Genomic DNA, 113,034 nt, shown 5'->3' on the forward strand with positions numbered 1-113,034 from the left:
CGCTGCCCACTGGCTTATGCCGAGCAGGTCGGCCAGGCGCGCCTGGCTGTGCACCCAGTCTTCCACGGTCAGCACCGGGAAGTCGGCGCCGAACGGCTTGCCGGTCTCCGGGTTGAGGCTGCTGGGGCCGGTGGAGCCGTTGCAGCCGCCGAGGTTGTTCAGGCTGACCACAAAGAACTTATTGGTGTCGATGGGCTTGCCGGGGCCGATGCAACTGTCCCACCAGCCGGGCTTGCGCTCGTCGGCGCTGTGGTAGCCGGCGGCGTGGTGATGGCCAGAAAGGGCGTGGCAGATCAGCACGGCATTGCTCGCCGTGGCGTTCAGCTGGCCGTAGGTTTCATAGATCAGGTCATAGGCCGGCAGCGATCGACCGCAGGCCAGGGCCAGGGGTTCGCTGAAGTGCGCCACTTGGGGCACGACCAGTCCAACAGAATCGGGGGGGAAGGCAGCTGGCATCGACCCTGCTCTCGTTTAAATGAGGCGTAAGTCTAAAGAGCGGGGGGGCTAGCGGCAAGCAAAGGTCTGCACCAGTGCACAGATACAAAATGTGGGAGGGAGCACGCCACCTCCCACATGAGTTGGCGCATTCAGATCAGCCCGAAGAGCTCCTTGGGCATGAACGCGTAAAACGCCAGGCGCGGAATCACCCAGCTTTGCAGTAATTGGATCGCGATAAACGCGAAGATCGGCGAGATATCCAGGCCGCCCAGGTTGGGGATCAGGCGACGGAACGGTGCCAACACCGGTTCGGTAATCTGGGCGACCAGTTCGGCGCCTGGGCTGCGGCTGCCTGGTGCGACCCACGACAGGATCACACTGATGATCATCGACCAGAAGATGATTTTCAAAAACAGCGAGAAAACACCAATCAGCGCCCAAGGCAGCAGCAGCACGGTGAAGGCCTGGTAGCCGTTGAGCATCAGGATCACCACAAACAGCAGGATCTGCAGCAGCAGCGCCAGCACCAGCGATGACATGTCCAGGCCGAACAGGCTCGGGATAACTCGACGCAGCGGCTTGAGCAACGGTTGTGTGGCTTTCACTACGAACTGGCACAGCGGGTTATAGAAGTTCGCCCGCACCAGTTGCAGGATAAAGCGCATCAGCACGATCAGCAGATACAGGCTGCCCAGGGTCTGGATGATGAAAATGGCAGCGTCATTGATTCCGAGCATGTTTAATTCCTATGTTGGGGACGATTATTTGCCCAGCTGTTCGGCCATTTCTGCCGAGCGATTCGCGGCGGCACCCAGTGCTTTTTCGACCAGGGCTTCAAAGCCCCCGGCCTGGAACGATTCGATGGCAGCCTGCGTGGTGCCATTGGGCGAGGTCACGCGACGACGCAACTCGGCCGCGTCCACATCGCTGGACACCACCATATGCGCGGCGCCGAGGGCGGTTTGCTGAGTCAGTTGCTCGGCGATTTCCCGTGGCAGGCCCAGCTTCACGCCAGCCGCGGTCATGGCTTCGACCAGCAGGAAGAAATACGCCGGGCCACTGCCGGACACAGCGGTGACGGCGTCCAGTTGCTGTTCCTCGTCCAGCCACAGGGCCACACCCACGGCCGACAACAGCTCCTGGGCCTGCTCACGTTGCTCGGCGCTCACTTGGGTGGTGGCGTACAGGCCGCTGACGCCTTGGCGCAGCAGTGATGGCGTGTTGGGCATGCAACGTACGATGGGCTGGGCGCCGAGCCAGTTGTTCATGCTGGCGCAATTGATGCCGGCGGCAATCGACACCACCAGTTGTTGCGGTGCCAGGCTTGGGCGCAACGCTTCGCACACGGCTTTCATGGCCTGTGGCTTGACCGCCAGCACAATCACGTCGACGCCCTGGATGGCTTCGGCGTTGTCGGCAAAGGTTTCGATACCGTGCTCGGCGCTCACCCGGGCGCGGGTCTCGGCGCCCGGATCGCTGGCGCGAATCTGCGAAGCGTCCAGGCCCTTGGCCCGCAGGCCGCCGATCAGGCTGGCCGCCATGTTACCGGCGCCGATAAAGGCTATACGCGTGCTGCTCATGACAGGTCCTTACTCAGATGGAAGTCAGCCATTTCATGGCTGGCCGTAGTCGCGGGCACCAAACAGGGCGGTACCGATCCGCACCCACGTGGCCCCTTGGGCAATGGCCGACTCAAGGTCATGGCTCATGCCCATGGAAAGTGTGTCGAGCCCCAGGTTCAGGCTCGCTTGCAAGTCACGCACCTTCGCAAACGCCGCATTTTGCTGCGCACGGTCGTCGGTGGGCTCGGGGATCGCCATCAGGCCACGCAGCTTCAAGCGCGGCAGGGCCTGGATCGCCTCGGCCAGCGCTGGCAAATCGGCGGGTGTACAGCCGGACTTGCTGGCTTCGCCACTGACATTGACCTGAACGCAGATATTGAGCGGCGGCAGGTCGGCCGGGCGTTGCTCCGACAGGCGTTGGGCGATTTTCAGGCGGTCCACGGAATGCACCCAAGCGAAGTTCTCGGCGATAGCGCGCGTCTTGTTCGATTGAATGGGGCCGATGAAGTGCCAACTCAAGGGCAGGTCGGTTAATTCGGCTTGTTTGCCGAGGGCTTCCTGCAAGTAGTTTTCACCGAAGTCATGCATCCCGGCGGCATAGGCTTCGCGCACGGCTTGCGCGGGCTTGGTCTTGCTGACCGCCAGCAAATGCACGCTGGATTCATCGCGCTGCACGGCCTGGGCCGCAGCACGGATCCGCTGACTAACCAGGCCAATATTGTCTGCTATGGTCGACATTCAAGTTGCGCCCGTGGATATGGAGTCCGCGGCATTCTACTGGAAATGGATAGCCCTATGGACATCACTGAACTGCTGACCGCCAGCGTCAGCCGGGGCGCCTCCGACCTGCATCTGTCGGCAGGGTTGGCGCCGAGGATGCGAGTCGATGGCGAGGTTGTGCCACTCGACTGGCCCCCATTGAGTGCTACGCAAGTAGCGGACTTACTCAGCCCGATCATGAATAAACACCAGCAAAAGGATTTCGAAACATCTCTTGAAACGGATTTTTCCTTCGAGTTGCCCGGTGTGGCGCGCTTTCGCGCCAATGTGTTCCAGCAGCACCGAGGGATGGGCGCGGTGTTTCGCGCGATTCCCTCCCGGGTACAGAGCCTGGAAAGCCTGGGGCTGGGCGACGTGTTCCGGCGCATCGCCGAACTGCCCAGGGGGCTGGTGCTGGTGACCGGGGCCACGGGCTCGGGCAAGTCCACCACCCTGGCGGCGATGATCGATTACCTCAACAACACCCGCCAGCAGCACATCCTGACCCTTGAAGACCCTATCGAATTTGTCCATGAACCGCGCACGGCGCTGATCAGCCAGCGCCAGGTGCATCGCGATACCCACAGTTTCTCCGCCGCCCTGCGTTCTGCGCTGCGCGAAGACCCGGATGTGATCCTGGTCGGCGAGTTGCGCGACCTGGAAACCATCCGCCTGGCCCTGACGGCGGCTGAAACCGGGCACCTGGTATTTGGCACCCTGCACACCAGTTCGGCGGCAAAGACCGTGGACCGGCTGGTGGATGTGTTCCCCGCGGGGGAAAAGGCCATGGTCCGCTCGATGCTCTCGGAGTCGCTGCAGGCGGTGGTTTCCCAGGTGCTGCTGAAAAAAGTCGGCGGCGGGCGCGTGGCGGCCCATGAAATCATGCTCGGTACACCGGCGATCCGTAACCTGATCCGCGAGGACAAGGTGGCGCAGTTGTATTCGGCGATCCAGACGGGTGGGGCGTTGGGGATGAAGACGTTGGATATGAGCTTGAAGGGGCTGGTGAGTCAGGGGCTGGTCAGCCGCGAAGAGGCGCAGCAGAAGGCGAGGGTGCCTACCGACATGTGAGGTCTTGCGGGCAATAAAAATCAAATGTGGGAGCGGGCTTGCTCGCGAATGCGGTGTGTCAGTCACCCTCTTTGGTGGCTGATCTATTGCATTCGCGAGCAAGCCCGCTCCCACATGTTTACCGCATTTCAGCCTTGAATCAGCGTTGCACAATGCGCAGGTTGTTCTGCTCTTTAGGCAGCACGCGCTTGGCAATCACGTAGTTCTTGTTCCAGAACGGCTTTTTCAGGGTGTCGATGCTGACCGACTTGCCACGGCGCGGCGCGTGGATAAAACGGTCGTTGCCCAGGTAGATGGCTACATGGTTGACCTGGCGGCTCTTGAGCTTGAAGAACAATAGGTCGCCGGGCTTCAAATCCTTGCGATCAACCTTCTGCCCGTGGCCACTGGCCATTGCATTGGAGGTGCGTGGCAAATCCACCGCAGCCACATCATTGAAGGCGTATTTCACCAGGCCGCTGCAATCAAAGCCTTTACTTGGGCTGCTGCCGCCCCAACGATAAGGAGTACCCAGCACGTTTACGGCACGGCTGAGGACTTTGCTGCTTTGCTGGTTATTGCTCGCTACCAGGCCGGAAACTGCTTTACCGTGGGCCTTGCTCACTTGAGTCGGGCGCTTGACGGTGAGTTTTACCGATTTGGCAGAGTTGGTAGTGGCGTGAACTTTAGGGGTGAAACCATTAACGTTCGGAAGTCGTTGCTCACGATTGGTGGCGTGGGCGGCCAGTGGCATCAATAGGCAAATGGTTAGCCATGTCTTTAAAAATGGTCGCATAAGGCAGGCTCTTGTTGGTTTGCGCGCAACTTTATAACAGCTTTTAGTGTCTTTCTCAGGCCGTTTGTCGACTGAACCTTGACGTCAAAATCAGGAAAACCGCGACGAACTGTCGCAATTGTCCTACACAAGTCAGGCGGCATAAGGCTTTGAGGGGAGCGACGATATCATTTGCCGTACGTCGGGTGCCTGTAAAAAAGTCACAAAGAAACCAGAAATATTTATCTATCGAGGCAAAAGAGGTCATTCATGAACACCTATCGACAGGGCGTTTCGCAACAGGACACCCACAGCAAGATGATCGGTTACCTGCTCTGGATCTTCGGATTCACTGGGGCGCACCGCTTCTATTACGGCAAGCCGGTGACCGGGACGATCTGGTTCTTCACCTTTGGTTTGCTGGGCATTGGCTGGTTGATCGACCTGTTTCTGATCCCGGCAATGGACCGCGAAGCCGACCTGCGTTTTACCGCCGGGCCCATTGAATACAACGTGGCCTGGATTCTGTTGGCGTTTCTTGGGGTGTTTGGCTTGCACCGCATGTATCAGGGCAAATGGCTCACCGGCCTGTTGTACCTGGTGACCGGAGGCTTGTTCCTGATTGGCGTGCTGTATGACTTCTGGACGCTGAACACGCAGATTTCGGTGCGCAATGCCGAGCGGCTGGGCGGTCGCTGATCATCTCCAGCCTTGTGAGGATCTAATTGTGGGAGCGGGCTTGCTCGCGAAAGCAGTGTATCAGTCGACCTATTTGTTAACTGATACACCGCTTTCGCGAGCAAGCCCGCTCCCACATTTGACTGTGCCCGCTTCAGTTCTGGATCAAGCCTGGTAGCTGATCCGCCCATCCACCAGGGTGTAACGCACATTCGCCGGCAAGCTATGCCCGATGAACGGGCAGTTTTCACCCCTGGACAACCAGTGCTCGCCGGCGACAGTGGAACTGGCCGGATCAAACAGCACCAGATCCGCCGCCGAACCCACCGCCAGCTTGCCCGCCGGCAGGCGCAGCGCTTGCGCCGGGCCTGAACTCAGGCGTGCGAGCAACGTTGGCAAGTCCAGCAAACCATCCTCCACCAGCGTCATCGCCAACGGCAGCAGCAGTTCGACGCTGCTGATCCCAGGCTCTGTGGCGCCAAACGGTGCCAGCTTGGCATCCCGTTCGTGGGGTTGGTGATGGCTGGAGATCGCCGAAACCACCCCCGACTTCACCGCCGCACGCAAACCATCACGGTCGGCGCGGGTGCGCAGTGGTGGTTGTACGTGGTACAGGCTGGAGAAGTCGATCAGCGCCTCATCCGTCAGGATCAGCTGGTACAACGCCACATCGGCGGTCACCGGCAAGCCACGGGCCTGGGCCTGGGCAATCAGGGCCACGCCACGGGCGCTGGTCAGTTGGCTGAAGTGCGCGCGTACGCCGCTTTGTTCCACCAACAGCAGGTCACGGGCCAGGGCCACGGTTTCTGCGGTTTCCGGGATGCCCGCAAGGCCGAGGAAGCTGGCGGTGGGGCCTTCGTGGGCCAGGCCGCCTTCGGCCAGGTCGTGGTCCTGGGAGTGGAAGATCACGGTCAGATCGAAGGTGGCGGCGTATTCCAGGGCCCGGCACAGGGTGCGGGTGCTGCGAAAACTCTCCAGGCCATTGCCGAAGGCTACGCAGCCGGCGTCACGCAGGGCAATCAGCTCGGCCAGTTGCTCGCCATCCAGGCCTTTGCTCAGGGCGCCGATGGGGAACACTTTGCAATTGCCGGCCTCGCGGGCGCGGTCGAGGATCAACTCGGCCACGGCCGAGGTGTCCAGCACCGGTTTGGTTTGCGGTGGGCAGCACAGGCTAGTGACACCGCCTGCAGCCGCGGCGCGGGTTTCGCTGGCGATGCTGCCTTTGCGGCTGTAGCCCGGCTCGCGCAGGGCGACGTTCAGGTCTACCAGGCCTGGCGCGGCCACCAGGCCTTTGGCGTCGATGCTCTCGACCGGGCTGAAACCACTGGGGGCGGCGCCGATGGCAATGATCTTGCCGGCTTCCAGGTGCAGATCCGTAACTTGATCCAGGCCGCTGGCCGGATCGATGACTCGGGCGCCGAGAATGCTGAGCTTCACTGGGCCTTCTCCTGCTCGAATTGACGTTGGGCGGTTTGCCCGCTCATGGCCATGGACAGTACGGCCATGCGTACCGCGATGCCGTAGGTGACCTGGTTGAGAATCACCGAGTGCGGGCCGTCGGCCACTGCCGACTCAATCTCCACCCCACGGTTGATCGGGCCAGGGTGCATGACAATCGCATCCGGCTTGGCGCCTGCCAGGCGCGCGGTGGTCAGGCCGAACAGGCGGTAGAACTCACCTTCGCTGGGCAGCAGGCCACCGGCCATGCGCTCGCGTTGCAGGCGCAGCATGATCACCACATCCACGTCCTTCAGGCCTTCGGTCATGTCGGTGTAGACCTTGACCCCGTATTGCTCGATGCCGATAGGCAGCAGGGTTTTCGGCGCGATCACGCGGATATCCGGGCAGCCGAGGGTTTTCAGGGCCAGCATGTTCGAGCGCGCCACCCGCGAGTGCAGGATGTCGCCAACGATGGCCACCGAGAGGTTTTCGAAGCCCCCCTTGTGCCGACGGATGGTGAGCATGTCGAGCATGCCCTGGGTCGGGTGGGCGTGACGGCCATCGCCGCCGTTGATGATCGCCACCTGTGGGCACACGTGCTCGGCGATAAAGTGCGCCGCGCCCGAGTCGCCATGGCGCACCACGAACATGTCGGCCGCCATGGCCTCCAGGTTGCGCAGGGTGTCGAGCAGGGTTTCGCCCTTGCTCGCCGACGAGGTGGAGACGTTCAGGGTGATCACGTCGGCTGACAGGCGTTGGGCCGCCAACTCGAAGGTGGTGCGGGTGCGTGTCGAGTTCTCGAAGAACACGTTGCAAATGGTTTTGCCGCGCAGCAGCGGGACTTTCTTCACCGCCCGGCCGCCGACTTCAAGGAAAGAGTCGGCAGTGTCGAGGATTTCGGTGAGCAATTCGCGGGGCAGGCCGTCGAGGGACAGGAAGTGTTGCAGCTGGCCCTGAGCGTTGAGCTGCAGCGGGCGCTTGGCATCTAGAGGCGTCATCGCGGGGACTCTTTACAAGGCGGTTTAAAGGGCGAGGTCTTGCAGTTCGAGTTCGAGCGGCGTGGGACCGGACAATTTTACCCGCTGTTGGGCTGAAAGCGACAGGGTGGCACCCACCACATCCGGGCTGATCGGCAGTTCGCCAGCCTCGAGGTCGAGCAGGCAGACCAGGGTGATGCTGGCCGGGCGGCCGTAGTCGAACAGCTCGTTCATGGCTGCACGGATGGTACGCCCGCTCATCAGCACGTCATCGATCAGTACCAGGTGCTGGCCTTCGATTTCAAAGGGCAGCGCAGACGGGCGCACTTGCGGGTGCAGGCCGTTCTGGCTGAAGTCATCGCGGTAGAAGGACACATCCAGGGTGCCCAGGGGCGAGTCACTGCCCAGCTCTTGCAGCAACGCCTGGGCGACCCACACGCCACCGGTACGGATACCGATGAAACGCGGCTCGCTGATGGCGCGGTGTTGCAGGTGGGTCGTGAGGCTCGTCGCCATCTGACGGATCAGTTCGGCGGGATTGGGCAGGCTCATGGTGGCTCCTTCAAGGGCTCGGGCAGCGTGACGCTGGCAAAGTCCGGGCTCAAACGTAAGAAGACGCGGCAAGCCGCGTCAGTCAGGATTCAAATAAAGCGGTGTTTTCATCCAGCCAGCCCTGCAGCAGCAAGGCGGCGGCAATGGCGTCGACCGGGTTGTCGCGGTAGCTGCCTTTCTGCCCGCCACGGTCGCGACGCTCACCCTTGGCCTCGAAGGTCGTCAGGCGCTCATCGTGGGTATAGAAGGGCAGGTTGTAGCGGCCGTTGAGGCGGCGGGCGAACTTTTCGGCGCGCAGGCACATGTCGCTGGGGGTGCCGTCCATGTTCAGCGGCAGGCCGACCACCACCGCGTCGGGCTTCCACTCCTTGATCAGGGCTTCGACCTGACTCCAGTCCGGGATGCCGTTTTGTGCCTTCAAGGTACACAGCTCGCGGGCCTGGCCGGTGATGACCTGGCCCACCGCAACGCCAATCTGCTTGGTGCCGTAGTCAAACCCGAGGATCAGTCGCAGGGCCATCAGGCGTGCCCCGCCTGGCTGGTCAGCAGGTTGAGGTTGATCCCCAGTTGCTTTGCAGCGGCATTGAGGCGCAGCTCGCTGGCAGTATTGAACAGAATGTCGGCATCGAAGGGGCACGTCAGCCAGGCATTGTTGGCCAACTCTTCTTCCAGTTGCCCGGCTTCCCACCCTGCGTAACCCAGGGTGATCAGGCTCTGCTGCGGGCCGGCGCCATCAGCGATGGCAAACAGCACGTCCTGGGAGGTGGACAAGGACACGCCATCGAGGTCGACGGTTGCCTGGAACGTCGGGCCGCTGGGGTGCAGGACAAAGCCCCGGTCAGTCTGCACCGGGCCACCGAAATAGATCGGCACCGCCTGGCAACTGGCGGGTGGGTCGATCTCCGGGCGCAGTTGCTCAAGGATATCGGCCAGGTTCAAGTCCTGCGGGCGGTTGACCACCAACCCCATGGCGCCATTGGCCGTGTGCTCGACGATATAGGTCAAGGTGTGCGCAAAGTTCGGGTCGGCCATATGGGGCATGGCGATCAGGAATTGGTGCTTGAGGTAAGTCGGGCTGACATTTTTCATGTCCGCTAGTGTGGCGTTGGAGGGGCGAACTGACAAGCTGGGGATGTGTAGGAAATCGGTTGGCGGGTTTGTTTGGGCTGTAGGAGCGAGCTTGCTCGCGAAGACCGTCAACGATAACGCGGGCAGTCAGAATGCACGCGGTGGCCTCAGGTTCTTCGCGAGCAAGCTCGCTCCTGCACCGCTGGGCTGATCAGTTGCTGGAAAGGCGGTCGCCCTTGGCAAAGCGCCAGGTGCGGATGATTTCCAGGCGGTCGATATCATTCAGGTCGCCGGTAAACGGGGCGAACGGTGCGGCCAGGCGCACGATGCGTTGCGCCGCCTGGTCCAGCAAGGGCTGGCCGGACGACTCCAGCACCAGCACTTCATATAAGGAGCCGTCGCGGTTGATCGACACCAGCAGGCGCAGGTTGCCGTAGATCTGCTGGCGCCGGGCCTCGTCCGGGTAGTTCAGGTTGCCGATGCGCTCGACCTTCTTGCGCCATTCGTCCTTATACCAGGCGCCTTTGTCGCGCATGGTGGAGGCGGCGTTGAGCCGGTAGATGCGCGGGCGTTTGGCATACAGCTGTTGCTCGTTGGCCAGTTCGGCCTCCAGGCTGGAGATTTCGCTGGAAAGTTGCGAGCTGTCGAAAGTCGGTGCGGGTTTGCTTGGCGCAGGCTCAGTCTTCACGGCTTCGCGCTGGGTCGCGGCCTTCTGGGGTTTTGGCGCAATGGTGGCGACGGCGGCCTTGGGCGCGGCCTGCTTGACCTCGGGCTTGGCTACCGGAGGCGGCGTGACCTTATTGATCTTGTTGTCCTGGAAGGGCGCCACTTCGGTGGTCTTGGGCACTGCCTTTTTGTCCAGGGTGCCGCTGCCCTGCTGATTGTCCTGGGCCAGGAAGTCAGCCTTTTCGGGCTTCTTCTCACTTTTGAAGGTGGCGAGGGTGATTTCCAGGGTCTTGCTGATTTGCTGGGGTTCGACGAACGTGAAGCCCAGGCCGAGGATCAACGCCAAATGAATCAGCGCTGCCAGAAATAGGGTAAATCCGAGCCGATCAGCCGGGCGTACGCCGCTGTGGCTGAATTCGGGGGGCAGGTCGGACGGAAGCGTCATAACAGGAAAACCAACATCGCGCGTTTCACAGGTGGGGCATGATAGCGCAATGTTGGCTGACCTCCGGCTGTTCTATGTCACTTGGCTTGTAGCTTGTCGGCAATCGCTGCCATGAGCATTTCGCCGATGTTGGTGCCGAACGCGTTGTCTATTTCACGGATACAGGTCGGGCTGGTGACGTTGATTTCCGTGAGGTGCTCACCAATTACGTCAAGTCCTACGAACAGCAGGCCTTTCTCCCGCAGGGTCGGGCCTACCTGGGCGGCGATCCAGCGGTCCTTGTCGCTCAGCGGACGGGCCTCGCCACGCCCACCCGCCGCGAGGTTGCCACGGGTCTCGCCGGCCGCGGGGATACGTGCCAGGCAGTAATCCACCGGCTCGCCGTCGATCATCAGGATGCGCTTGTCGCCATCCTTGATCGCCGGCAGGTAGGCCTGGCCCATGATCTGCTGGGTGCCCAGGGCCGTCAGGGTCTCAAGGATCACCGACAGATTGGGGTCGCCTGCGCGGTGACGGAAGATCGAGGTGCCACCCATGCCGTCCAGCGGCTTGAGGATCACATCGCCGTGCTTGGCGGCAAATTCACGCAGCACGTCGGCGCGGCGGCTGACCACGGTGGGCGGCGTGCACTGCGGGAACAGCGTGGCGAACAACTTCTCGTTGCAGTCGCGCAGGCTCTGGGGCTTGTTGACGATCAGCACACCGGCACGCTCGGCCTGCTCCAGCAGGTAGGTGGAGTAGACGAACTCCATGTCGAACGGCGGATCCTTGCGCATCAGGATCACGTCCAGGTCGCTCAGGGGGCTGTCGATCTCGTCTTGCAGTTCAAACCACTTTTCAGGGTTGGCGAACACCTGCAGGGGACGCATCCGCGCCCGCGCTTCGCCGTCGCCCTGGTAAAGGTCGCGCTGTTCCATATAGAACAGGGTCCAGCCGCGGGCCTGGGCGGCCAGCAGCATGGCCAGCGAGCTATCCTTTTTATAGGAAATGCTGGCGATAGGGTCCATGACAATGCCGACGCGAACGCTCATGGGGGATTTCCTCTAGCAAATAAGGGCGCATAAAAGTGGCGTCAGAGTGGCGCTGCGGCTGTTGTGGGTCAAGGAAAAACCACCTTGCCGGTCGGCCGATAGATTGCCTCCCCAGTCTGTGCTAAAAAGGCTGCCATGGCGTGTCGGCCCTTGCACGGCAAGGGTTTTGGCGCTCGTCCCAGGCAGCATCCGGCAGTACACACCGAAAACCGATTCGCTGTGGCGATGGTAGAGCAGATATGGAACAGCATTCCAACGCCTTGAAAGTGATGGTGATCGACGATTCGAAAACGATTCGCCGCACCGCTGAAACGCTGTTGAAGAACGTAGGGTGCGAAGTCATCACGGCCATCGACGGTTTTGATGCCCTGGCCAGGATCGTTGACCATCACCCGCACATCATCTTTGTCGACATCATGATGCCGCGCCTGGATGGCTATCAGACCTGCGCCCTGGTCAAGAACAACCCGGCGTTCAAGGACATCCCGGTGATCATGCTGTCGTCCAGGGATGGCCTGTTCGACAAGGCCAAGGGGCGCATCGTCGGCGTCGATCAATTTTTGACCAAGCCTTTCAGCAAGGAAGAACTGCTGAGTGCGATCAAGGCCTATGTGCCGGGTTTCGCCGCAGTAGAACAAGCACATTGACCCAGCCCCCAGGGCTTGCGTCAACCAATGTAGTGGGGAAAACCATGGCACGCGTTCTGATCGTCGACGATTCGCCGACTGAAATGTACAAACTGACCGGCATGCTGGAAAAGCACGGGCACCAGGTCCTCAAGGCCGAAAATGGTGCCGACGGCGTGGCCCTGGCCCGCCAGGAAAAACCCGATGCGGTGTTGATGGACATCGTCATGCCCGGCCTCAATGGCTTCCAGGCCACGCGCCAGTTGTCCAAGGAGCCGGAAACCAACGGTATCCCGATCATCATCGTCACCACCAAAGACCAGGAAACCGACAAGATCTGGGGCGCACGCCAGGGCGCCAAGGCGTACCTGACCAAGCCGGTGGAAGAAGACAAGCTGATCGAAGTCCTGAACTCGGTGCTCAAACCCTGACGGCACGCTCCCATGACCGAGTCGCAAACCGCCTTTGAGCTGCTGCTGGACATCGACCGCCGCTGCCGCCTGCTGGCCGCTGACCTGCCATCCCAGGAAACCCGCTCGCACAGCTGGAGCGGCATCGGCTTTCGCCTGGGCGGGCATTGGTATGTAGCGCCCATGGGCGAAGTTGCCGAAGTGCTGCATGAGCCGCGTTGCACCCTGATGCCCGGGGTCAAGCCTTGGGTCCGGGGCGTGGCCAACCTGCGCGGGCGCTTGCTGCCGGTGATCAACCTGTGCGGGTTTTTCGGCTATGAGCTGTCGACCGCACGCAAGCAGCGCCGGGTGCTGGTGATTGAACACGAAGACACCTTTGTCGGCCTGTTGGTGGATGAAGTGGTCGGCCTGCAGCATTTTGCCCAGGACCTATTGCGCCCGGTATCCGCCAGTGTGCCCGCCGCCAGCGCTGCATTTATCCAAGGCCAGTTCAGCGGCGAGCCGCTGTGGCAGGTCTTCAGCCCTTTCGCCCTGGCCCAGGCCCCGGGCTTTCTGGATGTTGCCGCATGAGCACCGCCACGCCCGTCAAACCGCTGGAAGCCTCTCGTAGCCGTTCGCAGATCATCGTGCTGTTTATTGCGCTGATCATCTTCATCATGCTGCTGTTCGCCAACTTCGCGTACCTCAACACCCAGTCCACCTATGACAAGCAGTACATCGGCCACGCCGGCGAGCTGCGGGTGCTGTCCCAGCGCATTGCCAAGAACGCCACCGAGGCGGCGGCCGGCAAGGCCGCCGCGTTCAGGCTATTGAGCGAGGCGCGCAATGATTTTGCCCAGCGCTGGGGCTACCTGAAAAAAGGCGACCCGGCCACCGGCCTGCCTGCCGCGCCCAGCGCCGTGCGCAGCGAAATGCGCGCCGTGCAGCATGATTGGGAAGCCTTGCTGAAGAACACCGATGTGATCCTGGCCAGTGAGCAGACGGTGCTGTCCCTGCATCAAGTGGCGGCGACCCTGGCCGAAACCGTGCCGCAATTGCAGCTCGAGTCGGAAAAGGTAGTCGAGATCCTGCTGCAGCGCGGTGCACCCGCCAGCCAGGTGGCCGTGGCCCAGCGCCAATCGTTGTTGGCCGAGCGCATTTTGGGAGCAGTCAACACGGTGCTGGCCGGGGATGACACGGCGGTCAAGGCCGCCGACGCCTTTGGCCGCGATGCCAACCGTTTTGGCCAGGTCCTGGCCGGTATGCTCCAGGGCAGCGCTGGCCTGAAGATCAGCGAGGTGCAAGACCCCGACGCCCGTGCGCGCCTGGCGGAGATTGCCGAGCTGTTCGAATTTGTCTCGGGCTCCGTGGATGAAATCCTCGAAACATCGCCGCAACTGTTCCAGGTGCGCGCCTCGGCGAGCAATATCTTCAGCCTCTCGCAAACCCTGCTCGATGAGGCTTCGCACCTGGCCACCGGTTTTGAAAACCTGGCGGGCGGGCGCACCCTCGACACTATCGGCGGCTATGTCCTGGGCTTGCTGGCGCTGGCGTCAATCATCCTGATCGGCCTGGTGATGGTGCGCGAAACCAATCGCCAACTGCGTGAAACTGCCGAGAAAAACGAACGCAACCAGAACGCGATCATGCGCCTGCTGGACGAAATCGAAGACCTGGCCGACGGCGACCTCACCGTGACCGCCTCGGTGACTGAAGACTTCACCGGCACCATCGCCGATTCCATCAACTATTCGGTGGACCAGTTGCGCGACCTGGTGGCGACCATCAACCTCACCGCCGGTGAAGTGGCTGGCGCCGTGCAGGAAACCCAGGCTACCGCCATGCACCTGGCCCAGGCCTCGGAACACCAGGCCCAGCAGATCGCCGAAGCCTCCACCGCGATCAATCAGATGGCCCAATCCATCGACCAGGTGTCGGCCAATGCCGCCGAGTCCTCGGCCGTGGCCGAACGGTCGGTGGAGATCGCCAACAAGGGCAACGAGGTGGTGCACAACACCATCCACGGCATGGACAACATTCGCGAACAGATCCAGGACACCGCCAAGCGCATCAAACGCCTGGGTGAGTCATCCCAGGAGATTGGCGATATCGTCAGCCTGATCGACGACATTGCCGAGCAGACCAACATTCTCGCCCTCAACGCGGCGATCCAGGCGAGCATGGCCGGCGATGCCGGGCGCGGCTTTGCAGTGGTGGCCGATGAAGTGCAACGCCTGGCCGAACGCTCGTCGGCGGCCACCCGGCAGATCGAGAACCTGGTGCGGGCGATCCAGACCGATACCAACGAAGCCGTGATCTCCATGGAGCAGACCACCACCGAAGTGGTGCGTGGCGCGCGGCTGGCCCAGGACGCCGGAGTGGCCCTGGAAGAAATCGAAGGGGTGTCCAAGACCCTGGCCGCGCTGATCCAGAGCATCTCCAACGCCGCGCAGCAGCAAACCTCGTCGGCGGGGCAGATCTCCTTGACCATGAACGTGATCCAGCAGATCACCAGCCAGACCTCATCGGGCTCCACGGCCACCGCCGAGAGCATCGGCAACCTGGCGAAAATGGCCAGCCAGTTGCGCCGTTCGGTATCGGGTTTCACCTTGCCGCCCGTGCGCAAGACCAATGAATGACATGCCCACCCAAAACCACCGCAATCTAAATGTGGGAGCGGGCTTGCTCGCGAAAGCGCTGGGTCAGTCACCTAATGTGCCGACTGACCCAGCGCTTTCGCGAGCAAGCCCGCTCCCACATGGATTCTCACTTTTCACCCATTCAGACGGGAGTCGTTATGGTTGACCGGCACGACTACGTCGCCCTCGAATGGGTCAAGGGCGAGATCGCCGACACCCTGAAACAGGCCCGTGCGGCGCTGGACACTTTTGCCGACGACGCCAGCGAGCAAGCCCTCGCGCAGTGCCTTGCGGGCATTCACCAGGTCCACGGCGCCCTGCAGATGGTCGAGTTCTACGGCGCGGCACTGCTCGCCGAAGAAATGGAACACCTGGCCCAGGCCCTGCAAGCGGGGCGGGTCAGCCAGCGCGAAGAGGGCATTCGTTTGCTGCAACAGGCCCTCGGGCAGTTGCCGCTGTACCTGGACCGTGTGCACAGTGCGCGGCGCGACCTGCCGCTGGTGGTGTTGCCGCTGCTCAATGACCTGCGCAGCGTGCACGGCAAAAGCCTGCTCTCGGAAACCAGCCTGTTCAGCCCGCAACTGCTGGTGATCGCGCCGTTGCCCGAGGATGCCTTGGCCCAGCGTGCGCCGGCCGATTTTGCCGAACAACTGCAGCAGTGGCGGCAAATGCTGCAACAAGGGTTGGCCGGGCTGCTGCGTGAGGACCATGGCCCCAGCAACCTGGAAGACATGGCGCGGGTCTTTGCCCAACTCGAAGCGCTGTGCCATGGCGCGCCGTTGCTGGCGTTGTGGCAAGTCACCTCGGCCTTGGCCGAAGGCATGCTCACCGGCGTTATCGCCAATAGCCCGGCGTTGCGCAGCCTGCTCAAGAGCTGCGACAAGGTACTCAAGCGCCTGCAGATCCAGGGCATCGAAGGGATCAACACCCCGGCGCCGGATCAACTGCTCAAGAGCCTGCTGTTTTACATCGCCAAAGTCACCCGGCCGACGCCGCGCATGCAAAGCCTCAAGGAACGCTACGGCCTGGATGAAGCCTTGCCCGACAGCACCGTGGTCGATGCCGAGCGCGCGCGCCTGGCCGGCCCGGACCGCAACGCCATGGGCTCGGTGCTCGGCGCGCTGTGTGAAGAGTTGGTGCGGGTCAAGGAACGCCTGGACCTGTTTGTGCGCAGCGACCGCCAGCACATCTCTGCCCTGGACAGCCTGCTGGCGCCGTTGCGCCAGATCGCCGATACCCTGGCGGTATTGGGGTTTGGCCAGCCGCGCAAGGTGATCATCGACCAGTTGGCGGTGGTCCAGGGCCTGGCCCAGGGGCAGCGCGAACCCAATGATGCGGTGCTGATGGATGTGGCCGGAGCGTTGCTCTATGTCGAAGCGACCCTGGCCGGGATGGTGGGCACCGTCGAACCGCAAAACCGTGAAGACAGCCGCCTGCCCACCACCGACCTGACCCAGATCCACCAGTTGGTGATCAAGGAGTCATGCCAGTGCCTCAAGCAGGCGCGGGAGTTGGTCATCGACTGCCTGGAGGCGCAGTGGGATACGCAGCGCCTGGAATCCCTGCCGCAACTGCTGACCCAGGTACGCGGTGCCCTGGCGATGATCCCGCTGCCGCGCGCGGCGGGCCTGGTGCGTGGCTTCAAGATTTACGTCGATGAACAGTGGATAGGCCATGACACGGCGCCGCCGGCGGCGCAGCTTGAACATTGCGCCGATGTGCTCACCAGCCTGGAACACTACCTGGAACGCATGCTGCAGGACCCGGACGCCCCGGGCGAGCGGGTGCTGGACATCGCCTTTGAAGGGCTCGCGGCCCTGGGTTACGCACCCGTGCCAGCGCAGCAAGCCTGGCGCCAGGAACGCTCGATACCACACGATGAGTTGCCGGCCGATTCCCAGACACTGGCGCAGGCCCTGGCCAGCCCGACCCCACGTCTCAACCCGCCGGCCCTGCAGCGCCCGGGCAGCCTGTTGCCGCCGCCGGCCGACGAAGAGTCGGTGGACGATGAACTGCGCGAAGTGTTCCTCGAAGAAACCGCCGAAGTGCTGGAAGTGCTGCAGCGCCTGGTACCCCAAGGCGCCGCCAGCCTCGAAGACAAGACCGCCCTGAGCGACATGCGCCGCGCCTTCCATACCCTCAAGGGCAGCGGGCGCATGGTGCGTGCCCTGGTGTTGGCGGAACTGGCGTGGGCCGTGGAAAACCTGCTTAACCGCGTGCTGGAGCGGGTGGTCGCGCCGGGCGCCGAAGTCCAGGCCGTACTGGATGATGTATTGCTGCTGCTGCCGGCATTGATTGCCGAGTTCGCCGCCGATGCCCAGCGCCAGCGTGATGATGTCGACCTGCTTGCCGCACGCGCCCATGCCCTGGCCAGTGGCGCGCCGTTACCGCCAGCCGTGGAACAGGATGACGGCGCGCTCGACCCGCTGCTGCTGGAGATCTTCCGCAACGAAGCGTTGAGCCACCTGGACAGCCTCAATCGGTTTTTGCACCAGGCCACCGAACAGATGCCGCTGCACGTCAGCGATGAACTGCAACGTGCGTTGCATACCCTCAAGGGCAGTGCCTACATGGCGGGCGTCCTGCCCATCGCCGAGCTGGCGCGGCCGTTGGACCACCTGACCCGTGAGTACAAGGTCCATCGCCTGGCGCTGGACCTGGATGAAATCGACCTGCTGCTGGAGGGTGAAGCCCTGTTCCAGCGCGGCTTGCGCCAGTTGGACAGTGATCCCTTGGCACCCATCGACGGCGCGCAGTCGTTGATCGAACGCACCCAGGCGCGTCTCGACAGCCAGCTTGAAGCCTTCCTCAACGCCCCGAGCGAGGGCCTGCGGGTCAAGCGCGACCCACAGTTGATCAGCAATTTCCTGGCCCAGGGCATGGACATCCTGCTGGACGCCGAAAGCCTGCTGCTGCGCTGGCAGCAACACCCCGGCGAGCGCCAGGAACTCAGCGCATTGCTGGACGAGTTGACCACCCTGGGCGAGGGCGCGCACCTGGCCGACCTGCACCCGATGGATGAGCTGTGCGAAGCGTTGCTCGACCTGTATGGCGCGGTGGAAGAGAGCAGCCTGGCAGTCAGCGAGCGGTTTTTCCATGAGGCCGAGCTGGCCCATGAAGCCCTGATCAACATGCTCGACCAACTGGCCGCCGGCCAGGAAGTCAGCCCGGCGCCGGCGCGTATGAAAGCCTTGCGCGAGCTGCTCGATGAAGGGCTCGACCCCAGCGCCACCGGCCTGATCAAAAGTGATGGCAGTCGCGCCCTGAGCATTGCCGAACTGGGCGCGGCCACCACACAGTTGCAACAGGACTGGGCGGTGGACGATGAGATCGTCGAGATCTTCCTTGAGGAAGCGGTCGATATCCTCGACAGCGCCGGGCAGTCCCTCAAGCGCTGGTTGCTGGACCCCGACGGCGTGGCACCGCTGTCCTCCCTGCAGCGTGACCTGCACACCCTGCGCGGCGGCGCGCGCATGGCCGAAATCGGCCCGGTGGGCGATCTGGCCCAGGAACTGGAAAGCCTTTACGAAGGCCTGGTGGACCGGCGCTACAGCTACTCCGCGGAAATGGCCCAAGTGTTGATGGACAGCCATGAACACCTGGCCTTGCAACTGGAGCAGTTGCAAGAGCAGCAACCGTTGAGTGACTCCAGCGCCTTGATCAACCGTTTGCGCGATGTGCGCCAGAATGCGGCGCCAGTAACTGTGCCCGTAGCGCCTGAGGCGCAGGGTGCAGGCAGCGATCCCGAACTGCTGGATATCTTCCTCGAAGAAGCGGCCGATATCCTCGACAGCTCCGGCGCGGCGCTGTTGCGTTGGCAGGCCGAGCCGCAGAACCGCCAGGAGGTCGAGACCTTGCTGCGCGACCTGCATACCCTCAAGGGCGGCGCGCGTATGGTCGAAATTGCGCCCATCGGCGACCTGGCCCACGAACTGGAGTTTCTCTACGAAGGCCTTTCGGCGGGGCTGCTGGCGCCCACGGCCGAGCTGTTTGCATTGTTGCAAGGCTGCCACGACCGCCTGGCACAGATGGTCGAGGCGGTGGCAGCGGGGTTGCCGGTCGGCTCCGTAGAGCGTCTGATCGAGCGCATCAAGAGCCTGGTCCAGCCCACCGAAACCCAGGCTGCCCCGGTCGCGATGCCCGCCGGCAAACCCGAAGCGCCAGCGGCCAGCGAGCCGGGCGCGGACATGGTGAAAATATCCGCTGAGTTGCTGGATGATCTGGTCAACCTCGCCGGTGAAACCTCGATTTTCCGTGGGCGTATCGAGCAGCAGGTCAACGACGCCCGCAGCGCCCTCACCGAGGTGCAAACCACCATCGAGCGCATGCGCGACCAACTGCGTCGCCTCGAAACCGAGACCCAGGGGCGGATCGTCAGCCGCCAGCACGCCGAAACCGAGCGCCTGGGCTACGAAGAATTCGACCCCCTGGAAATGGATCGCCATTCCCAGTTGCAACAGTTGTCCCGCGCGTTGTCCGAGTCGGCCTCGGACTTGCTGGACCTCAAGGAAACCCTCGACCAGCGTAACCAGGACGCGCAGAACCTGTTGCAGCAGCAGGCGCGCATCAACACCGAGTTGCAAGAAGGCCTGATGCGCACGCGCATGGTGCCGTTCGAACGCATGCTGCCGCGCCTCAAGCGCATCGTGCGGCAAGTGGCCGGTGAGCTGGGCAAGGATGTGGAATTCGTCGTCGGCAATGCCGAGGGCGAGATGGACCGCAACGTGCTGGAGCGCATGGCGGCGCCCCTGGAGCATATGCTGCGCAACGCCGTCGACCATGGCCTGGAGTCGCGGGATGCACGGCTGTTGGCGGGCAAGCCGGAGAAGGGCCGGATCACCCTGGACCTGAGCCACGAAGGCGGCGACATCATCTTCGATATGCGCGACGACGGCGCCGGCGTGCCACTGGATGCAGTGCGGCGCAAGGCGATCAAGCGCGGCCTGCTGGACCCGGAAATGGAGATCAGCGATCGCGACGTGTTGCAGTTCATCTTGCAGCCAGGGTTCTCCACCGCCGAAAAAATCACCCAGATTTCCGGGCGTGGCGTGGGCATGGACGTGGTGCACGAAGAAGTGCGCCAGCTGGGCGGCAGCATGTTCATTGACTCTACGCCGGGCGTGGGCGTGCATTTTCGTATTCGCCTGCCGTTTACCGTGTCGGTCAACCGGGCGTTGATGGTGCAGTGTGCGGAGGACCAGTACGCGATTCCGCTGAACACCATCCAGGGCCTGGTGCGCGTATTGCCCAATGAGCTGGAGGGGCACTACCAACTGGATCCGCCGGTGTATGAATACGCGGGCCAGCGCTACGAGCTGTATTACCTGGGCGAGTTGCTGCACACCGTGGCCCGGCCCAAGCTGCTGGGGCAAAACCAGCCGCTGCCGGTGCTGCTGATGCAATGCAACGAGCGGCACATTGCGGTGCAGGTGGACGACATGGCCGGCACCCGCGAAATTGTGGTCAAGGGCCTGGGCCCGCAGTTTGCGGCGGTGCAAGGGCTGTCCGGGGCGACCATTCTTGGCGATGGCCGGGTGGTGTTGATCATCGACCTGCTGGCGCATATCCGCGCCCTGGCCCCGGCCTTGCCGGCCCAGGCGGCGGACAGCGTGCTGGCCGTCAACGAGCCGCAGAAAAAGCAGCGCTTGCTGGTGCTGGTGGTGGACGACTCGGTGACCGTGCGCAAAGTCACCAGCCGCCTGCTGGAGCGCAATGGCATGAACGTGCTGACCGCCAAGGACGGCATCGACGCCATCGCCTTGCTCGAGGAACACACCCCGGACCTGATGTTGCTGGATATCGAAATGCCGCGCATGGATGGTTTTGAAGTGGCGATCCAGGTGCGCAACGACCCGCGGCTCAAGCGCCTGCCGATCATCATGATCACCTCCCGCACCGGCCAGAAACACCGCGACCGAGCCATGGCGATCGGCGTCAACGACTACCTCGGCAAGCCCTATCAAGAGTCGGTGTTGCTCGAGAGCATCGCCTACTGGAGCCCGAAACATGCTTGACCACCGCACCAGTCAACTCACCGGCTTGCTGCTGCCCCTGGCCGACCGCCACCTGTTGCTGCCCAACGTCGCGGTGGCCGAGCTGATCGACTTCCAGCGCGGCGAACCGGCCAGCGACGCACCACCGTGGTACCTGCGACAAGTGACCTGGCGCGACCAGCACCTGCCGCTGATCAGCTTTGAAGCGGCCTGCGGTGGCACCAGTATTGTCAGCGAGCGCGCGCGGATCGTCGTGCTCAACGCCCTGGGCGGGCGGCCCACATTGAAGTTCATTGCCCTGGTGATCCAGGGCATTCCCCGTTCCTACAAGCTCGACAGCCAGTTGAGCTACGTGGACGTGCCTCTATCGCCGCTGGAATTGGCGGCGGTACAGGTCGGCGAGCATGTGGCGAAAGTGCCGGACCTGATGGGATTGGAAGCGCTGCTGGTCGAGGCTGGCCTGGCCTGAACACCCGTTCTCAGCACCTCTGAAGATCCAGTGTGGGAGCTGGCTTGTGTGGGAGCTGGCTTGCCTGCGATGCAGACGCTTCGGTGTGTCAGTTAAACCAAGGTGATGCTATCGCAGGCAAGCCAGCTCCCACACAAGCCAGCTCCCACATTGGATTGTGCTTGGCGCCTAGCCCTACTCAATCTGCGCAAAACGCTCAATAACCGGTTGTTCACGGTGCTCCGCTTGCCAAAGATCATAGGTGCTTTGCATCGACAGCCATAACCGCGCTTTGCTGATGCCTGCCCGCTCCAGCCTCACGGCAAGGTCCGGGCTGACTGGCGCGTGACCATGCAGGATCCTGGAGAATGTTTCCCTGGCAAAGCCGAGCCGCCGGGCCATTTCGGTAATGGTGATACCCAGGCTGGGCATCACATCCTCAAGCAGGATTTCGCCGGGATGTGGTGGGTTGTGCATACCCATGTGCGTGCCCCTGTTCAGTGGTAGTCAAGGTAATCAACCAGTTCGACGTGATCATCCAGCATACGAAAAATGATGCGCCAGTTACCGCTGATGCTGACGGAACAGTAGTCGAGCAGATCGCCTTTGAGACGATGAAAGCGCCATCCTGGGAGATTCAATTCGTTCGGGTGTCCTGCGCTATCCAGAATCAGCAGCACACGACGCAAGCGTTTCGCATGACCCGCGTTGATACCTTTGGTTGATCCTGTTTCATAAAAATGCTGGTGCCCCTTGTGTTTCCAACTGACGATCATGGATGGATTGTGATGTGATACATCACGCTCTGCAATGGCCTTGTATCGGGTTTCAGGGTCAGATTCATGATGTTCTGCTGGTGAGATGATTCAAATCCCAAAGGCTAGTGAGGCGACATCCGAGCAACAACCCTAAAAGGTTGTAGGAATGATTGATGGGGATGCAGTCTTCAGATTTTTCCCGCGAAATTTTCGCGCCATCCCACAAATGATCGAGCGGGGCCAACTGCTGATCGAGCACGCGCTGGAGCAGATATCGCCGGCGGCCGCTGCGTAAAACTTGATCAGTCCCAGAAAGGGACCTATCGTTCCCTTTTTGGGACTCTTTGGTCGTCGCCATGCAAACCCTGCCCCTCAGCACAGCACTGTTTACCGTGACCCAGCAAAAAGTCCTGGGCCTGCTTTTTGGCAAACCTGAACAGAGCTTTTTCACCAATGAAATAGCCCGCTGGGCCCAAGTGGGCAAGGGCAGCCTGACCCGTGAGCTGGAGCGCCTGCAACGGGCGGGTGTCTTGAGCATGACCCGTCAGGGCAACCAGACTCACTACCAAGCCAACCCGCAATGCCCGATTTACGCTGAGTTGTTGAACATCGTGCGCAAGACTCTGAGCCTGGATGAACCTCTGCGCAACGCATTGGCGCCATTCGCCAAGCAGTTGAGCTGGGCCTTTATCTACGGCTCGATTGCCAAGGGGCAGGCGCACTCATCCAGTGACATTGATCTGATGCTGATCGGTGAAAGCCTCGACTACAGTGAAGTCATGGCGCAACTCATGCCGCTGGAAGAACAATTGGGCCGCACCATCAACCCAACGCTCTACACCCCTGAGGACTGGATTGGCAAATGGACTGCCGGGAACAGTTTTGTGCGGCGGGTCGCGGAGCAAGACAAGATCAATCTCATTGGGGTGAACCCCGTGGAGTCCAAGGATGGACAGCAAAACCAATCTGGAGAATCTGCTCCGTAGTGGTGGCTTGAAGGCCGAGCCGCCGGATTGCACGGGATGTGAAGGTTCGACTGTTTGCGTTGTGTCATGAGCGGCGAAACCTGGCGGAATACGAAGGGTATATGGATGAGGATGAGGCGCTGCTAAGGCAACTTATCGACAGTACACAAGCGTTGTTGAGTGATGTGGATGCGCAGCTCAAATGCTTTCTCGGATAAAGCCCCACGTAAACCCGCCGATAACCCCGAGGAGTCTTTCGGTGGAAGCAACAACACAATGTGGCTATTTGACGTATTTGTCCGGTTGTACAACTCCAGCCCGTTTAATGGTGCCTTGCTGTTGTGGGTCGTGGTGTTGGCGCTCACTGCCAGCGTGACGATGAATTTCCCGACCCGGCGCGGCAAGCTCGCAGGCTTCGTGATCTCGTCGGTGGGCGCGGTGTTTATCTTGGGGTATCTGGAAACCCTCAGTGACGAATACAAAGAACCCAAGGTCGTTGTGACCAATCTGGTGGTCATGAGCCTGGGCGGCTTGGGCTCGGGCCTGCTGGCGGTGGCCATCTCGCGAAGGCCGAGCAAGGCCGACATTCAACAGACCCGCCATTTCATCCATGGCTGGGGCCTGAGGATCTTTGAATACCTGTTGGTGTTTATCCTCATGTGCTCACTCGCCTTGTCTGGGCTCTGCCTGCTCTTGTGGCTCTTCGGCTGGCCTGTGGTGACGGGGCATACGGTGTTGGGCTTGTTGGTTGTGTTCTCGGTCGCGGCGATGGGTTGCGTGTTCATTTCCTGCTTGCGTCGGTTAATGAAGTGGGAGCAGTGGGGTGTAGGCCTGTTGTGTGGGCTGTTGCTGTTTCTGCTGCCCGTGTACGTGCAGGCGATTGGGGGGCTGGTGAGCTGGAGCCTGGCGGCGGTGCTGGGGTTTCATACCGTGGCAGGCATCGCCATGGGCTGGACCGTATGGCGCCAGCGTATGGAATGGTTGTAGGAGCGAGCTTGCTCGCGAAGGACGCATAGGCGCCGCGCGTTACCTAATAGCGCTGCATTATCGTTGACGTTTTTCGCGAGCAAGCTCGCTCCCACAGAACGGATCGTTACTCCAGCCGTAACGGTTCGCCGCCGAGCTTGATTGATACCCCCCCGATTCACTCCTATGGTGAGCCCCACGACAGCGAACCCGTGGAGCGATCATGACAACAACAATAACCCCCGACTCGCGCTGGACGCGGCGACGCGATGAGAAACAGCGGCGCCTGGCGCGGGTGGCATCCCTGGCCGATGGTGTGGTGTTACCCACCGAACGCATTGTCGAGGCCCTGCAAGCCCTGATCCTGCCCGGCGACCGTGTGGTGCTGGAAGGCAATAACCAGAAGCAGGCAGACTTTCTCTCGCGCTCCCTGGCCAAGGCCGATCCGGCTGTGCTCCATGACTTGCACATGATCATGCCCAGCGTCGGGCGCTCCGAGCACCTGGACCTGTTTGAAAAGGGCATCGCGCGCAAGCTCGACTTTTCCTTCGCCGGCACCCAATCCCTGCGCATCAGCCAGTTGCTCGAAGACGGCCTGCTGGAAGTCGGCGCGATCCACACCTACATCGAATTGTATGCACGGCTGGTCGTCGACCTGATCCCCAACGTGGTGCTGTCCGCCGGTTTTATGGCCGACCGCGCCGGCAATATCTACACCGGCCCCAGCACCGAAGACACCCCGGCGCTGATCGAACCGGCGGCCTTCAGCGATGGCATCGTCATCGTCCAGGTCAACCAGTTGGTGGACGACGTCAGCGACTTGCCCCGCGTAGACATCCCGGCCAGTTGGGTGGATTTTGTAGTGGTGGCCGACAAGCCCTTCTACATCGAACCGCTGTTCACCCGCGACCCCCGGCATATCAAACCGGTGCATGTGTTGATGGCGATGATGGCGATCCGTGGCATCTACGAAAAACACAACGTGCAGTCGCTGAACCATGGCATTGGTTTCAACACCGCCGCCATCGAACTGATCCTGCCGACCTACGGCGAGTCCCTGGGCCTCAAAGGCAAGATCTGCCGCAACTGGACCCTCAACCCGCACCCGACGCTGATTCCCGCCATCGAAAGCGGCTGGGTCGAGAGCGTGCATTGCTTCGGTACCGAGTTGGGCATGGAACACTACATCGCCGCCCGCCCGGATGTGTTCTTCACCGGCCGCGACGGCTCATTGCGCTCCAACCGGATGTTCTGCCAATTGGCTGGCCAATACGCGGTGGACCTGTTTATCGGCGCCACCTTGCAGGTCGATGGCGACGGTCATTCCTCCACCGTGACCCGCGGCCGGCTGGCCGGGTTCGGTGGCGCGCCGAACATGGGCCACGACCCGCGCGGGCGCCGTCACGGCACCCCGGCCTGGCTCGATATGCGCCACGACGATGCCCCCGAAGCCCTGCTGGAACGCGGCAAAAAACTCGTCGTGCAAATGGTCGAGACCTTCCAGGAGGGCGGCAAACCGACCTTCGTCGAAACCCTGGATGCGGTGGAAGTGGCGCGCAAAAGCGGCATGCCCCTGGCGCCGATCATGATCTACGGCGACGACGTGACCCACCTGCTCACCGAAGAAGGCATCGCCTACCTGTACAAGGCGCGCTCCCTGGAAGAACGCCAGGCGATGATCGCGGCGGTGGCCGGGGTGACTGCCATCGGCCTGCGCCACAACCCCAAGGACACCGCGCGCATGCGCCGCGAAGGCCTGATCGCCTTGCCCGAAGACCTCGGCATCCGCCGCACCGACGCCACCCGCGAACTGCTGGCGGCCAAAAGCGTGGCCGACCTGGTGGACTGGTCCGGTGGCCTGTACAACCCGCCCGCCAAGTTCAGGAGCTGGTAAATGCACGCACTCAAATTGCACACATTGACCCTGGCCGAGCAACTGGCGGACCTGGCGGTCGACGCGCTGATCGACGAAGCGGACCTGTCGCCCAAGCCGGCGTTGGTGGACCGGCGCGGCAACGGCGCCCACAACGATCTGCACCTGGGCCTGATGCATGCCTCGGCGCTGTCCCTGTGGCCGGCGTTCAAGGAAATGGCCGAGGCGGCGATCGAGTTAGGTGAAATCGGCCTGCCACTGCGCGAAGCCCTGGGCCGTATCGGGCGCGAGGGTGAGCAAGCGATGCTGATCACCACCCAAGGCGTGAACACCCATCGCGGCGCGATCTGGGCCCTCGGCCTGCTGGTGGCTGCCACCGCGCTGGATCCCACCTCCCGCAACGCCAGTGCCGTGAGCCTGCGCGCCGCGCGCCTGGCCTTGCTCAACGACCGCTATGCGCCGCAACCGTTGAGCCATGGCGTACAAGTCGCCCAACGCTACGGCGCACGCGGCGCCCGCGAAGAAGCGCAACTGGGCTTCCCCGCGGTGCTGCAACGGGGCCTGCCGCAACTGCACGCAAGCCGTGCGCAACAACACGGCGAGCAGAACGCACGCCTCGATGCGCTGCTGGCGATCATGACCCAGTTGGCCGATACCTGCGTGCTGTACCGCGCCGGCACCGATGGCCTGCAGGCCATGCAACTGGGGGCCCAGGCCGTACTGGACGCAGGCGGCAGCGCGAGCCTGGCCGGGCGCCGTCGTCTGAATGAATTGGACCAACAACTGCTGGCACTCAATGCCTCCCCCGGTGGCGCCGCCGACCTGTTGGCCGCCTGCTTGTTTATCGACCGCATCGAGTCTTGCGACGGAGCGTTTTGATGGAAACCCTATCCTTTGAATTCCCTGCCGGGCAGCCGCCCAAAGGCCGTGCGCTGGTGGGTTGCGTCGGTTCCGGCGACCTTGAAGTGCTGCTGGAACCGGGCACGGCGGGCACCTTGAGCATCCAGGTGCAAACCTCGGTCAACGGCGCCGAGCAACGTTGGCAGCATCTGTTCCAGCGGCTTTTCCAGGAACAGACACCGCCAGCCTTGAACATTCAGATCCACGATTTTGGCGCCACCCCCGGCGTGGTGCGCTTGCGCCTGGAGCAAGGTTTCGAGGAGCTTGGCCATGACTGACTTACTCAACCGACACAGCTTCGTCGAGCTCGGCGCCCGTCAGCGGGCCAAGGCGTTGCTGGATACCGGCAGCTACCGGGAACTGATCGACCCGTTCCAACGCGTAATGTCGCCGTGGCTGAGCCGCCAGGGTGTGGTCCCGCAGGCCGACGATGGCGTGGTGATCGCCAAGGGCACCCTCGACGGCCTGCCGCTGGTGATCGCCGCCATCGAAGGCAACTTCCAGGGCGGTAGCCTCGGTGAAGTCGGCGGGGCAAAAATCGCCGGGGCCCTGGAACTGGCCGCCGAGGACAACCGCAACGGCGTCCCCACCCGCGCTGTGCTGCTATTGGAAACCGGCGGTGTGCGCTTGCAGGAGGCCAACCTCGGGCTGGCGGCGATTGCCGATATCCACGCCGCAATTGTCGACCTGCGCCAGTACCAGCCAGTGATCGGCGTGGTGGCCGGCAGTGTTGGCTGCTTTGGCGGCATGTCGATTGCCGCTGGCCTGTGCAGTTACCTGCTGGTAACCCGCGAAGCCCGCCTGGGCTTGAACGGTCCGCAAGTGATCGAACAGGAAGCCGGCCTTGAAGAATACGACTCCCGTGACCGGCCCTTCATCTGGAGCCTGACCGGCGGCGAGCAGCGCTTCAACAGCGGCCTGGCCGACCGCTATGTGGCGGACGACGTGGCGCAGATCCGCCAACAGATCAGTCAACTGTTGCAGCAAGGTTTGCCGGCCGCGCAACGCAGCCGCCAGGCCGACTATTACCTGGCGCGTCTGGCTGCGCTGGACGCCGCACCGCAGATCGAGCCGGCCACGGTTCGTGACCTGTATCAGGGAGAACGCCCATGAGAGGCTTGCAGTGGTTCAACGCATTGAGCGCCGGTGCGGCGCCGGTGGCAGGTCTGCCGGCTTCATTGAAAGTGGCGGATGGCGTGCTTGGCGAGCAAGCCGTACGGTTTATCGCGGTGGTGCCGGATGCCGCCAACCGCTTCCCAAGGGCGCGCCAGGGTGAGGTGGGTTTGCTGGAAGGCTGGGGTTTGGCCAAGGCGGTGGATGAAGCCATCGCCAGCGGCGATCAACGCCCGATCATTGCCATCGTCGACGTACCGAGCCAGGCCTACGGCCGCCGCGAAGAAGCGTTGGGGATTCATCAAGCCCTGGCGGCAGCGGCGGACAGTTATGCCCGTGCGCGCCTGGCCGGGCACCCGGTGATCGGGTTGCTGGTGGGCAAGGCCATGTCCGGGGCGTTTCTTGCCCATGGCTACCAAGCCAATCGCCTGATTGCCCTGCGCGACCCTGGGGTGATGGTGCACGCCATGGGCAAGGCGTCGGCGGCGCGGGTCACCTTGCGCAGTGTCGAAGAACTGGAAGCCCTGGCCGCCAGCGTGCCGCCCATGGCCTATGACATCGACAGCTATGCCAGCCTCGGTCTGCTCTGGGAAACCCTCACGGTCAACCAGATCGAACACCCCACGGCCGATGACCTGGCGCGGGTCAGCGATTGCCTGCAGCAGGCGATCAAGGACGTACAGAACAGCGGCGTGCGGGATTTGCGGGGGCGCCTGGGCGCCGTCAACCGTGCGGCGTCCAGCCGTGTACGCGAGCTGCTGCGGGAGCAATGGTGAACGCTCACGACTTGCTCTGGGGCATGACCCCGGCGCATCTGCCGGCTGAGGCACCGGCCTGGGCACTGGCGGTGATCGGTGCCGGGCAGCCGGTGGTGGTGCGCCGGGCGCTGGCCGAACCGGGCTATGTGGCGGTGGGTGTGCGCGGGCGTTTGCGTGAGCAGCGCTTTGGCGCCGTGATGCCGCTTGCAGCCGTGCAGCGGCGGGTGGTGCCCGAGGCGCTGTGCGAAGTGATTTCGCCCCGCGATCTGCCGGCGCTGCGGGCACTCGCGCAACTGCGGCCAGTGCTGGCGAAGGCGGTCTGGGGCATTACGGGCAGCGCGGGTTTCGAGTTGGCCACCGGCATTGAAGCGCTGCATGCCCAGAGCGATCTGGATTTGTTGCTGCGCACGCCCGAGCGTCTTGATCGCGGCGATGCCAAGGATCTGCTGGCGCTGCTGGACACCGCGCCGTGTGCCGTGGATCTGCAACTGCAAACCCCGTATGGCGCGGTGGCCTTGCGCGAATGGGCCGGCCCTTCACAGCGGGTGCTACTGAAAAGCGCCAGCGGCGCGCACCTGGTCAGTGACCCTTGGCAGGCGGTGGTATGAGCAGCCTTTTGGTGTTCCCAGGGCAAGGCGCCCAGCGCCCGGGCATGCTCCAGCAGTTGCCCGCCAGCGTCCTCGACGAAGCCAGCGAGGCCTTGGCGCAAGACGTGCGCCAGCTCGATTCGGCGCAGGCCCTGGCCAGTACCCGCGCCGTGCAACTGTGCTTGCTGATTGCAGGCGTGGCCCACGCTCGTCAGTTGCAGCACACGCCGGACTACGTGGCGGGCCTGTCCATTGGCGCTTACCCGGCGGCGGTGATCGCCGGCGCCCTGGGGTTTGCCGATGCGCTGCGCCTGGTCAGCCTGCGCGGTGAGCTGATGCAGCGCGCTTATCCACAGGGCTACGGCATGACCGCGCTGATCGGCCTGGAGTTATCCACCGTCGAAAATGTGCTGGCCGAAGTCCAGGGCCCCGATTCACCGGTGTACCTGGCCAATATCAATGCCGACAACCAGTGCGTGATTGCCGGCAGCGATGCAGCCATGCAACGGGTCGCGGATCGCGTCAAAGGCCAGGGCGTGGCCAAGCGCCTGGCCGTCAGCGTGCCGTCCCATTGCACGCTGTTGGACACGCCTGCGCAAACACTGGCCGAGGCGTTCGCCAAGGTCACGCTCAAGGCGCCGGCCATCAGCTACCTGAGCAGCACGCGGGCGCGGCCGATTCGTGATCCCGCGCAACTGCGCGACGACCTGGCCTTCAACATGTGCCGCGTCGTCGATTGGCGCGGCACCGTGCAAAGCGCCTATGAGCGTGGTGTGCGTCTGCAGATCGAGCTGCCCCCCGGCGCGGTGCTTACCGGCCTGGCGCGGCGGGTGTTTGAACAGGGCACCGTGATCGCCTTCGAAGGTGCCCGCCTGGACACCTTGCAGGCCCTGTTGGAGCAGGAGGGCCGCCATCACCGATAAAGCATGACCTTGGCTTTCGAAGCACAAAAACAACAATTTCGATCAAGCATCAAGAGGACTACCAGCATGATTATTTACGGTGTGGCGTTTCTGGCCTTGTGTACCCTGGCGGGCCTGTTTGTCGGCGAGCTGCTGGGCCAATGGATGGGCATCCCGGCCAACGTCGGCGGGGTAGGCATCGCGATGTTGCTGCTGATCGGCCTGGGCAGTTACCTGGGCAAGCGTGGCCTGTTTACCGGCAAGTCGGAGCAGGGTGTGAGCTTCTGGGCGGCGGTGTACATCCCGATTGTGGTGGCCATGGCGGCCCAGCAAAACGTCTATGGCGCTATCAGTGGCGGGCCCATGGCGATTCTCGCCGGCACCTGCGCGGTAGTGGTGGCATTTGCCCTGGTGCCGGTGCTGGTACGCCTCGGCAACCGTGAGCCGGATGCCGTCATCCCTACCAAGACGGCAGGGTGAGCGCCATGTACGAATCCTTGATGAAAGTCATCACCGGCTACGGCCTGATCAGTGGTTTTGCGGTGATCGGCCTGACCATGTGGGTGTCCTACTGGATCAGCGACACCTTCACCAAAGGCCGCTTGCATGGGTCGGCCATCGCGATCCTGCTGGGGCTGGTGCTGTCCTATGTGGGCGGTGCGTTTACCGGCGGGGCCAAGGGCGTGGTGGATATCCCGCTGCTGTCGGGCATCGGCCTGCTGGGCGGGGCGATGCTGCGCGACTTTGCCATTGTGGCGACCGCGTTTGGGGTGAGCGTCGATGAGCTCAAGCGTGCCGGATACGTGGGGGTGCTTGCACTGTTTGTGGGCGTCGGCTCGTCATTTGTCGCAGGCGTTGGGGTGGCCATGGCGTTTGGCTACACCGATGCGGTGAGCCTGACCACCATCGGTGCCGGGGCGGTGACCTATATCGTCGGGCCCGTGACCGGGGCGGCGATTGGCGCCAGTTCCGAGGTGATGGCGTTGTCCATTGCTGCGGGGTTGATCAAGGCCATTTTGGTGATGGTGATGACCCCGTTCGTGGCGCCGTTGATTGGCCTGAACAGCCCGCGCAGTGCGGTGATCTTCGGCGGCCTGATGGGCACCTCCAGCGGCGTGGCCGGCGGGTTGGCGGCGACCGATCCGAAGCTGGTGCCCTATGGTTGCCTGACGGCGGCGTTTTATACGGCGCTGGGGTGTCTGTTGGGGCCTTCGTTGTTGTTTTTGCTGATGCGGGGGTTGGTGGGCTGATTCGCTAATCTCGATTGAATGTTCGGGCCTCATCGGCGGTTTCAATCCTGCCGATTGGCATACATCCGACACTCTGCCAACAACGCCAGCAAATTCGGATCGCGCTCCTTGGCCTTCAAGAACACCACGCCAATGTGCTGCTGCAGCCGGTAGCGCGCCTGCAATGGAATCAGCTTGACGCGGTTCTCATACACCGCCGCAATCCTTCCTGGCAGCAATGCATATCCCACCCCCGAGCTGACCATGCTCAGCAGGGTGAAGATGTCGTTGACCTGCATCGCCACCTTCGGCTCGAACCCCGCCTGCTTGAATACCCGTGCGCCGTCCTGGTGGGTGGCGAAGCCCTGGGTCAGGGTGATGAAGGTGGCGTCGCGCACCTGGGCCAGGTCGATTTCCTGTTCGCGGTCCAGGGGCGAGTCGGCGGGGGTGGCGAGGAAGATGTCATCGGAAAACAGCTGGATCTGCGCGCAGTCCGGCTCCATCACCTGGTCGTCGAGGGAGATCAGGATCGCGTCGACTTCCATGTTCTTGAGCTTGTACATCAGGTCGACGTTGGAGCCCAGGATCAGGTCGATATTGAGCTCGCTGCGGCGGATTTTCAGGCCCATGATCAGTTGCGGCACGGTCTTAACCGTCAGCGAATACAGGGCGCCAAGCTTGAAACGTTCGGCGGAGAAGCCAGCGGCTTCGCGGGTCAGGCGCACGCTGTCGACCACGTCCTGCACCAGCTTTTGCGCCCGCTCTTCGAGCACGTAGGCGCTTTCCAGCGGGGTGAGGTTGCGCCCTTCGTGCTTGAACAGCGGGCAGCGCAGGGCATTCTCCAGAGAGTGGATGGCCCGGTGCACGCTGACATTGCTGGTCTGCAACTCGGCGGCGGCGCGGGCCAGGTTGCCGGTGCGCATGAAGGCCAGGAAGATTTCCAGCTTCTTGAGGGTGAACTCTTCGTCGATCAGCATGGCGATGGCTCTTATTCGAATGCGCTCGATTGTGCCCTTAAAGCGCCGCAACCGTCATAACGGTCTTGCACTCTGGCCTGTCAGGCCTGAGCCTTACGGGGTCGATGCAGCAGTTTTGGAGGTTGGCGACACATGTATCACGGAGAACGATTCAACGCCTGGAGTCATTTGCTCGGCGCCGTGGCGGCCTTTATCGGCGCGGTGTGGATGCTGGTGGTGGCGAGTATGGACGGCAGCCCGTGGAAAATCGTCAGTGTGGCGATCTACGGCTTTACCCTGCTGGTGCTGTACAGCGCCTCGACGGTGTATCACAGCGTGCGCGGGCGCAAAAAAGAAATCATGCAGAAGGTCGATCACTTCTCGATCTACCTGCTGATCGCCGGCAGCTACACCCCGTTTTGCCTGGTGACGCTGAACGGGCCGTGGGGCTGGACGTTGTTCGGGATTGTCTGGGGCCTGGCGGTGATCGGAATCCTGCAGGAGATCAAGCCGCGCTCCGAGGCGCGTATTTTGTCGATTGTGATCTATGCGGTGATGGGCTGGATTGTGTTGGTGGCGGTCAAGCCATTGATTGCCGCGTTGGGTATGGACGGGTTTATCTGGCTGGCGTCGGGCGGGGTGTTGTACACGGTGGGGATTATCTTCTTCGCCCTGGAACACCGGCTGCGGCACTCCCATGGGATCTGGCATCTGTTCGTGATCGGCGGCAGCCTGCTGCACTTTGTGGCGATCATGGGCTACGTGCTCTGACAGACCACATGGCGCTGGTTTTGTGTGGGAGGCCGGCTTGCCTGCGATAGCATCACTGGGGTGTGACCGATGGACCGAGGTGTCTGCATCGCAGGCAAGCCAGCTCCCACACAAGCCAGCTCCTATAGGGTTCTGCGGTGTTTTAGAGGCGGTCTAGCTGCTCCTGGGCACGGCTGCCAAAGATCTCCAGCAGGCTCGCCAACATATGCGGCGGCGGTTCATCCGCGCGGGTCAGGGCGTACAGGGTGATGGGCAGCGGCGGGGCCAGGGGGCGGATGCAGGTGCTGTCGGTGGATGCGCCCAGGGCGGTGAAGGGGTCGATCACCGCCAGGCCGGCGCCGGACTCCACCATGGCCCGGGCCAGGGAATAGGTCTGCACCGAGATCTGCACCTTGGGCGGCGGCTCGACCGCTTCAAGGTAGCTGTCGAGCCGCGCCGACAGCGGGTCGGCACTGGACAGGCCAATCAACGGCGCGCCTGCCAGGGCCATCAACGGCAAGGGTTTGCCCAGCTCCGCCGCAGGCCAGAAGCCCCGAGGCGCCAGGGCCACCAGTACGCCGTGGGCCAATGCCTGGGCCTTGAGCCCGGGATGGTCCGGGGACTTGAGCGTCAGCGCCACATCCATCTCGCGCATCAACAGGTTCTGCACCAGCTCACGGCTGTGGGCGCTGGACAGTTCGCAGGCAATGTCCGGATAGCGCTGGGTCCACTCGCCAATTGCCGGCGGCAACAATGACAAGGCCAGGGCCGGCGTGGCGCCGATGCGCAAGCTTTGGCCGGGCGCGCGCCGCAGGTTCTGGGCCAGGCGCCGCACGCCTTGCAGGCTTTCGCTGACCTTATCGACTTCACGCTCCAGGGCCAGGGCTTCCGGAGTGGGCTGCAGCTTGCCGCGTATACGCAGGAACAGCGGGAAGCCCAGCTGCAGTTCGGCGTGTTGCAACACTTTGGTCACCGCCGGTTGCGAGACGTGCAACAACTGCGCGGCGGCGCTGACGGAGCCGGTCTGGCGGATGGCCTGGAAAATTTCGATATGACGCAAGCGCATGACGAGTCCATAACCTTTGTTTATAGGTGGCCCATCTTTATTCATTGTCCGGCGCCTGTCACCTGCCCCTAACCTTGGACGCTCATTACAACGCTCGGGAATCGACATGGCTCAGCAGGTTTGCATCATTGGCGGTGGGGTCATCGGTCTGGCGAGCGCCTATGCCCTGGTGCGCGCCGGTATGGACGTGACGGTGGTCGAGGCCCGCGACAGCCTGGGCAGCGAGACCAGTTTTGCCAATGGCGGCCAGTTGTCCTACCGCTACGTCGCGCCGCTGGCGGACAAGGGCGTGCCGTTGCAAGCCATTGGCTGGCTGCTGCGCGGTGATTCGCCGTTGAAGCTGCGGCCGCGCCTGGACCTGGCGCAATGGCGCTGGATGGCCGCGTTCCTCGGCGCTTGCCGGGCCTCGGTGAACAAGCGCAACGCCGGCCATCTGTTGCGCCTGGCCACCTTGAGCCAAGGCATCTTGCAGCAGTGGCGTGAAGAGGATGGGCTGGACGGGTTCGACTGGCAGCGCAACGGCAAGCTGGTGACATTTCGCAGCCATCACACCTTTGAACATGCCCGCGGCAAAGTGCTGGATCGCCTGCAGCAACAGGTGCTGTCGGCGGCCGATTGCACGCGCCTGGAACCGACCCTGGGCGCGCAGGATTTTGTCGGCGGGATCTACACGCCCAATGAAGAAGTGGCGGACTGTCACCGCTTCTGCCAGCAACTGGCGGCGCGCCTTGAAGCGTCGGGCCGTTGCCGGTTTGTGCTGGGGCGCAAGGTCACGGGTATCCGGCATGCCAACGGCACGGTGCAGGCGATTGAGTTGGGCAGCGAGGTGATGCCGGTGCAGCACCTGGTGTTGGCGGCGGGGGTGCGCAGCCCTGAGCTGGCGTTGCCGGGGATCGCGCTGCCACTGTACCCGCTCAAGGGCTACAGCCTGAGTGTGCCGATTGGCGAGCAGCACGCCGCGCCGAAAATCAGCATCACCGACTATGACCGCAAGATCGTTTACGCACGGATCGGCGAACAGCTGCGGGTGGCGGCGATGGTCGACATCGTCGGCTTTGATACGGGCCTTGAGCCCAAGCGCCTGGCCCTGATCAAGCGCCAGGCCTGTGAGACGTTCCCCTTGGCCGGTGACTACAGCCAGGCCATCGAATGGGCCGGCATGCGCCCGGCCACCCCCAGCGGTGTGCCGCTGATTGGCGCCAGCGTGTACCGCAACCTGTGGCTCAACCTTGGCCACGGCGCCCTGGGCTTCACCCTGGCCTGTGGCAGCGGCCAGGTATTGGCCGAACTGATCGGCCAGCACACCACTTCCATTGACATGCAGGGCCTCGCGCCCCGCGCCGCATAGGGCACCGCAATGACCATCAACCGGATCGACAGCAATAATCGCCTATCGGGCGCCGTGACCTACCAGGACCTGGTATTCCTCTCCGGCCAAGTGCCGGGGCAGGGCCAGGACGTCACCACCCAGACCCACGAGGTGCTGGCCAAGATTGACGCGCTGCTGGCGCAAGCCGGCAGCGACAAGGATCATCTGCTCAATGCGACCATTTACCTGAAGAACATCCAGGAAGGTTTTGCGCCGATGAATGATGTCTGGTCCGCCTGGCTCACGCCCGGCCAGGCACCGACCCGCACCACCCTGCAGGCGGAACTGGCACGCCCGAGTGTGCTGGTGGAAATCAGCGTGATTGCTGTACGCCGCCCATAACAAGAACACCAACGGAGAATAACAATGCAAAAAATCACGTTGATCGGTACCGCACTGGGGCTGTTGTTGACGGCCCAGGCCCAGGCCAATGAAGCACCGCTGACGGGCACCCTGGCCAAGGTCGCGAATGCCAAGAGCATCACCCTGGGTTATCGCGATGCGTCGGTGCCGTTTTCCTATGTCGGCGATAACACCGGCAAACCCATGGGCTATTCCGTGGACCTGGCGAGCAAGATTGTCGAGCGTATTCAACAAAAGACCGGTGTGCCCAAGCTCAACGTGAAGTACAACCTGGTCACCTCACAGACGCGTATTCCGCTGGTGATCAACGGCACGGTGGACCTGGAGTGCGGCTCCACCGGGGTGACGGCCGAGCGGCAGAAGCAGGTGGCGTTTTCCTATGGCTTTATCTACGTGAAAGGCCAATTGCTCACCGCCAACGATAGCGGTATCCAGCGCTTCGCCGACCTGCGCGGCAAGAACGTGGTGACCACCGCCGGCACCACCAACGAGCGGTTCCTCAAGAGCTACAACCATGAGCACAAGCTGGATATGTCGGTGATCAGCGCCAAGGACCATGGCGAGGCGTTCCAGATGCTGCAATCGGGTCGGGCCGTGGCGTTCTATATGGATGACGCGTTGCTCTATGGCGAGCGCGCCAAGGCCAAGGACCCGCACAAGTGGGTGGTGGTGGGCGAGGAACAGTCGCGGGAAATCTACAGCTGCATGGTGCGCAAGGACGACCCGCAGTTTCTGGCGGTGGTCAACGAGACCCTGGGCGAGTTGTACAGCTCGGGAGAAATCAACGGGATTTACCAGCGCTGGTTTGAACAGCCGATTCCGCCCAAGGGCTTGAACCTGGAGTTCCCCATGACCAGCGAGCTGAAGGCGATTATTGCCAAGCCGGTGAGTGATCCGGTGGAGTAAACACTCAATCCCCATGTGGGAGCGGGCTTGCTCGCGAAAGCGGTGTGTCAGTCAATACATCCGCAGACTGATAAAACGCTATCGCGAGCAAGCCCGCTCCCACATTTTTGATTGGGTTTACATGCAGGGTTAGAAGTCGCCCCAGAGTTGTTGAGCAACGGATAGCGCGACTACCGGTGCAGTCTCGGTGCGCAATACCCGCGGGCCCAGTCGTGCGGCGTGGAAACCTGCGTGTTGTGCGGTTTCTACTTCGCCATCGGTCAAGCCACCCTCCGGCCCGATCAAAAACGCCAGGCTCGACGGCTTGGCATGGCTCACCAGCGGCTCGGCCACCGGGTGCAGCACCAGCTTCAAATCCGCCTCGGCCTGTTTCAACCAATCGGCCAGCAACAGCGGTGGGTGAATCACCGGCACCGTGGAGCGGCCGCATTGCTCACAGGCGCTGATCGCCACCTGGCGCCAGTGCAGCAGACGTTTGTCGGCGCGTTCGTCCTTGAGGCGCACCTCGCAGCGCTCGCTGAAGATCGGCGTAATGGCGTTGACCCCAAGCTCGGTGGCTTTCTGGATTGCCCAATCCATACGCTCGCCACGGGACAATCCCTGGCCCAGATGAATGTGCAGCGGCGATTCGACCTGGCCGGCGAAGGCCTCGGTGAGTTGCACGGTCACGCGTTTTTTCCCGACTTCCAGCAGCGTGCCGCGAAACTCCTGGCCAGAGCCGTCAAACAGTTGCACGCCATCGCCTTCGTTCATGCGCAACACGCGGCTGATGTAATGCGCCTGGGCTTCGGGCAGTTCGTGGTCGCCAAGGCTTAGCGGGGTATCGGTGAAAAAACGCGACAGTCTCATTTCTGTTCTCGGGAAAATGCAAAACCTGTGGGAGCCGGGCTTGCCCGCGATGCGGCAGGCCAGGCGCCAGATTAATGGGGTGGGTTCAATCAGCCGGGGTCGCGAAAGCCTGGGTGGAAGTCCTTGGGCACGGCCACGCTGACTTTGCTGTTGGTGGCGATATCAATGCCTTCAGTGGCCACTTCGGCCAAAAAGTCGATCTGCTCCGGGGTGATCACATACGGCGGCAGGAAATACACCACGCTGCCCAGGGGCCGCAGCAATGCACCGCGCTCCAGGGCATGCTCGAACACTTTCAGGCCGCGCCGTTCCTGCCACGGGTAGGCGGTCTTGGTGGCTTTGTCCTGCACCATCTCGATGGCCAGCACCATGCCGGTCTGGCGCACTTCCGAGACATGGGGGTGGTCCACCAGGTGCGCGGTGGCCGTAGCCATGCGCTGGGCCAGGGCCTTGTTGTTCTCGATGACGTTGTCTTCTTCGAAAATATCCAGGGTCGCCAGGGCCGCCGCACACGCCAGCGGGTTGCCGGTGTAGCTGTGGGAATGCAGGAAGGCGCGCAGGGTCGGGTAGTCGTCGTAGAAGGCGCTGTATACATCTTCGGTGGTGACCACGGCCGCCAGCGGCAGGTAGCCACCGGTCAGGGCCTTGGACAGGCACAGGAAGTCCGGGCGGATGCCCGCCTGCTCACAGGCGAACATGCTGCCGGTGCGGCCGAAGCCTACGGCGATTTCGTCGTGGATCAGGTGTACGCCATAGCGATCGCAGGCTTCGCGCAGCAGCTTGAGGTACACCGGGTGGTACATGCGCATGCCGCCGGCGCCCTGGATCAGCGGCTCGACGATCACGGCGGCGACGCTGTCGTGGTTGTCTGCCAGGGTCTGTTCCATGGCCTGGAACATGTGGCGCGAGTGTTCTTCCCAACTCATGCCTTCGGGGCGCAGGTAACAGTCCGGGCTGGGCACCTTGATGGTGTCCAGCAGCAAGGCCTTGTAGGTCTCGGTAAACAGCGGCACATCGCCAACCGACATCGCGGCGATGGTTTCGCCGTGGTAGCTGTTGGTCAGGGTGACAAAGCGCTTCTTGTTCGGCTGGCCGCGGTTGAGCCAGTAGTGAAAGCTCATTTTCAACGCGACTTCGATACACGACGAACCGTTATCGGCATAGAAGCACCGGGTCAGGCCCTCGGGGGTGATCTTCACCAGGCGCTCGGACAGCTCGATCACCGGTTGGTGGCTGAAGCCGGCGAGGATCACGTGTTCCAGTTGGTCCACTTGATCCTTGATGCGCTGGTTGATGCGCGGGTTGGCGTGGCCGAACACATTGACCCACCATGAGCTGACGGCATCGAGGTAACGCTTGCCTTCGAAGTCTTCCAGCCATACGCCTTCACCGCGCTTGATCGGCACCAACGGTAGTTGCTGGTGGTCTTTCATCTGGGTGCAGGGGTGCCACAACACGGCGAGATCGCGTTGCATCCACTGGTTATTCAAGCCCATCTTTGTGTCTCCTCGAAGCGCTGCCACGACCTGCGCAGGCAAAACAATCGCGCAAGCCTATGCAATGGCGGGCTGTGTCACAACCCATGAACAGCGAATTGGCGGTAAATGCAGGACGGTCTGTCACGTTTCTGCTCAATAGTCCTTAATCCCTGGTTAATTTACTGTTCATAGGCTCAAGATCGGATAAATCGATCTTTCACAGCGAAATTTTCCGCTTTATATCGATAGGTAAAACGCTAGTCTTGGGCACGGCTCTTACGGGATTTGGGGAATGCAATTACGAAACACATCGACCCGCTACGGCTGGGTCAGCATTGTTATCCACTGGAGCGTGGCACTGGTGGTGTTCGGTCTGTTTGCGCTGGGCCTTTGGATGGTCGGCCTCGACTACTACAGCATGTGGCGCAAAGACGCGCCGGATCTGCATAAAAGCATCGGCATTACGCTGTTCGCGGTGATGCTGGTGCGCATTGTCTGGCGCCTGCTCAGCCCACCGCCGCCAGCGCTGGCCAGTTATAGCCGCATGACCCGGATCGGCGCGGCGTTTGGCCACGCGTTCCTGTATCTCGGGCTGTTTGCCGTGATGATTGCCGGCTACCTGATTTCCACCGCAGACGGTGTCGGGATCCCGGTGTTTGGTCTGTTTGAAATTCCTGCCGTGGTTTCCGGTCTACCGGACCAGGCAGACGTAGCCGGCCTGGTGCATTTGTACCTGGCCTGGGTGCTGGTGGTGTTTGCCGGCCTGCATGGCGTGGCCGCCTTCAAGCACCACTTTATCGATCGTGACGCGACCCTGGTTCGTATGCTGGGGCGCAAAGCCTGATGTTCAACCTCGACTCACAAGGAATAGAAAGCATGTTGAAAAAAACTCTCGCCGCTCTGGCAATCGGTACTGCTCTGCTGTCTGCTGGTCAGGTGATGGCTGCTGATTACAAAATCGACAAGGAAGGCCAGCACGCCTTCATCGATTGGAAAATCAGCCACTTGGGCTACAGTTTCATCTACGGTACGTTCAAGGACTGGGATGGTACTTTCAGCTGGGATGCCGCCAAGCCTGAGGCCAGCAAAATCGCCGTCGACGTGAAAACCGCCAGCCTGTGGTCCAACCACGCTGAACGTGACAAGCACATCGCCAGCAAGGACTTCCTGGACGTTGCCAAGTTCGCCGATGCCAAGTTCGTTTCGACCGCGGTTAAACCAACCGGCGAAAAAACCGCTGACGTGACCGGCGACCTGACCTTCCACGGTGTAACCAAGCCTGTGACCTTCAAAGCCGTTTTCAACGGTGAAGGCAAGGATCCATGGGGCGGCGAACGTGCTGGCTTCAACGCAACGACCACGTTGAACCTGAGTGACTTCGGCATCAAAGGCCCAGGCCCGACTTCCCAGACTGTAGACCTGGATATCACGCTGGAAGGTGTCAAAACGAAGTAAATTCGCGAGCTGCATAAAAAACCGGATCGAGAGATCCGGTTTTTTTTAGCCTGGAACGCGGTCAATGTGGGAGGCTGGCTTGCCTGCGATGGCCATAGGTATCTACACAGCCTTCAGAAACTGACGAACTTTCCTGTGGCGAGCGGGCTTGTCCCGCGCTGGGCTGCGAAGCAGCCCTAAACCCGGCCATCGCGGTTTATCTGAAGACACGCGGCGGGCTTTTTGGGGCTGCTTCGCAGCCCAGCGCGGGACAAGCCCGCTCGCCACAACGGCGCTATCTGCCTGGATTTAGGCGTTGCGGCAAAGTTGTGTAGATACCGCCATCGCAGGCAAGCCAGCTCCCACAGTTGATCGATGCCCAGTCCATAAAAAATGCCCCGGATCTTTCGAACCGGGGCATTTTTAGTGGCGCTATGAAAATCAGCGGTTGCGAGTCAGCAACGCTGGTTTTTCACCACGAGGGCGGCCTGGCAGTTGATCCAACTGTTCAGGTGTCGGGAAGCGATCGCTTTTCGACTCCTTGTGGATAATCTTCGGCGTGGTGCCGCTGCGCGGGTTCTGCACGGCCGGCTCGGAGGAGCGTGGCTGCTCATCACGGGCAGGGCGGCGGTTGCGCGACTCTTCGCGACGGGCCTGGCCATCACGCGGAGCGCCGTTACGCGGACCATTGCGCTTGGCAGGCGGGGTGCCAGTGGTGGCGCCGTTGCTGCTGCGTGGACCATTCTGGCGACCCTGCGGCTGACCACCGGTGCGCGGAGCGCCTGCGCCTGCGCCCTGTGCCGGGGCACCTGGGCGGCGACCACGGCCCTGGGCCGGTTTGGCCTGGGGCACGTAGTCAACGCGGTTACCGAAGTTATCCACATCATCGTCGAGGAACTCGTCCGGTGCGCGGTCGGCTGCGGCGCGTGGTGGCTGGCTCGGCTGGCGCTGTTCGCGGGCCGGGGTGCCTTCGCGGGGCTTTTGCTCGCGGGCTGGGCGTTCGCCACGGCCGTTGGTAGGCGCCTTGTCCTTGCCGCCCTTGTCCTTGCCTTTGTCGCGACGACCACCGCCACCACCGCCGCCGTTCGGGCCATCGCCCTTGGGACCACGTGGGTTGCGCGGGTTACGCACATCCGGACGCTCGCGCACTTCCGGCTTTTCGGCTTCTACGGTGCTGGCATCGAAGCCCATCAGGTCGCCGTCGGCGATTTTCTGCTTGGTCATGCGCTCGATGCTTTTCAGCAGTTTTTCTTCATCCGGGGCGACCAGGGAAATGGCCTCGCCCGAACGACCGGCACGACCAGTCCGGCCGATACGGTGCACGTAGTCTTCATCGACGTTTGGCAGCTCGAAGTTGACCACGTGTGGCAGTTGGTCGATATCCAGGCCGCGGGCGGCGATATCGGTGGCGACCAGGATCCGCACGGAGCCGGCCTTGAAGTCGGCCAGGGCCTTGGTCCGCGCGTTCTGGCTCTTGTTGCCGTGGATGGCGACAGCGGTGAGGCCGTGCTTGTCCAGGTACTCGGCCAGGCGGTTGGCGCCGTGTTTGGTGCGGGTGAACACCAGCACCTGTTCCCAGGCGCCTGCGGTGATCAAGTGGGCCAGCAACGAGCGCTTGTGGCTGGCTGGCAGGCGGAACACCCGTTGCTCGATCCGCTCGACCGTGGTGTTGGGCGGCGTGACTTCGATGCGCTCGGGGTTGTGCAGCAGCTTGCCGGCGAGGGCGGTGATGTCGTTGGAGAACGTTGCCGAGAACAGCAGGTTCTGACGCTTGGCCGGCAGGCGCGCGAGGACTTTCTTCACGTCATGGACAAAGCCCATGTCGAGCATGCGGTCGGCTTCGTCCAGCACGAGGATTTCCACGTGGGACAGATCGACGCTGCCTTGGCCGCAGAGGTCGAGCAAACGACCAGGGCAGGCGACCAGCACGTCAACCCCACGGGACATGGCCTGAACCTGTGGGTTCATGCCGACGCCGCCGAAGATGCAGGCGCTGACGAACTTCAGGTCACGGGCGTACAGCTTGAAGCTGTCATGCACCTGTGCGGCGAGTTCGCGGGTAGGGGTCAGGACCAGTACGCGGGGTTGGCGCGGGCCGTGACGCTGGGATTTGTCCGGGTGACCATTGGGGAACAACCGCTCCAGAATCGGGAGGGCGAAGCCGCCGGTTTTACCAGTACCTGTCTGAGCCGCGACCATCAGGTCGCGACCTTGCAACACGGCGGGAATAGCCCGCTGTTGCACCGGAGTAGGCTCGGTATAGCCCGCTGCCTCGATGGCGCGGACTAAAGCCTCGGAGAGACCGAGGGAAGCAAAGGACATGAGTAATCCTGTTTGTAGTTAGGGCTTGGCCCAAAGGGATAATCTTGCCGGGCGCGAATGGCGTTTAGAGGAACGCAATCCCGTCCGGTCCTGCTGGGGTTGGCAGGCACTCCAACGGCTCGCGCGGGCTGCAAAGCTGCGCAGTAGCGGGGTTGGATACCTGTGATACGACCACAGAGGCCGGGCGTAAGCCTGGCGGAAAGGCCGGAGTATAACAGAGCAATCACTGCGCGCTGCTTTCCTGCTGCTCAACGGTGTCGTCCAGCAGGGGCGACGGGGCGATTTGGCTCATGGTACCGGCATATTTTGCACTCAGGGCCGCGTAGGCGGGCTCTTGCTTGAAGCGTTTGAGCTCGGCGCCAAAGCGCTGCACCAGCAGGTCCATGCCCGCGCCACGGCGTACGGCCAGGAATTGCTTCTGGCTGCTGATCACCGGCGACGCCTGGGTGACTTGTTGCTCCAGGCCCAACTCCTTGAGCACATGCTGGCCGACCCGGCGGTCGGTGATCACCAGATCGATCCGGCCACGGGCCAACTTGCCGAAGTTGGCCTCATGGCTGGGGGCCGGCTCGCGGGTAAACAGGGAGGATTCGCTGAACCCGGCGCTATACAGGTAACCGGGGGACGTGCCGATGGTCAGCCCTTTCAGGTCGTTGAGGGTGCGGAATGGATGCGGGCGCTCGTTGGCGTAGAACATCACAAACTCAACCTGGGACAACGGTTCGCTGGGGTAAAGCAGTGCTGCGTCGCGTTCATGGCTGTGAAAAATATCCAGCGCACCATCTGCCAGGCCCTGGTCGAGCATGGCCAGGCAACGTTTCCAGGGCAGGAACTGCCATTGCACCTCAATCCCCAGGCGCTGGAACACGATAACGGTGGTCTCGTAGTCGAGCCCGCGCATCTGGCCGTTTTCTTCGTAGACGTAGGGTGCCCAGGGTTCGGTGACAATGCGCAGTTTCTCGCCATGGGCGGTCAGGCTCAGGCAAGTGAAAATAACAGCGGTCAACAACTGGAGAATGACGGGCATACCCTGAGGTTACGACTGTCTCAGGTTAAAGAGAAGCTCTGGATCGGGGATCTTCAGGCGGCAAACCTGAATTTTTATTATGCCGCCGACCCGCAAGGAATCCGGGGCGACGGCACAACGGGCAGCCTCAGCGTGGCAGCTTGAGGTTGTTCCAGATCGCCAGGCTCGGGTCGGCCTGGTTCAGGGTGTAAAAGTGCAGCCCCGGTGCGCCACCTTGCAGCAAGGTCTCGCACATTTCGCTGATGACCTGCTCGCCGAAGGCCTGGATGCTTTTGACGTCATCGCCGTAGGCTTCCAGCTGCTTGCGTACCCAGCGTGGGATTTCTGCACCGCAGGCGTCAGAAAAGCGCGCCAGCTTGCTGTAGTTGGTGATTGGCATGATGCCCGGCACGATCGGGATGTTCACGCCCAGGGCCTGCACGCGCTCGACAAAGTAGAAGTAGCTGTCGGCGTTGAAGAAGTACTGGGTGATCGCGCTGTTGGCGCCGGCATTGGCCTTGCGTACGAAGTTGTTGAGATCGTCTTCGAAATTACGCGCCTGCGGGTGCATTTCCGGGTAAGCGGCCACTTCGATATGGAAGTGATCACCGGTTTCTTCACGAATGAAGCTCACCAGGTCGTTAGCGTAGCGCAGCTCGCCGCTGGCCATGCCCATGCCGGATGGCAGGTCACCGCGCAGGGCGACGATACGCTTGATGCCGGCAGCCTTGTACTGGGTCAGCAGGCCGCGCAGGTCGTCCTTGCTGTCGCCCACGCAAGACAGGTGCGGAGCCGCAGGCACCTTGGCTTCGCTTTCCAGCTGCAGCACGGTGTTGATCGTACGATCACGGGTCGAGCCGCCTGCGCCGTAGGTGCAGGAGAAAAAATCGGGGTTGTAGCTGGCCAACTGCTTAGCAGTTGCCATCAGTTTTTCATGCCCAGCATCGGTCTTGGTCGGGAAGAACTCGAAGCTGTAGCGACGGTCTTGGGACATGGTAATACCTATGGAAACTCATAAAGCCAGAAGGTGCACACCGTCAATGTGGGAGCGGGCTTGCTCGCGAAGGCGGTATGTCAGTAGTAGATAAGTCGACTGACACACCGCCTTCGCGAGCAAGCCCGCTCCCACAAAAGCCTGCCCCCACATGGGGAGCAGGCAGCAGGCAAATCAGTAGCGGTAGGCGTGCGGCTTGAACGGACCTTCGACAGTCACGCCGATGTAGTCGGCCTGGGTCTTGGTCAGTTGAGTCACTACGCCGCCGAAGCCGCGGACCATTTCCAGGGCCACTTCTTCGTCGAGTTTTTTCGGCAGTACTTCCACGGTCAGGCGCTCGGCTTTCTGGGCTGGCGACAGGTCGGCGTATTTCTGGTCGAACAGGAAGATCTGAGCCAGTACCTGGTTGGCGAACGAGCCATCCATGATGCGGCTTGGGTGGCCAGTGGCGTTGCCCAGGTTAACCAGGCGGCCTTCGGCCAGCAGGATCAGGTAGTCGTCGTTCTGCGGGTCGAAATCACCAGCACCGGTACGGTGAACCTTGTGCACCTGTGGCTTGACTTCTTCCCATGCCCAGTTCTTGCGCATGAAAGCGGTGTCGATCTCGTTGTCGAAGTGACCGATGTTGCACACCACGGCGCGCTTTTTCAGGGCCTTGAGCATGTTGGCATCGCACACATTCACGTTACCGGTGGTGGTCACGATCAGGTCGATCTTGCCCAGCAGGGCTTTGTCGATGCTGGCTTCGGTGCCGTCATTGACGCCATCGATGAACGGCGAGACCACTTCGAAACCGTCCATGCAGGCTTGCATGGCGCAGATCGGGTCAACTTCGGAAACCTTGACGATCATGCCTTCCTGACGCAGGGACTGGGACGAACCCTTGCCCACGTCACCGTAGCCGATCACCAGGGCTTGCTTGCCCGACAGCAGGTGGTCGGTGCCGCGCTTGATCGCATCGTTGAGGCTGTGACGGCAACCGTATTTGTTGTCGTTCTTGCTCTTGGTCACCGAGTCGTTGACGTTGATGGCCGGGATTTTCAGCTCGCCCTTGGCCAGCATGTCCAGCAGGCGGTGTACGCCGGTGGTGGTTTCTTCGGTCACGCCGTGGACGCGGTCCAGGATGGCCGGGTATTTCTTGTGCAGCAGCTCGGTCAGGTCGCCGCCGTCGTCGAGGATCATGTTGGCATCCCAAGGCGCGCCATCTTTCAGGATGGTTTGCTCCAGGCACCACTCGTACTCTTCTTCGGTCTCGCCTTTCCAGGCGAACACCGGGATACCGGCAGCGGCGATGGCAGCAGCGGCCTGGTCTTGAGTCGAGAAGATGTTGCAGGACGACCAACGCACTTCGGCACCCAGGGCAACCAGGGTTTCGATCAGCACGGCAGTCTGGATGGTCATGTGGATGCAGCCGAGAATCTTCGCGCCCTTGAGCGGCTGTTCAGAGGCGTACTTGCGGCGCAGACCCATCAGGGCTGGCATTTCGGATTCGGCGATAAAGGTTTCGCGACGGCCCCAGGCAGCGAGGGACATATCGGCGACTTTGTAGTCGGTAAAACCTGCAGGCGTGATTACAGCGCTCATGAAGAGCCTCCATTCGTAGTGTGCGAATGGGCGCCGTTGTGCGTTTAGTATCCAACCAGGACAACCTGGCTGGGCAACGCCCCATCCGAGCCTGACAGGCCAGGGCCTGCTGCAGCGCCCCTCGGACAGGTGGCGGGAGAACGGTATCAATCACAGATGACCGTTTTGAAACGGTGGCGATTATAGCCGCCTGCGCCCGACTTCCCAAGCCTTTCTGTCGGGCTCATGAAGATCGCTCATGGCTGTGATAGGCAATGGCTCATAGAGCTTGGGCCGGCGCTCTGCCATGATGTTGCCCATCATTTCGCAAGACGCTTTGGAGTGAACATGAACTTCCACACCCGCAAGTGGGTAAAACCCGAAGACCTGAACCCCAACGGCACCCTGTTCGGTGGCAGCCTGCTGCGCTGGATCGATGAAGAAGCGGCGATCTATGCGATTGTCCAGTTGGGCAACCAGCGAGTGGTGACCAAGTACATCTCCGAGATCAATTTTGTCAGCGCTTCGCGCCAGGGCGACATCATCGAGCTGGGCATCACCGCTACCGAATTTGGCCGCACCTCCATCACCCTGACCTGTGAAGTGCGCAACAAGATCACGCGCAAAAGCATCCTGACCGTGGAAAAAATGGTCTTCGTCAACCTCGGCGAAGACGGCTTGCCGGCGCCCCACGGGCGTACCGAGATCAAGTACGTGAAGGATCAGTTCCAGGACGACAGCGAGTAACGATCCGCCGTGTAGCGGTGGTCATTGAACGCTCTTGAGGGCGCACAGGTCGTACCTGAAATCGCCCCCTCGTTCAGGTACGCCCATGGCCACGCAAAAAGACGGCAAGACTCCCAATCTGTCGCAGGAAGAACAGCACGACGTGGACAAAAACCAGCCGCCCCGGGCGGCTGTGTTGCATGAAATCATCCGCACCCAGGGCGACCAGGAACTGGAGCGCAGCGTCGCGGCGTTATGGTGGTCAGCGCTGGCTGCGGGGCTGACCATGGGCCTGTCATTGATGGCCATGGGGTTGCTCAACTCACGCCTGCCGGACGGCGAAGGCTTTAAGGTGATCGCCAGCCTGGGCTACTGCGCGGGTTTTTTGGCGGTGATCCTCGCGCGCCAGCAACTGTTCACCGAAAACACCCTGACCGCCGTGCTGCCGGTGATGAGCAAGCCGACCCTGGGCAATGCCGGGCGCCTGTTGCGGCTGTGGACGGTGGTGTTGGTGGGCAACCTGTGTGGCACCTTGCTGGTGGCCTATGTGATGTTGCACTTACCGATCTTCGACACCAAGACCGACCTGGCTTTCTTGGAGATCGGGCGCAAGATCATGGAGAACGACACCGGCCAGATGTTCGCCAAGGGCATTGTCTCCGGTTGGATGATCGCCACCATGGTATGGATGATCCCGTCCATGGAAAGCGCCAAGATGTGGATCATTATCCTGATCACCTATCTGATGGCACTGGGCGACTTTACCCACATCGTCGTCGGTTCGGCGGAGGTGTCCTACCTGGTATTTGCCGGCGAGCTGCCGTGGAAGGACTTCTGGCTGATATTTGCCGGCCCGACCCTGGCCGGCAACATCATCGGCGGCAGTTTTATCTTCGCGTTGATCAGCCATGCGCAGATTCGCAGCGAAAGCAGCTTGCCGGGTAAAAAGGCTGCGGATCCCAGGCATCCGCAGCAGATCGACAAGGATCAGTGATGTTCAGGCGTGGCCTGGGGTTCGCCCTGGGTCACGCGCTTGACCAGCCTGCCGATGCTCAAACCCTGCAACAGGATCGACGACAGCACCACGATATAGGTGATGCTCAACAGCAGGTCACGCTCCGGACCCAACGGCAAGGCCAGGGCCAGCGCCACCGAAACCCCGCCGCGCAGCCCGCCCCAGGTGAGGATGCGGATCGTGCCGCGCGGCACCGTGCGCCAGCGCCGCAGCAACAGGATCGCCGGGGCCACCGTCAGCAGGCGAGACAGCAGGATCGCTACCGCCAGCAGGCTGGCGGCAAGGACATGTAGCCAGTTGAACGGCAACAGCAGTAGTTCCATGCCAATCAGTGCAAACAGCAGTGCGTTGAGCATGTCGTCGAGCAACTCCCAGAAGCCATCCAGGTAGCGACGGGTCATGTCGTTCATCGCCAGCTTGCGTCCCAGGTTGCCGATGATCAGCCCGGCCACCACCATCGCAATCGGCGCCGATACGTGCAGCTCGGAGGCCATCGCCGAGCCGCCGATCACCAGTGCCAGGGTCAGCATGACTTCGATCTGATGCTGCTCGATGCTCTTGATCATCAGGTACACCAGGTAGCCGATCAGCCCGCCAAACACCACGCCGCCAATCGCCTCATGGGCAAACAGCATGGCAGTGGCGCCTACGGTGGGTGTCTCGCCGAGCTGCGCGATGCCCAGCAGGACGGTAAACACCACCACCGCCGTACCGTCGTTGAACAGCGATTCGCCGACAATCGTGGTCTTCAGCGGTTTTGACGCATTGGCGGTACGCAACACGCCGAGCACCGCAATCGGGTCGGTGGGCGAGATCAGTGCGCCGAACAGCAGGCAGTAGAGGAAGCTCACATGCCAGCCAAACAGGGCAAAGATGTAATACGCCAGGCTGCCGATCACTACGGTGGCGATCAATACGCCAAAGGTTGCCAGCAGGCCGATGGGCCAGCGATAACTGCGCAGGTCGTTCAGGTTGACGTGCAAGGCGCCGGCGAACAGCAGGAACGACAGCATCCAGTTCATCAGCAAGTCGCCGAAGTCGATTTGGCCGATCAATTGCTGGACGCGCTCTTCAAGGCCGGGGTAACCGATAAAGCTCAGGCCTTGGAGTAACAGGGAAAACATCAGCGCGGTGACCATTACGCCGATGGTCGGTGGCAAGCCGATAAACCGGAAGTTCACATAAGTGAGCAGGGTGGTGAGGCATATGAAGGCGGCAACAAGTTCAAGCATCCGGGGTCCTTTGGAAGGCGGTTGAAATAAGAGCAGATAGGGGAAATGGCAGCCGTCATAGGCATGCTAGGTGCGCCGAAGCGGCGTTTAGTATAAACATGTGCTGATACATCCCGAATCAATTAAGGAGGTTCCATTGCTTGCGACGGCCCTTGTCCTGGTAGCGGCGTTGTTGCATGCGACGTGGAACACCTTGATCAAATTCAGCGGCGAACGCCTGTTGGTGATCGCCTGCATGGACAGCGTTGCGCTGTTGTTTGTTCTGCTGGCGGTGGGATTTGTTTCACTGCCGCCCCTGGAAATCTGGCCGTGGATCATCGCTTCGGCGTTGTTCGAGTTGCTCTACCGGTACCTGTTGATCCAGGCCTATCGCGTCGGCGACCTGGGGCTGGTGTACCCGTTGATGCGTGGCTTATCACCGCTGGTGGTGCTGGCGTTGACCCTGGTGTTTGCTGGTGAAGTGCTCAGTACCCAGCAGATTGTCGGCATCCTGCTGATCCCGTTCGGCATGCTGTGCCTGTTGTGGCAGGGCGGTGGCGGGGACAGGTTGCCCTGGTCGATGCTGCCGGTGGTGGCGCTGATCGGCTTGTGCATCGGCTGCTATACCTTCCTCGACGGGCAGGCGCTGCGGCGCTGGTCGCACCCGTTGGACTACCTGGTCTGGCTGACGCTGCTCAGCGCCTGGCCTTTTCCATTGTTGGCCATGGTGCGCAAGCGGGCGGCGTTCAGCCTGTTCTGGCGCACGCAATGGCGGTTGGGGCTGAGCGTGGGATTGTGCGTGTTGTTGAGCTACGCTCTGGTGCTTTGGGCCATGCAGTTGGGCTCGATTGCCGAGGCCGCCGCGCTGCGGGAAGTCAGCGTGATCCTGGTGGTGTTGTTCGGTATGCGCTATCTGAAAGAACCTTTCGGCCGCTCCCGGCTCTTAGCCTGTGGGTTGGTACTGATCGGCATGCTCGTGATGAAACTCTAACCAGTGGATAAAACTAAAAAAGGAATGAGTGATGACTGTCGCTTTCTGGTGTGTGTTGATCGCAATTTTTCTGCCTTACCTGTGTACCGGCGTGGCCAAGTTCAGTGGCGGCAAATTCGGGCCCCGGCAGAACCACGACCCCCGGGCCTTCCTGGAGACCCTGGAAGGTTTTGCCAAACGCGCCCATAGCGCACAGCTCAACAGCTTTGAAGTGACCCCGGCGTTTGCGGCGGCGGTGATCATTGCCCACCTGGCGGGCAACGCGGAACTGGTGACCATCAACGTCCTGGCGGTGCTGTTTATCACCAGTCGCTTGTTGTACATCATCTGCTATTTGGCGGACTGGGCGATCTTGCGTTCGCTGGTGTGGTTTGTGGGCATGGTGTTGATTGCGAGCTTTTTCTTCGTCTCGATGTAAAGCACTGGGTCGGCGCCCGCTTGCTGTGGCGAGCGGGCTTGCCCCGCGCTGGGCTGCGAAGCAGCCCCAAAACCACCCGCTACGGATTATCTGATACACCGTATTCGACTTACTGGGGCTGCTTCGCAGCCCAGCGCGGGGCAAGCCCGCTCGCCACAGTAAGCCCCCTTGGCACAGTAAGCCCGATTGCCCCGGTAAGCCGGATCCTACTGGGGAGCGTCCGGCACTTTGGGTAGCGCTGCGCCCTTGGGCCACAGCATCCAGATCTGGCCCTGCTGTTTCATATTTCCGGCCAACTCGCCCGCAGCATCACCCGTGCCCCAGAACAGGTCCGCACGCACCTCACCGACAATCGCACCACCAGTGTCTTGGGCCGCTACCGGTCGTACCACTGGCGAGCCGTCGGGCCGGGTGGTCGACAGCCACAACAGGCTGCCCAGCGGGATGACCTTGCGGTCCACCGCCACGCTGTAGCCTGCAGTCAGCGGCACGTTCAGCGAGCCGCGCGGGCCTTCGTTGCTATCGGGCCGGGTGCTGAAGAAGACGTAGCTGGGGTTGCTCGCCAACAGTTCCGGGATGCGCTGCGGGTTTGCCTTGGCCCAGGCACTGATCGCGCCCATGCTGACTTCTTCTTTCTTCAACTCGCCTTGCTCCACCAGCCAGCGGCCGATCGGGCGATAGGGGAAACCGTTCTGGTCGGCGTAGCCCACGCGCAGTTGTCGGCCATCAGCCAGCTGGATGCGGCCAGAACCCTGGATTTGCAGGAATTGCAGGTCCATCGGGTGGGTCAGCCAGGCAATCGGCTTGGCACTGGAGCCTTGTTGGTTGATGGTGCCGGCATCGTCATAGGGCTTGAGGACCCGGCCTTCCAGGCGCCCGCGCAGGCGTTTGCCCTTGAGTTCGGGGTAGATGCTTTCGAGGTTGACGATGATCAGGTCGTCCGGCACGCCAAACACGGGAACATGGGCGGTTTTGGTTTCGGTGAGGCTGCCTGGATAGACCGGCTCGTAGTAGCCAGTGATCAGGCCATTGGGCGTGTTGTCCGCCGAGCGCAAGCCGTAGACGTCCAACTGTTGCTTGAGGAAGCCGCGGATGTCGCCGGCATTGCCCGGCACATTGGCCGCTGCCGCGCAGGTGGTGGCCCATATCGGATCGTTCTTCAGGCGTTGGCAGGCACTGCGCCAGGATTCGAAACCGGCTTGCAGGTCGCTGTCCGAAACCACGGGCAGGGCGTCCCAGGTGGCGCTGACATAGGTCGCTACGGCGTGGGGTTTTTCGGGCGTAGGCGTGGGGGCCGGAGTGTTGCCGCCGTCGCATCCAGCGAGCAGCGCGATCATCGGCAGAGCCCACGCCAGTCGGCGACTCCAGGGGTTCAACAGGTTATTCATGCAAGTAAATTCCCAAGGCGATTGCCCGCGCAGGTTGTGGCGCAAGCATCCATATTATTAATAGGGCTATTGGTCTTTGCGGACGGGGCGAGGATACTGGCCGCCGTTTCCCGTGACCCTGAGCCACCATGACTTTTAAAAAACTGACTGTTGTATTGCTGGCCTGCCTGACGCTGACTGCCTGCGGTGGCGTTGATCCAAACTCGCCACTGGGCCAGCGCAAGGCTATTTTCAAGCAGATGCTCAAGACCGGCGAAGACCTGGGTGGCATGCTGCGCGGTCGCATCCCGTTCGACGGGGCGAAATTTGCCGAAGGTGCGGTCAAGCTCGACGCTCTGTCCCATGAGCCGTGGAAGCACTTTCCAACGGTGCGCGAAGAAGACCACACCAGCGCCAAGGATGAGGTCTGGCAAAAACAGGCGCAGTTCCAGGAGCTGGCGCGCAACCTTGAGGCGGCCACCGGTGAATTGGTGATCGCCAGCCAGGTTCAGCCTTACAAGGCCAGTAACCTGGGGCCGGCCGTGCAGAAAGTCGAAGATGCCTGCAGCGCCTGTCATAAGCAGTTTCGCGACCACTGAGCCTGATCGGGCAAGAACGCCGAATGCGCCTTACTTGTCCAGGTCGTCGAGGGCTTCCTGCAACTCTTTGCGCGATTCGGCGAGCTTGTCCTTACGCTTGTTGATCTTCTCGGAGTCGCCCTTTTTCATGGCCTTGTCGAGGTCGGCCTGACGGCGGCTGACTTCGTGTTTGGCATCCAGCACCTTGTTCTCGCGTTCCTTTTTCAGGGAGGCGTCGGTGCAATGGGCGGTGACTTCGCTCAAGGCTTTTTCCAGGCCGGCTTGTTGCTCACTGTTGCCGTGGGCCTTGGCTTGTTCGATCTGCAGGCTGATGGCTTGACGCTTGGCGGCGCAGCCGGTCAGTTGCGGGGCCGTCTCGGCAGCCATCAATGGTGTGGTCATTAAGCTGGTGATGGTCAGCAGGGCAAGCGGTGCAAGAAACTTCATAAAGACTCCAGATTAAACAAGATCGTTGTCAGGTGGGCAGGATGATTTCTGCCGGCACCGATTAATGTAACGGGCCCGGGACTAAAAGCCGTCTATCCCGGCAGCCCGCAGTGTTTCGCTCATGGCCACCACCTGAGGGTCGCGAAAAAAGGCGCTCAACTGCGCCGCGCGTCCCGGGCCGATTCCCGCTTCGGCTTGCCAGGCTTGAGTGTCTCGCGCGGCCAGGGCCTGCCAGCCGCCCGCGAGGTTGTTCCGGGCGGTCGGTGGAACCCCCAGCGCCATCAGCCATTGCGCGAACGGTCGCTGGCGCGCAACTCGCAAGCCCGCAAGCAGGCGCGCACTGCTGCGCTCGCCGAATCCGTCAATGGTAGCAAGCTCTGTCTCATCAAGGTTCAACCAATCCACCAAACCGCTGATTTGACCGGCCTGGATCAAACTGTTCCAGGTCTCGCGGCCAATGTGTGGCAGATCCAGCCCCTGATTGCCACTGAGCCAGGCCAGCCGGGCCAGCAGCTGTTCCTCACAGGCAGGAGTCAGCCGCCAGCAGCTCAGGTGATGGAAATCGCTCGCGGCAGGCACGGTGATATCCGCGCGTGGGTGGCTGCGCAGGATGACTTGGTCGAGCCTTGGGATCACTTGGCCGGCAAGGCTGATGGATATCTGGTCACCGGGACGGATATCCAACTCCTGCCAACGCTTCAAGGAGCCGATGCTGACGCGCCGGATCTGGCGGTCGTCGAGCAGCACCGGGTGCAGTTCCAGGATCGGCGTGATGCGCCCGGTGCGGCCGATCTTGAACTGCACCTGGCGCACATGGGCCAGGGCTTTGATCACCGGGTATTTCCAGGCAATCGCCCAATACGGCGTACTGGCCTGCCAGCGTTCGGCCGGAGCGCGCTGGCTTTGGTGCAGCACCACTCCGTCGGTGGCGAAGGGCAATGGATGCCCATGCCAGAAGGTGCGCCAGTGCCGCGCCTGTTCGAAGTTCTCGATGGGTTGGCTATAGCGCTGGCTGTCGCTAAAACCCCAGCTTGCGAGGGTGCCCAGTTGTTGCCTGAGGTCCGCCGGCCCCTGGGGCCAGGCCCAGACAAACAGGCCGATACCTGCGGCGTCGGCGTCACTCAGTTGGTGACGGTTCATCAGCCCGGAGATTTTGCTGCGGGCGTTCATGCCCCCCGTCTCACCTTGTATATGGGCATCCAGGCGCCAGTACAGCTCGCCCTGCAAAAGCAGGTCGATGGCTTCGGGCAGCCGTTGCACGATGCCGGGGATTTTGCGGGCCGACGTCGTCCAGTCCTGGCCGAGCAGGCCATCGCCACGGCTGATGACCTGGGCCAGGCGCCCCCCACGGTAGATCAGGGTTATGGCGACGCCATCGACCTTGGGTTGTATCCACAGGTCGCTGCGAGTGCGGACCCAGTCTTCCACGGCGCGGTCGTTGACCAGCTTCGCAAGGCCCGTGTGCGGCACTGGGTGGGGGATGGTGCCACCGGCGCTGGAAAGGGGGCTGTCGGCAGGCGGCGCCACCTGTGCAAAGCACCGGCGCCATTGCTCCAGGCGTATGCGGGCCTGGTCGTACAGCTCGTCGCTGATAAGGGATTGGCCGAGCCGGTGGTAGCTGTCATCCCACAGGCCGATTTGCCGTTGCAGGGCGGCGATTTCGTCCCGGGCCTTGTCGGCTGGCCAGTCCGGGCAGCCCTGCGCCCAAGCGACGATAGGGAAGAGCATCAACAGCAGGTAGTGCAGCAGGCGGGGCGTCATCATGAGCGTCCTTGCTCTGAAGGGGCGCCCAGCCTAAAGCAAGCAAACGCCCATAAAAAAGCCCCGCAGGCGCGAGGCTTTTTACCGGGTGTTTCTGCTTACTTGAACAGACCGCCCAGAGCTTTCACGGTGTCGTTGCTGTCAGCCTTGGCCTGCTGCTTTTGCGAGGCTTCGTCGAGCTTGCCTTGGGACTCGCCGACTTTTTTGCAACCTTTGTTTACCTGGTCCAGTGCAGCCTGCATGGCCTTCACTTTCAGGTCTTCGCCGTTGGCTTTGGCGGCGTCGACTTTGGCTTGCAGCTCCTGGCTCTGTTTTTCGCAGTTGCCGGTAGCGCCGCCCAGCTGGGACGTCAGGGCGCCAGTCAGGCCGCTCAGGTCAGCGGCTTGCACTGGCAGGGCGAACAGGCTGAACAGGACGGCAGCAGGGGCGAACGTGGAAATACGCATGAAAAACCTCAATGTTCGATTGCCTGCGCACTTGGCTGTCCCGAGCAGGCGCAATGCAATATCCAATGTGGTTGAGCGCTCGGGAGGGCGCGGATTCTAGAGGGCCATCATTTGGCCTGCAAGGGTTGGATCCAATTAATGTGAGCTTGTAGGGGGCGAGCTTGTTCGCGAGGGGCGTCGACAATAACGCGGGAAGCCTGATGCCCCGTGGGGTTCTGGAGATTTTCGCGAGCAAGCTCGCTCCTACAATCTAAGGCAATAAAAAGCCCCGCCGGGAAAACCCGGCGGGGCTTTGGGTGTTGCGTGCAGCGATTACAGGCCGGCAGCGGTACGCAGGTCGTCGGCGCGGTCGGTTTTTTCCCAGGTGAACGTGGTGAAGGTGTCGTCGCCGACGGTCTTCTGTTCAGGGGTACGACCGAAGTGGCCGTAGGCCGCGGTTTCCTGGTACATCGGGTGCAGCAGGTCGAGCATGGTGGTGATTGCGTACGGACGCAGGTCGAAGATCTCACGCACCAGCTTGACGATCTTGTCGTCGCTGATCTTGCCGGTTCCGAAGGTATTCAGCGAGATCGACGTAGGCTGGGCCACACCAATGGCGTAGGAAACCTGAATCTCGCAACGCTCGGCCAGGCCGGCGGCGACGATGTTCTTGGCCACATAACGACCGGCGTAGGCTGCCGAGCGGTCAACCTTGGAAGGATCCTTGCCGGAGAATGCGCCACCGCCGTGACGGGCCATGCCGCCGTAGCTGTCGACGATGATCTTGCGCCCGGTCAGGCCGCAGTCGCCCACCGGGCCACCAATGATGAACTGGCCGGTCGGGTTGATGTGGAACTGGGTGTCCTTGGTCAGCAGTTCGGCAGGCAGCACGTGCTTGACGATCAGCTCCATGACGCCTTCGCGCAGGTCTTTGTAGGAGACTTCCGGGTTGTGCTGGGTCGACAGCACCACGGCGTCGATGCCCACCACTTTGCCGCCTTCGTAACGGCAGGTCACCTGGGACTTGGCGTCCGGGCGCAGCCAAGGCAGCAGGCCGGATTTACGGGCTTCGGCCTGGCGCTTGACCAACTGGTGGGAGAAGGTGATCGGCGCCGGCATCAGCACGTCGGTTTCGTTGCTGGCGTAGCCGAACATCAGGCCCTGGTCGCCGGCGCCCTGGTCTTCTGGCTTGGCACGGTCGACACCCTGGTTGATGTCAGGCGACTGCTTGCCGATGATGTTCATCACGCCGCAGGTCGCGCCATCGAAGCCGACGTCGGAGCTGGTGTAGCCGATGTCGGTGATCACGTCACGGACGATCTGCTCCAGGTCGACCCAGGCCGAGGTGGTGACTTCACCGGCGATGATCGCCACGCCCGTTTTCACCAGCGTCTCGCACGCCACGCGGGCGAACTTGTCTTCAGCAATGATGGCGTCCAGCACCGCATCAGAAATCTGGTCGGCGATTTTGTCCGGATGCCCTTCAGACACGGACTCGGAGGTGAAAAGGGAATATTCGCTCATCTCGATGTTTTCCTGATATTTACCGATGGTGAGTGTCGCCAGATGGCCGCTGAAAGTGGCGGACCTGAATCTGGAAACCATTACGTAAGCCTACATAGAGGCTTTCCCCGGGAACGAGTCCCGCAGCGGTGGCCCAACGGGCCAGATCGTCCTGTTCAAACCCCAACCATAGATCACCGCAGGCCTCCCTGGCCCAACTCTGGTTGTGGCTGCATAAATCAGTTACCAGCAGGCTACCGCCCGGTTGCAGCAAACCGGCCATCTGCTTGAGCGCATCGGCCGGTGCGGCGAAATGGTGAAGGACCATGTTCAACACCACGCAGTCGGCTTGCAGCTCTACATCATTCAAGGCATCGGCCAGTTGCAGGCTGACGTTGCCCAAGTGCTCGCGCTCGCACAACTGGCGCGCCAGCTCCAGCATGGCCGGGCTGTTGTCCAGCGCCGTCACCTGGTGGAAGCGCCGTGCCAGGTCCGGCAGGAACCCGCCATCGCCCGGCCCGACTTCCAGCGCCGTGGCACCTGGGTTGAAGCCCAGCTTGTCGAGCAGCGCCAGCACGCTTTCGCGGTATTGAGGCAGCCCGGCAATCAGGTCCTGCTGGGCGCGAAACTTGTCCGCCACCCGTGAGAAAAAGTCCTGGCTGGCGGCGGCGCGTTGCCCGTGGACCTGAGCGATCCGCGATTGCACGTCAGCCGGCAGGGCCAGGTTGTCTACTTCTTCAAGCAATGCAGCGTGCAGCTTGCCACCCAGCAAATCGTTGTGGGGCAGGGCGCGACGGTAAAAAATCGCATTGCCTTCACGGCGGGTGGCTACCAGGTCAGCCTGGGCCAGCACCTTCAAATGGTGGCTCATGCCGGACTGGCCGATGGCAAAGATCCGCGCCAGTTCCAGCACACCAAACGAGTCGTTGGCCAGGGCGCGCAGTACATTCAGGCGCAGCGGATCACCGCCGGCCTTGCACAGGGCCGCCAGCTCATCGCAATCGTCGGGGCGAATGGAAGGCGCAGGTAAGTTCATAAGGCCAGCAGTCTAGTGATGAGGTCAAATCCCCGCAAGGCCAATATCAAAAAGTTTTGATATTGGTCGATAATCGGTGGTTATAAGCAGGCGCTATAACCTTTAGACGAACGGCGGGAAGTGTTCTTGCTGTCAATGCAGTCCAAACCACAGGAAAAACCCACATAAGTCGGTATCTGTCATTGCCCCTGAGGCCTTGGCTGAGGGAAAATGCCGGTCCTTTTTTCCGTTTCTTTTATTCAACCCCCAGGAGATCAGCGATGCCCAGCCGTCGTGAGCGTGCCAACGCCATTCGTGCCCTCAGCATGGATGCCGTGCAAAAAGCCAACAGCGGCCATCCCGGTGCCCCGATGGGCATGGCGGATATCGCCGAGGTACTTTGGCGTGACTACCTGAAACACAACCCGAGCAACCCATCGTTTGCCGATCGTGACCGCTTCGTGCTGTCCAACGGCCATGGCTCGATGTTGATCTATTCGTTGCTGCACCTGACCGGTTACGACCTGTCCATCGACGACCTCAAGCAGTTCCGCCAACTGCACAGCCGCACCCCGGGCCACCCGGAATTCGGCTACACCCCAGGCGTCGAGACCACCACCGGTCCTCTGGGCCAAGGCCTGGCCAATGCCGTGGGTTTTGCCCTGGCAGAAAAAGTCCTGGCGGCGCAGTTCAACCGCCCCGGCCACAACGTTGTCGACCACCACACCTATGTGTTCCTGGGTGATGGCTGCATGATGGAAGGCATTTCCCACGAAGTCAGCTCCCTGGCCGGTACCCTGGGCCTGGGCAAACTGATTGCCTTCTACGATGACAACGGCATCTCCATCGACGGTGAAGTCGAAGGCTGGTTCACCGACGACACGCCAAAGCGTTTCGAAGCCTACAACTGGCAGGTGATCCGCAACGTCGACGGCCACGATCCGGAAGAGATCAAGACCGCCATCGAAACCGCGCGCAAAAGCGAGCAGCCGACCCTGATCTGCTGCAAGACCACCATCGGCTTCGGTTCGCCGAACAAACAAGGCAAGGAAGACTGCCACGGTGCCCCACTGGGTGACGCGGAAATCGCCCTGACCCGCGAAGCGCTGAAGTGGAACCATGGCCCGTTCGAAATCCCGGCTGATATCTACGCCGAGTGGGACGCCAAGGAAGCCGGCCGCGCCGCAGAAGCCGAGTGGGACCAGCGTTTTGCGGCCTACTCCGCAGAGTTCCCGGAGCTGGCCAACGAACTGGTGCGCCGCCTGGCTGGCGACCTGCCTGCCGATTTCTCGGAAAAAGCCTCGGCCTACATCGCCGAAGTCGCGGCCAAGGGCGAGACCATCGCCAGCCGTAAAGCCAGCCAGAACACCCTCAACGCCTTCGGCCCGCTGTTGCCGGAAGTGCTCGGCGGTTCGGCTGACCTGGCCGGTTCCAACCTGACCCTGTGGAAAGGTTGCAAAGGTGTCTCGGCTGAAGACGCCAGCGGCAACTACATGTACTACGGCGTGCGCGAGTTCGGCATGAGCGCCATCATGAACGGCGTTGCCCTGCACGGCGGCCTGGTGCCGTACGGCGCGACCTTCCTGATGTTCATGGAATATGCGCGCAATGCCGTGCGCATGGCTGCGCTGATGAAGAAGCGTGTGATCCATGTGTACACCCACGACTCCATCGGCCTGGGTGAAGACGGCCCGACGCACCAGCCGGTCGAGCAACTGACCAGCCTGCGCACCACGCCGAACCTGGATTGCTGGCGCCCAGCCGACGCGGTGGAATCGGCCGTGGCCTGGAAGCACGCGATCGAGCGCAAGGACGGCCCTTCGGCGCTGATCTTCTCGCGTCAGAACCTGCAGCACCAAGTGCGTACCGACGCGCAGATCGCCGACATCAGCCGTGGCGGCTACGTGCTCAAGGACTGCATCGGCGAGCCGGAGCTGATCCTGATCTCCACCGGTTCCGAAGTGGGCCTGACCGTTCAGGCGTACGACAAGCTGACTGCCCAGGGCCGCAACGTGCGTGTTGTGTCCATGCCGTGCACCAGCGTGTTCGAAGCCCAGGACGCGGACTACAAGCAATCGGTCCTGCCGTTGCAGGTCAGCGCGCGTATCGCCATCGAAGCGGCTCACGCCGACTACTGGTACAAGTACGTGGGCCTGGAAGGCCGCGTGATCGGCATGACCACCTACGGTGAGTCGGCGCCGGCGCCAGCGTTGTTCGAAGAGTTCGGTTTCACCCTGGAAAACATCCTGGGTCAGGCTGAAGAGCTGCTGGAAGACTAAGGCTGTAGATTGGGGGTAGCTGTACTGACGCCTTCGCGAGCAAGCCCGCTCCCACATTTGGAATGCATTTCAACTGTGGGAGCGGGCTTGCTCGCGAAGGCGGCGGCACATTCACCCCATTACCCAAGGTAATCGAGAACCCCATGCCTCAACCCCGTCCCTACAAAGTTGCACTCAACGGCTACGGCCGCATTGGTCGTTGCGTCTTGCGTGCTCTGTTCGAGCGAGGGGCGGCGGCTGGGTTTGAAATTGTGGCAATCAACGATCTGGCTGACATGGCCAGCATCGAATACCTGACACGCTTCGACTCCACCCACGGCCGGTTCCCCGGCGAAGTGCGGATCGACGGCGATTGTCTGCATATCAATGGCAACTGCGTGAAGGTCTTGCGCAGTGCCACGCCCGAGGGCATCGACTGGGCGGCGCTGGGCGTCGACCTGGTGTTGGAATGCTCCGGTGCCTATAACACCCGTGCCGATGGCCTGCGATTCGTCGACGCCGGCGCACCGCGCGTGCTGTTTTCCCAGCCGATGGCCAGCGAGGCGGATGTCGACGCCACCATCGTCTACGGCGTCAACCAGGACTGCCTGACCGGTGACGAGGTGTTGGTGTCCAACGCCTCCTGCACTACCAATTGCGGCGTGCCTCTGCTGCGCCTGCTGGACCAGGCGATTGGCCTGGAGTATGTGTCGATTACCACCATTCACTCGGCGATGAACGACCAGCCGGTGATCGACGCCTACCACCATGAAGACCTGCGCCGCACCCGTTCGGCGTTCCAGTCAGTGATTCCGGTGTCCACCGGCCTGGCCCGCGGTATCGAACGCCTGCTGCCGGAACTTGCCGGGCGAATCCAGGCCAAAGCAGTGCGCGTGCCGACGGTAAACGTGTCGTGCCTGGATATCACCATGCAAACCGTCAGCGATACCGATGCCGCCGAGGTCAACCGGATCCTGCGCGACGCCGCCACCAGCGGCCCGCTCAAAGGCTTGCTGGCCTACACCGAGTTGCCGCACGCCAGTTGTGATTTCAACCACGACCCGCATTCGGCCATCGTGGATGCCAGCCAGACCCGTGTTTCCGGGCCAAGGCTGGTGAATATCCTGGCCTGGTTCGATAACGAATGGGGCTTTGCCAACCGCATGCTCGACGTAGCAGAGCACTATCTGCACATCGCTACTAAACAACCTCAACAGTAATTCAGGAACTGCGACCCATGACCGTGTTGAAGATGACCGACCTCGATCTGCAAGGTAAGCGCGTACTGATCCGCGAAGACCTCAACGTCCCAGTCAAGGACGGTGTAGTCACCAGCGATGCGCGAATCCTGGCCTCGCTGCCGACCATCAAGCTGGCCCTGGAAAAAGGCGCGGCCGTGATGGTCTGCTCCCACCTGGGTCGTCCGACCGAAGGTGAGTTCTCTGCCGAAAACAGCCTCAAGCCTGTAGCCGACTACCTGAGCAAGGCCCTGGGCCGCGAAGTGCCGTTGGTGGCTGATTACCTGGGCGGCGTCGAGGTCAAGGCCGGCGACATCGTGTTGTTCGAAAACGTGCGCTTCAACAAGGGCGAGAAAAAGAACAGCGACGAACTGGCCCAGCAATACGCAGCCCTGTGCGACGTGTTTGTGATGGACGCTTTTGGCACTGCGCACCGCGCCGAGGGTTCGACCCATGGCGTGGCCAAGTTCGCCAAGGTCGCCGCTGCTGGCCCGCTGCTGGCTGCCGAGCTGGATGCACTGGGCAAGGCCCTGGGCGCACCGGCCCAGCCAATGGCCGCCATCGTGGCTGGCTCCAAGGTGTCGACCAAGCTGGACGTGCTCAACAGCCTGAGCCAGATCTGCAACCAACTGATCGTTGGCGGCGGCATTGCCAACACCTTCCTGGCCGCTGCTGGCCACCCGGTCGGCAAGTCCCTGTACGAGCCGGACCTGCTGGACACCGCTCGCGCCATCGCCGCCAAGGTCAGCGTGCCGCTGCCGGTGGACGTGGTAGTGGCCAAGGAGTTCGCCGAAAGCGCCGAAGCCACCGTCAAGCTGATTTCTGACGTGGCCGCTGACGATATGATCCTGGATATCGGCCCGCAAACTGCGGCGAACTTCGCTGAACTGCTGAAAGCCTCCCAGACCATCCTGTGGAACGGCCCGGTCGGTGTGTTCGAGTTCGACCAGTTTGGCAACGGCACCAAAGTTCTGGCCAAGGCGATTGCCGAAAGCTCGGCATTCTCGATTGCCGGTGGTGGCGACACCCTGGCGGCCATCGATAAATATGGCGTTGCTGAGCAGATCTCCTACATTTCTACCGGTGGCGGCGCGTTTCTTGAGTTTGTCGAAGGCAAGGTGCTGCCTGCCGTTGAAGTGCTGGAAAGCCGAGCCAAGGGCTGAGGCCCACGGCCTGGAAAAGGAGCATTCCCATGATCAAGCCATTCGCGCTGGTGATTGCAGCAGGCCTGTTGGCCGGCTGCGGCAGCGCGCCCAAGGCGCCAGCAGAGGCCCCAGGGGCTGCGCCGCACAAGGGCTGTTACCAGGCCGACTGGCAGGCGGAGACCATGCCGGTGATCAGCAAGCGCATAGGGCCCGACGGGCTGGAGAAATACGACTCCCCGCCCAAAGGTAAGGAACAGGGTTGCCCTTGACGGGTCTGATTCACTAACCGACAGCACCGGCGGCCCCAGGCCGCCGTTCGAGGATTGGCAATGAAAGGCGTTATCGCCCTGGCAGCACTGGCTCTATTGGCCGGTTGTGCCAACCTGAACATGTTCAACAAGGCAGAGCCCCAGCAAGACACATGGACCACCTGGGTATGCGACAGCCAGGCCCAGGTTAACTGGCGGTTTGTCGATACTGACCGCAAGCAGGTGGATGTCCGCCTCGGCGGCTCCGACCAGGTGTATCGCCTCAAGGAAGACGTGGCGGCCTCCGGGGCGCTGTATAGCAATGAGCAGTTGGCATTTCATACCAAAGGTGAGGAAGGCCTGGTTTATTGGGTCGCCACCGACGATTTGATCGGCCGAGGCTGCAAGGCTCAGTAATACAGAACTGAAAATCTCATGTAGGAGCGGGCTTGCCCGCGAAAGCGCTGGGTCAGTTGGCGAATTCAGTGTCTGGTGCACCGCGATCGCAGGCAAGCCAGCTCCCACATGATTCGGTTCCAGATTGGAAGTTGGGTCAGGCCCACTAGCAATAACGATTCAGCAGGCCAAGGTCCAATTCCTTGATCTGCAATAACTTGAATAGCAGCCGCCGCTACGGCAGGCTTGCACGATTAACGACCCTCGACCGGGAGAGACAACACAATGGCACTTATCAGCATGCGTCAAATGCTGGACCACGCAGCCGAGTTCGGCTACGGCGTTCCAGCCTTTAACGTTAACAACCTTGAGCAGATGCGCGCCATCATGGAAGCCGCTGACAAGACCGACTCCCCAGTGATCGTCCAGGCTTCTGCCGGTGCGCGTAAATACGCCGGTGCCCCGTTCCTGCGTCACCTGATCCTCGCGGCAATCGAAGAATTCCCACATATCCCGGTGTGCATGCACCAGGACCACGGCACCAGCCCTGATGTATGCCAGCGCTCCATCCAATTGGGCTTCAGCTCGGTGATGATGGACGGCTCCCTGGGCGAAGACGGCAAGACCCCGACCGACTACGACTACAACGTACGCGTCACCCAACAAACCGTAGCCCTGGCCCACGCCTGTGGTGTGTCGGTAGAAGGCGAGCTGGGCTGCCTGGGTTCGTTGGAAACCGGCATGGCCGGTGAAGAAGACGGCATCGGCGCCGAAGGCGTGCTGGATCACAGCCAGATGCTGACCGACCCGGAAGAAGCCGCTGACTTCGTCAAGCGCACCCAGGTCGACGCCCTGGCCATCGCCATCGGTACCAGCCACGGTGCCTACAAGTTCACCAAGCCACCTACCGGCGACGTGCTGGCCATCGACCGCATCAAGGAAATCCACAAACGCATCCCCAACACCCACCTGGTGATGCACGGTTCTTCCTCGGTACCGCAAGAGTGGCTGGCAATCATCAACCAGTACGGCGGCGACATCAAAGAAACCTACGGCGTACCGGTTGAAGAAATCGTCGAAGGCATCAAGCACGGCGTACGCAAGGTCAACATCGACACCGACCTGCGCCTGGCGTCCACCGGTGCAATGCGTCGCCTGATGGCCACCAACCCGAGCGAGTTCGACCCGCGTAAATTCTTCGGCGCCACCGTGACGGCGATGCGTGATGTGTGTATCGCGCGTTACGAAGCGTTCGGCACTGCCGGCAATGCTTCGAAGATCAAGCCGGTGTCGTTGGAAGCGATGTACCAGCGTTATCTCAAAGGTGAGCTGAACGCCAAGGTGAACTAAGCCTAAAGCGTTTAAAAAGAAACCCGCAGCGATGCGGGTTTTTTTTGCTTGAATTTTATCCGTAGAAGGGTACTAAACCATTTAGAACTAAAGCCAATATCGAAGTGGTATAAAAAACTGTCAGATTTTACAGGTGCGAAAAGTCGCTATTTATTTTATTTTTTGTAAGGCTACTTGAGTTTTATGCTGGGTTTAATTAGTGCAGGCGAGTGGAGGGTTTTGTAATGGGACTTACATTTGTAAAGGAACCAGTTAAAACCGCGGAAGAAGCGCGCGCAATCAAAAAATCCCGATCAGGACCTGACATTGAGGAGCCCTCGAGAGAGCCGGTGTCATTAACTGAGGCTGAAGAAACCTTGATTTCTGAATACAGAAAAAGTTTGGATGTATTTAAGAAAACACATCACTATGTGGTGGAGGATGCCTCTGAAGCGCAACAGTTATCCTATATATTCAGGCATAGAGGTGGTGTGGTGTTTCCTGGGACCGACGGACTGTCGACCGCGCAGCTTGATGCTTATACTCGTCAGACGCTTTCGGCATTAAGGGCGGGTAGTTATAAGAGAGGGGATGGGCTGTCTTACTCTTATGAAAGCTTTAAAAAAGATGTAAGGGGAGAGTTTAAAGCTGAGTTGAAGGAAGGGTGGGTGAAAAAAACAGATGACTTGAGTGGGTATAGCGTTATCAATAAAGAGTTGTCTATTGAAGCGTGGTTTTGATGATTGTTAAGCCACTGTAAGTGGGAGGGTCTATTCAACTAAATAGATCTGTCGCCTTTGCCGCGACCTTCCAAACACTAAAAAATAATGTGGGAGCGGGCTTGCTCGCGATTGCGGTGGTTCAGCCAATACATTTGCCTGACCCACCGCCATCGCGGGCAAGCCCGCTCCCACATTTGATTTGCGGTGCTTATTGATCAACCAGCACTTTGGGGTTCGAGTTGCCCCAGACGGTGTAGAGATCGGCCAGCAGCGCTCCATTGATATCCTCAACCTCGGCCTGGGTCGTCTGCACATTCCCCTGCTTGCCAAACAACACTACTTCATCGCCACTTTTTACGGTCGGCACATCGGTGACGTCGACCATCAAGGTGTTCATCGACACTTTGCCCACCACCGGCACCCGATGCCCATTGATCAGCACGATGCCTTTGTTGGTGAACGCTCGACGATAGCCGTCGGAATAGCCCACGGTGATGTTCGCCAGTTTCGAGTCCCGCGCCAGGGTGTAGGTGCGGTCGTAGCCGACGGTGTTGCCCTTGGGGTAGCTGTTGACCGAGGCCACGTGGGATTTGAACTGCATCACGCGCTTGTAGGCGGTGAACGACGGTACGGTGTCGCCGAACAGCAGGCCGCCGGGGCGCACCATGTCCAGGCGCGACTCGGGCACTTCCAGGGTGGCGAAGGAGTTGGCGGCGTGCAGGGTGATTTTGCTGCGGTCCAGTTGGGCGACGTTGATCAGCCAGTTGGCTTGCTCGTTGAAGGCCTTGAGGCCGGCGCGCACGTCGGCGGCGTCTTCGACGGCGAAGTGGGTCATGATCGCCTTCACTTCCAGGTTCGGCACCTTGGTGATGGCTACGGCATCGCGCCGGCCTTGGGCGGTGGTCATTTCTACGCCGTTGCGGCTCATGCCGCTGGAGTTCAGGCCCAGGTGTACCACCAACGGGCGGCCATGATGTTCGGCGATCAGGCTGGCGCGCACGGCGAAGTCGAGGTTGCCCACCAGCTCTTCCATGTTGTACGGCAGCGCCGCTTCCAGCTCGCTCAGCGCGGCGGTACGCACGCGGATCAGTTGGCCCTTGAAGCCGCTTTCACGTACCACGCGGGCTTCTTCATTGCTGGCTACGCCGACGCAAGGCACGCCCAGCTTGATCACCGACGGCATCAGCAGGCCGATACCGTGGCCATAAGCGTCTGCCTTGAGCACGGCGCAGATTTTCGACTTGTCGGCGAGGCTGGTCTGTAGGGTACGGATGTTGTGTTCGAACGCGGCTTTGCTGATTTCAACCCAGGCGTTGCTGTCCTGGATATTGACCTGGGCAACCCCGTCGGTCATCGACAACGGCGGGGCCGCAAAGGCCGGGTTTTGCAGCATAACCATGCCCATGGAAAGGGCGAGTAGGGTGCGAGTGAAGGGCATTGGTGAGTCTCCATGACTTTCTTATAGGGAAGCATTGCGCGTGCGCGGCGCCATACTCGAATTGTCCTACAAGAAAGTCGAGACCCAGGGTCGCGGTTCTGTCCTAAAGCGTCGTGAGAATGATCGGACTGTCAGTTGTGATCGATATCCAGCTTGGCAAATGTCACTTTGCCGCCCTCTTTGCTGTCGCCGCTGTTGTCTTGCACATACACGCCGGCCTTGAAGTACAACGGTTTTTTGCCCCAGGCCGCGCCGAGGCGTTCGTTCCATTGGCCGTTGGCGGCCTCCACGCTCAACAGGCCGGCCTTGTTCAGGTGGATGACGTAGGTGAAGTTGCGCGCCAGTGGCACATTCTCGGCCACGATAATTACCCGGCCCTTGCTGTCATCCGGGCGCATGCGCACTTTGGCGACGATGTTGCCGGTCTGGGTTTTTTCCTTGTACTGGTATTCGACTTTGACCAGCGGTTTCTGGCTGTCATAGGCGTGGATCTGACCGATGACAATCTTGCCCGAGGAGGGCACCTGGTTGATGGCCAGGGTGGCGCGCAGGTAGTTGTCGGCTTCGGGGTAAGTCCAGTTGCGCAGCCGGCCATCGGCATAGGTTTCGCGCAGTTCGCTGCGCGGGTAGATCGCATTTTCGGTGCGGGTGCCGGTGACAGGGGACCAGAATTGCACGCTGCTGCCTTCGGCCTGGAAGTACTTGCCCTTGAAGCCGCTGAGCAGTTTAGGGGTGTCGATGGTGGCGGGCGGAGTGCCAACAGGGATGCTCAGGTTCCAGGTGGACAGATCAATCATGGAGTGCGCCTTTGCTGTACGGAAGAAGGGTCAAAAGGCTTTGGCCCGCGGGTTGGCGCGTTCTTTATAAGCGGCTGGTAACTGTTTGTTAATAAGTTTTAGGCGGTTTATTGGCGTCAATAGTCTGTCAAAAAGCCATCTTTCCCATAATCCGGGGGCTGTAGCGCCTGACCGTTAGTCGGTTGTGTGCTCTTTGGCGCAATGATGGCCCCCTCGTGCCTTCTGCTTTAAATGATCCAAGGCTAGAGTGACTCCACATTAAGTGTCCGGTTTTGTCTCAAAATTGACCGGAGTGAACCCTCAAGGAAGAGATGCAGCATGGAATCCGTTCCAACCCTGGCCGAAGGCTCTTCAGTGCTCCTGGTGGTCGATGACTACCCGGAAAACCTGATCAGCATGCGCGCGCTCCTGCAGCGCGAGGACTGGCAGGTGTTGACGGCGGGCTCTGGCGAGGAAGCCCTGGGGCTGCTACTGGCGCGTGATGTCGACTTGGTGCTGCTGGATGTGCGCATGCCGGGCATGGATGGCTTCGAAGTGGCGCGCTTGATGCGCGGCAGCCAGCGTACCCGCATGACGCCGATCATCTTCCTGAGTGCCACTGAGCAATCGCCCGCCGCCGTGCTCGAAGGCTATGCCAGTGGCGCCATCGACTATCTGTTCAAACCCTTCGACCCGCATATTCTCAAGCCCAAGGTCCAGGCCTTGCTGGAGCATCAGCGCAACCGCCGCGCCTTGCAGCGTCTGAGTCATGACCTGGAGGCGGCCCGGGCCTTTAATGCCTCGGTGCTCGACAATGCCGCCGAGGGCATTCTGGTGGTGGGCGAGGACGGAGTCGTCAGCTACGCCAATCCGGCCATTTCACGGTTGCTCAATGCCACTGTGGACGAGTTGCAAGGCCAGGCGTTCCTGGGCTTCCTGCAAGAACCCCATATGCCTGACTGGTTCAGCTGCGAGCTGTATACCGGCTACCTGCGTGGCGAAACCTGGCGCCTGCATGATGCAATCCTGCGCACCGTACCCGGCCAGCAGTTGCCGGTGGCGATGTCCTGTGCGCCACTGCCCCGGGAGCAGAAGGCCATGGTGGTGACGGTGCAAGACATGTCCCAGGTGCGCCATCTGCATCAGCAACTGGAATCCCAGGCCGTCACCGATCCGCTCACCGGTTTGCTCAACCGGCGTGGTTTCTACCAGACCGTGGAGACGATCCTGCTGCGCAACGAGCGCAGCGAACATGCCACGGTGCTGCTCTACATGGACCTGGACGGTTTCAAGCGGGTCAACGATTCGGTGGGGCACGACGCCGGCGACCGGGTGCTGCGCTGGGTCTCGGAGCAGTTGGAACTGTGCCTGCGCAGTTGTGACATTCTTGGCCGCCTTGGCGGCGATGAGTTCGTCGCGCTGCTGGAGTTGGAATACCCGGAACAGGCCGCCAAACTCGCCGAACAGTTGATCGAGCGGGTGTCGATCTGCCAGCAGGTGGACGGCCTGGAGGTCATGCTGGGGGTCAGTATCGGCATTGCCACCTTCCCCGATTGCGGTCGCGATTTGTCCGGCCTGCTGCGTGCCGCCGATATCGCCATGTACGAAGCCAAGCGGGCAGGGCGTCAGCAATATCGCTATTACGATCAGGAAATGAATGGCCGGGCCCGCTCGCGCCTGATGCTGGAAAGCAGCGTACGCGAGGCCATTGACAACAAACAGGTGACGTTGGTGTACCAGCCCCAGGTGTCCCTGCTGGACGGGCATCTGCGCGGTGTCGAAGCCTTGCTGCGCTGGCAGCACCCGAGTGTGGGCGATGTGCCGCCCGGGTTGTTCATGCCTCTGTTGGAGGAGGCGCGCCTGATCAGCCAGCTCAGCAGTTGGATTTACCATCAGGTGGCATTGGCGCGCCAGGCCTGGGCCTCGGTCATGAGCGACGACTGGGTGCTCAGCGTGAGCCTGAGCAGCAGCCAGTTCAATATGCCCAACCTGGCGCCTCAACTGCAGCAGGCAATGGAGCGACATGGGCTGCACGGGCGGCAACTGGAGGTGGAAATCGCTGAAGAAAGCCTGATGCACAATATTGAAGAGTCCATCAAGCAACTCAAGCAGCTGCGCCGCCTGGGGGTGCGCATTGCCCTGGATGACTTCGGCTTGGGCAACTGCTCCCTGGCCCATCTGCGTGACCTGGAGTTCGACACCCTCAAGCTCGACCCCGGCCTGGTGGCCCGCGTGCTCGGCTCGCCACGGGAGGCCGCGCTGGCCCGCAGCATTATCGAACTGTGCGGGCACTTCGGCTTGTTGGTGATTGCCGAAGGTGTAGAAACCCTTGAGCAATGCCACTGGCTGCAGGCCAATGGCTGCCAGTTTATCCAGGGGCCGCTGGTGGCCCTGCCCCTGACCGCCGAAGATATTTCCCTGTGGCCGCAGCCTTTCGCGCTGCGCGCAGGCCCCTGCTGAATTCGCTACACTGGCGGCCTCACGCCCCTGCCGTTCGAGCCCATGACTGCGCTGAAATACCTCCAGGCCTATCCCGCCGCCCTGCAAGAGCAAGTGCGCCAATTGATCGCCAAGGATCAACTGGGTGACTACCTGCACCAGCGTTACCCCGAGCGCCATGCGGTGCAGAGTGACAAGGCGCTGTACAGCTACGCCCAGGCCCTGAAGCAGGAACACCTGCGCAACGCGCCAGCCATCGACAAAGTGCTGTTCGACAACCGCCTGGACCTGACCCACCGCGCCCTGGGCCTGCACACCACGATCTCGCGGGTGCAGGGTGGCAACCTCAAGTCCAAGAAAGAGATCCGCATCGCTGCGTTGTTCAAGGAGGCCGCGCCGCAGTTCCTGAAGATGATCGTCGTCCACGAACTGGCGCACTTCAAGGAATCGGACCACAACAAGGCGTTCTATAAACTCTGCGAATACATGATGCCCGGCTACCATCAGGTGGAATTCGACCTGCGGGTGTACCTGACTTATCGCGACTTGCAGGGCAAGTGCTAAACACAAGGCGACCGATCATGGATGTAAGCAAGACCAAGAGCAGTTTCTACCGCCGCCTGTATGTGGCGTACCTGATCGACAGCCAATTGGCCAGCAGCGTCCCGGCGTTGACCGAGGTGACGGGCATGCCCCGGCGCACGGCCCAGGACACCATCGCGGCGTTGGCGGACCTGGATATCGTCTGTGAATTCGAGCAGGAAGATGGCGCCCGCAACCATGCCGGGCGCTATCGGATTCGCGACTGGGGGGCGATTGACCGGGGCTGGATCGAGCGCAACCTGGTGCAGGTCAAGCAGGTGTTGGGTTACCCGTGAAATTGGGCCGCTATCGCGGGCAAGCCCGCTCCCACAGGTCGATAACGATCAAATGTGGGAGCGGGCTTGCCCGCGATGGCGATCTCAAGCGCGCCGCATACCAATATGTGGAATGTCGTCTTCAAGGTAGACCTCACCCTGGACCTTGAACCCATATCTTGCGTAGTACCCCTGCAAATGCGCCTGGGCTGAGAGAAAGATCGGCGTCTGCGGCCAGATATCGTCGATCTGCTTGAGGGTTTCCGCCAGCATCTGGTGGCCCAGGCCGGTGCCTCGCGCGGCCTCGGCCACGAGCACGCGGCCGATAACCACGTCGCCGCCATTCAGCTCCGGGTCCAACAGGCGCAGGTAGGCCACCAGTTGATTGTCCTGCCAGGCCATCAGGTGGTGGGTATCGCCCTCCAGGTCCTGGTCGTCGATGTCCTGGTAGACGCATTTCTGCTCGACCACAAACACCGCTGCCCGCAGACGCAAAATGGCGTAGAGCTGTTCTTTGCCCAGATCATTGTGGTGCTTGCAAACCCAATCGACAGTCATCGTTCCATCTCACATAAAGACCTGACCCGGATAGTAAAGCCCTGGCCGCCGACTGTCTTGGGCGGTAGTGCAAACACCTGGAAAACGCTGTTTTTTGTGAGTGACGTCAATTTGCCATCATTGAGTGCTTTCTCGGCCTGGTTCTTTGTGTAATCTGCGATACACCTCGAGCGATAAGCTACAGTCAGAACCTGGAAGTACTCCCGCCAGCGTCATCGCCCGCAACGAATTGCCCGCTGTGCAAGGACATTAAGCATGCTGCGATTGTCTCGTGCCGTTGCTTTGATCGTATTGCTGTTGCTGGCCCCGACGGTGGCCGCGGAACGCTTGCGCCTGGTGGCGGATGCGTGGCCGCCGTTTACCGATGCGACCCTGATCAATGGTGGCCTGGCCACCGATATCGTCAGCACCGCCCTGGCGCGTGCCGGCTATGCCAGTGATTTCGAGCAGGTGCCATGGGCACGGGCGTTGATGGGGGTGGGGGACGGGCGTTACGACGTGCTGGTCAACGCCTGGTACGACGAGGCGCGCACGCAGTTGGGGCAGTTTTCCGCCGAGTATCTGCTTAACCGCGTGCGGTTTATCAAGCGCCGCGACGATCCCATTGAGTACCAGAACTTGCAGCAACTGCATGCCTATCCCATCGCGGTAGTGCGCGGCTATGCCTATTCGGCGGATTTCGATGCCGATCCCAAACTGCAAAAAGTCCCGGTGCATAACTTCGCCATGGCCGTGCGCATGTTGGCTGCCCAGCGCGTGCGGATGACGGTCGAGGATGAATATGTCGCGCGCTTTTACCTGGCGCGGGAATCGCCCAGGGTGCGCAATGCCGTGGAGTTCCTGCCCCAGCCATTGAGTGAGAACAGCCTGCATATCCTGGTCAGCCTGAAAAACCCCAAGCATGAGCAGATTGTTGCCGGGTTTGACCGGGAGATCAGCAGGATGAAGGCGGATGGCAGTTATGCGCGGCTGCTGAAACAGCATGGGATGTAGGGAGCTTCAGCGCCCCATCGCAATGACGAACGCCCCCCCTGTGGCGAGCGGGCTTGCCCCGCGTTGGGCTGCGAAGCAGCCCCAAAACCAGCCGCTACGGAGTCTCTGATATACCGCATTCGGCTTACCGGGGCTGCTTCGCAGCCCAGCGCGGGGCAAGCCCGCTCGCCACAACAGCCCTATCTGCTCGCGCTGGTTTCCTTGATCAAATGCGCGGCCAATGTGCGCAACGGCCCCAACTGCCGGCAAATCAACGCCAATTGCGTCTGCACCAGCCTTTGCGCCTCATCGATCTCATCGGGCATCTGCTCCAACTCTACCGCCAGCGCCTCCTCGGCATCGCTTTGCACCGCGATCGGCTGTTTGTTCGCCAGCCCCGTGGCAATTTCGTCGATGCTGGTGGCGAGGGTCTTGCCCGCGCCTTCGATCAGGTGTTCGCGCATGTCGGCCGGTAGTTGGGTATCGCGGTGCGCACCGAGCCCCGACAGGTAGCTGAGCAGGGTGTGGGACAGCACCAGGAAGCGGAAGCCCACGTCGGCTTCCTTACGGAAATGCCCCGGCTCCATCAGCATATTGGCCAGGGTGGTGGACAGCGCGGCGTCGGCGTTATGCGCATTGCGCCGGGCCAGGCGGTAGGCCAGGTCGTCGCTCTTGCCGGCGGCATATTGCTGCATGATCTGGCGCAGGTAGATGCTGTTGCAGGTCAGGGTGTTGGCCAGCACCTTGTTCAGGCGCCGGCCCTGCCAGTCTGGCAGGAACAGGAACACCGCCAGCCCGGCGATCAGGCTGCCGAGCAGGGTATCGAACAGGCGCGGCAGGAACAGCCCGTAGCCATCGCCCACCTGATTGAAGCAGAACAGCACCATCAGGGTAATGGCGGCGGTGGCCAGGGTGTAGCGGGTGGTGCGGTTGATAAAGAACACCAGCCCGGCGGCGATGGCGAACATCGATTGCACCAGGGGGCTTGGGAACAGATCGAACAGCGCCCAGGCCACCGTCAGGCCGATGGCCGTGCCGATGATCCGCTGGCCGAGCTTGCGCCGCGTCGCGCCGTAGTTGGGCTGGCAGACAAACAGGGTGGTAAGGATGATCCAGTAGCCTTGGGACGGGTGGATCAAATGCACCATGCCGTAGCCCACGCTCAGCGCCAGGGGCAGGCGCAGGGCGTGGCGGAACAGCAGCGAAGTCGGGGTCAGTTGGGTGCGCAGGCGCGTCCACATTTCCTTGAGGTTGCGCGGCGAGCGGTCCAGCAGGCTGCTGTCGCTGGCATCGGCCAGGCTGTCGGGGTTGCTGGCGTCACTGAGCAGGCGGTCGAGGGTCGACAGGTTGGCCGCCAGCGCCCGCAGCGAGCGTAACAGGCCACGCCAGGCCGGGTTGCTCTGGATACGCAGGTGTTCCAGGGATGCATTCAGGTCGCCCAGGGCCTCGGCGAAGCTGGCGTCGTAGACAAACGGCTGGCGCAACTGGATCGACTCGGCGAGGGCCTGGCAGGCCTTGCCTTGCTGGCGCAGCAGGCGCTGGCAGCGGAACAGCACGTCGCTGTGGAAGAACGCCTCGGCCAGCGCGTTGTAGGGGTAGTGGGAGGAACTGGCGCGTTCGTGGATGTCCTGGGCCAGGAAGTACAGCTTGAGGTAGCGGCTGACCTTGGAGCCCGGCCGGCCATTGCCGACACGGTGCAGGATGATTTCCTTGGCCGCATTGAGCGCCGCCACCACCCGGCCATTTTGTTGGGCCAGCTCCAGGCGCCGCGCTTCTACGTCCAGTTGGCGAATAGGCTCGAACAAAGATGACTTGAGCTTGAGGTAACGCCCCAGTTCGCGAAACAGCCGGGCCAGGCTCTGCTGCACCGGCTGGTTGGAAAACATCGCCTGCCACAGCACCGACAGCGCGCCATACCAGGCGGCGCCGGCCACCAGCAGCAAGGGCTCGTGCCAGAAATCGGTGACGGCGCCACCGCGCTGATCCACACCGATCATGGTGTAGACCGACAGAATCAAGGTGGCCGAGGCGATCGCCCCATAGCGCTCGCCGAGGGCGCCGAGCATGGTCAGGCAGAAGCTCGCCAGGGCGATGGCGATGGCGAAAATCCACGGGTAGGGAAACAGCAACTCCACCGACAGCGCCGCCACGCTGAAACACACCAGCGTTACCGCCAGCGCATTGAGGCGGCCTTGCCAACTGTCATCGGTCTCGGCCAGGGCGCTGGCGATAATCCCCAGGAACAGCGGGATCAGCAGCGACATTTCATCCTGATACCAGCACAGCGCCATGCTGCCGGTGAGGGCGATAAACACCCTTACGCTGTAACTGAACTTATCCAGTGCCCAAAGGCGCCGCATGGACTGCTTGAACGAGGTCGAGGACATGAAGTCTGGGGTCTTCCGGGACGATGCCGCTAAATTGAGCCAGTAATGACGCCACGGCAAGCGCGGCAATCACATTCATAAGCAAAAAATGTTTTTGGCACACCCCAACCAAAATGTGGGAGCGGGCTTGCTCGCGAATGCGGTGTGCCAGCCACCGGATCAGTTGACTGGTACTGCGCATTCGCGAGCAAGCCCGCTCCCACAGTTGATCGCATTACCGTTCTAGAAGGCGGGGTTCAGACGTACTGCGCCGCCGCATAGCCCGACGCCCAGGCCCATTGGAAGTTGAACCCACCCAGGTGCCCGGTCACGTCCAGCACTTCGCCGATAAAGTACAGACCGGGGCTTTTCAGCGATTCCATGGTCTTGGACGACACTTCCCGGGTATCCACCCCGCCCAGGGTGACTTCGGCGGTGCGGTAGCCTTCGGTACCGGCCGGGACCAACTGCCAGTCGCCCAGCTTGGTGGCGATGTCTGCCAGTTCGGCGTGGGTGTACTGCTTCATCGGCTTGGACACGAACCACGTCTCGGCCAGCAGGTTGGCCATCTTCTTGGTGAAGATCTCGCCCAGCAGGGTCTTGAGCTCGCTGTTGGGGCGCTCGGCCTGTTGCTGTTGCAGCCAGGCGTGGGCGTCGTGGTCGGGCAACAGGTTGATTTGCACGGTGTCGCCAGGTTCCCAATAAGAGGAAATCTGCAAAATCGCCGGCCCGCTCAGGCCGCGATGGGTAAACAGAATGTTCTCGCGAAAGCTCTGGTCGTTACAGCTCACCAGGCAATCGACCGAGGTGCCGGACAACTCGCCACACAAATCCTTGAGCTGATCGGTGATGGTAAACGGCACCAGGCCGGCGCGGGTCGGCAGCAGTTCATGGCCGAATTGCTTGGCCACCTGGTAGCCAAAGCCGGTGGCGCCCAGGGTCGGAATCGACAGGCCGCCGGTGGCAATCACCAACGACTCGCAGCGCAACTCGCCGAGGGTGGTCTGCAACTGATAGCCGCTGTCGAGTTTGCTGATCTGCTGGATCGAGGTGTCCAGGTGCAGGCTCACGCCGGTCTGGATGCACTCGTCGAGCAGCATGCCGAGGATGTCGCTGGATTTGTTATCGCAGAACAGCTGGCCGAGTTTTTTCTCGTGGTAGGGCACGCCATGCTTGGCCACCAAACCGATGAAATCCCACTGGGTGTAGCGGGCCAGGGCAGATTTGCAGAAGTGTGCGTTGTGCGAGAGGAAGTTGGCAGGCTCGGTGTACATATTGGTGAAGTTACAGCGACCACCGCCGGACATCAGGATCTTCTTGCCGGCCTTGTTTGCATGGTCGATCAACATCACCTTGCGCCCACGCCCGGCGGCGGTCAGCGCGCACATCAAGCCTGCGGCGCCGGCGCCAATGATCACAACTTCGGTCGAGCGCAAAACGGTGTCCTCACAAAATATTGATCTGAAATGCAATCAAAAATGTGGGAGCGGGCTTGCTCGCGAATGCGCACTGCCAGCCAACCCATCTGGCGACTGGTACACCGCATTCGCGAGCAAGCCCGCTCCCACATTGGATCTCCATTGAATCGAAGAGCTTTACAGGATCCGCACGCGCAACGAACGGCCCTTGATCTTGCCATCGTTCAAGCGCTGCAACGCCTGCTTGGCGACGCTGCGCTCCACTGCCACGTAGGCCTGGAAGTCGAAGATCGCAATCTTGCCGACCTGGGCGCCCGGGATCCCGGCTTCACCGGTCAGTGCGCCGAGGATGTCGCCTGGGCGAACCTTGTCTTTACGACCGGCAGCAATGCACAACGTGCTCATCACCGGCAGCAGCGGCGCGCCGCCCTGGGATTTGAGGTTGCTCAGTTGGTCCCAGTTCAGCGGGGCTTTTTGCAGCAGTTCGATGGCCTGGGCGCGGTGCGCTTCGGACGGTGCTACCAGGCTGATGGCGATCCCGGTCTCACCGGCACGACCGGTACGGCCCACGCGGTGGATGTGGATTTCCGAATCGCGGGCCAGTTCGACGTTGATCACCATGTCCAGCGAGTCAATGTCCAAGCCACGGGCCGCCACGTCGGTGGCCACCAGTACCGAAGTACTGCGGTTGGCAAACATTGCCAGCACCTGGTCACGGTCGCGCTGTTCCAGGTCGCCATGCAGGCCGACTGCAGAAATGCCCTTGGCGGTCAGGTGGTCCACGGTTTCCTGCACTTGCTGCTTGGTAAAGCAGAAGGCTACGCAGGAGGCCGGACGGAAGTGCGACAGCACCTTGGTCACCGCGTCCATGCGTTCTTCCGGGGAGATTTCGTAGAAACGCTGCTCGATCTGCTCGTCGGAGTGGAACGCTTCGGCCTTGACCTGCTGCGGCGCGCGCATGAATTTGGAGGCCAGTTGCTTGATGCTCACCGGGTAGGTGGCCGAGAACAACAGGGTCTGGCGACGGGCCGGGGTCTTGCTGATGATGTCTTCGATAGCGTCGTAGAAACCCATGTCGAGCATGCGGTCGGCTTCGTCGAGGATCAGTGTGTTCAGGCCGTCCAGCACCAGCGAACCCTTGCGCAGATGCTGCTGGATGCGGCCGGGGGTGCCGACGATGACGTGGGCGCCATGTTCCAGGGAGGCGATCTGCGGGCCGAGGGACACGCCGCCGCACAGGGTCAGGACCTTGATGTTGTCTTCGGCGCGGGCCAGGCGGCGGATTTCCTTGGCCACCTGGTCAGCCAGCTCGCGGGTCGGGCACATCACCAGGGCCTGGCAACCGAAGTAGCGCGGGTTGATCGGGTTCAACAGGCCGATGCCAAAGGCGGCGGTCTTGCCGCTGCCGGTCTTGGCCTGGGCGATCAGGTCCAGCCCCTTGAGGATCACCGGCAAGCTTTGCGCCTGGATCTGCGTCATCTCGGCATAACCCAGCGAGTCGAGGTTAGCCAGCATGGCGGCGGAGAGCGGCAAAGTATTAAAAGCGGTGGCGATGGTGGTCACGGGACTGGCTCTGCAAAAACAAAATGTCGCGCAGTGTACCAGCCCCGTGGGAATTTCCCTGCAAGTTCTAGACGAGACGCCGCTTAATGCTCGATGTCGTGCTCGCGGCTGACCATCCGTTTGCCGTCTTTTGGCGACAATTGCAGGAAGATCGCCGCCGCCAGCATCGCCATGATGCCCACGGTGAGGAACGTCAACTGGAATGCCTCAAGCACGGTATTGACCCCATCGTTACCGGCTTCGGCGGTAAACCCGCCGAGCAGGGCGCCGGCGCAGGCCACCCCCAGGCTCAGGGCCAGTTGCGCCACCACTGACAGCAAACTGTTGCCGCTGCTGGCCTGGGCATCATCGAGGTCGATCAGGGTCACGGTGTTCATCGCGGTAAATTGCAGGGAGTTGATCGCCCCCAGCACCGCGAGCATGGCCAGTAGCAGCGGGTACGGCGTCTGCTCGCTGACCAGGCCCATGCTCGCCAGCATCATGCCCAGTAGCAACGTATTGCCGGTGAGCACGATGCGATAGCCCAGGCGCTCGATCAGCGGCCGGGCGATGGACTTGGCGACCATGGCCGCCGCCGCCAGGGGCAACATGCTCATCCCGGCCTGGGACGGCGAATAGCCCAGGGCGATCTGCAAAAGCAAGGGCACGAGGAACGGCAGGGCGCCGCTGCCCAGGCGGGCGAACAGGTTGCCGAGAATGCCCACGGCAAAGGTCCGGGTCTTGAACAGCACTGGCGAGAACAGCGGGTTTTCGATATGCCCGGCGCGCAGCCAGTAGGCCGCCAGGCACGCCATGCCGCCGAACAGCAGCAACATCACGCGCAAGTGCGGCAGGTGCAGCTCACCCAGGCCTTCCATGGCAATGGTGATCAGCACCATCGCCGCGCCAAACAGCAAAAAGCCCAGGCTGTCGAAGCGTGTGCGCTCAGTGCCGCGCAGGTCGGGGATGAATTTCCACACGGCGTAGCAGCCGATCATGCCCACCGGCAGGTTGATCAGGAAAATCCAGTGCCAGGTCAGGTACTGCACCATCCAGCCGCCCATGGTCGGGCCGAGCAGGGGGCCGAGCAGGCCGGGAATGGTGATAAAGCCCATGATCCGCACCAGCTCCGAGCGCGGGTAGGCGCGCAGCACCACCAGTCTTCCCACCGGTAACATCAGCGCGCCGCCCAGGCCCTGGATCACCCGGGCGCCCACCAGCATGGTCAGGCTGCTGGACAGGGCGCACAGCAGCGAGCCGATGCTGAACAGCATGATCGCGCCGAAGAAAATCTTCTTGGTGCCGAAACGGTCGGCGATCCAGCCCGAGGCCGGGATCAGCAAGGCCACGGTGAGCATGTAGGCGATGATCACACCCTGCATGCGCAGCGGGTTTTCCGCCAGGTCCTCGGCCATGGCGGGCAGGGCCGTGTTGAGAATCGTGCCGTCGAGCGACTGCATGAAGAAGGCAATCGCTACCACCCATGGCAACCAGCGGGCGGTCTTGGCATCGAGCACGACACGATTCGGCATGAGATCCCTTTTTGTTAGCAGGCTATGTGTTGCCGATTATGCGCCAACCTCGGCCGGTTTTCCCACTGGCGGTTCGTCTATATCGGCGATGGCTACGTGTTTGCCCACCAGGAAATCGATCAGTGCCCGATGCACTGCCAGCGCCGCCTCCCGCGACTCCAGGTCGAGCAGATGGCCGGTGTGTTCGGCGCTGGCGAAGCTGCTGCGCCCCACATAGTGCTTGAACAGTTGGGCCTCATTGGCCGGCGTGTACTCATCCAGGGTGCCGTTGAGGAAATGCACCGGCGTCTCGATCTGGCGTAGTTGCGGCAGGTAGTTGCCATCGCCCAGGGCCAGTACCTGATGAATATGAAAGCGTGCCTGGCGGTATTCGGTGGTGGCCATGGTCGACAGGTGCCGATGGTTATTGCGCTTGAGCCGGCTGGAGAGGAATTTGCCGACGGTTTCATTGAGCAGGTGGCCGACGGCGGACTTGTCATCGGCCTCGATCAGCACCCGCACCCGCTCCACATATTCGAGCATCGCCTGGTTGAGGTTGGGCGCCAGGGCCATCACCACCGAGCTTTCGATCGAAGGCGGGTTGCGTGCCAGGGTCAGCAGGGTCGAGATGCCACCCCAGGAGGCCGACACCAGATGGTTGACCTCGAAGCGCTCCACCAGCGCCCGCAGGATCTCGACTTCGTCGTCCTTGGTCACCAGGTCCAGATCGGTGTTGTGCGGGCGCGAATAGCCGGAAAACGGCAGGTCGAACATCAGCACATTGAAATGCTCGGCCAGGCACTTGCTGGTGCGGGCGAATGAGCGGGTGGTGGACAGCGCGCCGTTGACCAACAGCACGGTCTTGCGTTGCGGATCGTTACCCAATTGCTCTACGTGAACGTTGTAGTGCTTGAACAACTTATCAATGACAAAACTTCCTTGGTACATGTCAACGCTCCGGCTCGCCCTATCCCGGGCGAGGTCATGCATCGCTTGCAGGCAAGCGGGTTGAAAGGTGGCGGGATGCCACTAACTGTTATAACGAGCTTTTGGAGAGTCGACAACAGCCCGCCAACCAACGGGGCGCTGTGAGGGAAGGTTCATCAGTGTGCGGGGGATTGCCCTGTAGGAGCGGGCCTAAACCGTGGGTAGGGAGCTTGCTGTGGTCTCAGGGAGCTTGTTGTGGCGAGGGGGCTTGTCCCCCGCTGGGCTGCGAAGCAGCCCCAGTAAGGTGCACCGAGTTGTGTCAGGTTGACCGCGGGGGCTGGTTTTGGGGCTGCTTCGCAGCCCAGCGGGGGACAAGCCCCCTCGCCACAACAAGCTTGCCTTCACCACACCCGGCCCAAGGTTTACAAGGTCAGGGTCAGACGCTTGACCAAAGCGCCGGGCAGCAAGCTCGATGAAGTGTTGCGCGCGCCGTAGGTGCTGGCCGACAGCCGCAGTTCGCGCTCGGCAGTCAGCGCTTCCAACTGCGATCCCAGCAGGTGGTACACGCTGTCGTCAAAACGCATGGTGCTGACCGGCGCCTTGATCTCGCCGTTTTCCACCCAGAACGTGGCGAAGCGGGTCATGCCCGTCAGGCGCGCCGCCGGCTGGTCGGAGTAGTTCAGGTACCACAGGTTGCTGATATACAGCCCGGTGCCCAGTTGCTTGAGGATATCGGCCTGGGCCAGGTTGCCGGCGGTCATCTGCAAGGCGCTGGGGGACTCATCGCCGCTGGCGCCGTTGGTGCTCAAGCCGTATTCGGCGGCGCTGCGTGAGTTGACCAGACGCCCTTGCGCCCGGCCATCGGCGATCAAGGTCACGTCGCTGCGCGGATAACCGTCACGGGAGAACGCCGGGCTCAGGGAGGCCGTGATCTGTTCGCTCATGGCCACCAGCGGGCTCAGAGCCTGGTCACCGGCATACAGGCGTTGCAATGGGCTGCCCTTGCTGGCGATGGCCTGTGCAGAAAAACCGCCCCACGTGAGCATGTCGACGATTTCTTCCAGAGCCGCCGGCGCCAGGTAGGCACGGTATTGGCCGGGCGCCAGGGCGTGCAATGGTCGGCCCAGGAACTCCAGTTGTTCGCGGGCGTGCTGCAAGCGCTGGGCAAACGCCGCGCTGTCCCAGGCATCGCCGGCGTAGCTGGCCTTTACCGCCTCGCCATTGGCATGGAATAGGCTGAAGTCAAAGTTGAAGCTATTGGCCTGGTGCCAGCCAAAGGCCCCCGACGAACTGGCGAACCCGTGGCTGATCGGCCCGGCGGCATAGATTCCGACCAAGTCCAGGCCTTGGGCGCCGTGGCTGATGTCGGCCAGGACCTGATCGAGGTCTGGCAGCGCCTGGGCCTGCTCGCTTCTGTTCTGCCAGGCCGTGTGATTGAGCAGCAGGTAAGGATCCTTGGGCAGCAAGGGCAGGGTTTCGCGCAACTGCTGCAGGCCCTCGGCCAGGCGCTGGCGGTCGACTTCGGGGGATCCGGCCAGGGTGATGCCAAGGTCGGCATGCCGGCCATCATTGATCAGCTTGAGGTTGAGGCTCGCCTGCTGCACCTGGCCGGCCTGGCGTACCTTGGCGTGATTGAAACGCACGAATTCGGACGACTCCGCCGCGTAGCCCAGATGAAACTGTTCCTCGGCGGTGATGGCCTGTTTGAGCCACTCCACCAGTTCCTTGAAAGCATTCATCAGGCATCTCCCCCAAACACATCTACATCGCTGAACACACACGCAGGCGAAGCATGGCCGACGCGGATCACCTGGTTCGGCTCGCCCTTGCCACAGTTGGGCGTGCCCAGCACCTTAAAGGTACTGGCATCGCCCACGGCACTGAGCTTGCGCCAGAACTGCGCGGAAATCGCCCGGTAGTTGGGGTTCTTGACCACGCCCTTGAGCTCGCCGTTCTCGATCAACTGGCCCCATTCGCAACCGAACTGGAACTTGTTGCGCGCATCGTCGATGGACCAGGAACGGTTGGTCGACATCAGGATGCCGTGCTCGATACCGCCGATCAGTTGCGCCAGGCTTTGGTCGCCGGCCTCGATATTGAGGTTGGCCATGCGGTCGATGGGCGCGCGGTTCCAACTGCTGGCGCGGCTGTTGGCCACGCCGCCCAGGCCCGAGCGGTATTGCGACAGCGCCCCGCCCAAGGGTTTGAGCAGCAGGCCGTTGCGGATCAGGAACTGCTTGTTGGCGGGCGTGCCGTCATCGTCATGGGCGTAGCTGGCCAGTTGTTCGGGAATGTTGGGGTCGAAGGTCACGTTCAGCAGGTTGGAACCGTATTGCAGGTGGCCGAAGTCGCTGGCCTTGACGAAGCTGGTGCCGGCGTAATTGCGCTCGTCGCCGAGGATGCGGTCCAGTTCCAGCGGGTGGCCGATGGACTCGTGGATCTGCAGGATCATCTGGTCAGGCATCAGCAGCAGGTCGCGCGGGCCTTGGGGCGTGTTGGGGGCCAGCAGCAGTTGCAGGGCCTCGTCGGCAATCCGTGGCGCGGCGCCGACCAGGCCGAAACGGCTGATCACCTCAAAGCCACCTTGCTGGCCAAAGTTGCTGCCGCCCAGGGTGCGGGTCTGGCTGTCGTTGCCGTCGTAGGCCGTGACATCGACACCGGGGAACACAAAACGCTGGGCCTGGCGCAACTCGGCGCCGGCACTGTTGAGGTAGATCTGCTCGACGTGAGTGGTGCCCAGGCTGACCTCCCAGTTCACCAGGCGCTCATCCTTGGGCACGGCGGCCGATTCGGCGCCGAGCAGTTGGTAGCAGTCACTCAGGGACGGGAAGGGTTGGTCGAGTTCTGGCGACAGATAGTCGGCGATGTCGCTGGACACCGGCTGGTCGCGCAGGTCGAGCAGGGCATGGGGCCTGATGCGACGGGCTTGCTGTTCGGCCCGCTCCAGCGCGGCTTGCAGGCCGGCCAGGGAAATATCATGGGTGGCGGCGTAGGCTTCGACACCGTTGAGACGCACGGTGAGCATGGCGCCTTCGTCGCGGCTCAGGTGCGGCGGCTCGGCGACGTTCTTACGTACCGACAGGTACTGGCCGGACTCGCGCACGTAGCGCAACGAGAAGAACTCGGCGCGGGTGCGCAGGGCGGCGAAATGTTGTTTGAGTTGCGGGTGTTTGTCGAACATGGGGACCTCCTTGTTGGCAGCGGTGGCCCGGAGGCCCTCATCGCTGTAGGAGCGAGCTTGCTCGCGAAGGTCGCGAACGATGGCGCGGGCATTCTGGATAAATGCCGCGCTCTTGGGTTTTTCGCGAGCAAGCTCGCTCCTACAGGGTTAGACCGGGCAACCCTTGGCGCGCAGGATGGCGTCAAAGCGATCAGGGTCCAGGGTGCCGGCTTCGATAGCGGCCAGCGTGGCTTTCTCGCGGGCCAGCAAGTCATGGCAGCGCACCAGCAACTCCGGCAGTTCGCTGCGTGAGGCGGCGACCACGCCGTCGCCATCGCCGATCATCAGGTCGCCAGGGGCTACCAGCATGCCCGCGCACGAGATCGGTACGTTGATCTCGCCGCCACCGTCGGTGCTCGGGCCACGGTGCACGCCGCCGATGGCGTAGGCTGGCAGCTCACCGGTTTGCCATTCGTCGAGGTCACGCAGGGCGCCGTTGATCACCACGCCGACGATGCCGGCCTTCAGGGCCATGGCCCGCATGATGCCGCCGAACACGGCGCGGGTCAGGTCGGCGCTGCCATCGATCACCAGCACATCGCCCGGGCGGGCCATTTGCATGGCTTTGAGAATCATCAGGTTGTCACCGGGGCGCACACGTACGGTCAGCGCGCTGCCGAGCATCGGTGCGTTGCCGTGGAAGGCCTTGAGGCCCAGGCCACCGACGTTACGGCCCAGGCAGTCGCTGACGGCCGCGGCCGGGATCTTGCTGAATTCCTTCAGCCATTTCGGGTCCAGCGGTTCAACGTTTGGATTGATCAGGAAGCCGGTAGGCCATTTGCTCGAAGAAACGACATCAAACATGAGAAAGCCTCGTGGCCAGGCAGAAGCCGGCGTGTCGGTAGGGAGGTGAAACGTTTGCGCGAGGGACTAGATTAGGCCGGCGCGGGGGGTGGGATCAAGGGTGGGGCGCTGTAGGAGGAGTCTTGGAAGGTGTGTGTAGGCTGGACGGGCCTCATCGCGGGCAAGCCCGCTCCCACATTTTGATGTGTGAACACATTCAAATGTGGGAGCGGGCTTGCCCGCGAAAGGGGCGCCGCGGTGTAACGATTACTGCGCGCTAGGACCCACTTCACGCAACGGCTTGCCACGCACTGGCGCATCGCCGGCCACGTAGTAGTCGGCGGTGCTGCGCGGCAACTGGCGGCCACGCATCTTGTCGGCGATTTTCTCGGCGATCATGATGGTTGGCGCGTTCAGGTTGCCGGTGGTGATGATCGGCATGATCGACGCATCGACCACCCGCAGGCCCTGCATGCCATGCACGCGGCCTTCGCCATCGACCACGGCCATTTCGTCGGTGCCCATCTTGCACGAGCAGGATGGGTGGAACGCGGTTTCGGCGTGCTCGCGGATGAACTTGTCCAGTTGCTCGTCGGTTTGCACCTCGATGCCCGGGCTGATTTCGCGGCCACGGTACTGGTCCAGTGCCGGCTGCTGCATGATTTCACGGGTCAGGCGGATGCCATCGCGAAATTCCTGCCAGTCCTGCTCGGTGGCCATGTAGTTGAAGAGGATGCTCGGGTAGTCCCGTGGGTTCTTCGACTTCACTTGCACACGGCCACGGCTCGGCGAACGCATGGAGCCCATGTGTGCCTGGAAACCGTGCTCTTTCACACCATTGCTGCCGTTGTAGTTAATCGCTACCGGCAGGAAGTGGTACTGGATGTTCGGCCACTCGAATTCTTCACGGGTACGAATAAAACCGCCCGCTTCGAACTGGTTGCTGGCGCCGATGCCGGTGCCGTTGAACAGCCATTCGGCACCGATCGCCGGCTGGTTGTACCAGAGCAGCGAGGGGTACAGCGAGACTGGCTGGGTGCAGGCGTATTGCAGGTACAGCTCCAGGTGGTCCTGCAGGTTTTCGCCGACGCCTGGCAGGTCGTGGACCACCGGGATGTCGAGGCTTTCCAGCAGTTTGGCCGGGCCGACACCGGAACGTTGCAGCAGTTGTGGCGAGGCGATTGCGCCGCTGCACACCAGCACTTCCTTGCGCGCACGGGCTTCAACACGTTCTTCGGCGGCACCGATCAGATAACGCACGCCGACCGCACGCTTGCCTTCGAACAACACTTTGTCGGTCAGGGCATGGGTGACGATGGTCAGGGTCGAGCGCTTCTTGGCGGTGTCCAGGTAGCCACGGGCGGTACTGGCGCGACGGCCGTTCGGCGTGACGGTACGGTCCATCGGGCCGAAGCCTTCCTGCTGGTAGCCGTTCAAGTCTTCGGTGCGCGGGTAACCGGCCTGCACGCCGGCTTCGACCATGGCGTGGAACAGCGGGTTGTTGCCGGCCTTAGGCGTGGTCACGCTGACCGGGCCTTCGCCACCGTGGTAATCGTTGGGGCCGATGTCGCGGGTTTCGGCCTTGCGGAAATACGGCAGGCAGTCCAGGTAGCTCCAGTTTTCCAGGCCTGGCAGCTTCGCCCAGTTGTCGTAGTCCATGGCGTTGCCACGGATGTAGCACATGCCGTTGATCAGCGAGGAGCCACCCAGGCCCTTGCCGCGACCACATTCCATGCGGCGGCCGTCCATGTGTGGCTCTGGATCGGTTTCATAGGCCCAGTTGTAGCGGCGGCCTTGCAGCGGGAACGCCAGGGCAGCGGGCATCTGGGTACGGAAATCGAGACGGTAGTCCGGGCCGCCGGCTTCCAGCAGCAGGACGGTGACGCCTTCGTCTTCGGTCAGACGGGTCGCCAGGGTGTTACCGGCAGAGCCGGCACCCACAATGATGTAGTCGTATTCTTGGGACATAAATGCACCCTCTTTGGAGATGGTCAGGTCGGGCTCCATCGCGGGCAAGCCCGCTCTCACAGGGGAACGCATTCCAATGTGGGAGCTGGCTTGCCTGCGATGGCGGCCTCGCAGGCAATACAGAACTCGGGTTTAGAACACCGAGGCGTAGTCGCCCAGCTCAACCTGTACCGATTTGATGCGGGTGAAGTTGTTCAGCGAGCTGATCCCGTTCTCACGGCCAACACCCGACTGCTTGTAGCCGCCAACCGGCATCTTGGCGTCGGACTCGCCCCAGGCGTTGATCCAGCAGATACCCGCTTCGAGCTGATGAATCACGCGGTGGGCGCGGTTCAGATCCTTGGTGACCAGGCCAGCAGCCAGGCCGAAGTCGGTGTCGTTGGCACGACGGATCACTTCTTCTTCAGTCTCGTAGGTGAGGATGCTCATCACTGGGCCGAAGATTTCTTCACGCACGATGGTCATCTCATCGGTGCAGTCAGTGAACACAGTCGGTGCCACGAACGCGCCCTTGGCGAAGTCGCCGTCGGTCAGACGGTCGCCGCCGCACAGCAGGCGAGCGCCTTCTTCTTTACCTTTGGCGATGTAGCCGAGCACGCTTTCCATGTGGGCGAAGCTGACCAGCGGGCCGAAGTTGGTGTTTTCGTCTTCTGGGTTGCCGACGCGGATGCGCGCAACACGCTCGACGATCTTGGCTTCAAAGGCGGCTTGCAGGTGCTTTGGAATAAACACGCGCGTGCCGTTGGTGCAGACCTGGCCGGAGCTGTAGAAGTTGGCCATCATCGCGGTGTCGGCGGCGCGATCCAGGTCGGCGTCGTCGAAAATGATCAGCGGGGATTTGCCGCCCAGTTCCATGGTCACGTCTTTGAGCGAGGAGCTCGAAGCGCTGGCCATGACCTTCTTGCCGGTATCGGTGCCGCCGGTGAAGGAGATTTTTTCGATGCGCGGGTGCTCGGTCAGCCAGGTGCCGACTTCACGACCGCTGCCGGTCAGGACGTTGAACACGCCATCCGGAACGCCGGCTTCGGTGTAGATCTCGGCCAGTTTCAGGGTGGTCAGCGACGTCACTTCACTTGGCTTGAAGATCATTGCGTTGCCGGCAGCCAGGGCTGGGGCGGACTTCCACAGGGCGATCTGGATCGGGTAGTTCCACGCGCCGATGCCGGCGACCACGCCCAGCGGCTCGCGGCGGGTGTAGACGAAGGAGGTGGTGCGCAGCGGGATCTGCTCGCCTTCGATGGCAGGCACCAGGCCGGCGTAGTATTCCAGCACGTCGGCACCGGTGACGATGTCGACGTACTTGGTTTCGGAGAAGGATTTACCGGTGTCCAGGGTTTCCAGGGCAGCCAGTTCATCGTTGCGCTCGCGCAGGATTTCCACGGCGCGACGCAGGATGCGCGAACGCTCCATGGCAGTCATCGCGGCCCAGATTTTCTGGCCCTTTTCGGCGCTGACCACGGCACGCTCGACGTCTTCGAAAGTGGCGCGTTGCACGTTGGCGAGAACTTCACCGTTAGCCGGGTTGATGGCTTCGAAGGTGGCATCGCTGCCAGCGTCGCTGTAGCCGCCGTCAATGTAGAGTTTTTGCAGTTCGAAACGGGCCATAAAGTCCTCGCAAGTGCATAAGTGGTTGGCGTTAACCACTGAGGGGCGCAGCCCACTCAGTAGCCGTTCAGGGGTTGAGCGTTTATGTGTGCTCTAACTCACCTGCTTGGCCAATTGGAAGTCCATGTATTCGTAAGCGATCCGTTGCGCCTGCTCCGTGTCGAAAGCGTCTCCCGACAGGGCGCCGCGCAACCACAAGCCGTCGATCAGGGCCGCCAGGCCTCGGGCTGCTTTGCGTGCGTGCGGCAGCGGTAGCACTCGGCGGAACTGGCAGCACAGGTTGGAATACAGACGTTGATCGTTGATCCGCTGCAACCTGTGCAAAGACGGGTGGTGCATGCTGGTGGCCCAGAAGGCCAGCCAGGTTTTCATTGCCGGTCCGTTGACCTGGCTGGCGTCGAAGTTGCCCTCGATGATCACCCGAAGGTGCGCCCGTGGGCTGTCGTCCTTCAGCGCAAGCCTGCGTTCGTGGACGTTCTCGATCAGCACATTCATCAGGTACCGCATCGTTGCGGCGATCAGGCCATTCTTGTCCTGAAAGTAGTGACTGATGATGCCGTTCGAAACTCCGGCCAGACGGGCGATCAGCGCAATGCTGGCATCTCCCATCCCAACCTGATCGATGGCCGTCAATGTGGCTTCGATCAACTGCTGGCGGCGTATGGGTTGCATACCGACCTTGGGCATGTAGCACCTCTCCTTAGGCCTGCCGACGGGCGTAAACGTTCGTCGGCTTGAGGGCCAGTCTATTTTGTTTTGATTGAACGTTCAATCAACAAAGAATAAGATCTGCGACAAATGGTCGCTGCCTACAGGTATTTCCTACGTGTCGGCAGGCACATCTGACATCCGTAAAAACCCCTGAAACAGCCCGTCACAGCGCTTCGCTGGGGTTCGGGGTTTTTCGGGATGTCTTTATAACACCCGTCCGTCGACTGCCGAAAAATCGATGGCGCGGGTCAAGCGCTGCCTTGTGTCCTCTCTCGCACTGCCCGGAGCCTCTGTGCCATGAGTTCTGCCTCTCTTATAAAGACCCCACCGGAAAAGGTGCGGGTCAACGGTTGGGTGTTCTACACCTCCACCGCGTTGATCCTGTTGTTGACCGCCGTTCTGATCATCGCCCCGCAAGAGGCCGGCAGAATGCTGGGAGTCGCCCAGACCTGGCTCTCGAAAAGCTTTGGCTGGTACTACATGGTGGTCATCGCCGCCTACCTGGTATTCGTGGTGGGCCTGGCGTTTTCCTCCTACGGCAAATTGAAGCTGGGCAGCAAGGCCGACACTCCAGACTTCAGCTACGGCGCCTGGGCCGGCATGTTGTTCTCTTCGGGCATCGGCATTTCGTTGCTGTACTTCGGCGCGTCCGAGCCGTTGGACCACTACTTCAACCCGCCTGAAGGCGCCGCCGCCACCCATATGGCCGCGCGCCAGGCGTTGCAGTTGACCTTCCTGCACTGGGGCCTGCATGGCTGGGCGATCTACGCGCTGGTCGGCCTGGCCGTGGCGTACTTTGCCTACCGGCATAACCAGCCGCTGGCGCTGCGTTCGGCGCTGTACCCATTGATGGGCGAGCGCTGGGTCAAAGGCGCGGCCGGTCACGCGGTGGACGGCTTCGGCATGTTCGTGACCCTGCTGGGCCTGGTGACGAACCTGGGGATTGGTTCGATGCAAGTGTCGTCCGGGTTGGAAAACCTGTTCGGCATGGAGCACAGCAACACCAACCTGCTGATCGTGATCATCGTGATGAGCACCGTGGCGACCATCGCTGCCGTGTCGGGCGTGGAGAACGGCATTCGCCGTCTGTCCAACCTCAACATTGTGTTGTTCAGCGGCCTGCTGATTTTTGTGCTGCTGTTTGGCCCGACCCTGCACCTGCTCAACGGCTTTGTGCAGAACATCGGCGACTACATGAACGGCCTGGTGCTCAAGACCTTCGACCTGTACGTGTACGAAGGCGATGGCGAGAAATCCGAGCGCTGGATGGGCCTGTGGACCCTGTTCTACTGGGCCTGGTGGATTTCCTGGGCGCCATTCGTGGGCATGTTCATCGCGCGTATTTCCCGTGGCCGTACCGTGCGTGAACTGGTGGCGGGCGTACTGCTGATTCCGCTGGGCTTTACCCTGGCGTGGCTGTCGATCTTCGGCAACTCGGCCCTGGACCTGGTGCTCAACCATGGGGCCGTGGAGCTGGGCAAGACCGCGCTGGAGCAACCCTCCATGGCGATCTACCAGTTGCTGGAATACTACCCGGCGTCGAAAGTGGTGATCGGCGTGTCGATCTTTGTCGGCTTTGTGCTGTTCCTGACGCCGGCGGATTCCGGCGCGGTGATGATGGCCAACCTGTCGTGCAAAGGCGGCAACGTGGATGAGGATGCGCCGCACTGGCTGCGGATCTTCTGGTCGGCGGTGATCACCCTGGTGACCATCGGTTTGCTGTTTGCCGGTAACTTCGAAGCCATGCAGACCATGGTGGTGCTGGCGGGCTTGCCGTTCTCGGTGGTGCTGATCTTCTTTATGTTCGGTTTGCACAAGGCCATGCGCCAGGACGTGGCCATCGAACAGGAGCAGGCGCAATTGGCCGAACGCGGCCGTCGTGGTTTCAGCGAGCGCCTGACTGCCCAGGACCTGCAACCGAGCCAGGCTGTGGTGCAGCGCTTCATGGACAAGAAAGTCACCCCGGCGCTGGAAGAAGCGGCCGTGGCGTTGCGCGCCCAGGGGCTGGATGTGCAGACACTGTTGGGTAAATCCAAGCGCTGCATTGGCGTGCGGATCGAGATGGAAGGCAACCCGTTTGTCTACGAGGTGAGCCTGGATGGCTACCTGGCGGCGCCGAGTGAGTCGATCGAAGCGCACGAGGAGCGTGCGCGCTACTACCGCGCCGAGGTCTACCTGCACAACGGCGGTCAGGAATACGACCTGATGGGCTTCACCCAGGAACAGATCACCCGGGATGTGCTCGATCAGTTTGAAAGCCATCGGCAGCTCCTTGGCCGTGTCTATAGCTGATAAAAGCCGGCGGTGTCGTCACTGACACCGCCTGTTCAAACTTGGCAATGCGATCAAATGTAGGAGCGAGCTTGCTCGCGAAAAACGTCAACGATAACGCGTGTTTCCTGGAGGAACCCGGTGCCTGTGAGTTTTTCGCGAGCAAGCTCGCTCCTACATTGATCCAGTTCCTTCAGTTGGGTCTTCAGCCCAGGTTCTTGCCCAGCAGGGCGTGGTACAGCTCGCTGTCCCCCAGAATCCCCACCACCTTGTTGTTGTCGTGCAGCACCAGCTTGTTGCCGGTCTGGTAGCGAATCTGCAACGCGTCACGCATGCCGATATTCGAATCCACCAACGTCGGCAACCGCCCCAGGCCTTCCACGGCTTGGCCCGGCGCCCAGTTCTGCAGGTTCATCGCTACGCCATTTTGCCGCGCGCCCTGGATGGTGTTGCCTTCGGCCAGGTCCAGCCACGAGTCGCCGCCCGGATCCAGGCATACCGAACCGTTGACCCGCTTGCAGTTGTCCAGGGTGCGCATCAGGCTGCGGCCGCACAAAACGTTGAGCGGGTTGGTATGGGCGACGAACGTGCGCACATAGTCATCCGCCGGGTTCAGCACGATCTCTTCCGGCACGCTGTACTGGATGATCTTGCCGTCTTTCATGATCGCGATACGGCTGCCCAGCTTGAGTGCCTCGTCGAGGTCGTGGCTGACGAACACGATGGTCTTGCTCAGCTTGCGTTGCAGCTCCAGCAATTCGTCCTGCAGGCCCTGGCGGATCAGCGGGTCGAGGGCCGAGAACGGTTCGTCCATCAGCAGGATATCGGCGTCCATCGCCAGGGCGCGGGCCAGGCCGACGCGCTGCTGCATACCGCCTGAGAGTTCGTCGGGTTTCTTGTTGCGCCATTGGGTCAGGCCGACCAGTTCGAGCTTTTCGTCCACCAGCTTGCGCCGCTCCTTCTCGGGGCGACCCTGCATCTCCAGGCCAAAGCTGATGTTTTCGCGCACAGTCAGCCAAGGCATCAGGGCGAACTTCTGGAACACCATAGCGATGCGCTTGGTGCGCATCATTTTCAGCTCTGCCGGAGTGCACGAAGCGATGTCGATCTGGCGACCTTCATGCTCCACAAACAACTGGCCACGGCTCACGGTGTTAAGGCCGTTGATACAGCGCAACAGGCTCGACTTGCCGGAACCGGACAGGCCCATCAACACGCAGATCTCGCCTTTCTCGATATCCAGGCTGGCTTTTTCCACGCCGACAATCTGCCCGGTCTTTTTCAGGATTTCGTTGCGGTGCATCCCCTCGTCCAACAGCTTGAGGGCTTCGCGTGGGTCTTTGGAGAAGATCACATCGACATTGTCGAATCGGATAATGCTCATGCATCACCCCCTACTTTGGCATCGGGTTGTTTGCAGATACGGTCGAGCATGATGGCCAGCAGCACAATCGCCAGGCCCGCTTCAAAGCCCAGGGAAATGTCGGCGGTGTTCAGCGCGTTGACCACGGGTTTGCCGAGGCCGTCGGCGCCCACCAGGGCCGCGATCACCACCATCGACAACGACAGCATGATGCATTGGGTAATACCGGCAGCAATGCTCGGCATGGCGTGGGGCAGTTCGATGCGCGAGAGCAGTTGGCGGCGCGAGCAGCCAAAGGCCTTGCCGGCGTCCATCAGTTCTTGCGGTACATCGCGGATGCCCAGGTAGGTCAGGCGGATTGGCGCGGCGATCGCGAACACCACCGTGGAGATCAGCCCGGGCACCACTCCCAGCCCGAAAAGGGTCAGGGTCGGGATCAGGTAGACGAAGGTCGGCACGGTCTGCATCAGGTCGAGCACCGGGCGCATCATCGTGTAGAACATCGGTTTGTGCGCGGCAACGATGCCCAGCGGCACGCCGATCAACACGCAAACCAGGGTGGCGAAGAGCACCTGGGCCAGGGTCTCCATGGTTTCCTGCCAGTACCCCAGGTTGAGGATCAACAGGAAGGAGACGATGACAAAAACAGTCAGCCCCCATTTACGTTGAATGTAGTGTGCAAGCAGCGCAATCAGACCGATCAATGCCAGCGGATTGAACCAGGTCAGCGCGAACGTCACGCCGTGGATCATCGTTTCCAGTGTCGATGCGATCGCGTCGAAATAATCGGCGCCGTTCTGCGTCAACCATTCGACGAAGGCAGCGATGTACTGGCCTAGGGGGATTTTCTGTTCAGTCAGCATGGTAGTGAATGTCCACATGCGAATAGGGAAAACATCCTGGGCCGGCACGCCGGCCCAGGGTCAGCGATTACTTGTCGAGATAGGCTTTTACGGCGGCAAGTCCTGGTTTGCCATCAAGGGTGGTGACCCCGGCGAGCCAGGTGTCGAGTACTTGTGGGTTTTTCTTCAGCCAGGCCTTGGCGGCGGCATCGGGTTTGATTTTGTCGTCGAGGACGTTACCCATCAGGGTGCTTTCCATGTCCAGGGTGAACACCAGGTTTTTCAGCAACTGGCCCACGTTGCTGCATTCCTCGGAGTAGCCCTTGCGGGTGTTGGTGTAGATGGTGGCCTGGCCGTAGTTGGGGCCGAACGAATCGTCACCCCCGGTCAGGTATTTCATCTTGAAGCGCGTGTTCATCGGATGCGGTTCCCAGCCGAGGAACACGATGGCCTTGTCGCGTTTGCTGGCGCGCTCGACCTGGGAGAGCATCCCAGCTTCGCTGGATTCGACGATCTTGAAACCGGCCGATTTCAAGCCAAAGGCGTCTTTGTCGATCAGTGTCTGAATGGTGCGGTTGCCGTCATTGCCAGGCTCGATGCCGTAGATCTTGCCATCCAGTTCGTCCTTGAATTTAGTGATATCGGCGAAGTCTTTCAGGCCCTTGTCGTACAGCGCTTGTGGCACTGCCAGGGTGTACTTGGCGTTTTCCAGGTTGGCGCGCACGGTTTCCACGGTGCCGGCATCACGGTACTGCTTGATGTCGTTCTCCATGGTCGGCATCCAGTTGCCGAGGAAGATATCCATGTTCTTGCCGTCGGCCAGGGACTTGTAGGTCACGGGTACGGAAATCATCGTGGTGCGGGGCTTGTAGCCCAGGCCCTTGAGGATCTCGCTGGTGGTGGCGGTAGTGACGGTGATATCGGTCCAGCCGACATCGGAGAAGTTGACGGTACTGCACTGCTCGGGATCAGCAGCCTGGGCCGCAAGGGGAAGACTCAGCATGGCTGCCAACAACAACGGGGGGGAACCTTTCATGGGTTTGGACTCCTGGTGTTTTTCCGGCGGTGCTTGACCGCGCTTATAAGTGTTGCAGTTGGGGCGTGCGAGCTAGGTGCCGCCTCGGTGCCTTGCAAACGAGTCGAGACTGATCATGTACCAGTGAAAATCTGACGCCTACAGGGTGCGTCGTATCCAGTACAGGGATGGTCGTATCCAGTGTCGGTGACGTCGCTTACAGGTTTTTCCACAGGCAAAACTGCACTTTTTCTCGATCTGTACCGCCAAAAACGGCGATTACGCCCCATTGCGCGGGGACGACGCTGGTGAGCATGGGTATGTCGGTGTGAGACGCCGGACGGCGCAGCGAAAGCTTGATGATGCGGCCATCTGGGCGACTTGAGCGTAGCAGCTCCGCCACCAGGCGTTATTGCGCCTGGACTGTGCTATCGAGGAGTTTCGCGCAATGGCTATCAGCGTTTTCGACCTGTTCAAGATTGGCATCGGGCCGTCCAGTTCCCACACCGTCGGCCCCATGCGTGCCGCGGCGTTGTTTGTGCAAAACCTGCGTGAACGTGCTCTTTTGGAACAGGTGCAGCGCGTCGAAGTTCAGCTGTATGGCTCGCTGTCGGCCACCGGCATCGGCCATGGCAGCGACAACGCGGTGATCATGGGGCTGATGGGCGAATGGCCGGACGCGATTGATCCGTCGCAGATCGGCCTGCGCATCGAGACCCTGCGCCAGACGCAGACGCTGCTGCTGGACAACCGCGTGCCGGTGCCCTTTGTATGGGCGCGGGACATGCGCCTGATCGACGAAAACCTGCCGTTCCATCCCAATGCCATGACCCTGGTGGTCTACGGCGCCCAGACCGAATTGCATCGCGATACCTACTATTCGGTGGGGGGCGGTTTTGTGGTGGATGAAGCCCAGGCGCGCAGCGGCGTGGCCGATATGGACCGCACCGAGTTGCCCTATGATTTTTCCAGCGCGGTGGAGCTGTTGCAGTTGTGTAACACCCACAACCTGCGCGTTGCGCAATTGATGCTGGCCAACGAAAAGGTCTGGCGCTCGGAGGAAGAAATCCGCAGTGGCCTGATGAAGCTCTGGCGCGCCATGCAGGACTGCGTCGAGCAGGGCCTCAAGCACGAAGGCATCCTGCCCGGCGGCCTGAATGTGCGCCGCCGCGCAGCCAAGTTGCACCGCAGCCTGCAGGAATTGGGCAAGCCGAATGTGATCGGCTCGACCTTGAGCGCCATGGAATGGGTCAACCTGTTCGCCCTGGCCGTCAACGAAGAAAATGCCGCCGGTGGGCGCATGGTCACCGCACCGACCAATGGCGCGGCGGGGATCATTCCGGCGGTGCTGCATTACTTCATGAAGTTCAGTGAGCAAGTCACCGAGGCCAACGTGGTGGACTACTTCCTCGGTGCGGCGGCCATCGGCATCCTGTGTAAAAAGAACGCTTCGATCTCCGGTGCCGAAGTGGGTTGCCAGGGTGAAGTCGGCTCGGCCTGCGCCATGGCCGCGGCGGGGCTTGCCGAGATTCTTGGCGCAACCCCGGAGCAGGTGTGCAACGCCGCCGAAATCGGCCTGGAACACAACCTGGGCCTGACCTGCGACCCGGTGGGCGGCCTGGTGCAAGTGCCGTGCATCGAGCGCAACGCGATAGCGGCGGTCAAGGCGATCAACGCGGCGCAGATGGCCTTGCGTGGCGACGGCCAGCACTTTATCTCCCTGGACCGAGTGATCCGCACCATGCGCGATACCGGCGCGGACATGCATGACAAGTACAAGGAAACATCGCGGGGTGGGTTGGCGGTGAGTGCCGTCGAATGCTGAGACCGAGTCGCCTGCATCGCAGGCAAGCCAGCTCCCACAAAAGTAATTTGTGAATACATTCAAATGTGGGAGTGGGCTTGCCCGCGATGGCGGTAGTTCAAACAACACTGCTCATAAAGTGAACACTCCAACCAAAATCGCCACCTTTTAGCGCGTCGCAAATAGATAAGTAGCTTGCGAACGATCTCCCTCCCTACCACCCGTCACCTGTGCGTGTGGTGACACACTTTTCCTACGCCCTGAAAGCGCCTTCCCACAAGTGCTACCGATCTGCTCACAGACCTTGAGCGTAGGCTTTTTCCGAGTCATATCCTCACGCCGGGCGTGGGCTTATATAGACACCTCAACAGGTCGTTTTCAGGAGTTATTGAATACCTATTCAACTTTAGGCATGGCATTTGCTCTATCAATCCAAAGCCTCTCTCCTGATGGATGAAGAGTGCAATAACAAGAGCCTCGCCTGAGGCCATCACCTGCTTTGTGTGAGGAGATACCGCGATGACGTCGTTCAACTCCGGGGCCCAACCCCAGAACCGTGCGCCTCAATCCATCGGCTTTTTGCTGCTGGACAATTTCACGCTGATTTCCCTGGCGTCCGCAGTCGAACCGCTGCGCATGGCCAACCAATTGTCTGGCCGCGAGCTGTATCGCTGGACCACCTTGAGCGTCGACGGCAACCAGGTATGGGCCAGCGATGGCCTGCAAATCACCCCCGATTGCTCCATGCACAAAGCCCCAGCCCTGGACACCGTGATTGTTTGCGGTGGCGTGGGTATCCAGCGCACCGTGACCCGCGAACATGTGTCGTGGCTGCAAAGCCAGGCGCGCCAGTCCCGTCGCCTCGGCGCGGTGTGCACCGGTAGCTGGGCCCTGGCCTGCGCCGGCCTGCTCGACGGGTTTGATTGCAGCGTGCACTGGGAATGCCTGGCATCGATGCAGGAAGCCTTCCCACGGGTGTCGATGAGCACGCGCTTGTTTACCCTCGACCGCAATCGCTTCACCAGTTCGGGCGGCACCGCGCCGCTGGACATGATGCTGCACCTGATCAGCCGCGACCACGGTCGTGAGCTGTCGGCGGCGATTTCCGAGATGTTCGTGTACGAGCGCATCCGCAACGAACAGGATCACCAGCGCGTGCCGCTCAAGCACATGCTCGGCACCAACCAGCCGAAGCTGCAGGAAATTGTCGCGCTGATGGAAGCCAACCTGGAGGAGCCGATCGACCTCGATGAACTGGCCGTGTACGTCGCCGTCTCGCGGCGTCAACTGGAGCGGCTGTTCCAGAAATACCTGCACTGCTCGCCGTCGCGCTACTACCTCAAGCTGCGCCTGATTCGTGCGCGGCAGTTGCTCAAGCAAACGCCGATGTCGATCATCGAAGTGGCCTCGGTGTGCGGGTTTGTGTCCACGCCGCACTTCTCCAAGTGCTACCGCGAATACTTCGGCATTCCGCCACGGGATGAACGCGTAGGTTCCAACACCACCCAGCAAGTGGCGATGATGCCGATCCCGCAGGCGTTGGTGTTGTCACCGTTGGCCGGGCCGATGTCGGCGTTGAGCCAGGCGCGCAATGAGTCGACGTTTGCCAGTGTAAGGCTGTAGACCGAGGCGTCTGTATTCGCGAGCAAGCCCGCTCCCACATTTGACCGAGTTCCACCTTTGAAATGCAGTCAAATGTGGGAGCGGGCTTGCTCGCGAATGCGGTGTATCAGGCCCCGGAGTTCTGCTTGAACTGCACCAGGGCCGGGAACAACTGCTTATCAATCGCCTGGCGCACCGCCGGCAGAATCGTCGCGCTGCCGGTGTACATCTGCTCAACCATGCCCTTGAGCGCCTTGGCCCGCGCTTCACTCAAGCCGCGTACCGCGCATTCACAGGCCTGCTCGGCGGTGGCGCCGTTGGGCACCTCGAAACCCAGGGAGCGCAGTTGGCTCAACAGGTCATCCTGATCAATCAAATCCGCGTGCATCATGATGTTCATCCTGGTTAGGGGAGCCTTTGATTCTGGTGGGCTGCCAGCGGGTCGGCAAGGGCTGAATGACGCAATGGCTGGAACGACTATGAGCAGGTCGTTTTCGGGCCAGTTACCGGGCAGCGTTGCGGGCACACTTAGGTTCAAGCAAGCGGTTTGACGGTTTGGTCACCCTCGGGACGCACGCTCACACAAAGCACTCTGCCTCGATCTTGTCACGGCTTGATCGGGGCTTTTTTATGCCTGCTTTTTTGTAGGCGCGAGCTTGCTCGCGAAAAACTCAAGGACGCCGCGTCTAACCAGGCAGCGCGCGTTATCGTTGACGTTCTTCGCGAGCAAGCTCGCTCCTACACGGTTAGCGTTGGGGCAGGCCGATGACGCGTCCGAGCAGGGCAGGCCGGGGCAGGTCTGCTTGCTCGGCGCTGAGCATCGCCAACCGCTGCGCAACCGCCTCGCTGAACGGTGCCGAGCGTGGCCCGGCCAGGTCGACATGCAGCAGCATCTGTTCATTGCCCGCCAGTTCCCGTGCTTCGCCGACCCGATGCAGGCTGTGATAGAGATGCAGGCGCTTGCTGTCATGGGCGATCAGTTGGGTGTGCACTTCAACATCGGCGCCCAGCTTCACTTCGTGCAGGTAATTGAGGTGCAGTTCCAGGGTGAACAGCGAATGGCCGCTGGCTTCGCGGTTGTCGCTGTCCAGGCCCAGGGTGTCCATCAACGCATCGGTGGCGTAGCTGAAAATCAGCAGGTAGAACGCATCGCGCAGATGGCCGTTGTAATCGACCCAGTCGGGGATGATTTTGGTGGTGTAGGTGGTCAACGTTGGCATGTCATGAATCCCAAGGTGTACGCAGTCAAAATGTGGGAGCGGGCTTGCTCGCGAAAGCGGTGTGTCAGTTGGTGCATTCGGTGCTGATGCATCGCTTTCGCGAGCAAGCCCGCTCCCACAGGGTTATTCAGTGAAGCTCATGCCGTGTTTGGCCTTGGTGGTCTTCACCGCTTCCAGTACCGCCAGCAAACAATCATCACGATAGCGCTCCAGCGCTGAAATGCTATGGCTGCCCAACTGCTCGCGGGTGCCATCGACCACATCATCAATCAGTTTGTCCGTCAGTTCCGGTGCCGGCAGGTACGTCCACGGCAGTTGCAGTGCCGGGCCGAATTGCGCCATGAAATGCCGCATGCCGGCATCGCCGCCGGCCAGGGTGTAGGTCAGGAACGTGCCCATGAACGACCAGCGCAAACCGGCGCCAAAGCGGATCGCATCGTCGATCTCGCCGGTGGTCGCCACACCGTCGTTGACCAGGTGCAGCGCCTCGCGCCACAGCGCTTCGAGCAAGCGGTCGGCGATAAATCCCGGGACTTCCTTGCGCACATGCAAGGGGCGCATGCCGAGGGACTCGTAGACTTTTATGGCCGCCTGGATCGCTTCGGGGGCGGTGTGTTTACCGCCCACCACTTCTACCAGCGGCAGCAGGTACACCGGGTTGAATGGGTGACCGACCACGCAGCGCTGCGGGTGGGTGGCGCTCTCATAGAACTCACTGGGCAGCAGGCCCGAGGTGCTGGAGCCGATCAGCGCATCGGGCTTGGCCGCGGCACTGATCTTACTGTGCAACTCCAGTTTCAGTTCCAGGCGTTCCGGGGCGCTTTCCTGGATGAAGTCGGCGTCTTGCACGCACTCCTCGATGGTCGCCACAAACCGCAGGCGGTCCTGGCTGGCGCCCGGTGCCAGGCCCTGTTTTTCCAGGGCGCCCCAGGCATTGGCGACACGTTTGCGCAGGGCCGCTTCGGCGCCTGGCGCCGGGTCCCAGGCCACCACATCCAGGCCGTGGGCTAGGGCGCGAGATATCCAGCCGCTGCCGATGACACCGCTGCCCAGGGCGGCGAAGGTTTTGATCTCGGTGATAAAGCTCATTTGGGTAATTTCCAGTGCTAAAGAGGTTCATTGTGGGAGCTGGCTTGCCTGCGATAGCGGTGGGTCAGTGCCATATGTATCAACTGATGCACCGCTATCGCAGGCAAGCCAGCTCCTACATTTTTGAGCGGGTTGCGGCAGGGGGATCAGCTGCGTTTGGTCAGGCCCATTTTTATGCGGCCTTCAGCCGGGGTCAGCACTCGTGCGCCCAGGCGGCTGAGGATTTCCCCAGCGCGCTCCACCAGTTGCCCATTGGTCGCCAGTACGCCCTTGTCCAACCACAGGTTGTCTTCCAGCCCGACCCGCACATTGCCGCCCAGCAGCACGGCTTGCGCCGCCATCGGCATCTGCATGCGCCCAATCCCGAAGCCGGCCCACACCGCATCAGCCGGCAGGTTGTCGACCATGGCTTTCATGGTGGTGGTGTCGGCCGGGGCGCCCCAGGGGATGCCCAGGCACAGCTGGAACAACGGGTTATCGAGCAGGCCTTCCTTGATCATCTGCTTGGCGAACCACAGGTGGCCGGTATCGAAAATCTCCAGCTCGGCCTTCACCCCCAGTTCCTGGATGCGCTTGGCGCCCGCCCGCAGTTGGGCCGGGGTGGAGACGTAAATGGTGTCGCCATCGCCGAAGTTCAGGGTGCCGCAGTCCAGGGTGCAGATTTCCGGCAGCAGTTCTTCGACGTGGGCCAGGCGGGTCAACGGGCCGACCAGGTCGGTGTTGGGGCCGAACTCCATGGGGTTCTCGCCGCCACCGATTTCCAGGTCGCCGCCCATGCCGGCGGTGAGGTTGACGATGATGTCGATATCCGCCTCGCGGATGCGCTCCATCACTTCGCGGTACAGCGCCACGTCGCGGCTGAACTTGCCGGTCTGCGGGTCGCGCACATGGCAGTGCACCACGGTGGCGCCGGCTTTGGCAGCCTCCACCGCCGCAGCGGCGATTTGCTTGGGCGTGACCGGCACGTGTGGGCTTCTGGCGGTCGTGTCGCCAGCACCGGTGAGTGCGCAGGTGATGATGACGTCGTGGTTCATGGGGCGGGTTCCTTGCAGGCGTGAGGGTGCTGTTCGCGGCCGTTGATGGCCGCGAAACGGGGATTCAGGAGAAGTTACTTGCTGGTCAATTGCAGGTTGGCGGCCGCCGGCTTGCCATCGAAGGTCGTCACGCCTTCCAGCCAGCGCTGCTGGTCCTGGGGGTGATCCTTGAGCCACTGTTTGGCGGATTCCAAGGCATCCTTGTGCTCCAGCAGCGGCTGCATCATCCGGCTCTCGTCGGCGGCGGTGAAGGTCAGGTTGGTCAGCAACTTATGCACATTCGGGCACTGCTCGGCGTAGGTCGGCGTGGTGACGGTCCAGACCGTGGCCATGCCTTCGTTGGGGCCCAGGGCGTCCTCGCTGCCCGACAGATAGGTCATCTGCACATTGACGTTCATCGGGTGCGGCGCCCAGCCGAAGAACACCACCGCCTCCTTGCGGCGCACGGCGCGGTCCACGGCGGCGAGCATGCCGGCCTCGCTGGACTCCACCAGTTGGAACTTGCCCAGGCCGAACTGGTTCTTGGCGATCATCGCCTTGATCTGGGTGTTGGCCCCCGAGCCCGGCTCGATGCCGTAGATCTTGCCGCCCAGTTCTTTGTGGAACTTGGCGATGTCGGCGAAGGTTTTCAGGCCCTTGTCGGCCATGTAGCTCGGCACTGCGAGGGTGGCGCGGGCGTCCTTGAGGCTGGGCGTGTCGAGGACTTTCACTTGGCCGGCGTCGACGAACGGGGTGATGGTCTGGGTCATCAACGGGTTCCAGTAGCCGAGGAACAGGTCCAGGCGCTGGTCGCGAATGCCGGAGAAGATGATTTGCTGGGAAGCACTGGTTTGCTTGGTGGTGTAGCCGAGGCCGTCGAGCAGCACCTGGGTCATGGCGCTGGTGGCGATCACATCGGTCCAGTTCACTACACCCATGCGCACGTTTTTACAGGAGGCGGCATCGGCGGCCCACAGGCTGGTGCTCAGGACGGCGCTGAGCGCGAGCACGCAGCGGCTGATCAGTCGGTTCATGATGGATCCCTCGGCAGGTCGTTATTGTGGGTTCCGGCGTCTTTGTGCACCGTGTCGCCAAGTTACCCACCTTGATGCCCGGTAAAACGCACGGCGGCGACCCGATCTTGCACTGTGGCGACCTGTGCCCTTGAATGGGCGTTGGAACTGACGTATCACAGTGACCACGCTACCCGTCCCACGAGTGCGCACCATGTCCCAGGATTTCTACTTTCTGCTGATGCCGGGGTTTTCCGCCATCGGCTTTATCTCTGCCATTGAACCGCTGCGCGTGGCCAACCGTTTTCGCGGCGAGCTGTATCGCTGGCACGTATTGAGTGCGGATGGCGGCGCGGTGCTGGCGAGCAATGGCATGTCCGTCAACGCGGACGAGGGGCTGGCGCCACTGAAAAAGGGCGCGACTTTGCTGGTGGTCGCCGGCTTCGAACCGCTGGAGTTCGTCACGCCAGCCCTGGAGCACTGGCTGCGCCGCCTCGATCATGACGGTGTGCCCTTGGGCGCCATCGACACCGGCAGCTTCGTCCTGGCCCAGGCCGGCCTGCTCGATGGCTACCGTCTGACCCTGCACTGGGAAGCCATCGATGCCTTCAAGGAATCCTATCCCGCGCTGGCCGTGACCCAGGAACTGTTCGAAATCGACCGTCGGCGCATCACCTGCGCCGGTGGCACCGCCTCCATCGACTTGATGCTTGACCTGATCAGCCAGGCCCACGGCCCGGAACTGGCGATCCAGGTCTCCGAACAGTTTGTGCTGGGCCGCATCCGCCCGCGCAAAGACCACCAGCGCATGCAGATCGCCACTCGCTACGGGATCAACAACCAGAAGCTGGTGCAGGTGATCGGCGAGATGGAACAGCACACCGAACCGCCCCTGAGCACCCTGGCGCTGGCGCAGATGATCAAGGTCACACGGCGCCAACTGGAGCGCCTGTTTCGCCTGCACTTGAACGAAACACCGAGCACCTTCTACCTCGGCCTGCGCCTGGAAAAAGCCCGAAAACTGCTGCGCCAGAGCGGCATGAGCGTGCTGGAAGTGAGCATTGCCTGCGGGTTTGAGTCACCGTCGTACTTCACCCGAAGCTACCGGGCACGGTTTGCCAAGTGCCCGCGGGAGGATCGGCGGCGGTAGGGCATACGCCGACACAAAATGTGGGAGCTGGCTTGCCTGCGATCGCTGTGGGTCAGCAACTTATCTGCCAACTGATACACCGCTATCGCAGCATGAGTATCTACACAACTCTCTGATACTTCTGGGCTCTGGGCTCTGGGTTTTGGGCTGATGTAGGGGGCATATCCATTGCTGCGGTAACGGCGGCCATGGGGTCCGCCCTTACGGCGGCTCACTTTTGAACAGCGCAAAAGTAAGCAAAACGCTCTTGCCCCACCACTCGGTGCCTCGCCTAGGCTCGGCATGCCCGCAGTCAGGCATTGCTCCGTGGGCCCGCCGCGATCGGCCATCCATGGCCGTGTCGCGGCTACCCCGGCATCCTGCCGGGGTGCCCACTGCGCAATACCTGCCTGCGGCCATCGTGGTTTAACGGGGCGCCTAAGATCAAAAGCCAGATCAACAGCAACGCCAGAGCGCGAAGCTGCATTCCCCTGTGGGAGCGGCGGTGCGACGATTCGACTTGCTCGCGAATGCGGTGGGTCAGTGATGGATATATTGACTGATACACCGCATTCGCGAGCAAGCCCGCTCCCACAGGGGTACGCGCACGATTCGACGATCAGGTCGGCTGTCAGGCCGCCTCGCTTTGCTTGTGATTTTGATCTTAGCGCCCCGTTGAACCACGCTGGCCGTCATCCGATATTGATTTTGGGAGTAAACCGGCAGGACGCCGGTTTAGCCGCGCTGGGCCATGGATGGCCCATCGCGGCGACTCCCAAAATCAATGTCGGATGACGGGCACACCGAGCCTAGGCGAGGTGCCGAGTGGTGGGGCAAGAGCGTTTTGCTTACTTTTGCGCTGTTCAAAAGTGAGCCGCCGTAAGGGCGGAACCCATACCCGCCGCGACCGCGGCAACGGATATGTACACATACCCAGAAGAGCGGGTCGTGTAGATACTCATGGCTTTCGCAGGCAAGCCAGCTCCCACATTGGACGTATGGGGTGGCTTATTTTTTTACCAACGCCGAGCACGCGGTTTTAAAGGCTTCATGCTGATATTTGTTCAGCGTCGCCGGCAGCTCGAAGCTGTGCTTCTTGTACTGCGCATTGATGGTCTGCGGCGACAGCAGGGTCACTTCAACGCCGTCCAGCAGTTGCAACACGCCTTCGATCTTGAACGTGGTCGGGCCGCCGGCGAATTCGCCTTTCTTGCTGCGCTTCTTGATCGCGATGCGGGTGATGCCGTTATCGCGCACAAACGCGGCCACTTGGCTGGCGAAGGCTTTGACGTTGGCAGCCTCGTCATCGTCCTCAAGGGCGATTTTCTTGGTGGCCATGGTGACGTGGGTCAGGTCCGGGGCGGCAACGGCGATGATGGCTTCGCTGCCTTTGATTTCGATGCCGCACAGAGTCATGGGTAGCCTTGGTTCAGAGGAAAGGATGCGCGCGATTGTCGCTTATTCCTGGCCAATCGACTCCAAAAACTCCGACCGCTCATCACTCATCCGCGCCAGGCAGTCATTCTGCGCAATGGCGTAGGCCTTGGTGCCGGTCACTGCCGGGAAGGTGTCCACCGCGCAATCGGCATCCCGCAGTTTTTCCCACTTCTGCTGGGCATCCTTCAGACGAGCGGTAATGTCCGCCAGTTTGGTCTTGTCGCTGCCGTAGGTAGAACCCATGCGTTCCAGCAGGCCTTGATAGTTGTCTTTCAACAACTGCTCGGCGGTGGTTTTGTTGTAGGAGGCGCATTCCAGGGTCTGTTTGTCGTTTTCGATGCCATCACACGGGGTGCTGTCGGTGTCTTCGGCCGCGTGGACGCCAGTGGCGAGGAGTGCCAAAGCCAGGAAAATCGGTTTCATTGCGCCTTCTCATATCGGTGGATGGGTCGAATTCTGGCTCAAGCGTAGGCCAAAGAACAGATGCACGACAGACACGTCCGTGCACCCTTTGTCGTGGATTGACGCTTTCGGCAATTCCCCTGTCGTTTTTGCACCCGGCTCGCTCAGTCCCTGGGCATATGCTGGCCCCAAAGCGCCGGCAGACGATTCGGCGCATGAATCGCCAATAAGGGGACGCCTGATGAGCCCAGCCGAACTGCACGCCGACAGCATCGTTATCGACGGGCTGATCATTGCCAAGTGGAACCGCGACCTGTTCGAGGACATGCGCAAGGGTGGCCTGACGGCCGCCAACTGCACGGTGTCGGTGTGGGAAGGCTTCCAGGCCACGATCAATAACATCGTGGCCAGCCAGACCCTGATCCGCGAGAACAGCGACCTGGTGATCCCGGTGAAAACCACCGCCGATATCCGCCGCGCCAAGGAGCAGGGCAAGACCGGCATCATCTTCGGCTTCCAGAATGCCCACGCGTTTGAAGACCAACTCGGCTACGTCGAGATCTTCAAGCAGCTCGGCGTCGGCGTGGTGCAGATGTGCTACAACACCCAGAACCTGGTGGGCACCGGCTGCTATGAGCGCGACGGCGGCCTGTCGGGCTTCGGGCGCGAAATCGTCGCTGAGATGAACCGCGTCGGTGTCATGTGCGACCTGTCCCATGTCGGCTCCAAGACCAGTGAAGAAGTCATCCTCGAATCGAAAAAACCAGTGTGCTACTCCCACTGCCTGCCGTCCGGCCTGAAAGAGCACCCGCGCAACAAGTCCGATGAAGAACTCAAGTTCATTGCCGACCACGGTGGTTTTGTCGGTGTGACCATGTTTGCGCCATTCCTGGCCAAGGGCATCGATTCGACCATCGACGACTACGCCGAAGCCATCGAATACACCATGAACATTGTCGGCGAAGACGCCATCGGCATCGGTACCGACTTCACCCAGGGCCATGGCCAGGATTTCTTCGAAATGCTGACCCATGACAAGGGCTACGCCCGCCGCCTGACCAGCTTCGGCAAGATCATCAACCCGCTGGGCATCCGCACCGTGGGCGAGTTCCCCAACCTGACCGAGACCCTGCTCAAGCGCGGCCACAGCGAGCGCGTAGTACGCAAGATCATGGGCGAGAACTGGGTCAACGTGTTGAAAGACGTCTGGGGCGAATAAGCCACCGTTTTTTCTCCCCCGGCCATTCGTGCCGGGGCATTACCAAGAATTTTCTGGAGTTAAGTTTCCATGGCCAAGATCGCCCCGCAATTGCCAATCGAAGTCGACAGCGAAACCGGTGTCTGGACCTCCGACGCCTTGCCGATGCTGTACGTACCGCGTCATTTCTTCGTCAACAATCACATGGGCATCGAAGAGGTGCTGGGCGCTGATGCCTACGCCGAAATCCTCTACAAGGCCGGCTACAAATCCGCCTGGCACTGGTGTGAAAAAGAAGCCGAATGCCACGGCCTGGAAGGCGTCGCGGTGTTCGAGCACTACATGAAGCGCCTGTCGCAGCGCGGTTGGGGCCTGTTCAAGATCCAGGACATCGACCTGGATAAAGGCACCGCCAGCGTCAAGCTCGAACACTCGGCATTCGTCTACGTGTACGGCAAGGTCGGGCGCAAGGTCGACTACATGTTCACCGGCTGGTTTGCCGGCGCCATGGACCAGATTCTGCAGGCGCGCGGCAGCAATATCCGCACCGTCGCCGAACAAGTCTACGGAGGCTCCGAAGAGGGCCATGACGACGGTCTGTTCACCGTCAAGCCGTTGTAAGCCGAGGACCGTGCCATGGCTTTCGAAGCAATGTTTGCGCCGATCCAGATCGGCAAACTGACCATCCGCAACCGCGTGCTCAGTACCGCCCACGCCGAGGTGTATGCCACCGACGGCGGGATGACCACCGAGCGTTATGTGAAGTATTACGAAGAGAAAGCCAAGGGCGGCATTGGCCTGGCGATCTGTGGCGGCTCCTCGGTGGTGGCGATCGACAGCCCGCAGGAGTGGTGGAGTTCGGTGAACCTGTCCACCGACCGCATCATCCCGCACTTCCAGAACCTGGCTGACGCGATGCACAAGCATGGCGCCAAGATCATGATCCAGATTACCCACATGGGCCGTCGCTCGCGTTGGGATGGCTTCAACTGGCCGACCCTGATGTCGCCGTCGGGGGTGCGCGAGCCGGTGCACCGTGCGACGTGCAAGACCATCGAGCCGGAAGAAATCTGGCGGGTGATCGGCAACTACGCCAGCGCTGCAGGCCGGGCCAAGGCCGGTGGCCTGGATGGCGTGGAGCTGTCGGCGGTGCACCAGCACATGATCGACCAGTTCTGGAGCCCGCGGGTCAACAAACGGACCGATGAATGGGGCGGCAGCTTCGAAAATCGTATGCGTTTCGGCCTCGAAGTGCTCAAGGCCGTGCGTGCGGAAGTCGGCCCGGATTTTTGCGTGGGCATCCGTTTGTGCGGGGATGAATTCCATCCGGACGGCCTGTCCCACGAGGACATGAAGCAGATCGCCAAGTACTACGACGACACCGGCATGCTCGACTTTATCGGGGTGGTCGGCTCGGGGTGCGACACCCACAACACCCTGGCCAACGTGATCCCGAACATGAGTTACCCGCCGGAGCCGTTCCTGCACCTGGCGGCCGGGATCAAGGAAGTGGTCAAGTCCCCGGTGCTGCACGCGCAGAACATCAAGGACCCGAACCAGGCCACGCGCATCCTCGAAGGCGGCTACGTGGACATGGTCGGCATGACCCGTGCGCACATGGCCGACCCGCACCTGATCGCCAAGATCAAGATGGGCCAGATCGACCAGATCAAACAGTGCGTCGGCGCCAACTATTGCATCGACCGCCAGTACCAGGGCCTGGATGTACTGTGCATCCAGAACGCCGCGACCTCCCGGGAATACATGGGGGTGCCGCACATCATCGAGAAATCCACCGGACCCAAGCGCAAAGTGGTAGTGGTCGGTGCCGGCCCGGCCGGGATGGAGGCCGCTCGGGTTGCTGCCGAACGCGGCCACGATGTGACCCTGTTCGAGAAAAAAGACTTTATCGGTGGGCAGATCACCACCGCCTCCAAGGCGCCGCAGCGCGACCAGATCGCGGGCATCACTCGCTGGTTCCAGCTGGAACTGGCACGGCTCAATGTCGACCTGCGCCTGGGCGTGGCGGCGGATGCCGCAACCATCCTCGACCTGCGTCCCGATGTGGTGGTGCTGGCGGTGGGCGGGCATCCGTTCATCGAGCAGAACGAACACTGGGGCGCGGCAGAAGGCCTGGTGGTCAGCAGTTGGGATGTGCTCGACGGCAAGGTGGCGCCGGGCAAGAACGTGCTGGTGTACGACACCATCTGCGAATTCACCGGCATGTCAGTGGCCGACTTTCTGGCCGACAAGGGTTGCCAGGTCGAGATCGTCACCGACGACATCAAGCCCGGCGTGGCCATCGGCGGTACGTCATTCCCGACTTACTACCGCAGCATGTACCCCAAGGAAGTGATCATGACCGGCGACATGATGCTGGAGAAGGTCTACCGCGAGGGCGACAAGCTGATAGCCGTGCTGGAGAACGAATACACCGGCGCCAAGGAAGAGCGGGTGGTGGACCAGGTGGTGGTGGAGAACGGCGTGCGCCCGGATGAAGAAATCTACTACGCCCTCAAGCAAGGGGCGCGCAACAAGGGGCAGATGGACGTCGAAGCGTTGTTCGCGATCAAGCCGCAACCGTGCCTGAGCGAACCGGGGGAAGGGTACTTGCTGTTCCGCATCGGTGACTGTGTGGCCCAGCGCAATACCCACGCCGCGATCTATGACGCCCTGCGCTTGTGCAAGGATTTCTGACCCAACACCGAACCAATGTGGACTCGGTCAAAAATGTGGGAGCGGGCTTGCTCGCGAAAGCGGTGTGTCAGTCGATACATCCGGTGGCTGATGCACCGCCTTCGCGAGCAAGCCCGCTCCCACATTAGAGCTGTGTGGTCTGTGGGAGCTTCACCATGTTGAACACCCTTCTTCCGATTCTCCTGTTTGCAGCCCTGGGCCTCGCTGTCCTCGGCGCTTTGCGCCGGGTGAACATGTGGCGCCGTGGCCGTGCGGCCAAGGTCGACCTGCTGGGCGGCCTGCTGGCCATGCCCAAGCGCTACATGGTCGACCTGCACCACGTGGTTGCCCGCGACAAATACATCGCCAATACCCACGTGGCCACGGCCCTGGGCTTTGTGTTGTCGGCGTTGCTGGCGATTCTGGTGCACGGTTTCGGCCTGCACAATCGCATCCTCGGCTACGCCTTGCTGCTGGCCTCGGTGCTGATGTTTGTCGGCGCCACCTTCGTCTACCTGCGCCGGCGCAACCCACCCGCGCGCCTGTCCAAAGGCCCGTGGATGCGCCTGCCGAAAAGCCTGATGGCGTTCTCGGTCAGTTTCTTCCTGGTGACCTTGCCGGTGGCCGGGATCCTGCCCGCCGACTTCGGTGGCTGGCTGCTGGCCGCGCTGCTCGGTGTGGGTGTGCTGTGGGGCGTGTCGGAGATGTTCTTCGGCATGACCTGGGGCGGGCCGATGAAGCATGCGTTTGCCGGTGCCCTGCACCTGGCCTGGCACCGCCGCGCCGAACGTTTTGGGGGTGGCCGTTCCACCGGCTTGAAGCCGTTGGACCTGAGTGACAAAAGCGCGCCCCTGGGCGTGGAAAAACCCAAGGACTTCACCTGGAACCAACTGCTCGGTTTCGACGCCTGCGTGCAGTGCGGCAAGTGCGAAGCCGCGTGCCCTGCATTCGCCGCCGGCCAGCCGCTGAACCCGAAAAAACTGATCCAGGACATGGTGGTCGGCCTGGCCGGTGGCACCGATGCCAAGTTCGCCGGCAGCCCGTATCCGGGCAAGGCCATTGGCGAGCACAGCGGCAACCCGCACCAACCGATCGTCAACGGCCTGGTGGACGCCGAGACCTTGTGGTCCTGCACCACCTGCCGCGCCTGTGTCGAAGAGTGCCCGATGATGATCGAGCACGTGGATGCCATCGTCGATATGCGCCGCCATTTGACCCTGGAAAAAGGCGCGACGCCGAACAAGGGCGCCGAAGTCCTGGAGAACCTGATCGCCACCGACAACCCTGGCGGTTTTGCCCCGGGCGGGCGGATGAACTGGGCGGCGGACTTGAACCTGCCGCTGCTCGGCGACAAGAAGACAACTGACGTACTGTTCTGGGTTGGCGATGGTGCCTTCGACATGCGTAACCAGCGGACCTTGCGCGCCTTCGTCAAAGTGCTGAAGGCAGCCAAGGTCGATTTCGCCGTGCTGGGCCTGGAAGAGCGCGACAGTGGCGACGTGGCCCGGCGCCTGGGGGATGAGGCGACGTTCCAGCTGCTGGCCGCACGCAATATCCAGACCCTGGCCAAGTACAGTTTCCAGCGCATCGTGACCTGTGACCCTCACAGTTTCCACGTGCTGAAAAACGAATATGGCGCCTTCGACGGCCATTACCGGGTGCAGCACCACAGCACCTACATGGCCGAGCTGATCGACGCCGGCGCGCTGAACCTGGGCCAGCACAAAGGCAACAGCGTGACCTATCACGACCCGTGCTACCTGGGCCGTTACAACGGCGAGTACGAGGCACCGCGCCAAGTGCTGCGGGCGCTGGGGATCGAGGTCAAGGAGATGCAGCGTTCGGGCTTCCGTTCCCGTTGCTGTGGCGGCGGGGGCGGCGCGCCGATCACCGATATTCCCGGCAAGCAGCGCATCCCCGACATGCGCATGGAAGACATCCGCGAGACCGGCGCCGAACTGGTGGCCGTCGGTTGTCCACAGTGCACGGCGATGCTCGAAGGGGTGGTCGAGCCACGCCCCCTGATCAAAGACATTGCCGAACTGGTTGCAGATGCCCTGCTCGAAGAGCCTGCACCGGCCAAGACCCCGAATTTGCGTGAACCTGCGGAGGTGCATTGATGAGCGACATTATCCGCCGCGACCCACGGGCCGAATGGATCGCCCGCAACCGCCTGCACCCGCTGCATGCGGCAATGCAACCGGAGCAGCACAGTTGGATGGGGCCTAACGGCATCATCCGCAAGAATGTGCACGGCATGGGTTTTATCGGCCCCAACGGCATCAAGCGTATCGACCGCAGCGGCGCCCAGCAGGGTGGCGCCACCAAGCGCACGGCAGCGGTGCAAGTGCAGTTGCCGCTGCACCAGGTGCCAGCCCCGGCGTTCTACATCAACGTGGTGCCGGATATGGTCGGCGGCCGCCTGAGCAGCCACGACCGCGACTTGCTGGGCCTGGCGCGGCAACTCGCCGGCAGCGACGGCGCGGTGCTGGCGGTGGTGTTTGGCGAGCACAAGGAAAGCGCGTTCGACACAGCCGGCGTGGACCGCCTGCTGGTGTTGGACGGCCGCGAATTCGACGGTTATTCACCGGAGCAACGGGTCCATGGCCTGCGGGCTGTGGATAACCAGTTCAGCCCGCGTCACTGGTTGCTGCCCGACAGCCGCAGTGGCGGTGGCGAACTGGGGCGGCGCTTTGCCGCGAGCCTCAAGGAACGCCCGGCCACCCGGGTCTGGCAGATCAAGGGCAGCGAGTGTATCGGCCGTGCCGGTGCGGGCCGGGAGGACTTGGCGCGAGCGCTGCCAAGGCTGATCCTGGCCGCGGTGGAATGTGCCGATCCCGTCAGCGATACGCGCCATGAAGTGTTGCCGCTGGAATTATCCACAGCGCTGGCGCGCAGCTTGCCGCGTATCGAGGACCTGGGCGCGGTGGCGGTGGACCCGGGCGCGATTCCCATGGCCGAGGCCGAGTTTATTTTCTCGGGCGGCAATGGGGTCAAGGACTGGGAGCTGTTCCACCAGACCGCTGCCGCGCTGGGGGCTACCGAAGGTGCGTCGCGGGTGGCTGTGGACGATGGCTTCATGGCACGGGACCGGCAGGTTGGCGCCAGTGGTATCTGGGTCACCGCACGGGTGTATGTGGCCGTGGGGATCTCCGGGGCGATCCAGCACCTGCAAGGCATTGGTGCCTGCGACAAAGTCGTGGCGATCAACCTCGATCCGGGTTGCGACATGATCAAGCGCGCCGACCTGTCGGTGATCGGTGACAGCGGCGAAATTCTCCGGGCCTTGATCGCAGCGGTCCAGGCCCACCGCAACGGCGCCAAGCGCGATGCGGCTTAAGCAAAGGATATGGCCATGACGACCCATGTAATCAGCCTGGTCTCCATAGGCGCCCACCCGACCTCCGGCCGCCCCCGTCGCGCCGAACAGGATGCACGCGCCGTGGAATTGGGGTTGCAACTGGCTGGGGATAACCTGCAAGTGCTGCATGCCGGCGACATCGCCGAACCGACCCTGCGCGCCTACCTGGGCATGGGATTGGCGCAGTTGCACGTGCTGGAGCAACCGGCCGGCGCCGATGCCTTGCCGGTACTCGGTGACTATCTACAGGATGCTGGTGCCCAGGTGGTGCTTACCGGCAGCCAGGCAGAAACCGGCGAAGGCTCGGGCATGCTGCCCTTCCTGTTGGCCGAACACCTGGGCTGGCCGCTGATTGTCGGGCTGGCCCAGGTGGAGTCCATCGACAGCGGTGTGGCCCATGTGCTGCAAGCCTTGCCGCGCGGGCAGCGGCGGCGCCTGAAGGTGCGCCTGCCGTTTGTGGCCACGGTGGATAACGCTGGGCCCAAGCCGCGGCAAAGCGCCTATGGCCCGGCCCAGCGCGGTGTGCTGCAGGAGCACGACGTGCAGGTGGTGGACGATGAGTTATTCACAGGCGCCGTGCTGCAACCGGCCAAGCCTCGACCCAAGCGCCTCAAAGTGATCAAGGCCAAGAGCGGCGCCGACCGCATGAAGGCCGCCACGGCCAAGGCCAGCGGCGGCGGTGGCCAGGTGCTCAAGGGCCTGGGCCCCGAGGCGGGCGCCGAAGCCATTCTCAAGCTGCTGATCGAAGAAGGCGTGGTGCGCTGACCCCCTGTAGGAGCGAGCTTGCTCGCGAAGAACCTGAGCGCGCAGCGTTAAACCAGACACGCTGCGTTACCGTTGGCCTTTTTCGCGAGCAAGCTCGCTCCTACAAGGCGTGTGCGTGGGTGTTTACCCACAATCCCTGTTAACCCACCTGTGGATAACCTGTTCGCGGCTGTCCACACCCCATGTAAATCAAGCGCTACAGCCCTCTGTACGAAAAACAACCAACCTAAGCAACGGTTTTTACTGGGCTTTTTCTGTGGATAAGGAAAAAGCCCGGCCCGGAGTTGCCCCCAAAGTCTGTTGGTGC

105 protein-coding genes and 1 riboswitch (1 of these 106 only partly in view) are annotated in these 113,034 nt (G+C 61.7%); of the genes, 52 read left to right on the top strand and 53 right to left on the bottom strand.

Translation table 11 applies throughout. The features are described 5' to 3' along the window. The 4 genes from metX to FIV38_RS03105 form a co-directional block, all read right to left on the bottom strand. Positions 1–456: the 5' portion of a homoserine O-succinyltransferase MetX gene (metX, locus tag FIV38_RS03090; RefSeq protein WP_092231136.1), read on the bottom strand. It extends 684 nt beyond the left edge of the window; 456 of the gene's 1,140 nt are visible here — the first part of the coding sequence; the start codon lies at positions 454–456; the stop codon falls past the left edge of the window. A 131-nt stretch (positions 457–587) separates the two neighbouring features. After that, on the bottom strand, positions 588–1,175 hold the full coding sequence (locus FIV38_RS03095; RefSeq protein ID WP_092231133.1) for a YggT family protein: 588 nt from the start codon (positions 1,173–1,175) through the stop codon (positions 588–590). Positions 1,176–1,199: 24 nt separating this feature from the next. Then, positions 1,200–2,018 (bottom strand): pyrroline-5-carboxylate reductase, encoded by an 819-nt coding sequence (gene proC / locus FIV38_RS03100; RefSeq protein ID WP_092231130.1) that lies wholly within the window; start codon positions 2,016–2,018, stop codon positions 1,200–1,202. 33 nt (positions 2,019–2,051) lie between these two features. Then, entirely contained in the window at positions 2,052–2,738 is a 687-nt protein-coding gene (locus FIV38_RS03105) for a YggS family pyridoxal phosphate-dependent enzyme (RefSeq protein ID WP_092231127.1), read from the bottom strand. Between the two features lie 57 nt (positions 2,739–2,795). Here FIV38_RS03105 and FIV38_RS03110 point away from each other — a divergent pair, with 57 nt between their 5' ends. Next, positions 2,796–3,830, top strand: a complete 1,035-nt coding sequence (locus tag FIV38_RS03110; protein WP_092231125.1) for a type IV pilus twitching motility protein PilT — start codon at positions 2,796–2,798, stop codon at positions 3,828–3,830. A 139-nt stretch (positions 3,831–3,969) separates the two neighbouring features. Here the strand turns inward: FIV38_RS03110 and FIV38_RS03115 are convergent, their stop codons facing one another. Then, positions 3,970–4,605: a C40 family peptidase gene (locus FIV38_RS03115; RefSeq protein WP_092231123.1), complete on the bottom strand. Its 636-nt coding sequence runs from the start codon at positions 4,603–4,605 to the stop codon at positions 3,970–3,972. A 249-nt stretch (positions 4,606–4,854) separates the two neighbouring features. Here FIV38_RS03115 and FIV38_RS03120 point away from each other — a divergent pair, with 249 nt between their 5' ends. Next, positions 4,855–5,283 (top strand): NINE protein, encoded by a 429-nt coding sequence (locus tag FIV38_RS03120; RefSeq protein ID WP_029300473.1) that lies wholly within the window; start codon positions 4,855–4,857, stop codon positions 5,281–5,283. 144 nt (positions 5,284–5,427) lie between these two features. Here the strand turns inward: FIV38_RS03120 and FIV38_RS03130 are convergent, their stop codons facing one another. From FIV38_RS03130 to gshB, 7 genes are all read right to left on the bottom strand, one after another. Continuing rightward, positions 5,428–6,699, bottom strand: a complete 1,272-nt coding sequence (locus FIV38_RS03130; protein WP_092231120.1) for a dihydroorotase — start codon at positions 6,697–6,699, stop codon at positions 5,428–5,430. Next, positions 6,696–7,700: an aspartate carbamoyltransferase catalytic subunit gene (locus FIV38_RS03135; RefSeq protein ID WP_029300469.1), complete on the bottom strand. Its 1,005-nt coding sequence runs from the start codon at positions 7,698–7,700 to the stop codon at positions 6,696–6,698. Before FIV38_RS03135 ends, FIV38_RS03130 begins: the two co-directional genes overlap by 4 nt. 24 nt (positions 7,701–7,724) lie before the next feature. Further along, the gene (gene pyrR / locus FIV38_RS03140; protein WP_029300467.1) at positions 7,725–8,231 is read right to left on the bottom strand and encodes a bifunctional pyr operon transcriptional regulator/uracil phosphoribosyltransferase PyrR; all 507 of its coding nucleotides are present in this window, start codon (positions 8,229–8,231) and stop codon (positions 7,725–7,727) included. A gap of 82 nt (positions 8,232–8,313) precedes the next feature. Continuing rightward, entirely contained in the window at positions 8,314–8,751 is a 438-nt protein-coding gene (gene ruvX, locus FIV38_RS03145; RefSeq protein ID WP_092231117.1) for a Holliday junction resolvase RuvX, read from the bottom strand. Beyond that, positions 8,751–9,320: a YqgE/AlgH family protein gene (locus FIV38_RS03150; RefSeq protein ID WP_029300463.1), complete on the bottom strand. Its 570-nt coding sequence runs from the start codon at positions 9,318–9,320 to the stop codon at positions 8,751–8,753. Before FIV38_RS03150 ends, ruvX begins: the two co-directional genes overlap by 1 nt. Before the next feature lie 190 nt (positions 9,321–9,510). Further along, complete coding sequence (locus FIV38_RS03160) at positions 9,511–10,410, bottom strand: energy transducer TonB (protein ID WP_029300459.1); 900 nt, start codon at positions 10,408–10,410, stop codon at positions 9,511–9,513. Between the two features lie 77 nt (positions 10,411–10,487). Next, entirely contained in the window at positions 10,488–11,441 is a 954-nt protein-coding gene (gene gshB / locus FIV38_RS03165; protein WP_029300457.1) for a glutathione synthase, read from the bottom strand. A gap of 239 nt (positions 11,442–11,680) precedes the next feature. Here gshB and pilG point away from each other — a divergent pair, with 239 nt between their 5' ends. The 6 genes from pilG (at position 11,681) to FIV38_RS03195 (ending at position 21,557) form a co-directional block, all read left to right on the top strand. After that, the gene (pilG, locus tag FIV38_RS03170) at positions 11,681–12,088 is read left to right on the top strand and encodes a twitching motility response regulator PilG (protein ID WP_029300456.1); all 408 of its coding nucleotides are present in this window, start codon (positions 11,681–11,683) and stop codon (positions 12,086–12,088) included. Positions 12,089–12,132: 44 nt separating this feature from the next. After that, on the top strand, positions 12,133–12,498 hold the full coding sequence (gene pilH, locus FIV38_RS03175; RefSeq protein WP_029300454.1) for a twitching motility response regulator PilH: 366 nt from the start codon (positions 12,133–12,135) through the stop codon (positions 12,496–12,498). A 12-nt stretch (positions 12,499–12,510) separates the two neighbouring features. Further along, the gene (locus tag FIV38_RS03180) at positions 12,511–13,047 is read left to right on the top strand and encodes a chemotaxis protein CheW (RefSeq protein WP_029300451.1); all 537 of its coding nucleotides are present in this window, start codon (positions 12,511–12,513) and stop codon (positions 13,045–13,047) included. Beyond that, positions 13,044–15,095: a methyl-accepting chemotaxis protein gene (locus FIV38_RS03185; protein WP_092231111.1), complete on the top strand. Its 2,052-nt coding sequence runs from the start codon at positions 13,044–13,046 to the stop codon at positions 15,093–15,095. Before FIV38_RS03180 ends, FIV38_RS03185 begins: the two co-directional genes overlap by 4 nt. 158 nt (positions 15,096–15,253) lie before the next feature. Next, entirely contained in the window at positions 15,254–21,109 is a 5,856-nt protein-coding gene (locus FIV38_RS03190; protein WP_092231108.1) for an Hpt domain-containing protein, read from the top strand. Continuing rightward, positions 21,102–21,557 carry a chemotaxis protein CheW gene (locus FIV38_RS03195; RefSeq protein WP_029300444.1) on the top strand — a complete coding sequence of 152 codons (456 nt, stop codon included), beginning with the start codon at positions 21,102–21,104 and terminating at the stop codon, positions 21,555–21,557. Before FIV38_RS03190 ends, FIV38_RS03195 begins: the two co-directional genes overlap by 8 nt. 174 nt (positions 21,558–21,731) lie before the next feature. Here the strand turns inward: FIV38_RS03195 and FIV38_RS03200 are convergent, their stop codons facing one another. Next, positions 21,732–22,019, bottom strand: a complete 288-nt coding sequence (locus tag FIV38_RS03200) for a HigA family addiction module antitoxin (RefSeq protein ID WP_029300442.1) — start codon at positions 22,017–22,019, stop codon at positions 21,732–21,734. 14 nt (positions 22,020–22,033) lie between these two features. Continuing rightward, entirely contained in the window at positions 22,034–22,312 is a 279-nt protein-coding gene (locus FIV38_RS03205) for a type II toxin-antitoxin system RelE/ParE family toxin (RefSeq protein ID WP_092231105.1), read from the bottom strand. A gap of 148 nt (positions 22,313–22,460) precedes the next feature. Here FIV38_RS03205 and FIV38_RS30660 point away from each other — a divergent pair, with 148 nt between their 5' ends. The 12 genes from FIV38_RS30660 (at position 22,461) to madM (ending at position 31,608) form a co-directional block, all read left to right on the top strand. Further along, entirely contained in the window at positions 22,461–22,589 is a 129-nt protein-coding gene (locus FIV38_RS30660) for a hypothetical protein (RefSeq protein ID WP_262382549.1), read from the top strand. Positions 22,590–22,650: 61 nt separating this feature from the next. Continuing rightward, positions 22,651–23,280, top strand: a complete 630-nt coding sequence (locus tag FIV38_RS03210; RefSeq protein ID WP_092231102.1) for a transcriptional regulator — start codon at positions 22,651–22,653, stop codon at positions 23,278–23,280. Positions 23,281–23,535: 255 nt separating this feature from the next. Continuing rightward, positions 23,536–24,246: a hypothetical protein gene (locus tag FIV38_RS03220; RefSeq protein WP_092231099.1), complete on the top strand. Its 711-nt coding sequence runs from the start codon at positions 23,536–23,538 to the stop codon at positions 24,244–24,246. 202 nt (positions 24,247–24,448) lie between these two features. After that, a complete protein-coding gene (mdcA, locus tag FIV38_RS03225; RefSeq protein WP_029300435.1) occupies positions 24,449–26,119 on the top strand; it encodes a malonate decarboxylase subunit alpha in 1,671 nt (556 codons plus the stop codon). Then, positions 26,120–26,977: a triphosphoribosyl-dephospho-CoA synthase gene (locus FIV38_RS03230; protein ID WP_092231096.1), complete on the top strand. Its 858-nt coding sequence runs from the start codon at positions 26,120–26,122 to the stop codon at positions 26,975–26,977. Then, a complete protein-coding gene (locus FIV38_RS03235; protein ID WP_029300430.1) occupies positions 26,977–27,276 on the top strand; it encodes a malonate decarboxylase subunit delta in 300 nt (99 codons plus the stop codon). Before FIV38_RS03230 ends, FIV38_RS03235 begins: the two co-directional genes overlap by 1 nt. After that, positions 27,269–28,111 carry a biotin-independent malonate decarboxylase subunit beta gene (locus FIV38_RS03240; protein ID WP_092231093.1) on the top strand — a complete coding sequence of 281 codons (843 nt, stop codon included), beginning with the start codon at positions 27,269–27,271 and terminating at the stop codon, positions 28,109–28,111. The genes FIV38_RS03235 and FIV38_RS03240 overlap by 8 nt, the downstream gene beginning before the upstream one ends. Then, on the top strand, positions 28,108–28,887 hold the full coding sequence (gene mdcE, locus FIV38_RS03245) for a biotin-independent malonate decarboxylase subunit gamma (protein ID WP_029300427.1): 780 nt from the start codon (positions 28,108–28,110) through the stop codon (positions 28,885–28,887). The genes FIV38_RS03240 and mdcE overlap by 4 nt, the downstream gene beginning before the upstream one ends. Beyond that, positions 28,881–29,477: a malonate decarboxylase holo-ACP synthase gene (locus FIV38_RS03250; RefSeq protein WP_092231090.1), complete on the top strand. Its 597-nt coding sequence runs from the start codon at positions 28,881–28,883 to the stop codon at positions 29,475–29,477. The genes mdcE and FIV38_RS03250 overlap by 7 nt, the downstream gene beginning before the upstream one ends. Beyond that, positions 29,474–30,379 (top strand): malonate decarboxylase subunit epsilon, encoded by a 906-nt coding sequence (gene mdcH, locus FIV38_RS03255; protein WP_092231087.1) that lies wholly within the window; start codon positions 29,474–29,476, stop codon positions 30,377–30,379. Before FIV38_RS03250 ends, mdcH begins: the two co-directional genes overlap by 4 nt. Before the next feature lie 66 nt (positions 30,380–30,445). Continuing rightward, positions 30,446–30,838 carry a malonate transporter subunit MadL gene (gene madL / locus FIV38_RS03260; protein WP_029300421.1) on the top strand — a complete coding sequence of 131 codons (393 nt, stop codon included), beginning with the start codon at positions 30,446–30,448 and terminating at the stop codon, positions 30,836–30,838. A gap of 5 nt (positions 30,839–30,843) precedes the next feature. Next, the gene (madM, locus tag FIV38_RS03265) at positions 30,844–31,608 is read left to right on the top strand and encodes a malonate transporter subunit MadM (protein ID WP_029300419.1); all 765 of its coding nucleotides are present in this window, start codon (positions 30,844–30,846) and stop codon (positions 31,606–31,608) included. A gap of 41 nt (positions 31,609–31,649) precedes the next feature. Here the strand turns inward: madM and FIV38_RS03270 are convergent, their stop codons facing one another. Next, a complete protein-coding gene (locus FIV38_RS03270; protein ID WP_029300417.1) occupies positions 31,650–32,564 on the bottom strand; it encodes a LysR family transcriptional regulator in 915 nt (304 codons plus the stop codon). Positions 32,565–32,696: 132 nt separating this feature from the next. On the opposite strand from FIV38_RS03270, the gene trhA reads away from it, so the two are divergent. Continuing rightward, positions 32,697–33,314 carry a PAQR family membrane homeostasis protein TrhA gene (gene trhA, locus FIV38_RS03275; protein ID WP_092231084.1) on the top strand — a complete coding sequence of 206 codons (618 nt, stop codon included), beginning with the start codon at positions 32,697–32,699 and terminating at the stop codon, positions 33,312–33,314. A gap of 142 nt (positions 33,315–33,456) precedes the next feature. Here the strand turns inward: trhA and FIV38_RS03280 are convergent, their stop codons facing one another. Continuing rightward, on the bottom strand, positions 33,457–34,359 hold the full coding sequence (locus FIV38_RS03280) for a LysR family transcriptional regulator (RefSeq protein ID WP_029297408.1): 903 nt from the start codon (positions 34,357–34,359) through the stop codon (positions 33,457–33,459). 106 nt (positions 34,360–34,465) lie between these two features. Here FIV38_RS03280 and FIV38_RS03285 point away from each other — a divergent pair, with 106 nt between their 5' ends. From FIV38_RS03285 to FIV38_RS03295, 3 genes are read left to right on the top strand one after another with little or no spacing between them, the layout of a single operon-like run. Then, positions 34,466–35,707, top strand: coding sequence for a D-amino acid dehydrogenase (locus tag FIV38_RS03285; protein ID WP_092231081.1), 1,242 nt, complete (start codon positions 34,466–34,468; stop codon positions 35,705–35,707). A 9-nt stretch (positions 35,708–35,716) separates the two neighbouring features. Continuing rightward, a complete protein-coding gene (locus FIV38_RS03290; RefSeq protein ID WP_029297404.1) occupies positions 35,717–36,070 on the top strand; it encodes a RidA family protein in 354 nt (117 codons plus the stop codon). 24 nt (positions 36,071–36,094) lie between these two features. Then, entirely contained in the window at positions 36,095–36,997 is a 903-nt protein-coding gene (locus FIV38_RS03295) for a transporter substrate-binding domain-containing protein (protein ID WP_029297402.1), read from the top strand. Positions 36,998–37,126: 129 nt separating this feature from the next. Here FIV38_RS03295 and FIV38_RS03300 read toward each other — a convergent pair whose 3' ends face one another. Both FIV38_RS03300 and FIV38_RS03305 read right to left on the bottom strand, forming a co-directional pair. Then, positions 37,127–37,846 carry a 16S rRNA (uracil(1498)-N(3))-methyltransferase gene (locus tag FIV38_RS03300; RefSeq protein WP_092231078.1) on the bottom strand — a complete coding sequence of 240 codons (720 nt, stop codon included), beginning with the start codon at positions 37,844–37,846 and terminating at the stop codon, positions 37,127–37,129. Between the two features lie 89 nt (positions 37,847–37,935). Next, the gene (locus tag FIV38_RS03305) at positions 37,936–39,342 is read right to left on the bottom strand and encodes an adenosylmethionine--8-amino-7-oxononanoate transaminase (RefSeq protein WP_029297398.1); all 1,407 of its coding nucleotides are present in this window, start codon (positions 39,340–39,342) and stop codon (positions 37,936–37,938) included. 274 nt (positions 39,343–39,616) lie between these two features. On the opposite strand from FIV38_RS03305, the gene FIV38_RS03310 reads away from it, so the two are divergent. Then, a complete protein-coding gene (locus tag FIV38_RS03310) occupies positions 39,617–40,168 on the top strand; it encodes a cytochrome b (RefSeq protein WP_092231075.1) in 552 nt (183 codons plus the stop codon). 32 nt (positions 40,169–40,200) lie between these two features. Then, positions 40,201–40,779 carry a YceI family protein gene (locus FIV38_RS03315; RefSeq protein WP_092231068.1) on the top strand — a complete coding sequence of 193 codons (579 nt, stop codon included), beginning with the start codon at positions 40,201–40,203 and terminating at the stop codon, positions 40,777–40,779. A 420-nt stretch (positions 40,780–41,199) separates the two neighbouring features. Here FIV38_RS03315 and FIV38_RS03320 read toward each other — a convergent pair whose 3' ends face one another. From FIV38_RS03320 to ahcY, 4 genes are all read right to left on the bottom strand, one after another. Beyond that, positions 41,200–43,080: an RNA helicase RhlE2 gene (locus tag FIV38_RS03320; RefSeq protein ID WP_029297392.1), complete on the bottom strand. Its 1,881-nt coding sequence runs from the start codon at positions 43,078–43,080 to the stop codon at positions 41,200–41,202. Positions 43,081–43,303: 223 nt separating this feature from the next. After that, the gene (locus FIV38_RS03325; RefSeq protein ID WP_092231065.1) at positions 43,304–44,107 is read right to left on the bottom strand and encodes a substrate-binding periplasmic protein; all 804 of its coding nucleotides are present in this window, start codon (positions 44,105–44,107) and stop codon (positions 43,304–43,306) included. 127 nt (positions 44,108–44,234) lie between these two features. Then, on the bottom strand, positions 44,235–45,080 hold the full coding sequence (metF, locus tag FIV38_RS03330) for a methylenetetrahydrofolate reductase [NAD(P)H] (RefSeq protein ID WP_029297387.1): 846 nt from the start codon (positions 45,078–45,080) through the stop codon (positions 44,235–44,237). A gap of 174 nt (positions 45,081–45,254) precedes the next feature. Next, complete coding sequence (ahcY, locus tag FIV38_RS03335; RefSeq protein ID WP_092231062.1) at positions 45,255–46,664, bottom strand: adenosylhomocysteinase; 1,410 nt, start codon at positions 46,662–46,664, stop codon at positions 45,255–45,257. A 21-nt stretch (positions 46,665–46,685) separates the two neighbouring features. Beyond that, positions 46,686–46,793: riboswitch (S-adenosyl-L-homocysteine riboswitch) on the bottom strand. Between the two features lie 198 nt (positions 46,794–46,991). Here ahcY and FIV38_RS03340 point away from each other — a divergent pair. Then, positions 46,992–47,390: an acyl-CoA thioesterase gene (locus tag FIV38_RS03340; protein WP_029297383.1), complete on the top strand. Its 399-nt coding sequence runs from the start codon at positions 46,992–46,994 to the stop codon at positions 47,388–47,390. A gap of 85 nt (positions 47,391–47,475) precedes the next feature. Then, positions 47,476–48,363 (top strand): formate/nitrite transporter family protein, encoded by an 888-nt coding sequence (locus FIV38_RS03345; RefSeq protein ID WP_029297381.1) that lies wholly within the window; start codon positions 47,476–47,478, stop codon positions 48,361–48,363. On the opposite strand, the gene FIV38_RS03350 is transcribed toward FIV38_RS03345, so the two are convergent. After that, complete coding sequence (locus FIV38_RS03350) at positions 48,357–49,616, bottom strand: cation:proton antiporter (protein WP_029297379.1); 1,260 nt, start codon at positions 49,614–49,616, stop codon at positions 48,357–48,359. The two genes, FIV38_RS03345 and FIV38_RS03350, sit on opposite strands and share 7 nt — an antisense overlap. Positions 49,617–49,752: 136 nt before the next feature. On the opposite strand from FIV38_RS03350, the gene FIV38_RS03355 reads away from it, so the two are divergent. Further along, a complete protein-coding gene (locus FIV38_RS03355) occupies positions 49,753–50,586 on the top strand; it encodes an EamA family transporter (RefSeq protein ID WP_029297377.1) in 834 nt (277 codons plus the stop codon). Between the two features lie 31 nt (positions 50,587–50,617). Then, positions 50,618–51,004 (top strand): MAPEG family protein, encoded by a 387-nt coding sequence (locus FIV38_RS03360; RefSeq protein ID WP_070993958.1) that lies wholly within the window; start codon positions 50,618–50,620, stop codon positions 51,002–51,004. Between the two features lie 206 nt (positions 51,005–51,210). Here the strand turns inward: FIV38_RS03360 and mltA are convergent, their stop codons facing one another. After that, positions 51,211–52,392, bottom strand: coding sequence for a murein transglycosylase A (gene mltA / locus FIV38_RS03365; RefSeq protein ID WP_092231059.1), 1,182 nt, complete (start codon positions 52,390–52,392; stop codon positions 51,211–51,213). Between the two features lie 128 nt (positions 52,393–52,520). Here mltA and FIV38_RS03370 point away from each other — a divergent pair, with 128 nt between their 5' ends. Then, entirely contained in the window at positions 52,521–52,970 is a 450-nt protein-coding gene (locus FIV38_RS03370) for a c-type cytochrome (protein WP_029297371.1), read from the top strand. A 30-nt stretch (positions 52,971–53,000) separates the two neighbouring features. Here the strand turns inward: FIV38_RS03370 and FIV38_RS03375 are convergent, their stop codons facing one another. The 5 genes from FIV38_RS03375 to FIV38_RS03395 all read right to left on the bottom strand — a co-directional run bounded on the left by FIV38_RS03375 (position 53,001) and on the right by FIV38_RS03395 (position 58,121). Then, positions 53,001–53,396, bottom strand: a complete 396-nt coding sequence (locus FIV38_RS03375; protein ID WP_070993957.1) for a DUF1090 domain-containing protein — start codon at positions 53,394–53,396, stop codon at positions 53,001–53,003. An 81-nt stretch (positions 53,397–53,477) separates the two neighbouring features. Next, positions 53,478–55,157, bottom strand: a complete 1,680-nt coding sequence (gene ligB / locus FIV38_RS03380) for an NAD-dependent DNA ligase LigB (RefSeq protein ID WP_413469518.1) — start codon at positions 55,155–55,157, stop codon at positions 53,478–53,480. Between the two features lie 98 nt (positions 55,158–55,255). Next, a complete protein-coding gene (locus tag FIV38_RS03385) occupies positions 55,256–55,603 on the bottom strand; it encodes a DUF1090 family protein (protein ID WP_070993955.1) in 348 nt (115 codons plus the stop codon). Between the two features lie 312 nt (positions 55,604–55,915). After that, positions 55,916–57,106 carry a methionine adenosyltransferase gene (gene metK / locus FIV38_RS03390; protein ID WP_029297363.1) on the bottom strand — a complete coding sequence of 397 codons (1,191 nt, stop codon included), beginning with the start codon at positions 57,104–57,106 and terminating at the stop codon, positions 55,916–55,918. A 19-nt stretch (positions 57,107–57,125) separates the two neighbouring features. Beyond that, a complete protein-coding gene (locus tag FIV38_RS03395; RefSeq protein ID WP_092231053.1) occupies positions 57,126–58,121 on the bottom strand; it encodes an ArsR/SmtB family transcription factor in 996 nt (331 codons plus the stop codon). A gap of 260 nt (positions 58,122–58,381) precedes the next feature. Here FIV38_RS03395 and tkt point away from each other — a divergent pair, with 260 nt between their 5' ends. The 7 genes from tkt to FIV38_RS03430 all read left to right on the top strand — a co-directional run bounded on the left by tkt (position 58,382) and on the right by FIV38_RS03430 (position 65,454). After that, positions 58,382–60,379 carry a transketolase gene (tkt, locus tag FIV38_RS03400; RefSeq protein ID WP_029297358.1) on the top strand — a complete coding sequence of 666 codons (1,998 nt, stop codon included), beginning with the start codon at positions 58,382–58,384 and terminating at the stop codon, positions 60,377–60,379. 143 nt (positions 60,380–60,522) lie between these two features. Then, positions 60,523–61,578, top strand: coding sequence for an erythrose-4-phosphate dehydrogenase (gene epd, locus FIV38_RS03405; RefSeq protein WP_092231051.1), 1,056 nt, complete (start codon positions 60,523–60,525; stop codon positions 61,576–61,578). A 17-nt stretch (positions 61,579–61,595) separates the two neighbouring features. Further along, positions 61,596–62,759 (top strand): phosphoglycerate kinase, encoded by a 1,164-nt coding sequence (locus FIV38_RS03410; protein WP_092231048.1) that lies wholly within the window; start codon positions 61,596–61,598, stop codon positions 62,757–62,759. A gap of 29 nt (positions 62,760–62,788) precedes the next feature. Beyond that, positions 62,789–63,010 (top strand): hypothetical protein, encoded by a 222-nt coding sequence (locus FIV38_RS03415; protein ID WP_070993952.1) that lies wholly within the window; start codon positions 62,789–62,791, stop codon positions 63,008–63,010. Between the two features lie 60 nt (positions 63,011–63,070). Then, positions 63,071–63,406, top strand: coding sequence for an MliC family protein (locus tag FIV38_RS03420; protein WP_029297350.1), 336 nt, complete (start codon positions 63,071–63,073; stop codon positions 63,404–63,406). 264 nt (positions 63,407–63,670) lie between these two features. Then, positions 63,671–64,735 carry a class II fructose-bisphosphate aldolase gene (gene fba, locus FIV38_RS03425; RefSeq protein WP_029297347.1) on the top strand — a complete coding sequence of 355 codons (1,065 nt, stop codon included), beginning with the start codon at positions 63,671–63,673 and terminating at the stop codon, positions 64,733–64,735. A 224-nt stretch (positions 64,736–64,959) separates the two neighbouring features. Then, positions 64,960–65,454: a hypothetical protein gene (locus FIV38_RS03430; protein ID WP_092231045.1), complete on the top strand. Its 495-nt coding sequence runs from the start codon at positions 64,960–64,962 to the stop codon at positions 65,452–65,454. A gap of 190 nt (positions 65,455–65,644) precedes the next feature. On the opposite strand, the gene alr is transcribed toward FIV38_RS03430, so the two are convergent. Both alr and FIV38_RS03440 read right to left on the bottom strand, forming a co-directional pair. Beyond that, a complete protein-coding gene (alr, locus tag FIV38_RS03435) occupies positions 65,645–66,874 on the bottom strand; it encodes an alanine racemase (RefSeq protein WP_029297345.1) in 1,230 nt (409 codons plus the stop codon). Between the two features lie 131 nt (positions 66,875–67,005). Continuing rightward, on the bottom strand, positions 67,006–67,671 hold the full coding sequence (locus tag FIV38_RS03440; protein ID WP_029297342.1) for a polysaccharide lyase family 7 protein: 666 nt from the start codon (positions 67,669–67,671) through the stop codon (positions 67,006–67,008). A 318-nt stretch (positions 67,672–67,989) separates the two neighbouring features. Here FIV38_RS03440 and FIV38_RS03445 point away from each other — a divergent pair, with 318 nt between their 5' ends. The 3 genes from FIV38_RS03445 to FIV38_RS03455 are packed head-to-tail and all read left to right on the top strand — an operon-like array spanning position 67,990 to position 70,967. After that, on the top strand, positions 67,990–70,110 hold the full coding sequence (locus tag FIV38_RS03445; RefSeq protein WP_092231041.1) for a putative bifunctional diguanylate cyclase/phosphodiesterase: 2,121 nt from the start codon (positions 67,990–67,992) through the stop codon (positions 70,108–70,110). Positions 70,111–70,152: 42 nt separating this feature from the next. Next, entirely contained in the window at positions 70,153–70,653 is a 501-nt protein-coding gene (locus FIV38_RS03450; RefSeq protein ID WP_070993951.1) for a M48 metallopeptidase family protein, read from the top strand. A 17-nt stretch (positions 70,654–70,670) separates the two neighbouring features. Then, positions 70,671–70,967 carry a winged helix-turn-helix domain-containing protein gene (locus FIV38_RS03455; RefSeq protein ID WP_038444032.1) on the top strand — a complete coding sequence of 99 codons (297 nt, stop codon included), beginning with the start codon at positions 70,671–70,673 and terminating at the stop codon, positions 70,965–70,967. Between the two features lie 84 nt (positions 70,968–71,051). Here the strand turns inward: FIV38_RS03455 and FIV38_RS03460 are convergent, their stop codons facing one another. Further along, positions 71,052–71,504 (bottom strand): GNAT family N-acetyltransferase, encoded by a 453-nt coding sequence (locus FIV38_RS03460; protein WP_092231038.1) that lies wholly within the window; start codon positions 71,502–71,504, stop codon positions 71,052–71,054. Between the two features lie 255 nt (positions 71,505–71,759). On the opposite strand from FIV38_RS03460, the gene FIV38_RS03465 reads away from it, so the two are divergent. Continuing rightward, the gene (locus FIV38_RS03465; protein ID WP_029297330.1) at positions 71,760–72,497 is read left to right on the top strand and encodes a substrate-binding periplasmic protein; all 738 of its coding nucleotides are present in this window, start codon (positions 71,760–71,762) and stop codon (positions 72,495–72,497) included. 179 nt (positions 72,498–72,676) lie between these two features. On the opposite strand, the gene yccS is transcribed toward FIV38_RS03465, so the two are convergent. The 11 genes from yccS to betI all read right to left on the bottom strand — a co-directional run bounded on the left by yccS (position 72,677) and on the right by betI (position 88,503). Then, on the bottom strand, positions 72,677–74,863 hold the full coding sequence (gene yccS, locus FIV38_RS03470) for a YccS family putative transporter (RefSeq protein ID WP_092231036.1): 2,187 nt from the start codon (positions 74,861–74,863) through the stop codon (positions 72,677–72,679). Positions 74,864–75,099: 236 nt separating this feature from the next. Beyond that, positions 75,100–76,278: a BaiN/RdsA family NAD(P)/FAD-dependent oxidoreductase gene (locus tag FIV38_RS03475; RefSeq protein ID WP_029297324.1), complete on the bottom strand. Its 1,179-nt coding sequence runs from the start codon at positions 76,276–76,278 to the stop codon at positions 75,100–75,102. Positions 76,279–76,437: 159 nt separating this feature from the next. Further along, on the bottom strand, positions 76,438–77,775 hold the full coding sequence (dbpA, locus tag FIV38_RS03480; RefSeq protein WP_232545553.1) for an ATP-dependent RNA helicase DbpA: 1,338 nt from the start codon (positions 77,773–77,775) through the stop codon (positions 76,438–76,440). 131 nt (positions 77,776–77,906) lie between these two features. After that, the gene (mdtD, locus tag FIV38_RS03485; RefSeq protein ID WP_029297321.1) at positions 77,907–79,334 is read right to left on the bottom strand and encodes a multidrug transporter subunit MdtD; all 1,428 of its coding nucleotides are present in this window, start codon (positions 79,332–79,334) and stop codon (positions 77,907–77,909) included. 36 nt (positions 79,335–79,370) lie between these two features. Then, positions 79,371–80,261 (bottom strand): alpha/beta fold hydrolase, encoded by an 891-nt coding sequence (locus tag FIV38_RS03490; protein ID WP_092231032.1) that lies wholly within the window; start codon positions 80,259–80,261, stop codon positions 79,371–79,373. Positions 80,262–80,662: 401 nt separating this feature from the next. Beyond that, the gene (locus FIV38_RS03495; protein WP_092231029.1) at positions 80,663–81,979 is read right to left on the bottom strand and encodes a TldD/PmbA family protein; all 1,317 of its coding nucleotides are present in this window, start codon (positions 81,977–81,979) and stop codon (positions 80,663–80,665) included. Further along, positions 81,979–83,421, bottom strand: a complete 1,443-nt coding sequence (locus FIV38_RS03500) for a TldD/PmbA family protein (protein WP_092231026.1) — start codon at positions 83,419–83,421, stop codon at positions 81,979–81,981. The genes FIV38_RS03495 and FIV38_RS03500 overlap by 1 nt, the downstream gene beginning before the upstream one ends. A 147-nt stretch (positions 83,422–83,568) precedes the next feature. Continuing rightward, positions 83,569–84,264, bottom strand: a complete 696-nt coding sequence (locus FIV38_RS03505; RefSeq protein WP_029297314.1) for an RraA family protein — start codon at positions 84,262–84,264, stop codon at positions 83,569–83,571. A 246-nt stretch (positions 84,265–84,510) separates the two neighbouring features. Beyond that, positions 84,511–86,211: a choline dehydrogenase gene (gene betA, locus FIV38_RS03510; RefSeq protein ID WP_029300684.1), complete on the bottom strand. Its 1,701-nt coding sequence runs from the start codon at positions 86,209–86,211 to the stop codon at positions 84,511–84,513. A 132-nt stretch (positions 86,212–86,343) separates the two neighbouring features. Next, complete coding sequence (betB, locus tag FIV38_RS03515) at positions 86,344–87,816, bottom strand: betaine-aldehyde dehydrogenase (RefSeq protein ID WP_092231023.1); 1,473 nt, start codon at positions 87,814–87,816, stop codon at positions 86,344–86,346. A 93-nt stretch (positions 87,817–87,909) separates the two neighbouring features. Next, positions 87,910–88,503 (bottom strand): transcriptional regulator BetI, encoded by a 594-nt coding sequence (betI, locus tag FIV38_RS03520; protein WP_010207128.1) that lies wholly within the window; start codon positions 88,501–88,503, stop codon positions 87,910–87,912. Between the two features lie 378 nt (positions 88,504–88,881). Between betI and FIV38_RS03525 the strand changes: the two genes are divergently transcribed. After that, positions 88,882–90,819, top strand: coding sequence for a BCCT family transporter (locus tag FIV38_RS03525; RefSeq protein ID WP_224791161.1), 1,938 nt, complete (start codon positions 88,882–88,884; stop codon positions 90,817–90,819). 184 nt (positions 90,820–91,003) lie between these two features. Here FIV38_RS03525 and choV read toward each other — a convergent pair whose 3' ends face one another. From choV to FIV38_RS03545, 3 genes are all read right to left on the bottom strand, one after another. Beyond that, positions 91,004–92,182 (bottom strand): choline ABC transporter ATP-binding protein, encoded by a 1,179-nt coding sequence (gene choV / locus FIV38_RS03535; protein ID WP_029300678.1) that lies wholly within the window; start codon positions 92,180–92,182, stop codon positions 91,004–91,006. Further along, entirely contained in the window at positions 92,179–93,024 is an 846-nt protein-coding gene (gene choW / locus FIV38_RS03540; RefSeq protein ID WP_029300676.1) for a choline ABC transporter permease subunit, read from the bottom strand. The genes choV and choW overlap by 4 nt, the downstream gene beginning before the upstream one ends. Positions 93,025–93,091: 67 nt before the next feature. Further along, positions 93,092–94,039, bottom strand: a complete 948-nt coding sequence (locus FIV38_RS03545) for a choline ABC transporter substrate-binding protein (RefSeq protein WP_092231020.1) — start codon at positions 94,037–94,039, stop codon at positions 93,092–93,094. Positions 94,040–94,466: 427 nt separating this feature from the next. Between FIV38_RS03545 and FIV38_RS03550 the strand changes: the two genes are divergently transcribed. Together FIV38_RS03550 and gbdR are read left to right on the top strand one after the other, a co-directional pair. Then, positions 94,467–95,843, top strand: a complete 1,377-nt coding sequence (locus FIV38_RS03550) for an L-serine ammonia-lyase (protein ID WP_029300672.1) — start codon at positions 94,467–94,469, stop codon at positions 95,841–95,843. Between the two features lie 498 nt (positions 95,844–96,341). Beyond that, on the top strand, positions 96,342–97,445 hold the full coding sequence (gene gbdR, locus FIV38_RS03555) for a choline metabolism transcriptional regulator GbdR (protein ID WP_029300670.1): 1,104 nt from the start codon (positions 96,342–96,344) through the stop codon (positions 97,443–97,445). 106 nt (positions 97,446–97,551) lie between these two features. Here the strand turns inward: gbdR and FIV38_RS03565 are convergent, their stop codons facing one another. The 5 genes from FIV38_RS03565 to FIV38_RS03585 form a co-directional block, all read right to left on the bottom strand. Next, complete coding sequence (locus FIV38_RS03565) at positions 97,552–97,815, bottom strand: hypothetical protein (RefSeq protein WP_092231017.1); 264 nt, start codon at positions 97,813–97,815, stop codon at positions 97,552–97,554. Positions 97,816–98,170: 355 nt separating this feature from the next. Continuing rightward, complete coding sequence (locus tag FIV38_RS03570) at positions 98,171–98,644, bottom strand: thioesterase family protein (protein ID WP_070993946.1); 474 nt, start codon at positions 98,642–98,644, stop codon at positions 98,171–98,173. A 123-nt stretch (positions 98,645–98,767) separates the two neighbouring features. Further along, on the bottom strand, positions 98,768–99,733 hold the full coding sequence (locus FIV38_RS03575; RefSeq protein WP_092231014.1) for an L-carnitine dehydrogenase: 966 nt from the start codon (positions 99,731–99,733) through the stop codon (positions 98,768–98,770). Positions 99,734–99,879: 146 nt separating this feature from the next. Then, entirely contained in the window at positions 99,880–100,767 is an 888-nt protein-coding gene (cdhC, locus tag FIV38_RS03580; RefSeq protein WP_092231012.1) for a 3-dehydrocarnitine:acetyl-CoA trimethylamine transferase CdhC, read from the bottom strand. 74 nt (positions 100,768–100,841) lie between these two features. After that, entirely contained in the window at positions 100,842–101,780 is a 939-nt protein-coding gene (locus FIV38_RS03585) for a choline ABC transporter substrate-binding protein (RefSeq protein ID WP_092231009.1), read from the bottom strand. 193 nt (positions 101,781–101,973) lie between these two features. Here FIV38_RS03585 and FIV38_RS03590 point away from each other — a divergent pair, with 193 nt between their 5' ends. Next, positions 101,974–102,909, top strand: a complete 936-nt coding sequence (locus FIV38_RS03590) for a GlxA family transcriptional regulator (RefSeq protein WP_092231006.1) — start codon at positions 101,974–101,976, stop codon at positions 102,907–102,909. A gap of 987 nt (positions 102,910–103,896) precedes the next feature. Here the strand turns inward: FIV38_RS03590 and FIV38_RS03600 are convergent. Continuing rightward, positions 103,897–104,304, bottom strand: a complete 408-nt coding sequence (locus tag FIV38_RS03600; protein ID WP_029297002.1) for a DUF3010 family protein — start codon at positions 104,302–104,304, stop codon at positions 103,897–103,899. 42 nt (positions 104,305–104,346) lie between these two features. Further along, positions 104,347–104,748 carry a lysozyme inhibitor LprI family protein gene (locus FIV38_RS03605; RefSeq protein WP_029296999.1) on the bottom strand — a complete coding sequence of 134 codons (402 nt, stop codon included), beginning with the start codon at positions 104,746–104,748 and terminating at the stop codon, positions 104,347–104,349. A gap of 220 nt (positions 104,749–104,968) precedes the next feature. Between FIV38_RS03605 and FIV38_RS03615 the strand changes: the two genes are divergently transcribed. The 6 genes from FIV38_RS03615 (at position 104,969) to etfB (ending at position 112,727) form a co-directional block, all read left to right on the top strand. Beyond that, positions 104,969–105,946, top strand: coding sequence for a dipeptidase (locus FIV38_RS03615; RefSeq protein ID WP_029296997.1), 978 nt, complete (start codon positions 104,969–104,971; stop codon positions 105,944–105,946). A gap of 69 nt (positions 105,947–106,015) precedes the next feature. After that, positions 106,016–106,546, top strand: a complete 531-nt coding sequence (locus FIV38_RS03620; protein WP_003194877.1) for a DUF5943 domain-containing protein — start codon at positions 106,016–106,018, stop codon at positions 106,544–106,546. A 15-nt stretch (positions 106,547–106,561) separates the two neighbouring features. After that, entirely contained in the window at positions 106,562–108,622 is a 2,061-nt protein-coding gene (gene dgcA / locus FIV38_RS03625; protein WP_092231003.1) for a dimethylglycine demethylation protein DgcA, read from the top strand. A 155-nt stretch (positions 108,623–108,777) separates the two neighbouring features. Continuing rightward, positions 108,778–110,721 carry a dimethylglycine demethylation protein DgcB gene (gene dgcB, locus FIV38_RS03630; protein ID WP_092231000.1) on the top strand — a complete coding sequence of 648 codons (1,944 nt, stop codon included), beginning with the start codon at positions 108,778–108,780 and terminating at the stop codon, positions 110,719–110,721. Next, the gene (gene etfA / locus FIV38_RS03635) at positions 110,721–111,941 is read left to right on the top strand and encodes an electron transfer flavoprotein subunit alpha (protein WP_092230997.1); all 1,221 of its coding nucleotides are present in this window, start codon (positions 110,721–110,723) and stop codon (positions 111,939–111,941) included. The genes dgcB and etfA overlap by 1 nt, the downstream gene beginning before the upstream one ends. A 15-nt stretch (positions 111,942–111,956) precedes the next feature. Then, positions 111,957–112,727 carry an electron transfer flavoprotein subunit beta gene (gene etfB, locus FIV38_RS03640; protein WP_092230994.1) on the top strand — a complete coding sequence of 257 codons (771 nt, stop codon included), beginning with the start codon at positions 111,957–111,959 and terminating at the stop codon, positions 112,725–112,727. Positions 112,728–113,034 lie beyond the last annotated feature (307 nt).

It is taken from the genome of Pseudomonas proteolytica, from assembly GCF_007858275.1.
In the GTDB taxonomy this organism is placed as follows: domain Bacteria; phylum Pseudomonadota; class Gammaproteobacteria; order Pseudomonadales; family Pseudomonadaceae; genus Aquipseudomonas; species Aquipseudomonas proteolytica.

Bases quoted from the DNA above. Each gene is read 5' to 3' on its own strand.
- FIV38_RS03185 (WP_092231111.1), top strand. From the start codon at position 13,044: ATGAGCACCGCCACGCCCGTCAAACCGCTGGAAGCCTCTCGTAGCCGT.
- cdhC (WP_092231012.1), bottom strand. From the start codon at position 100,767: ATGAACCACGACGTCATCATCACCTGCGCACTCACCGGTGCTGGCGAC.
- ligB (WP_413469518.1), bottom strand. From the start codon at position 55,157: ATGACGCCCCGCCTGCTGCACTACCTGCTGTTGATGCTCTTCCCTATC.
- FIV38_RS03240 (WP_092231093.1), top strand. From the start codon at position 27,269: ATGACTGACTTACTCAACCGACACAGCTTCGTCGAGCTCGGCGCCCGT.
- metF (WP_029297387.1), bottom strand. From the start codon at position 45,080: ATGTCCCAAGACCGTCGCTACAGCTTCGAGTTCTTCCCGACCAAGACC.
- FIV38_RS03395 (WP_092231053.1), bottom strand. From the start codon at position 58,121: ATGAACTTACCTGCGCCTTCCATTCGCCCCGACGATTGCGATGAGCTG.
- FIV38_RS03095 (WP_092231133.1), bottom strand. From the start codon at position 1,175: ATGCTCGGAATCAATGACGCTGCCATTTTCATCATCCAGACCCTGGGC.
- FIV38_RS03410 (WP_092231048.1), top strand. From the start codon at position 61,596: ATGACCGTGTTGAAGATGACCGACCTCGATCTGCAAGGTAAGCGCGTA.
- FIV38_RS03190 (WP_092231108.1), top strand. From the start codon at position 15,254: ATGGTTGACCGGCACGACTACGTCGCCCTCGAATGGGTCAAGGGCGAG.
- FIV38_RS03230 (WP_092231096.1), top strand. From the start codon at position 26,120: ATGCACGCACTCAAATTGCACACATTGACCCTGGCCGAGCAACTGGCG.
- FIV38_RS03270 (WP_029300417.1), bottom strand. From the start codon at position 32,564: ATGCTGATCGACGAAGAGTTCACCCTCAAGAAGCTGGAAATCTTCCTG.
- FIV38_RS03180 (WP_029300451.1), top strand. From the start codon at position 12,511: ATGACCGAGTCGCAAACCGCCTTTGAGCTGCTGCTGGACATCGACCGC.
- FIV38_RS03440 (WP_029297342.1), bottom strand. From the start codon at position 67,671: ATGATTGATCTGTCCACCTGGAACCTGAGCATCCCTGTTGGCACTCCG.
- FIV38_RS03110 (WP_092231125.1), top strand. From the start codon at position 2,796: ATGGACATCACTGAACTGCTGACCGCCAGCGTCAGCCGGGGCGCCTCC.
- mdcE (WP_029300427.1), top strand. From the start codon at position 28,108: ATGAGAGGCTTGCAGTGGTTCAACGCATTGAGCGCCGGTGCGGCGCCG.
- FIV38_RS03370 (WP_029297371.1), top strand. From the start codon at position 52,521: ATGACTTTTAAAAAACTGACTGTTGTATTGCTGGCCTGCCTGACGCTG.
- FIV38_RS03345 (WP_029297381.1), top strand. From the start codon at position 47,476: ATGGCCACGCAAAAAGACGGCAAGACTCCCAATCTGTCGCAGGAAGAA.
- FIV38_RS03565 (WP_092231017.1), bottom strand. From the start codon at position 97,815: ATGATGCACGCGGATTTGATTGATCAGGATGACCTGTTGAGCCAACTG.
- FIV38_RS03120 (WP_029300473.1), top strand. From the start codon at position 4,855: ATGAACACCTATCGACAGGGCGTTTCGCAACAGGACACCCACAGCAAG.
- tkt (WP_029297358.1), top strand. From the start codon at position 58,382: ATGCCCAGCCGTCGTGAGCGTGCCAACGCCATTCGTGCCCTCAGCATG.
- FIV38_RS03325 (WP_092231065.1), bottom strand. From the start codon at position 44,107: ATGCCCGTCATTCTCCAGTTGTTGACCGCTGTTATTTTCACTTGCCTG.
- FIV38_RS03105 (WP_092231127.1), bottom strand. From the start codon at position 2,738: ATGTCGACCATAGCAGACAATATTGGCCTGGTTAGTCAGCGGATCCGT.
- FIV38_RS03315 (WP_092231068.1), top strand. From the start codon at position 40,201: ATGTTGAAAAAAACTCTCGCCGCTCTGGCAATCGGTACTGCTCTGCTG.
- FIV38_RS03285 (WP_092231081.1), top strand. From the start codon at position 34,466: ATGGCTCAGCAGGTTTGCATCATTGGCGGTGGGGTCATCGGTCTGGCG.
- FIV38_RS03590 (WP_092231006.1), top strand. From the start codon at position 101,974: ATGTCCCAGGATTTCTACTTTCTGCTGATGCCGGGGTTTTCCGCCATC.
- dgcB (WP_092231000.1), top strand. From the start codon at position 108,778: ATGTTGAACACCCTTCTTCCGATTCTCCTGTTTGCAGCCCTGGGCCTC.
- FIV38_RS03310 (WP_092231075.1), top strand. From the start codon at position 39,617: ATGCAATTACGAAACACATCGACCCGCTACGGCTGGGTCAGCATTGTT.
- FIV38_RS03250 (WP_092231090.1), top strand. From the start codon at position 28,881: ATGGTGAACGCTCACGACTTGCTCTGGGGCATGACCCCGGCGCATCTG.
- yccS (WP_092231036.1), bottom strand. From the start codon at position 74,863: ATGTCCTCGACCTCGTTCAAGCAGTCCATGCGGCGCCTTTGGGCACTG.
- FIV38_RS03305 (WP_029297398.1), bottom strand. From the start codon at position 39,342: ATGGGCTTGAATAACCAGTGGATGCAACGCGATCTCGCCGTGTTGTGG.
- mdcH (WP_092231087.1), top strand. From the start codon at position 29,474: ATGAGCAGCCTTTTGGTGTTCCCAGGGCAAGGCGCCCAGCGCCCGGGC.
- mdcA (WP_029300435.1), top strand. From the start codon at position 24,449: ATGACAACAACAATAACCCCCGACTCGCGCTGGACGCGGCGACGCGAT.
- FIV38_RS03235 (WP_029300430.1), top strand. From the start codon at position 26,977: ATGGAAACCCTATCCTTTGAATTCCCTGCCGGGCAGCCGCCCAAAGGC.
- FIV38_RS03585 (WP_092231009.1), bottom strand. From the start codon at position 101,780: ATGAACCGACTGATCAGCCGCTGCGTGCTCGCGCTCAGCGCCGTCCTG.
- betI (WP_010207128.1), bottom strand. From the start codon at position 88,503: ATGCCCAAGGTCGGTATGCAACCCATACGCCGCCAGCAGTTGATCGAA.
- madL (WP_029300421.1), top strand. From the start codon at position 30,446: ATGATTATTTACGGTGTGGCGTTTCTGGCCTTGTGTACCCTGGCGGGC.
- ruvX (WP_092231117.1), bottom strand. From the start codon at position 8,751: ATGGCCCTGCGACTGATCCTCGGGTTTGACTACGGCACCAAGCAGATT.
- FIV38_RS03445 (WP_092231041.1), top strand. From the start codon at position 67,990: ATGGAATCCGTTCCAACCCTGGCCGAAGGCTCTTCAGTGCTCCTGGTG.
- proC (WP_092231130.1), bottom strand. From the start codon at position 2,018: ATGAGCAGCACGCGTATAGCCTTTATCGGCGCCGGTAACATGGCGGCC.
- gshB (WP_029300457.1), bottom strand. From the start codon at position 11,441: ATGAGCGTTCGCGTCGGCATTGTCATGGACCCTATCGCCAGCATTTCC.
- FIV38_RS03495 (WP_092231029.1), bottom strand. From the start codon at position 81,979: ATGAATGCTTTCAAGGAACTGGTGGAGTGGCTCAAACAGGCCATCACC.
- FIV38_RS03115 (WP_092231123.1), bottom strand. From the start codon at position 4,605: ATGCGACCATTTTTAAAGACATGGCTAACCATTTGCCTATTGATGCCA.
- epd (WP_092231051.1), top strand. From the start codon at position 60,523: ATGCCTCAACCCCGTCCCTACAAAGTTGCACTCAACGGCTACGGCCGC.
- betB (WP_092231023.1), bottom strand. From the start codon at position 87,816: ATGGCCCGTTTCGAACTGCAAAAACTCTACATTGACGGCGGCTACAGC.
- FIV38_RS03135 (WP_029300469.1), bottom strand. From the start codon at position 7,700: ATGACGCCTCTAGATGCCAAGCGCCCGCTGCAGCTCAACGCTCAGGGC.
- pyrR (WP_029300467.1), bottom strand. From the start codon at position 8,231: ATGAGCCTGCCCAATCCCGCCGAACTGATCCGTCAGATGGCGACGAGC.
- FIV38_RS03570 (WP_070993946.1), bottom strand. From the start codon at position 98,644: ATGCCAACGTTGACCACCTACACCACCAAAATCATCCCCGACTGGGTC.
- FIV38_RS03465 (WP_029297330.1), top strand. From the start codon at position 71,760: ATGCTGCGATTGTCTCGTGCCGTTGCTTTGATCGTATTGCTGTTGCTG.
- betA (WP_029300684.1), bottom strand. From the start codon at position 86,211: ATGTCCCAAGAATACGACTACATCATTGTGGGTGCCGGCTCTGCCGGT.
- FIV38_RS03550 (WP_029300672.1), top strand. From the start codon at position 94,467: ATGGCTATCAGCGTTTTCGACCTGTTCAAGATTGGCATCGGGCCGTCC.
- pilH (WP_029300454.1), top strand. From the start codon at position 12,133: ATGGCACGCGTTCTGATCGTCGACGATTCGCCGACTGAAATGTACAAA.
- FIV38_RS03320 (WP_029297392.1), bottom strand. From the start codon at position 43,080: ATGTCCTTTGCTTCCCTCGGTCTCTCCGAGGCTTTAGTCCGCGCCATC.
- dgcA (WP_092231003.1), top strand. From the start codon at position 106,562: ATGGCTTTCGAAGCAATGTTTGCGCCGATCCAGATCGGCAAACTGACC.
- FIV38_RS03160 (WP_029300459.1), bottom strand. From the start codon at position 10,410: ATGACGCTTCCGTCCGACCTGCCCCCCGAATTCAGCCACAGCGGCGTA.
- FIV38_RS03350 (WP_029297379.1), bottom strand. From the start codon at position 49,616: ATGCTTGAACTTGTTGCCGCCTTCATATGCCTCACCACCCTGCTCACT.
- FIV38_RS03460 (WP_092231038.1), bottom strand. From the start codon at position 71,504: ATGACTGTCGATTGGGTTTGCAAGCACCACAATGATCTGGGCAAAGAA.
- mdtD (WP_029297321.1), bottom strand. From the start codon at position 79,334: ATGCCGAATCGTGTCGTGCTCGATGCCAAGACCGCCCGCTGGTTGCCA.
- FIV38_RS03210 (WP_092231102.1), top strand. From the start codon at position 22,651: ATGCAAACCCTGCCCCTCAGCACAGCACTGTTTACCGTGACCCAGCAA.
- FIV38_RS03430 (WP_092231045.1), top strand. From the start codon at position 64,960: ATGGGACTTACATTTGTAAAGGAACCAGTTAAAACCGCGGAAGAAGCG.
- FIV38_RS03360 (WP_070993958.1), top strand. From the start codon at position 50,618: ATGACTGTCGCTTTCTGGTGTGTGTTGATCGCAATTTTTCTGCCTTAC.
- dbpA (WP_232545553.1), bottom strand. From the start codon at position 77,775: ATGCTGGCTAACCTCGACTCGCTGGGTTATGCCGAGATGACGCAGATC.
- FIV38_RS03415 (WP_070993952.1), top strand. From the start codon at position 62,789: ATGATCAAGCCATTCGCGCTGGTGATTGCAGCAGGCCTGTTGGCCGGC.
- FIV38_RS03295 (WP_029297402.1), top strand. From the start codon at position 36,095: ATGCAAAAAATCACGTTGATCGGTACCGCACTGGGGCTGTTGTTGACG.
- FIV38_RS03280 (WP_029297408.1), bottom strand. From the start codon at position 34,359: ATGCGCTTGCGTCATATCGAAATTTTCCAGGCCATCCGCCAGACCGGC.
- FIV38_RS03220 (WP_092231099.1), top strand. From the start codon at position 23,536: ATGTGGCTATTTGACGTATTTGTCCGGTTGTACAACTCCAGCCCGTTT.
- FIV38_RS03385 (WP_070993955.1), bottom strand. From the start codon at position 55,603: ATGCGTATTTCCACGTTCGCCCCTGCTGCCGTCCTGTTCAGCCTGTTC.
- FIV38_RS03290 (WP_029297404.1), top strand. From the start codon at position 35,717: ATGACCATCAACCGGATCGACAGCAATAATCGCCTATCGGGCGCCGTG.
- FIV38_RS03615 (WP_029296997.1), top strand. From the start codon at position 104,969: ATGAGCCCAGCCGAACTGCACGCCGACAGCATCGTTATCGACGGGCTG.
- FIV38_RS03450 (WP_070993951.1), top strand. From the start codon at position 70,153: ATGACTGCGCTGAAATACCTCCAGGCCTATCCCGCCGCCCTGCAAGAG.
- FIV38_RS03150 (WP_029300463.1), bottom strand. From the start codon at position 9,320: ATGAAAAATGTCAGCCCGACTTACCTCAAGCACCAATTCCTGATCGCC.
- FIV38_RS03420 (WP_029297350.1), top strand. From the start codon at position 63,071: ATGAAAGGCGTTATCGCCCTGGCAGCACTGGCTCTATTGGCCGGTTGT.
- trhA (WP_092231084.1), top strand. From the start codon at position 32,697: ATGTATCACGGAGAACGATTCAACGCCTGGAGTCATTTGCTCGGCGCC.
- FIV38_RS03205 (WP_092231105.1), bottom strand. From the start codon at position 22,312: ATGATCGTCAGTTGGAAACACAAGGGGCACCAGCATTTTTATGAAACA.
- alr (WP_029297345.1), bottom strand. From the start codon at position 66,874: ATGCCCTTCACTCGCACCCTACTCGCCCTTTCCATGGGCATGGTTATG.
- ahcY (WP_092231062.1), bottom strand. From the start codon at position 46,664: ATGAGCGCTGTAATCACGCCTGCAGGTTTTACCGACTACAAAGTCGCC.
- FIV38_RS03300 (WP_092231078.1), bottom strand. From the start codon at position 37,846: ATGAGACTGTCGCGTTTTTTCACCGATACCCCGCTAAGCCTTGGCGAC.
- FIV38_RS03600 (WP_029297002.1), bottom strand. From the start codon at position 104,304: ATGACTCTGTGCGGCATCGAAATCAAAGGCAGCGAAGCCATCATCGCC.
- metK (WP_029297363.1), bottom strand. From the start codon at position 57,106: ATGAGCGAATATTCCCTTTTCACCTCCGAGTCCGTGTCTGAAGGGCAT.
- FIV38_RS03195 (WP_029300444.1), top strand. From the start codon at position 21,102: ATGCTTGACCACCGCACCAGTCAACTCACCGGCTTGCTGCTGCCCCTG.
- FIV38_RS03575 (WP_092231014.1), bottom strand. From the start codon at position 99,733: ATGAGCTTTATCACCGAGATCAAAACCTTCGCCGCCCTGGGCAGCGGT.
- FIV38_RS03500 (WP_092231026.1), bottom strand. From the start codon at position 83,421: ATGTTCGACAAACACCCGCAACTCAAACAACATTTCGCCGCCCTGCGC.
- FIV38_RS03545 (WP_092231020.1), bottom strand. From the start codon at position 94,039: ATGAAAGGTTCCCCCCCGTTGTTGTTGGCAGCCATGCTGAGTCTTCCC.
- FIV38_RS03200 (WP_029300442.1), bottom strand. From the start codon at position 22,019: ATGGGTATGCACAACCCACCACATCCCGGCGAAATCCTGCTTGAGGAT.
- FIV38_RS03340 (WP_029297383.1), top strand. From the start codon at position 46,992: ATGAACTTCCACACCCGCAAGTGGGTAAAACCCGAAGACCTGAACCCC.
- FIV38_RS03375 (WP_070993957.1), bottom strand. From the start codon at position 53,396: ATGAAGTTTCTTGCACCGCTTGCCCTGCTGACCATCACCAGCTTAATG.
- etfB (WP_092230994.1), top strand. From the start codon at position 111,957: ATGACGACCCATGTAATCAGCCTGGTCTCCATAGGCGCCCACCCGACC.
- pilG (WP_029300456.1), top strand. From the start codon at position 11,681: ATGGAACAGCATTCCAACGCCTTGAAAGTGATGGTGATCGACGATTCG.
- etfA (WP_092230997.1), top strand. From the start codon at position 110,721: ATGAGCGACATTATCCGCCGCGACCCACGGGCCGAATGGATCGCCCGC.
- FIV38_RS30660 (WP_262382549.1), top strand. From the start codon at position 22,461: ATGATTGATGGGGATGCAGTCTTCAGATTTTTCCCGCGAAATTTTCGC.
- FIV38_RS03605 (WP_029296999.1), bottom strand. From the start codon at position 104,748: ATGAAACCGATTTTCCTGGCTTTGGCACTCCTCGCCACTGGCGTCCAC.
- mltA (WP_092231059.1), bottom strand. From the start codon at position 52,392: ATGAATAACCTGTTGAACCCCTGGAGTCGCCGACTGGCGTGGGCTCTG.
- gbdR (WP_029300670.1), top strand. From the start codon at position 96,342: ATGACGTCGTTCAACTCCGGGGCCCAACCCCAGAACCGTGCGCCTCAA.
- fba (WP_029297347.1), top strand. From the start codon at position 63,671: ATGGCACTTATCAGCATGCGTCAAATGCTGGACCACGCAGCCGAGTTC.
- FIV38_RS03620 (WP_003194877.1), top strand. From the start codon at position 106,016: ATGGCCAAGATCGCCCCGCAATTGCCAATCGAAGTCGACAGCGAAACC.
- madM (WP_029300419.1), top strand. From the start codon at position 30,844: ATGTACGAATCCTTGATGAAAGTCATCACCGGCTACGGCCTGATCAGT.
- FIV38_RS03455 (WP_038444032.1), top strand. From the start codon at position 70,671: ATGGATGTAAGCAAGACCAAGAGCAGTTTCTACCGCCGCCTGTATGTG.
- FIV38_RS03505 (WP_029297314.1), bottom strand. From the start codon at position 84,264: ATGTTTGATGTCGTTTCTTCGAGCAAATGGCCTACCGGCTTCCTGATC.
- choV (WP_029300678.1), bottom strand. From the start codon at position 92,182: ATGAGCATTATCCGATTCGACAATGTCGATGTGATCTTCTCCAAAGAC.
- choW (WP_029300676.1), bottom strand. From the start codon at position 93,024: ATGCTGACTGAACAGAAAATCCCCCTAGGCCAGTACATCGCTGCCTTC.
- FIV38_RS03490 (WP_092231032.1), bottom strand. From the start codon at position 80,261: ATGTACCAAGGAAGTTTTGTCATTGATAAGTTGTTCAAGCACTACAAC.